This is a genomic window from Pantoea sp. OVA07A (genome assembly GCF_019969975.1).
GTDB classification, from domain to species: Bacteria; Pseudomonadota; Gammaproteobacteria; order Enterobacterales; family Enterobacteriaceae; genus Pantoea; species Pantoea agglomerans.
In genome coordinates this window covers 52036-167378 of record NZ_JAHXYM010000006.1, presented here as the reverse complement: position 1 = coordinate 167378, position 115343 = coordinate 52036, and the positions used below count along the sequence as shown (strand labels likewise).

General features: G+C 57.2%; 104 protein-coding genes (2 of these 104 only partly in view). 63 read left to right on the top strand and 41 right to left on the bottom strand.

Features of this window, described 5'->3' with window-relative positions; genetic code table 11:
- Positions 1–949, bottom strand: partial view of a mannonate dehydratase gene (gene uxuA, locus LC417_RS18650; RefSeq protein WP_182505434.1) — the 5' portion only. Its footprint begins 236 nt before the window's first position; only the first 949 of its 1185 coding nucleotides appear in the window; it begins with the start codon at positions 947–949; the stop codon falls past the left edge of the window.
- Between the two features lie 149 nt (positions 950–1098).
- On the opposite strand from uxuA, the gene LC417_RS18645 reads away from it, so the two are divergent.
- On the top strand, positions 1099–1782 hold the full coding sequence (locus LC417_RS18645) for a FadR/GntR family transcriptional regulator (RefSeq protein ID WP_010253357.1): 684 nt from the start codon (positions 1099–1101) through the stop codon (positions 1780–1782).
- On the opposite strand, the gene LC417_RS18640 is transcribed toward LC417_RS18645, so the two are convergent.
- The gene (locus LC417_RS18640; protein ID WP_010253354.1) at positions 1771–2826 is read right to left on the bottom strand and encodes an AI-2E family transporter; all 1056 of its coding nucleotides are present in this window, start codon (positions 2824–2826) and stop codon (positions 1771–1773) included. The two genes, LC417_RS18645 and LC417_RS18640, sit on opposite strands and share 12 nt — an antisense overlap.
- A gap of 300 nt (positions 2827–3126) precedes the next feature.
- Here LC417_RS18640 and LC417_RS18635 point away from each other — a divergent pair, with 300 nt between their 5' ends.
- Positions 3127–4350 carry an MFS transporter gene (locus LC417_RS18635; RefSeq protein WP_033773075.1) on the top strand — a complete coding sequence of 408 codons (1224 nt, stop codon included), beginning with the start codon at positions 3127–3129 and terminating at the stop codon, positions 4348–4350.
- A gap of 84 nt (positions 4351–4434) precedes the next feature.
- Here LC417_RS18635 and LC417_RS18630 read toward each other — a convergent pair whose 3' ends face one another.
- A complete protein-coding gene (locus LC417_RS18630; protein WP_033759068.1) occupies positions 4435–5250 on the bottom strand; it encodes a TIM barrel protein in 816 nt (271 codons plus the stop codon).
- Between the two features lie 421 nt (positions 5251–5671).
- Between LC417_RS18630 and LC417_RS18625 the strand changes: the two genes are divergently transcribed.
- Positions 5672–7177 (top strand): CoA-acylating methylmalonate-semialdehyde dehydrogenase, encoded by a 1506-nt coding sequence (locus LC417_RS18625; protein ID WP_010253344.1) that lies wholly within the window; start codon positions 5672–5674, stop codon positions 7175–7177.
- A gap of 119 nt (positions 7178–7296) precedes the next feature.
- Complete coding sequence (gene iolB / locus LC417_RS18620) at positions 7297–8115, top strand: 5-deoxy-glucuronate isomerase (protein WP_010671521.1); 819 nt, start codon at positions 7297–7299, stop codon at positions 8113–8115.
- Between the two features lie 98 nt (positions 8116–8213).
- On the opposite strand, the gene LC417_RS18615 is transcribed toward iolB, so the two are convergent.
- Together LC417_RS18615 and iolC are read right to left on the bottom strand one after the other, a co-directional pair.
- Positions 8214–9056, bottom strand: coding sequence for a MurR/RpiR family transcriptional regulator (locus tag LC417_RS18615; RefSeq protein WP_010253340.1), 843 nt, complete (start codon positions 9054–9056; stop codon positions 8214–8216).
- 440 nt (positions 9057–9496) lie between these two features.
- Positions 9497–11410 carry a 5-dehydro-2-deoxygluconokinase gene (gene iolC, locus LC417_RS18610; protein WP_163763334.1) on the bottom strand — a complete coding sequence of 638 codons (1914 nt, stop codon included), beginning with the start codon at positions 11408–11410 and terminating at the stop codon, positions 9497–9499.
- A 545-nt stretch (positions 11411–11955) separates the two neighbouring features.
- On the opposite strand from iolC, the gene iolD reads away from it, so the two are divergent.
- The 3 genes from iolD (at position 11956) to iolE (ending at position 15913) form a co-directional block, all read left to right on the top strand.
- Positions 11956–13896 (top strand): 3D-(3,5/4)-trihydroxycyclohexane-1,2-dione acylhydrolase (decyclizing), encoded by a 1941-nt coding sequence (iolD, locus tag LC417_RS18605; RefSeq protein ID WP_223566218.1) that lies wholly within the window; start codon positions 11956–11958, stop codon positions 13894–13896.
- 62 nt (positions 13897–13958) lie between these two features.
- Entirely contained in the window at positions 13959–14969 is a 1011-nt protein-coding gene (locus LC417_RS18600; protein ID WP_062759558.1) for a Gfo/Idh/MocA family protein, read from the top strand.
- Positions 14970–15016: 47 nt separating this feature from the next.
- Positions 15017–15913, top strand: coding sequence for a myo-inosose-2 dehydratase (gene iolE / locus LC417_RS18595; RefSeq protein ID WP_010253335.1), 897 nt, complete (start codon positions 15017–15019; stop codon positions 15911–15913).
- A gap of 58 nt (positions 15914–15971) precedes the next feature.
- On the opposite strand, the gene LC417_RS18590 is transcribed toward iolE, so the two are convergent.
- Both LC417_RS18590 and LC417_RS18585 read right to left on the bottom strand, forming a co-directional pair.
- On the bottom strand, positions 15972–16526 hold the full coding sequence (locus tag LC417_RS18590; protein ID WP_010253333.1) for a DcrB family lipoprotein: 555 nt from the start codon (positions 16524–16526) through the stop codon (positions 15972–15974).
- Between the two features lie 116 nt (positions 16527–16642).
- Positions 16643–17308, bottom strand: coding sequence for a 7-cyano-7-deazaguanine/7-aminomethyl-7-deazaguanine transporter (locus LC417_RS18585; RefSeq protein WP_010253331.1), 666 nt, complete (start codon positions 17306–17308; stop codon positions 16643–16645).
- A 204-nt stretch (positions 17309–17512) separates the two neighbouring features.
- Between LC417_RS18585 and tusA the strand changes: the two genes are divergently transcribed.
- Positions 17513–17764, top strand: a complete 252-nt coding sequence (gene tusA / locus LC417_RS18580; RefSeq protein WP_010253330.1) for a sulfurtransferase TusA — start codon at positions 17513–17515, stop codon at positions 17762–17764.
- Between the two features lie 53 nt (positions 17765–17817).
- On the opposite strand, the gene LC417_RS18575 is transcribed toward tusA, so the two are convergent.
- Together LC417_RS18575 and LC417_RS18570 are read right to left on the bottom strand one after the other, a co-directional pair.
- Positions 17818–20109 (bottom strand): zinc/cadmium/mercury/lead-transporting ATPase, encoded by a 2292-nt coding sequence (locus LC417_RS18575; protein ID WP_223566217.1) that lies wholly within the window; start codon positions 20107–20109, stop codon positions 17818–17820.
- A gap of 93 nt (positions 20110–20202) precedes the next feature.
- Positions 20203–20832 (bottom strand): lysoplasmalogenase, encoded by a 630-nt coding sequence (locus LC417_RS18570; protein WP_010253326.1) that lies wholly within the window; start codon positions 20830–20832, stop codon positions 20203–20205.
- A 144-nt stretch (positions 20833–20976) separates the two neighbouring features.
- On the opposite strand from LC417_RS18570, the gene LC417_RS18565 reads away from it, so the two are divergent.
- Entirely contained in the window at positions 20977–21333 is a 357-nt protein-coding gene (locus tag LC417_RS18565) for a DUF2500 domain-containing protein (RefSeq protein ID WP_022624010.1), read from the top strand.
- Between the two features lie 26 nt (positions 21334–21359).
- On the opposite strand, the gene LC417_RS18560 is transcribed toward LC417_RS18565, so the two are convergent.
- Both LC417_RS18560 and rsmD read right to left on the bottom strand, forming a co-directional pair.
- Positions 21360–21632, bottom strand: coding sequence for a DUF1145 family protein (locus LC417_RS18560; protein WP_003852192.1), 273 nt, complete (start codon positions 21630–21632; stop codon positions 21360–21362).
- A complete protein-coding gene (gene rsmD, locus LC417_RS18555; RefSeq protein WP_010253321.1) occupies positions 21622–22221 on the bottom strand; it encodes a 16S rRNA (guanine(966)-N(2))-methyltransferase in 600 nt (199 codons plus the stop codon). Before rsmD ends, LC417_RS18560 begins: the two co-directional genes overlap by 11 nt.
- 232 nt (positions 22222–22453) lie before the next feature.
- Between rsmD and ftsY the strand changes: the two genes are divergently transcribed.
- The 4 genes from ftsY (at position 22454) to rpoH (ending at position 26889) form a co-directional block, all read left to right on the top strand.
- Positions 22454–24145: a signal recognition particle-docking protein FtsY gene (gene ftsY, locus LC417_RS18550; RefSeq protein ID WP_191921914.1), complete on the top strand. Its 1692-nt coding sequence runs from the start codon at positions 22454–22456 to the stop codon at positions 24143–24145.
- 5 nt (positions 24146–24150) lie between these two features.
- Complete coding sequence (gene ftsE, locus LC417_RS18545; RefSeq protein WP_010253318.1) at positions 24151–24819, top strand: cell division ATP-binding protein FtsE; 669 nt, start codon at positions 24151–24153, stop codon at positions 24817–24819.
- Positions 24809–25792, top strand: a complete 984-nt coding sequence (gene ftsX / locus LC417_RS18540; protein ID WP_010253316.1) for a permease-like cell division protein FtsX — start codon at positions 24809–24811, stop codon at positions 25790–25792. Before ftsE ends, ftsX begins: the two co-directional genes overlap by 11 nt.
- Before the next feature lie 239 nt (positions 25793–26031).
- Entirely contained in the window at positions 26032–26889 is an 858-nt protein-coding gene (gene rpoH / locus LC417_RS18535) for an RNA polymerase sigma factor RpoH (protein WP_010253314.1), read from the top strand.
- 59 nt (positions 26890–26948) lie between these two features.
- Here rpoH and panM read toward each other — a convergent pair whose 3' ends face one another.
- Positions 26949–27344: an aspartate 1-decarboxylase autocleavage activator PanM gene (gene panM / locus LC417_RS18530; protein WP_033759053.1), complete on the bottom strand. Its 396-nt coding sequence runs from the start codon at positions 27342–27344 to the stop codon at positions 26949–26951.
- 395 nt (positions 27345–27739) lie between these two features.
- Here panM and LC417_RS18525 point away from each other — a divergent pair, with 395 nt between their 5' ends.
- The 10 genes from LC417_RS18525 to ugpQ all read left to right on the top strand — a co-directional run bounded on the left by LC417_RS18525 (position 27740) and on the right by ugpQ (position 38105).
- On the top strand, positions 27740–28852 hold the full coding sequence (locus tag LC417_RS18525) for a branched-chain amino acid ABC transporter substrate-binding protein (RefSeq protein ID WP_223566216.1): 1113 nt from the start codon (positions 27740–27742) through the stop codon (positions 28850–28852).
- Positions 28853–28986: 134 nt separating this feature from the next.
- Positions 28987–29913, top strand: a complete 927-nt coding sequence (gene livH / locus LC417_RS18520) for a high-affinity branched-chain amino acid ABC transporter permease LivH (RefSeq protein ID WP_009087789.1) — start codon at positions 28987–28989, stop codon at positions 29911–29913.
- Positions 29910–31181 carry a high-affinity branched-chain amino acid ABC transporter permease LivM gene (locus tag LC417_RS18515; protein WP_010253305.1) on the top strand — a complete coding sequence of 424 codons (1272 nt, stop codon included), beginning with the start codon at positions 29910–29912 and terminating at the stop codon, positions 31179–31181. Before livH ends, LC417_RS18515 begins: the two co-directional genes overlap by 4 nt.
- Positions 31178–31945 (top strand): high-affinity branched-chain amino acid ABC transporter ATP-binding protein LivG, encoded by a 768-nt coding sequence (gene livG, locus LC417_RS18510; RefSeq protein WP_010253302.1) that lies wholly within the window; start codon positions 31178–31180, stop codon positions 31943–31945. The genes LC417_RS18515 and livG overlap by 4 nt, the downstream gene beginning before the upstream one ends.
- A 1-nt stretch (position 31946) precedes the next feature.
- On the top strand, positions 31947–32660 hold the full coding sequence (livF, locus tag LC417_RS18505; protein ID WP_029519452.1) for a high-affinity branched-chain amino acid ABC transporter ATP-binding protein LivF: 714 nt from the start codon (positions 31947–31949) through the stop codon (positions 32658–32660).
- A gap of 529 nt (positions 32661–33189) precedes the next feature.
- Entirely contained in the window at positions 33190–34506 is a 1317-nt protein-coding gene (gene ugpB, locus LC417_RS18500; protein ID WP_010253297.1) for a sn-glycerol-3-phosphate ABC transporter substrate-binding protein UgpB, read from the top strand.
- A 54-nt stretch (positions 34507–34560) separates the two neighbouring features.
- Positions 34561–35448: a sn-glycerol-3-phosphate ABC transporter permease UgpA gene (ugpA, locus tag LC417_RS18495; RefSeq protein WP_187507254.1), complete on the top strand. Its 888-nt coding sequence runs from the start codon at positions 34561–34563 to the stop codon at positions 35446–35448.
- The gene (gene ugpE, locus LC417_RS18490) at positions 35445–36290 is read left to right on the top strand and encodes a sn-glycerol-3-phosphate ABC transporter permease UgpE (RefSeq protein ID WP_223566215.1); all 846 of its coding nucleotides are present in this window, start codon (positions 35445–35447) and stop codon (positions 36288–36290) included. Before ugpA ends, ugpE begins: the two co-directional genes overlap by 4 nt.
- A 1-nt stretch (position 36291) precedes the next feature.
- On the top strand, positions 36292–37365 hold the full coding sequence (locus tag LC417_RS18485; protein WP_010253289.1) for a sn-glycerol-3-phosphate import ATP-binding protein UgpC: 1074 nt from the start codon (positions 36292–36294) through the stop codon (positions 37363–37365).
- Positions 37362–38105, top strand: coding sequence for a glycerophosphodiester phosphodiesterase (gene ugpQ / locus LC417_RS18480; RefSeq protein ID WP_010671531.1), 744 nt, complete (start codon positions 37362–37364; stop codon positions 38103–38105). Before LC417_RS18485 ends, ugpQ begins: the two co-directional genes overlap by 4 nt.
- Here ugpQ and LC417_RS18475 read toward each other — a convergent pair.
- Positions 38102–38389, bottom strand: a complete 288-nt coding sequence (locus LC417_RS18475; RefSeq protein ID WP_022624015.1) for a DUF2756 domain-containing protein — start codon at positions 38387–38389, stop codon at positions 38102–38104. The two genes, ugpQ and LC417_RS18475, sit on opposite strands and share 4 nt — an antisense overlap.
- Before the next feature lie 212 nt (positions 38390–38601).
- On the opposite strand from LC417_RS18475, the gene ggt reads away from it, so the two are divergent.
- From ggt to gntU, 5 genes are all read left to right on the top strand, one after another.
- Complete coding sequence (gene ggt / locus LC417_RS18470; protein WP_374197802.1) at positions 38602–40347, top strand: gamma-glutamyltransferase; 1746 nt, start codon at positions 38602–38604, stop codon at positions 40345–40347.
- Between the two features lie 807 nt (positions 40348–41154).
- Positions 41155–41850 carry a pirin family protein gene (locus tag LC417_RS18465; RefSeq protein WP_010253276.1) on the top strand — a complete coding sequence of 232 codons (696 nt, stop codon included), beginning with the start codon at positions 41155–41157 and terminating at the stop codon, positions 41848–41850.
- A gap of 102 nt (positions 41851–41952) precedes the next feature.
- Positions 41953–42948, top strand: coding sequence for a gluconate operon transcriptional repressor GntR (gntR, locus tag LC417_RS18460; protein ID WP_010253274.1), 996 nt, complete (start codon positions 41953–41955; stop codon positions 42946–42948).
- A 140-nt stretch (positions 42949–43088) separates the two neighbouring features.
- On the top strand, positions 43089–43625 hold the full coding sequence (gntK, locus tag LC417_RS18455) for a gluconokinase (protein WP_010671537.1): 537 nt from the start codon (positions 43089–43091) through the stop codon (positions 43623–43625).
- Between the two features lie 2 nt (positions 43626–43627).
- On the top strand, positions 43628–44968 hold the full coding sequence (gene gntU / locus LC417_RS18450; protein WP_010253270.1) for a gluconate transporter: 1341 nt from the start codon (positions 43628–43630) through the stop codon (positions 44966–44968).
- A gap of 50 nt (positions 44969–45018) precedes the next feature.
- Here gntU and LC417_RS18445 read toward each other — a convergent pair whose 3' ends face one another.
- A complete protein-coding gene (locus LC417_RS18445) occupies positions 45019–45612 on the bottom strand; it encodes a YhgN family NAAT transporter (protein WP_003853054.1) in 594 nt (197 codons plus the stop codon).
- 217 nt (positions 45613–45829) lie between these two features.
- On the opposite strand from LC417_RS18445, the gene asd reads away from it, so the two are divergent.
- From asd to LC417_RS18410, 7 genes are all read left to right on the top strand, one after another.
- Positions 45830–46939 (top strand): aspartate-semialdehyde dehydrogenase, encoded by a 1110-nt coding sequence (gene asd, locus LC417_RS18440; RefSeq protein ID WP_187512159.1) that lies wholly within the window; start codon positions 45830–45832, stop codon positions 46937–46939.
- Between the two features lie 360 nt (positions 46940–47299).
- Entirely contained in the window at positions 47300–49483 is a 2184-nt protein-coding gene (gene glgB, locus LC417_RS18435; protein WP_033759036.1) for a 1,4-alpha-glucan branching enzyme, read from the top strand.
- Positions 49480–51462 carry a glycogen debranching protein GlgX gene (gene glgX, locus LC417_RS18430; protein WP_157353901.1) on the top strand — a complete coding sequence of 661 codons (1983 nt, stop codon included), beginning with the start codon at positions 49480–49482 and terminating at the stop codon, positions 51460–51462. Before glgB ends, glgX begins: the two co-directional genes overlap by 4 nt.
- A 10-nt stretch (positions 51463–51472) precedes the next feature.
- Complete coding sequence (gene glgC / locus LC417_RS18425) at positions 51473–52765, top strand: glucose-1-phosphate adenylyltransferase (RefSeq protein ID WP_010253246.1); 1293 nt, start codon at positions 51473–51475, stop codon at positions 52763–52765.
- Positions 52766–52828: 63 nt separating this feature from the next.
- A complete protein-coding gene (glgA, locus tag LC417_RS18420) occupies positions 52829–54262 on the top strand; it encodes a glycogen synthase GlgA (RefSeq protein ID WP_010253243.1) in 1434 nt (477 codons plus the stop codon).
- A 19-nt stretch (positions 54263–54281) separates the two neighbouring features.
- Positions 54282–56729, top strand: coding sequence for a glycogen phosphorylase (glgP, locus tag LC417_RS18415; protein ID WP_010253240.1), 2448 nt, complete (start codon positions 54282–54284; stop codon positions 56727–56729).
- Between the two features lie 222 nt (positions 56730–56951).
- A complete protein-coding gene (locus LC417_RS18410) occupies positions 56952–57887 on the top strand; it encodes a LysR family transcriptional regulator (RefSeq protein WP_223566233.1) in 936 nt (311 codons plus the stop codon).
- On the opposite strand, the gene mdcH is transcribed toward LC417_RS18410, so the two are convergent.
- The 9 genes from mdcH to glpD form a co-directional block, all read right to left on the bottom strand.
- Positions 57868–58770 (bottom strand): malonate decarboxylase subunit epsilon, encoded by a 903-nt coding sequence (mdcH, locus tag LC417_RS18405; protein ID WP_122457562.1) that lies wholly within the window; start codon positions 58768–58770, stop codon positions 57868–57870. The two genes, LC417_RS18410 and mdcH, sit on opposite strands and share 20 nt — an antisense overlap.
- The gene (locus tag LC417_RS18400; RefSeq protein ID WP_031592684.1) at positions 58767–59387 is read right to left on the bottom strand and encodes a malonate decarboxylase holo-ACP synthase; all 621 of its coding nucleotides are present in this window, start codon (positions 59385–59387) and stop codon (positions 58767–58769) included. Before LC417_RS18400 ends, mdcH begins: the two co-directional genes overlap by 4 nt.
- 1 nt (position 59388) lies before the next feature.
- On the bottom strand, positions 59389–60348 hold the full coding sequence (locus LC417_RS18395; RefSeq protein ID WP_010253228.1) for an AEC family transporter: 960 nt from the start codon (positions 60346–60348) through the stop codon (positions 59389–59391).
- 133 nt (positions 60349–60481) lie between these two features.
- The gene (gene mdcE, locus LC417_RS18390; protein WP_010253226.1) at positions 60482–61282 is read right to left on the bottom strand and encodes a biotin-independent malonate decarboxylase subunit gamma; all 801 of its coding nucleotides are present in this window, start codon (positions 61280–61282) and stop codon (positions 60482–60484) included.
- Entirely contained in the window at positions 61282–62115 is an 834-nt protein-coding gene (locus tag LC417_RS18385; RefSeq protein WP_010253223.1) for a biotin-independent malonate decarboxylase subunit beta, read from the bottom strand. Before LC417_RS18385 ends, mdcE begins: the two co-directional genes overlap by 1 nt.
- Positions 62108–62407, bottom strand: coding sequence for a malonate decarboxylase acyl carrier protein (gene mdcC, locus LC417_RS18380; protein WP_010253220.1), 300 nt, complete (start codon positions 62405–62407; stop codon positions 62108–62110). The genes LC417_RS18385 and mdcC overlap by 8 nt, the downstream gene beginning before the upstream one ends.
- A gap of 8 nt (positions 62408–62415) precedes the next feature.
- Positions 62416–63276 (bottom strand): triphosphoribosyl-dephospho-CoA synthase, encoded by an 861-nt coding sequence (locus tag LC417_RS18375; protein WP_050680525.1) that lies wholly within the window; start codon positions 63274–63276, stop codon positions 62416–62418.
- A complete protein-coding gene (mdcA, locus tag LC417_RS18370) occupies positions 63276–64931 on the bottom strand; it encodes a malonate decarboxylase subunit alpha (RefSeq protein ID WP_223566214.1) in 1656 nt (551 codons plus the stop codon). Before mdcA ends, LC417_RS18375 begins: the two co-directional genes overlap by 1 nt.
- Positions 64932–65312: 381 nt before the next feature.
- On the bottom strand, positions 65313–66818 hold the full coding sequence (glpD, locus tag LC417_RS18365; protein WP_010253210.1) for a glycerol-3-phosphate dehydrogenase: 1506 nt from the start codon (positions 66816–66818) through the stop codon (positions 65313–65315).
- Between the two features lie 227 nt (positions 66819–67045).
- Here glpD and glpE point away from each other — a divergent pair, with 227 nt between their 5' ends.
- The 5 genes from glpE to malQ all read left to right on the top strand — a co-directional run bounded on the left by glpE (position 67046) and on the right by malQ (position 73665).
- Complete coding sequence (glpE, locus tag LC417_RS18360; protein ID WP_052270778.1) at positions 67046–67372, top strand: thiosulfate sulfurtransferase GlpE; 327 nt, start codon at positions 67046–67048, stop codon at positions 67370–67372.
- Between the two features lie 29 nt (positions 67373–67401).
- Positions 67402–68223 carry a rhomboid family intramembrane serine protease GlpG gene (gene glpG / locus LC417_RS18355; RefSeq protein ID WP_010671549.1) on the top strand — a complete coding sequence of 274 codons (822 nt, stop codon included), beginning with the start codon at positions 67402–67404 and terminating at the stop codon, positions 68221–68223.
- A 31-nt stretch (positions 68224–68254) separates the two neighbouring features.
- On the top strand, positions 68255–69013 hold the full coding sequence (locus LC417_RS18350; protein ID WP_010253201.1) for a DeoR/GlpR family transcriptional regulator: 759 nt from the start codon (positions 68255–68257) through the stop codon (positions 69011–69013).
- Positions 69014–69168: 155 nt separating this feature from the next.
- On the top strand, positions 69169–71574 hold the full coding sequence (gene malP / locus LC417_RS18345) for a maltodextrin phosphorylase (protein WP_022624030.1): 2406 nt from the start codon (positions 69169–69171) through the stop codon (positions 71572–71574).
- Positions 71575–71583: 9 nt separating this feature from the next.
- Positions 71584–73665: a 4-alpha-glucanotransferase gene (gene malQ / locus LC417_RS18340; RefSeq protein ID WP_223566213.1), complete on the top strand. Its 2082-nt coding sequence runs from the start codon at positions 71584–71586 to the stop codon at positions 73663–73665.
- A gap of 35 nt (positions 73666–73700) precedes the next feature.
- On the opposite strand, the gene nfuA is transcribed toward malQ, so the two are convergent.
- Together nfuA and gntX are read right to left on the bottom strand one after the other, a co-directional pair.
- Positions 73701–74276 carry a Fe-S biogenesis protein NfuA gene (nfuA, locus tag LC417_RS18335; RefSeq protein WP_010253194.1) on the bottom strand — a complete coding sequence of 192 codons (576 nt, stop codon included), beginning with the start codon at positions 74274–74276 and terminating at the stop codon, positions 73701–73703.
- Between the two features lie 58 nt (positions 74277–74334).
- A complete protein-coding gene (gene gntX / locus LC417_RS18330; RefSeq protein WP_022624032.1) occupies positions 74335–75015 on the bottom strand; it encodes a DNA utilization protein GntX in 681 nt (226 codons plus the stop codon).
- Positions 75016–75049: 34 nt separating this feature from the next.
- On the opposite strand from gntX, the gene bioH reads away from it, so the two are divergent.
- Together bioH and LC417_RS18320 are read left to right on the top strand one after the other, a co-directional pair.
- Complete coding sequence (gene bioH, locus LC417_RS18325; RefSeq protein WP_191920626.1) at positions 75050–75823, top strand: pimeloyl-ACP methyl ester esterase BioH; 774 nt, start codon at positions 75050–75052, stop codon at positions 75821–75823.
- A 173-nt stretch (positions 75824–75996) separates the two neighbouring features.
- A complete protein-coding gene (locus LC417_RS18320; RefSeq protein WP_010671554.1) occupies positions 75997–76266 on the top strand; it encodes a YdgH/BhsA/McbA-like domain containing protein in 270 nt (89 codons plus the stop codon).
- Here LC417_RS18320 and LC417_RS18315 read toward each other — a convergent pair whose 3' ends face one another.
- From LC417_RS18315 to yjbE, 4 genes are all read right to left on the bottom strand, one after another.
- Positions 76267–77952 (bottom strand): alpha-amylase family glycosyl hydrolase, encoded by a 1686-nt coding sequence (locus LC417_RS18315; RefSeq protein ID WP_223564599.1) that lies wholly within the window; start codon positions 77950–77952, stop codon positions 76267–76269.
- A 128-nt stretch (positions 77953–78080) separates the two neighbouring features.
- A complete protein-coding gene (locus tag LC417_RS18310; RefSeq protein WP_033759014.1) occupies positions 78081–80408 on the bottom strand; it encodes a Tex family protein in 2328 nt (775 codons plus the stop codon).
- Between the two features lie 103 nt (positions 80409–80511).
- Positions 80512–80985: a transcription elongation factor GreB gene (gene greB, locus LC417_RS18305; RefSeq protein ID WP_010253180.1), complete on the bottom strand. Its 474-nt coding sequence runs from the start codon at positions 80983–80985 to the stop codon at positions 80512–80514.
- A gap of 182 nt (positions 80986–81167) precedes the next feature.
- A complete protein-coding gene (gene yjbE, locus LC417_RS18300; RefSeq protein ID WP_010253177.1) occupies positions 81168–81416 on the bottom strand; it encodes an exopolysaccharide production protein YjbE in 249 nt (82 codons plus the stop codon).
- 537 nt (positions 81417–81953) lie between these two features.
- Between yjbE and ompR the strand changes: the two genes are divergently transcribed.
- Complete coding sequence (gene ompR, locus LC417_RS18295; RefSeq protein ID WP_003853014.1) at positions 81954–82673, top strand: two-component system response regulator OmpR; 720 nt, start codon at positions 81954–81956, stop codon at positions 82671–82673.
- A complete protein-coding gene (gene envZ, locus LC417_RS18290; protein ID WP_010253168.1) occupies positions 82670–84037 on the top strand; it encodes a two-component system sensor histidine kinase EnvZ in 1368 nt (455 codons plus the stop codon). Before ompR ends, envZ begins: the two co-directional genes overlap by 4 nt.
- 39 nt (positions 84038–84076) lie before the next feature.
- Here envZ and pckA read toward each other — a convergent pair whose 3' ends face one another.
- The 5 genes from pckA to LC417_RS18265 all read right to left on the bottom strand — a co-directional run bounded on the left by pckA (position 84077) and on the right by LC417_RS18265 (position 90239).
- The gene (gene pckA / locus LC417_RS18285) at positions 84077–85696 is read right to left on the bottom strand and encodes a phosphoenolpyruvate carboxykinase (ATP) (protein ID WP_223566212.1); all 1620 of its coding nucleotides are present in this window, start codon (positions 85694–85696) and stop codon (positions 84077–84079) included.
- A 368-nt stretch (positions 85697–86064) separates the two neighbouring features.
- A complete protein-coding gene (gene hslO, locus LC417_RS18280; protein ID WP_010671560.1) occupies positions 86065–86931 on the bottom strand; it encodes an Hsp33 family molecular chaperone HslO in 867 nt (288 codons plus the stop codon).
- Between the two features lie 49 nt (positions 86932–86980).
- The gene (hslR, locus tag LC417_RS18275) at positions 86981–87385 is read right to left on the bottom strand and encodes a ribosome-associated heat shock protein Hsp15 (RefSeq protein WP_010253159.1); all 405 of its coding nucleotides are present in this window, start codon (positions 87383–87385) and stop codon (positions 86981–86983) included.
- A 13-nt stretch (positions 87386–87398) separates the two neighbouring features.
- Positions 87399–88046: a GMP/IMP nucleotidase gene (yrfG, locus tag LC417_RS18270; protein WP_010671561.1), complete on the bottom strand. Its 648-nt coding sequence runs from the start codon at positions 88044–88046 to the stop codon at positions 87399–87401.
- A gap of 57 nt (positions 88047–88103) precedes the next feature.
- Positions 88104–90239, bottom strand: a complete 2136-nt coding sequence (locus tag LC417_RS18265; RefSeq protein ID WP_010253154.1) for an intracellular growth attenuator family protein — start codon at positions 90237–90239, stop codon at positions 88104–88106.
- A 391-nt stretch (positions 90240–90630) separates the two neighbouring features.
- Here LC417_RS18265 and nudE point away from each other — a divergent pair, with 391 nt between their 5' ends.
- Entirely contained in the window at positions 90631–91194 is a 564-nt protein-coding gene (gene nudE, locus LC417_RS18260; RefSeq protein ID WP_010253151.1) for an ADP compounds hydrolase NudE, read from the top strand.
- Positions 91195–91267: 73 nt separating this feature from the next.
- Here the strand turns inward: nudE and mrcA are convergent, their stop codons facing one another.
- Complete coding sequence (gene mrcA, locus LC417_RS18255) at positions 91268–93817, bottom strand: peptidoglycan glycosyltransferase/peptidoglycan DD-transpeptidase MrcA (protein ID WP_022624040.1); 2550 nt, start codon at positions 93815–93817, stop codon at positions 91268–91270.
- 116 nt (positions 93818–93933) lie between these two features.
- Here mrcA and pilM point away from each other — a divergent pair, with 116 nt between their 5' ends.
- Genes pilM through hofQ form a run of 5 tightly spaced genes read left to right on the top strand, consistent with a single transcriptional unit; the run spans position 93934 to position 97340 of the window.
- Complete coding sequence (gene pilM, locus LC417_RS18250; protein ID WP_033773304.1) at positions 93934–94740, top strand: type IV pilus biogenesis protein PilM; 807 nt, start codon at positions 93934–93936, stop codon at positions 94738–94740.
- Positions 94740–95282 (top strand): PilN domain-containing protein, encoded by a 543-nt coding sequence (locus LC417_RS18245; RefSeq protein WP_223566211.1) that lies wholly within the window; start codon positions 94740–94742, stop codon positions 95280–95282. The genes pilM and LC417_RS18245 overlap by 1 nt, the downstream gene beginning before the upstream one ends.
- Positions 95275–95769 (top strand): hypothetical protein, encoded by a 495-nt coding sequence (locus tag LC417_RS18240; RefSeq protein ID WP_010253138.1) that lies wholly within the window; start codon positions 95275–95277, stop codon positions 95767–95769. The genes LC417_RS18245 and LC417_RS18240 overlap by 8 nt, the downstream gene beginning before the upstream one ends.
- Positions 95759–96142 carry a DNA utilization family protein gene (locus LC417_RS18235; protein WP_191920621.1) on the top strand — a complete coding sequence of 128 codons (384 nt, stop codon included), beginning with the start codon at positions 95759–95761 and terminating at the stop codon, positions 96140–96142. Before LC417_RS18240 ends, LC417_RS18235 begins: the two co-directional genes overlap by 11 nt.
- A complete protein-coding gene (gene hofQ, locus LC417_RS18230; protein WP_223566210.1) occupies positions 96081–97340 on the top strand; it encodes a DNA uptake porin HofQ in 1260 nt (419 codons plus the stop codon). Before LC417_RS18235 ends, hofQ begins: the two co-directional genes overlap by 62 nt.
- Positions 97341–97431: 91 nt before the next feature.
- Here hofQ and LC417_RS18225 read toward each other — a convergent pair whose 3' ends face one another.
- Positions 97432–97605, bottom strand: coding sequence for a hypothetical protein (locus LC417_RS18225; protein WP_223265993.1), 174 nt, complete (start codon positions 97603–97605; stop codon positions 97432–97434).
- Positions 97606–97702: 97 nt separating this feature from the next.
- On the opposite strand from LC417_RS18225, the gene aroK reads away from it, so the two are divergent.
- From aroK to trpS, 7 genes are all read left to right on the top strand, one after another.
- Positions 97703–98224 carry a shikimate kinase AroK gene (gene aroK / locus LC417_RS18220; RefSeq protein WP_003852989.1) on the top strand — a complete coding sequence of 174 codons (522 nt, stop codon included), beginning with the start codon at positions 97703–97705 and terminating at the stop codon, positions 98222–98224.
- 38 nt (positions 98225–98262) lie between these two features.
- Positions 98263–99351, top strand: a complete 1089-nt coding sequence (aroB, locus tag LC417_RS18215) for a 3-dehydroquinate synthase (RefSeq protein WP_187492640.1) — start codon at positions 98263–98265, stop codon at positions 99349–99351.
- Positions 99352–99423: 72 nt separating this feature from the next.
- Positions 99424–100476, top strand: coding sequence for an SPOR domain-containing protein (locus LC417_RS18210; protein WP_022624046.1), 1053 nt, complete (start codon positions 99424–99426; stop codon positions 100474–100476).
- A 93-nt stretch (positions 100477–100569) separates the two neighbouring features.
- Complete coding sequence (gene dam, locus LC417_RS18205; RefSeq protein ID WP_010671570.1) at positions 100570–101385, top strand: adenine-specific DNA-methyltransferase; 816 nt, start codon at positions 100570–100572, stop codon at positions 101383–101385.
- A 67-nt stretch (positions 101386–101452) separates the two neighbouring features.
- Positions 101453–102136: a ribulose-phosphate 3-epimerase gene (rpe, locus tag LC417_RS18200; RefSeq protein WP_010253116.1), complete on the top strand. Its 684-nt coding sequence runs from the start codon at positions 101453–101455 to the stop codon at positions 102134–102136.
- Positions 102120–102797 carry a phosphoglycolate phosphatase gene (locus LC417_RS18195; protein ID WP_010253114.1) on the top strand — a complete coding sequence of 226 codons (678 nt, stop codon included), beginning with the start codon at positions 102120–102122 and terminating at the stop codon, positions 102795–102797. Before rpe ends, LC417_RS18195 begins: the two co-directional genes overlap by 17 nt.
- A 16-nt stretch (positions 102798–102813) precedes the next feature.
- Positions 102814–103815 carry a tryptophan--tRNA ligase gene (gene trpS, locus LC417_RS18190; RefSeq protein ID WP_010253111.1) on the top strand — a complete coding sequence of 334 codons (1002 nt, stop codon included), beginning with the start codon at positions 102814–102816 and terminating at the stop codon, positions 103813–103815.
- 58 nt (positions 103816–103873) lie between these two features.
- On the opposite strand, the gene cysG is transcribed toward trpS, so the two are convergent.
- From cysG to nirB, 3 genes are read right to left on the bottom strand one after another with little or no spacing between them, the layout of a single operon-like run.
- The gene (gene cysG / locus LC417_RS18185) at positions 103874–105238 is read right to left on the bottom strand and encodes a siroheme synthase CysG (protein WP_223566209.1); all 1365 of its coding nucleotides are present in this window, start codon (positions 105236–105238) and stop codon (positions 103874–103876) included.
- 47 nt (positions 105239–105285) lie between these two features.
- Positions 105286–105612 carry a nitrite reductase small subunit NirD gene (gene nirD, locus LC417_RS18180; RefSeq protein WP_033785680.1) on the bottom strand — a complete coding sequence of 109 codons (327 nt, stop codon included), beginning with the start codon at positions 105610–105612 and terminating at the stop codon, positions 105286–105288.
- The gene (gene nirB / locus LC417_RS18175; protein WP_223566208.1) at positions 105609–108149 is read right to left on the bottom strand and encodes a nitrite reductase large subunit NirB; all 2541 of its coding nucleotides are present in this window, start codon (positions 108147–108149) and stop codon (positions 105609–105611) included. Before nirB ends, nirD begins: the two co-directional genes overlap by 4 nt.
- A gap of 217 nt (positions 108150–108366) precedes the next feature.
- Between nirB and LC417_RS18170 the strand changes: the two genes are divergently transcribed.
- Complete coding sequence (locus LC417_RS18170) at positions 108367–109644, top strand: cytosine deaminase (RefSeq protein ID WP_031593898.1); 1278 nt, start codon at positions 108367–108369, stop codon at positions 109642–109644.
- A gap of 33 nt (positions 109645–109677) precedes the next feature.
- Here the strand turns inward: LC417_RS18170 and tsgA are convergent, their stop codons facing one another.
- A complete protein-coding gene (tsgA, locus tag LC417_RS18165; protein ID WP_010253099.1) occupies positions 109678–110856 on the bottom strand; it encodes an MFS transporter TsgA in 1179 nt (392 codons plus the stop codon).
- Positions 110857–111116: 260 nt separating this feature from the next.
- Here tsgA and ppiA point away from each other — a divergent pair, with 260 nt between their 5' ends.
- From ppiA to LC417_RS18140, 5 genes are all read left to right on the top strand, one after another.
- Entirely contained in the window at positions 111117–111689 is a 573-nt protein-coding gene (gene ppiA, locus LC417_RS18160) for a peptidylprolyl isomerase A (protein ID WP_003852970.1), read from the top strand.
- Between the two features lie 99 nt (positions 111690–111788).
- The gene (locus LC417_RS18155) at positions 111789–111959 is read left to right on the top strand and encodes a YhfG family protein (protein WP_010253095.1); all 171 of its coding nucleotides are present in this window, start codon (positions 111789–111791) and stop codon (positions 111957–111959) included.
- Positions 111949–112542: a putative adenosine monophosphate-protein transferase Fic gene (locus LC417_RS18150; protein ID WP_022624052.1), complete on the top strand. Its 594-nt coding sequence runs from the start codon at positions 111949–111951 to the stop codon at positions 112540–112542. The genes LC417_RS18155 and LC417_RS18150 overlap by 11 nt, the downstream gene beginning before the upstream one ends.
- A 41-nt stretch (positions 112543–112583) precedes the next feature.
- Positions 112584–113159, top strand: coding sequence for an aminodeoxychorismate/anthranilate synthase component II (locus tag LC417_RS18145; RefSeq protein WP_223566207.1), 576 nt, complete (start codon positions 112584–112586; stop codon positions 113157–113159).
- An 81-nt stretch (positions 113160–113240) separates the two neighbouring features.
- Positions 113241–114461: an aspartate aminotransferase family protein gene (locus tag LC417_RS18140; RefSeq protein ID WP_022624054.1), complete on the top strand. Its 1221-nt coding sequence runs from the start codon at positions 113241–113243 to the stop codon at positions 114459–114461.
- Between the two features lies 1 nt (position 114462).
- Here LC417_RS18140 and LC417_RS18135 read toward each other — a convergent pair whose 3' ends face one another.
- Positions 114463–115343, bottom strand: the final stretch of a protein-coding gene (locus tag LC417_RS18135; protein WP_010253083.1) for a YccS/YhfK family putative transporter. 1195 nt of this gene lie beyond the right edge of the window; only the last 881 of its 2076 coding nucleotides appear in the window; its start codon lies beyond the right edge, outside the window; it ends in the stop codon at positions 114463–114465.

Here is a 115343-nt window from a genome sequence, read left to right as displayed (position 1 = left end):
GATGCGCCGCTTCATGGAAGCTGGCCGGGTTTGCCTCGCGTTTCGTGGCGCGCAGATGGATAAAGTTAATGCGGTCGGCATAGGTTTCCGCCATCTCAACCAACGCATTGTCGGCACGCACGCCATAGGAGCCGGTACAGAAACAGAAACCGTTGTGCAGGCTGTCCACGGTTTCTTTCAGCCACTGCATATCTTCCTGGGTAGAAATAATGCGCGGCAGGCCCAGAATAGGACGTGGTGGGTCATCCGGATGCACCGCCAGTTTAACGCCCGTTTCCTCCGCAACCGGCACGATGGCGCGCAGGAAGGTGGCCATATGCTCGCGCAGTTTCGCTTTGTCGATGCCGTCATACTGCGTCAGCTGCGCCTGAAACTGCTCCAGGGTGTAACCCTCTTCGGCGCCTGGCAGACCGGCGATAATATTGCGCACCAGGGTGCTTTTCTCTTCTGCGCTCATGGCGGCAAAGCGCTGAGCGGCGGCCTGCTGCTCGGCAGCGCTGTAATCCTGCTCCGCCCCCGGACGCTGCAACAGATAAAGCTCGAAGGCCGCGAAAGCGTCGGCGTCGAAGCGCAGCGCTTTTGCGCCATCCGGCAGCGTCCAGGCGAGGTCGGTTCGGGTCCAGTCCAGCACCGGCATGAAGTTGTAGCAGACGGTATCAATGCCGCAGGCGGCCAGATTGCGTATCGACTGCTGATAATTGGCGATATAGCGAAGGTAGTCACCACGCTGGGTTTTAATCGCCTCATGGACCGGGATGCTCTCCACCACCGACCAGACCAGACCTTTTTCCGCCAGCAGTGCCTGACGCGCTTTAATCTCCTCAACCGGCCATACCTCGCCGTTAGGGATATGGTGCAGCGCCGTCACAATGCCGGTCGCGCCCGCCTGACGCGCATCATCCAGTGAGACCGGGTCGTTGGGGCCGTACCATCGCCATGTATGTTCCATTTTTACTCCTCAACTGTGATGTGGCCCAGTGGTCAGGCCGCTGGGCCAAGAGTATGATAGTGGACAAAACAGGGCCGTGATCCGGATCGCAGCATGACAAACTGCATCGGTGAAGAGATCGCTTTTAAGTGCAATCAGAGGAGAGGGTGATGACGCTGCCAGTAATAAAAACCGAGCGCCTGTACCGTCAGATCGCCAACGTCATCATGGCCGGTATCACGCGCGGTGACTTTGTGGCAGGTGGGTTGCTGCCACCGGAGCGTGAGCTGGCAAAACAGCTGGGTGTCAGTCGTTCATCAGTGCGTGAAGCATTGATTGCGCTGGAGATGACCGGCTGGGTCGATATCCGCACTGGCAACGGCGTTTACGTCGCCCAGCCGTTGCCGCAGGCTGCGGTTCCGCAGGAGAGCGAAACCTGCAGTCTGCAGGATCTGTTGCAGGCGCGTGAAGCCTTTGAAGGGATGCTGGCAGGATTTGCCGCACGTAACGGCACCACCGTTCAGCGTGCAGCACTGCTGGCGCTGACCGCTGAACTGCAGCAGTACAATGAAAACGACGCGGCCTTTCTGGAGCAGGACAAGCGCTTCCATCTGCTGATCAGTGAGATGAGCGGCAATGATGTATTACGCGACCTGCTGGAGCAGTTATGGAACCGGCGCCACAGCCCGCATGTGCAGCGACTGGAGCGCCATTATGCCGATAACAGCTTCGCGCAGGAGATGAACGCTGACCATCAGCAGATCGCCAATGCGATTGTGGCGGGCGATGAAGCAGCAGCCCGTCAGGCGATGGAGAGCCATCTCCAGCACGTGCAGCAGCGGCTACTTGGTTAATGCCCGCGCCCGCTTGGGTCGTCCGGTGCCCAGCATAATAGCCAGACGGCTGCCGCCTGGCGTGGTTTCCATCAGAATTTTAGTAATGCTGGTGAGCGGCACCGAGAGCAGCATGCCGACCGGACCGAGCAGCCAGCCCCAGAACACCAGCGACAGAAACACCACCAGTGTCGATAAGCCAAGACCGCGCCCCATCAGGCGCGGTTCCAGCATATTGCCAAACACCATATGAATCGCGGTAAACAGCGCCGCCACCATCGCGGCATCAAACAGGCTGTTCAGTAACAACGCCTGCAGGAAGGGCGGGATACCGGCGATAATCGGGCCGATATTGGGAATAAAGTTGAGGATAAACGCTACGACACCCCATAACAGCGCAAACTTCACATCCAGCAGATAGAGACTCAGCCAGACCGCGATGCCGGTTATCAGACTCACCAGGGTTTTCAGCGCCAGATAGTGCGTGACGCCTTTCAGCGCTTTATGCAGTCCGGCGATGCGAATTTTCGGATTCACCAGCGCGTTGCGCATTTTATAGGGCAGGTGATGGACCTCAAACAGCATAAAGACCACGGTCAGCACCAGCAGCACGGTATTGGTCATCGCGCCGGAAAAGCCGCTCAGTGCCACGGTAGCCAGATTCATCATGGTATTAGGATCGAAACGCTGTACCAGCGCATCGGTTGAAATATTAAGATGAAAGCCCGCCGCCAGATGTTGCAGTACCGTCATTTTCTGCTCCATGGTGGCGCGCAGTTGCGGATAGAGATCGGAAAACTCGCTCATTGAGCTGGCAATAATGGCACCCAGCAGCACGAGAGCGCAGAAGATCACCGTGATCACCAGCCCAATCGCCAGTCCACGGCGGAAGCCACGCCGCATCAGCATCGTCACCAGCGGATTCAGCACAATGGCAAAGAACGCCGCCAGCAGCAGCGGAACCAGAATATCGGACGCTGCCCGAACCCCGGCGAGGATAATGACCAGCATCGCCAGTTTTATCAGAATATTTTGTCCGATCTTTTCCCGTTGCAGCTCGCTCATTCTCTCTCTCATAACGTAATTTGGCTGTTGAAAGTGTAGCTGAAACAAAATTAACAATCTGATTTATCAGAGAAACGGTAAAGCGTGGTGGCAGGTGGATGATGTAATCAGCGCCACAGCACTCAGCTATCGCGGCAGAGCAGCAAGTCCCCATTGTGCCGGTTTTTACCCGGCTTTCTGCTGCACGTCCGGGCAGGGGCAGCCGCCCGATAGCCGTGTCATTAAGAGGCGCCAGTGGCGAAAGCGGGTATAGTTAAAGGATAAACCTTATCATTCAGCCAAATACGAGCGCGAGGACTCATGCCTGAACAGCCTGCCGCGGAACCGAACACCCCATCCGGAAACCTGAACATCTCTCTGCTGATCCTCTCTATCGTGGCCTACAACTTTGCCAGCTATCTCACTATCGGTCTGCCGCTGGCGGTATTGCCAGGATGGGTGCATGACCAGTTGGGCTTCAGCGCATTCTGGGCGGGCCTGGTAATCAGCCTGCAATATGTGGCGACGCTGCTGAGCCGCCCACACGCCGGACGCTATGCCGATCTCTGGGGGCCAAAGAAAGTGGTGGTGACCGGCCTGGTGGGCTGTCTGATCAGCGGGTTGTGTATTTTGCTGGCGGCGCTCATCGAATCACCGCTGTTAAGCCTGACGCTGCTCTGCGTGGGCCGCTTGATTCTGGGCGTGGGTCAGAGTTTTACCGGCACCGGCACCTCGTTGTGGGGGGTGGCGCGGGTGGGTTCGCTGCACATTGGCCGGGTCATCTCCTGGAACGGCATTGTCACTTATGGCGCGATGGCGATTGGTGCGCCGCTCGGCGTGGTGATATTCCGGGCGGGTGGCCTGCTGTGGCTGTCGCTGGTCATTGTTGCTATCTGCGTGGTAGGCATCGTCTGCGCGGTGCCGCGTCCGGCCGTAAAAGCCAGCCGGGCCAGACCCCTGCCGTTTCGTGCGGTGCTGGGGAAAATCGCCGGTTTTGGTGCGATTCTGGCGATGGGTTCGGCGGGTTTCGGTGTCATCGCCACCTTTATTACCCTGTTCTATCAGGATAAAGGCTGGGAAGGGGCCGCCTTTGCGCTCTCCCTGTTCAGCGGCGCTTTCGTCGGCGCGCGCCTGCTGTTCCCGAATGCGATTAACCGCCACGGCGGTCTGCGGGTCGCAAGCATCTGTCTGGCGGTTGAAGCCGCCGGACTGTTTCTGGTGGCCGCAGCGGGTGATCCCTGGATGGCAAAAGCGGGCGCATTTCTGACCGGTGCCGGCTTCTCGCTGGTATTCCCGGCGCTGGGCGTGGTGGCGGTAAAAGTGGTGCCGCAGCAGAATCAGGGCAGCGCGCTGGCGACCTACACCGCCTTTATGGATCTGTCGCTGGGGATAACCGGGCCACTTGCCGGATTCATCATGACTTATGCGGGTGTCTCACGCGTCTACCTGCTCACGGCGCTGCTGGTCTGCGTCGCTTTTTTCTGCACGCTGCGCATGCAGCGGCGTCAGGCGGTGTTACCGGCAGCAGACGATTCTTCAGGATAAAAAAAATGGCCCAGCAGCGGGCCAGAACGTCTTTTCAGACACAGATAAACCGATTAATGGTGCGCGCAAAGCGCAGAACAGGATTCAGGCTTGCAGCAGTTCAATACTGTTGCGGATCTGGCGTTCAACCTCCGCAGGGGTCCAGTTGCTGAGCTGACTGGAGAAAGGCTCAAAGGCATAAACGCCCTTATAGCCAAGCATCTCCAGCCGCTTTACCTGCACCACGCTCTTCAGTACATCGTTATCACTCAACATGATGCGTTCTTCATCGGTCAGTTCGGCGGTCGGACGGCGATCTTCCACGCCCGAAAGGTGCACCAGACCGATCTGGTTAACATCAATGCCTGCTGGAAACTCCTGCTCAGCCTGCTCATAGAGATGATGGTGAAAGGTATCCAGCAATAGCTTAAAGGGCACGTCCGCCGCGGCGATCAATTGCTGCGCTTGTACCGCCGAACGCAGCGAGCTGACCGGAAAACCCAGCGGCTCCACCAGCCCCTGAATGCCATAGTGGGCAAAACGCGGGGCCAGCTGCTGCATCGCCGCCTGGGTTTGCTGAGGCGACACGGCTATCCCCTCATTCAGCGGACACATGACCAGCGCCTTTGCACCAATCTGTTGTGCTGTCTGTAACAGTGCTTCGGCCCGGGCCAGTAGCGCGTCATCAATGCGGTTAAACGGATAGAGCGCATTAATGGTGATGATATCAATATGATACCTGTCGGTCAGAGCGCGCAGCTGATCGGTGCTGAGATCGTCAGTGACGCTGCCGCCCGGCATGTCATTTCGCAGTTCAACCTTGCTCAGCCCCAGGCGCTGAACCAGCTGAAAAAATGCCTCCAGCGAGAGCCGGGGCGCAATTTTGCGGTTGATACAGAAACGGGTTGGATCGATGGCCATGCACTGACTCCGGGACAGGAGGATGATGCGACCAAAGAGAACATTTATTTCATTAATAGTGAATAATGAAACACAAATTATTAGATCAGCCTCGCATTAATTTCATATTCCGTTTCAGCCCGATGCATAAAGGCTGGATCGCCTTCGCAGTAAAACGCCCAAACCACTCCCCGGCTATTACCCTGCTACGCTAAGGCTGGCCGCTATTAGTGGCCTCCCGTCATCGTGATGCCGCGAGAGACTAAGTGGCGGGAAAAATGCGATCTGTGCCGCTAAAATCAAATTTTCCAAAAAGAACCATTTGAAAAATTTGTTCCACTGTAATAGCTTCATAGCACGCTTTCAGGTTTGCCTGGTCAGGCAGTGTGGCAGGTCGCATGGTCCGTCTGCAGGGAACTTAACCATCTAAAGAGGCAACATCATGACAATCATAGGTAACTTTATTGGCGGTAAAACCACTTTCAGCGCCAGCAACGAAACCATTCCTGTTTACGATCCGGCAACCGGCAAAGTGGTACGTGAACTGACGCAAAGTACCGCTGATGAAGTGGCCCAGGCGATTGGTGTCGCGCATGACGCTTTTGCCGCCTGGTCGAAAACCTCGCCGCTGCGTCGCGCCCGCGTTCTGTTCAACTTTAAAGCCCTAATGGAGCAGCACCGTGACGAGCTGGCGGCGCTGATTGTCTCTGAGCACGGCAAAGTCTGGTCTGATGCGCTGGGTGAACTGACGCGTGGCATCGAAGTGATTGAGTTTGCCTGCGGGATCCCCCATCTGCTCAAAGGCGAATATTCCCCCAACGTCGGCAGCGGCGTTGACAGCTACTCGCTGATGCAACCGGTCGGTGTCGTGGCGGGCATTACGCCGTTTAACTTCCCGGCGATGGTACCGCTGTGGATGTTCCCGATAGCCCTGGCCTGCGGTAACACCTTTGTGCTGAAGCCACCGGCGCTGGATCCTTCCGCGGCAGTGCGTATGGCTGAACTGCTGACCGAAGCGGGCCTGCCCGATGGCGTATTCAACGTGGTGCACAGTTCCAATGAAGATGCTGAGCAGCTCTATAAAGATCCACGTATTGCCGCGGTGAGCTTCGTCGGTTCTTCTGGCGTGGCTGAGCATATCTATAAAACCGCCAGCGCCCACGGCAAGCGGGTACAGGCGTTTGGCGCGGCGAAAAACCACGCTATCGTTATGCCGGATGCCGACCTGGATGCCACCGTCAACGCCATTATGGGTGGTGCGTTTGGCTCTGCTGGTGAACGCTGCATGGCGCTGCCGGTTGTGGTCGCCGTGGGCGATGATACCGCCGACAAGCTGATCGCCCGTCTGACTCCGCTGGTGAACGCGCTGCGTATCGGCCCTGGCATTAATCAGGGCGCTGATGAAAATGAGATGGGACCGGTCGTTTCAGCGGCGCACCAGAAGAAAGTGCTGGGCTACATCGACAAAGGCGAGCAGGAAGGCGCGAAGCTGGTGGTCGATGGCCGTAACGTGCAGGTTGCAGGTCACGCCGAAGGTTACTACGTCGGCGGCACGCTGTTTGATCATGTCACCTCTGAGATGGTGATCTGGCGTGAAGAGATTTTTGGGCCGGTGCTGAGCATCATGCGCGCACCGGACTACGACAGTGCACTGCAACTGGTTAACAGCCATGAGTTCGGCAACGGCAGCGCGATTTTCACCAGCAACGGTCACACCGCACGTGAGTTTGTGCAGAACGTTGAAGCAGGTATGGTCGGTGTCAACGTGCCGGTTCCGGTACCGATGGCATTCCACAGCTTCGGCGGCTGGAAACGTTCAGTGTTTGGCGCGCTCAATGTCCATGGGCCGGATGGCGTGCGTTTCTATACCCGCATGAAAACGGCCACCGTACGCTGGCCATCCGGTCAGCAGACTGTGTCTGAATTCAGTATGCCAACCTTAGGCTGATTCATTTCAACGCTGATCCCGGTGCGCGACCGGCAGGATAATCTGCCGGTCGCTTTGTTCGCTGGCACCGCGCCCGCGAGCCCACCGCAGCGTCAATCGTGACAGAGAGGAGTATCAGGATGTCTTTACTGTCGAAAGCACAAGCCCCTGACGCGCAGGGTCGTATTCAGCATGTGACGCCTGAGCGCGCCGGCTGGCGTTATGTGGGATTTGATGCCTATTTGCTGAAGAAAGGGGAAACCCTGCGTCTCAGCAGTGGTGACAAAGAGCTGTGTCTGGTGCTGGTGGCCGGGCTGGCCTCGGTAAAAACCCGCCATGCTGATTTTCCCGGTATCGGTCAGCGCATGTCGCCTTTTGAGCGCGTACCGCCTTATTCCGTTTATGTGCCGCATGATGATGAAGTAGAGGTTTACGCTGACAGCGATCTTGAGCTGGCGGTCTGTAATGCGCCCGGTCAGGGGAATCTGCCTGCGCGCCTGATTGCGCCAGCCGATGTCGGCGTTGAGCATCGCGGAAAAGGGCGCAACCAGCGCCTGGTTCACAATATCCTGCCTGACAATGAGCCGGCTGATAGCCTGCTGGTGGTGGAAGTCTATACCAACGAGGGCGATACCAGCTCTTATCCCAGCCACAAGCACGACCAGGAGGAGAGTGAAAACGAAACCTACCTGGAAGAGACCTACTATCACCGTTTCGATCCGGAACCTGGCTTTGCCATGCAGCGCGTCTACACCGACGACCGTTCCCTGGATGTCTGTATGGCACCCTATAATCGCGACGTGGTGATGGTACCGCGCGGCTATCATCCGGTAGCGACGCTGGCGGGATACAATAACTACTATCTGAACGTGATGGCGGGGCCGGTGCGGCTGTGGAAATTTACCTGGGAGAAAGATCACGCCTGGGTGAACAGCGACAGCTATCCGCGGAAAGCGTAAGTCATCGCAGAAAAATAAACAGCAATCACGGTTTATAACCCGCGTTCATATCAGTAAAAAGGGCAGCCTGTCGCGCTGCCCTTTTTTGTGTGTGGAACTCAGCTGGTCTTTGCGTTGTTCAGTGCCAGCGAAACCGCCAGCGTCTGTGCCAGGCAGAGTGAAGCGACCTGCGAACGGAAGCCATCGACCTGCGCTTCACGTACCACAAAGCAGACATCGCTGAAGGCGGCCAGCGGACTGACCTGACTGTCGGTAATGGCAATCTGATGCGCACCGCGTTTGGCACCCATTTCAACCACCTCGACCGCTTCACGTGCATAAGGCGAGTAGCTGATCGCAATCACCACATCTTTCGGGTTTACCAGGCTGAGCTGCTCGGTAAACATCCCGCCCAGGCCATCAATCAGGAAAGCGCGGCGCTCCAGATGACGCAGCGCGTAGACCAGGTAGGAGGCGACGCTGAAAGAGCGGCGCAGGCCGATAACATAGATATTCTCAGCCTCATTCAGCAGTTTCACCGCTTTGTTCAGCTGCTCAGGATTAACCTGCATCGCCAGCTGCTGCAGCGCCTGGCTGTTAACCATGGTAAAGACGTTGAGGATTTCCGCCGGACTTTCAGGCGCACTGGCGCTGTCGTCCGTGGAGGTCTGGCGAAACAGGCGAGCGCGCTCGGTATAGTTGACCGTCTCCTCCATCAGATGCTGACGAAAAACCTGTTTCATTTCGTTGAAGCCGCTGAAGCCAAAAGCATTCGCAAAGCGGATCAGCGTCGACGGTGGCACATCGGCCTGTTGAGCAATCGAGGCGACGGTATCGAAAGCAATACTGTTACTGTTATCAAGGATGTAGCGCGCAACCTGTTTAAGACGCTTGCTCAGCGTTTCGTAGCGGCGACGAATATCGTCCTGCAAGAGAGAAAGTTGGGTGGGATTATTGTTCATCACTTCTGCCCGTATAATTAGAATAATGGCTGCATAATGAGCGCTATAGTATCAGATGGATGGAAAATTTCATTTCTTTGCGTCAACGACGCGGTTTATTTCATGGCTTTATGAAATGGTTCACAGATTAGCTTTAGCGCCCGATGCGTGACTTTTCGCGGGCAATGTCAGGATGAAAGCCGGGATGAAATGCCAGCAGGGATGGAAGTATGCAGTCTTTCACCATTCAGATTGGAATGGCTGCAGATTGCTGAAAAATCGGGTCTGGCAGCAACACATTAGCTAAACGAGCAGGGAACACGGTCAGAAGAGGAAAGCGTCCCGCACCAAGGATGGTGCGGGCCGAGCATGCCATGGATGGCAGCTTTTGCGTCTTTCCGATCTGACCGTGTTCCCTGTGACTGCACGGTCTAAAAGCGGCTTTTTGACAGAGCAGCAAATCAGGCGCGGGCAGCGCGCCAGTACTCAATCAGTCGCAGATAGTTGCCTTTAACCGTCTCAATCAACGCCTGATCGTCCAGCTCCCCCTGTAACCACTGGCGGGAAGGCTGACCAAAGATAGTGCGGCCTACCGCAAAACCTTTCACCCAGGGCGCTTTGGCCGCCGCGGCGAAGCCCGCTTTAAGCTTCTCTTCGGGCGCATCCAGACCGAGTAACAGAATGCCGCGACAGTGGGGATCCTGCTGCTCAATCAGACCGCTGATCGCCTGCCAGCTTTCCGCCGACAGCGGTGGCAGTTTCCACCAGTCAGGCTGGATGCCCAGACTGTAGAAATGGCTCAACATATCAAAGTAATACGTTTCATTCTTATCCGGATTGTTGTCAGGCAGAATCACTTCCAGCAGCAGCTCATGACCGCTTTTGTTACAGCCGTTCCAGACGTCGAGCACCAGCTCATCCTGCTCTTTACGCAGTTCAGCACTGTCATGTGGATGATAGAAGACCAGACATTTCACCACGTGTTCGGCAGGCCAGTCGATCAGCTGCGAGCCGATGTTGCCATGTTCCAGGCGCAGCGGCCGCGAGCTCGGCAGCTCAATCGGGCGGCCAATCCACCAGTTCTTACCGGTGATGGCGTTCAGCGCCTTCTGACCGTAGGTCGTATCCGCCAGAATCCCGCTTTTATTCTCTAATCCTGCTTCTCTGGCAGCCTGCTGAGCGGCTTCCAGCAGCAGCAGTTTCAGTTCCGGAATGCGGCTTTCGTCCATGCCCGCTTCCTGCGCCATATCCGCCAGTTGTTTGCGGTGGTCAAAGGCGAAGACATTCAGCTCCGGCCACTGCTGCTTGCGGGTAGTCACGCGGTGCAGATGGTTCAGACGGCTGTCGAGATCGGGACGCTTCACCTCTTTGTCGCGACTCAGGAAATCATCCAGCTCCGCTTTGGTTGGCATGGCGGGTGCGCAACCGTGGCGTGATACCACCAGCGCTCCGCAGGCGTTGGCGTAACGGCACGCCTGAGTCCAGCCCTCATCATTCAGCCAGCCGCGCAGCAGGCCAGACATAAAGGCATCGCCCGCGCCCAGCACGTTGAGAACCTCGACGCGTACGCCCGTGTGCAGCTCAGTCTGTTCCCAGCTATCCGGGATCTCGCCTTCAAACACCACGCAACCCAGCGGTCCACGTTTGCAGACCAGCGTCGCCTGACTCGCCTGACGCACGTTTTTCAGCGCCGTCAGGGTGTCGGTACTGCCACCGGCAATATGAAACTCCTCTTCGGTGCCGACGATCAAATCGAAATAGTGCACCACTTCCTGTAACTGCTGCGTGACCTGTGACGACTCAATGAAACGCGTTTCACCGTCGCCCAGAGAGGTCAGTCCCCACAACACCGGACGATAATCGATATCCAGCGCCGTGCGCAGGCCGTTGCGGCGGGCGATATCCAGCGCTTTCAGCACCGCTTCGCGGGTCTGAGGATGGGATAAGTGGGTGCCAGTAACCGCCACGGCGCGCGCAGAGGTAATAAAGGCTTCGTCGATATCGTCCGGAACCAGGCCCATATCGGCGCAGTTATCGCGGTAGAAAATCAGCGGAAAAGTCTCTTCATCTTTGATGCCGAGGATCACCAGTCCGGTCAGACGCTGCGGATCGGTGATTAGCGCATCGGTGTTACAGCCTACGCGCTGCAACTCTTCACGCAGAAAGCGACCATTATGCTCATCTCCCACCCGCGCCAGCATCGCCGATTTCAGCCCCTGAATCGCGGTGCCATAGGCGACATTGCCCGACGAGCCGCCCAGATATTTAGCAAAGGAGGTGACATCTTCCAGTCGCGCCCCGATTTGCTGGCCATAAAAATCAACGGCGATGCGCCCGATACAAATCACATCAAGCGGTTTCTGTTGTGTACTCATACCTGTGGTTTCCTTCTGTGATTAGCAGCGCTGGCGGGCGTAAAGACCGACACCAGTTACGCTCTGCTTCCGGGTCTGTAGGTGTCTGACTGGCTATGAGGGGAGTATGAGGAATAAAAATTCCATATTCAATACGAAATGAAATATCCATCGCAATTTTGTGAACCAGGTAAAACTCCTGATTGCCGCCCGCCTGCGCGAACTCTGCCAGCGTGATGTGCGGTATGTCAGGGTTGTGAAGGGGATCGCAGGAATCCGCACGCCAGTCAGGCAAGCTGCTGCATTGAAATGAATTTTTTCATCAGGCACCACTCTCTGTTAAACGTTCCAGATTTCCCCACTGCAATCGCCCGCCAGACCTGTTGCCGTCATTAAATTTGATCTCACTCGCAAAATGAAATGTTTCTTCTGTAATCGTGTTTTATGAAAAATATATTTGTTTATAATCGCCTCACGTTTCAGTTATTCAGGTCGCCTTTTCCGCCGATGACAACGCCTGGCGTGCTGTCGCGGAAGTCGGGGTCCACCAGCATGTAAGGAAGAATATGGGCACTATCAGACTGACCACGGCACAGGCGCTGGTTAAATTTCTTGATAATCAATTCATTGATGTTGATGGCGTTGAGACGAAGTTCGTAAAAGGCATCTTCGCCATTTTCGGACATGGCAACGTGCTGGGGCTGGGCCAGGCGCTGGAACAGGATAGCGGCGATCTGGTGGTCTACCAGGGCCGTAATGAGCAGGGCATGGCTCATGCAGCCACCGGCTTTGCGCGCCAGTCGCTGCGCCGCCAGATTATCGCCTGCAGTTCGTCTGTGGGGCCTGGTGCGGCCAATATGATCACCGCCGCGGCGACCGCTACCGCCAACCGGATTCCTCTGCTGCTGCTGCCAGGCGACGTCTTTGCCACCCGCCAGCCCGATCCGGTACTGCAACAGATTGAGCAGAGCTACGATCTCAGCATCAGCACCAACGATGCCTTCCGCGCCGTCAGCAAATACTGGGATCGCGTCAGCCGCCCGGAACAGCTGATGTCCGCCTGTATCAACGCCATGCGCGTACTGACCGATCCGGCAGAAACCGGCGCGGTCACGCTGTCGCTGCCGCAGGATGTGCAGGGCGAAGCCTGGGATTACCCGGACTACTTCTTCCAGAAACGGGTGCACCGTCTGGATCGCCGCCTGCCGGTGGCGGCGCAGCTGGCAGATGCCCTGACGCTGATTAACCGTAAGCGCAAGCCGATGATTATCTGCGGCGGCGGAGTGAAATACTCCGAAGCGGGCGAGGCGCTGCGCCAGTTTGCCGAGCGCTATCAGATTCCCTTTGCGGAGACGCAGGCGGGCAAAGGCACGCTGGTCTCTGACCATCCGCTGAATGTCGGCGGCGTGGGCGAAACCGGCTGTCTGGCGGCTAACCTGCTGGCGAAAGAGGCCGATTTAGTGATCGGCATCGGCACCCGCTACACCGACTTCACCACCGCGTCGAAATGGATTTTCCAGCATCCCGATGTCAGCTTCCTGAACATCAACGTCAGCAACTTTGACAGCTACAAGCTCGATGGCGTGCAGCTGCTGGCCGATGCCCGCGAAGGGCTGACCGCGCTCACCGCCGGTCTGGCCTCGCAGCACTACAGCAACGACTGGGGCAACCAGATTGAGCAGGCACAGAGCCAGCTGCTGAAAGAGACGCAGCGTGTCTACCAGGTGGAATATCACGATGGCGACTTTGTGCCGGAGATTGCGGATCATCTCGACCGTAAGGCGGTGTTCGCTGAGATTAACCGTCTGACCCAGTCGCTGCTGACGCAAAGCAGCGTGCTCGGCACCTTAAATGAGCAACTGCCAAAAGACGCAGTGGTAGTGGCAGCGGCGGGCAGTCTGCCGGGCGACCTGCAGCGCGTCTGGCGCACCAAAGATTACAACGCCTATCACGTTGAATATGGCTACTCCTGCATGGGTTATGAAGTGAATGCCGCGCTGGGTGTGAAGCTGGCGCAGCCGCAGCGCGAGGTCTATGCGCTGGTCGGTGATGGCTCCTTTATGATGCTGCACTCAGAGCTGGTCACCTCGATTCAGGAAGGGGCGAAGATCAACGTAGTGCTGCTGGATAACATGACCAACGGCTGCATCAATAACCTGCAGATGGAACACGGTATGGACAGCTTTACCACCGAGTTCCGGTTCCGTAATGCGGAAGGTGGCAAGCTGGACGGCGGCTTTATCCCGGTCGATTTTGCCGCTATCGCCGCCGGTTATGGCTGCAAAACCTATCGTGTGACCACGCTGGAGCAGCTCAAGGCGGCGCTGGAAGATGCCCGCACGCAGACGGTTTCCACCCTTATCGACATCAAAGTGCTGCCAAAAACCATGATTCACAAATATTTCAGCTGGTGGCACGTCGGCGTGGCGCAGGCCTCGAAGACCGAACGTTCTCAGGCGGTGGCGGACAAGCTCAACAGCCATCTGGATCAGGCGCGAAAATATTAATTTCAGGGCCGTGCCACGGCCCGTTTTGCTCTTCTCCGTACGAACCCTACACAGGTGTAATTATGACTTTGAAACTTGGCGTCATCGGTACAGGTGCAATTGGTCAGGAACATATTCGTCGCTGCAGCCATGTGTTGCAGGGTGCACAGGTGGTTGCCGTCTCTGACATTAATGTCGAAGGCGCGCGTGCCGCACTGCAACGCCTGAATATTGAGGCGAAGGTATTCGAAAATGGACACGACGTGATTCAGTCTCCGGATGTTGATGCGGTGCTGGTCACCTCATGGGATCCGACCCATGAAGAGTTCACCTTAGCGGCGATTGCCGCCGGTAAACCGGTGTTCTGTGAGAAGCCGCTGGCGATGAGCGCTGAGGGCTGCCGCCGGGTCGTGGATGCAGAGATTCAGGCGGGTAAACGCCTGGTGCAGGTCGGCTTTATGCGTCCTTACGATGCGGGCTACCGTGCACTGAAAAAAGTGATCACCGATGGCGATATCGGTGAGCCGCTGATGCTGCACTGTGCGCACCGCAACCCGACCGTGCCGGAGAACTACACCACGCCGATGGCGATCACCAACACCCTGATCCACGAGCTGGATGTGCTGCGCTGGCTGACAAACGATGACTATAAAACGGTGCAGGTAGTCTTCCCGCGCGTCACCTCGAAGTCACACAGTCAGCTGAAAGATCCGCAGATCGTGCTGTTTGAAACCCAGAAAGGGGTTCGCATTGACGTCGAGATCTTCGTTAACTGCGCTTACGGCTATGACATCCAGTGTGAAGTGGTGGGTGAAGAGGGGATTGCGCGCTTGCCAGAGCCCTCTTCGGTGCAGCTGCGCAAAGAGGCCCGCCTCTCGAACACCATTCTGGTGGACTGGAAAGATCGCTTTATCGAAGCGTATGACGTTGAGCTGCAGGCGTTTATCAACGACATCAAAGCGGGCCAGTTGACCGGTCCTTCTGCCTGGGATGGCTTTGCCGCCTCAGTCGCCGCCGATGCCTGCATTAAAGCGCAGAACAGTGGTGCGATTGAGCCGGTAGAGATGCCGCCGCGTCCTGCTTTCTATAACTGATTTAGCTGTCTATGCGGCATGGCCGCTCTCCGCCTGGGAATAAGATAATGAACAAAGAGAATGTAAAACTGGCGATCGCCCCGATCGGCTGGACCAACGATGACATGCCGGATCTCGGCAGTGAGAATACCTTCCAGCAGACCGTCAGTGAGATGGCGCTGGCTGGCTTTACCGGCAGCGAAGTAGGCAGCAAATATCCCCGCGATCCGGCGATCCTGAAACCGATGCTCGACATTCGCGGCATCGAGATCTGTAACGCCTGGTTCAGCACCTTTTTCGCCAACGGCGACAAACAGAAAACCATCGAACAGTTCATCGAGCATATGAACTTCCTGCATGCGATGGGCGCGCGGGTGATTGGCTGTTCTGAACAGAGTAAAAGTATTCAGGGCACCGGGCTTGCGGTGTTTGAAGAGAAGGCCATTTTCAGCGATGAAGAGTGGCAGTTAACCGCGGAAGGCTACAACGAACTGGCCCGCATCGCGGCGGAGAAGGGGATGCGCGTGACGCTGCATCACCACATGGGCACCGGCATTCAGACCACTGAAGAGATTGACCGGTTTATGGAGATGACCGACGAGCAGGTCGGTTTGCTCTATGACACCGGCCACGTCTACTACTCCGAAGGCTCCCAGCAGAAGATGCTGGCGGTACTGGAGAAATATCTGCCGCGCATCTTCCACGTTCATCTTAAGGATGTGCGTGATGAGGTGGTCGCCGAGGTGCGTGAGAACCATCTCTCGTTCCTGGAAGGAGTGAAAAAGGGCACCTTTACCGTACCGGGCGATGGCGTGATCGACTTCAGACCGGTGTTCAAAATCCTGGATGATTACGGCTATAAAGGCTGGATGGTGGTTGAAGCGGAGCAGGATCCGGCACTGGCCAATCCGTTTGAATATGCGGTGAAAGCGCGGAAATATATTCGCGAGAATGCAGGCTTATAAAAAGCCCTTCAGACCGAAGGCTGGCTTCCCCGCCGTGCAGGGAAGCCAGCTTTTTTTTTTACTTCAGCGTAATGCTTTTCACGATGTTGTCAGCATCGCTCTGTGCCTGCTGCTGATTATCACCTGGCAGCGTAATCTGCAGCGTCACCAGTTTGCCATCCACTTTCGCCAGAACCACCGAAGACCATGAGGTCTGGTTGTTGGCAGAAATCACCGTATCCAGCTGCTGCGCGGGCTGATCTTTCAGCGTCACAGATTTGTTCGACACCACCTGCAACTGCGGATCGCGGTTACGCTGCTGCTGTTCCATGCGCTGCGACAGCACATCCAGCCCATCATTGGTCGGGTCGCCGGCAATCACAATAATGGCGCGGGCACCGGTTTCATCAGCATAAACGTGCATGTTAGTGGTCTGCGAACCCAGTTTACCGCTTTTATCGGACATGCCTGGTGGCAGCGAGAAGCTCAGTTTGCCATCCATCAGCGTGACGGTTTGCGCCGACTGACTGGCGCTGACGCCGTTGTCATTCGCCGCTTCATCTTTCTTCTGGTCACAGGCCGCTAAGCCGAGTACCAGTAAACCCATTCCTACATATTTCACCAGGTTGCGCATCAGAATCCCTTTTTAAGTTTCCAGTCAGGCATTAATACAACAGGAATCAGGTTGCAAACGCAACCTGATGATTGTCAGAAGATCTTAGCGGATAGTAGTGGAAACCGTATGGGCGCTTAGCCGAAATTGACCTGGCGGGCGGTCTGGCGTTCAGCCAGACGTTTCAGCGCCGCGTTGAGCAGCACGCCGTAGGCGGGCAGGAAGAAGACCATGCAGATCAGCACTTTGAAGCTGTAATCCACCAGGGCAATCTCAACCCAGTGCTGCGCCATAAACGCATCGGGGCTTTTATAGAAGGCGATAAAGAAGAAGGCCAGCGTATCGCTGATATTCCCCAGGAACATGGCGCAGCCCGGCGCAATCCACCACTGTGGCAGGCGACGCAGACGGTTGAACACGTGAACGTCGAGGATCTGACCCAGCGCGTAAGCCATAAAGCTGGCGCAGGCGATACGGGCAACAAACAGATTCATCACTTCCAGTGCCTGCCAGCCCTGCCATTCACCCTGATAGAACAGCGCCGAGACACTGTAAGAGATAAACAGTGCCGGGATCATCACGGCCAGAATAATGCGTCGGGCCAGTGGTGCGCCAAAAATACGCACGGTGAGGTCGGTCGCCAGGAAGATAAACGGGAAGCTAAATGCACCCCAGGTGGTGTGGAAGCCAAACACTGAAATGGGCAGCTGAACCAGATAGTTACTCGAAGTGATCACCAGCAGGTGAAACAGCGATAACCAGAAAAGCGCATGCATGCGCTGACGCGAAGAAAATGCGAGCATATTCAACCTTTTTAATGTTGGGGTGAGGGAACCCATTGCGGGACGCCGTTCGGGCAGCGCCTGGCAGTTTTATGAGCAAAAAGCGGCGGCATCTTACCGCGTTGTGCTTTTTATGCAATGGTTAATTTTAGCGCAATCGTTATCGCCTTGCTTCACCGCCAGCACGCGCTAGAATGAGCGCCCCTTACCTGAACCGAGTTGATTATGAGCGATGCTTTTTCCTCTGCCGACCATCAGCTGGATGCCCGTGGCCTGCGTTGCCCGGAGCCGGTGATGATGGTGCGCAAAACCGTACGCAGCCTGCAGGATGGCGAGACGTTGCTGATCATCGCCGATGATCCGGCCACCACGCGTGATATTCCCGGCTTCTGCCGCTTTATGGAACATGGCTTGCTGGCGCAGCAAACCGACACGCTGCCCTATCAGTTTCTGATCCGCAAAGGCATGGCGGGTTAACGACAGCCGTACAGGCCGCGTTAACCTCACTCTTCAGATCAGAAGCCGCCTGCTCAGGCGCGGCGACGCAGTAACCGCAGCGCGTTGGCGGTGACCAGCGCGGTCGCACCCGAATCTGCCAGCACCGCCAGCCAGAGTCCGGTCAGACCCAGCAGGGTTGTGACCAGGAAAATCGCCTTCAGCCCCAGCGCAATACCGATATTCTGGCGGATGATACGCCGTGTCCGGCGTGCCAGCGCAATCATCGGAGCCAGATTGCTGAGCTGATTACGCGTCAGGGCAGCATCGGCCGCTTCCAGCGCCACATCGGTGCCGCTGCCCATCGCAATGCCCAGCGTTGCCGCTTTCATTGCCGGCGCGTCGTTAATGCCATCCCCGACCATCGCCAGCGGCTGTTGCTGACTCAGTTCACGGATCGCCGCGACTTTATCGGCGGGCAGCAGACTGGCGCGATAATCAATATCGAGCTGGCGGGCAATGGTCGCCGCAGCGCGCGGATTGTCGCCGGTCAGCATCAGGCTCTCAATACCCAGCTTTTTCAGCGCCTTTAACGCCTCGACGGCGTCGTCGCGCAGCTGATCGCGCAGAGCCAGCGCACCCAGCGATTCGCCATCGCGCATCAGCACCACCAGCGTTTCACCTTCGGCTTCCTGTTGCGCTATCTGCGCATTTTGCTGCGGCGTCAGACCGGGTGCATGGCCGGGCGTCAGCAGCTGAATCTGCTGGCCAGCGACTTTCGCGCTGATGCCGCGTCCCGCCTGCACCTGCTGATCCTGCGCGTCAGGAATCACCAGATCACGCGCCTGCGCGGCCGCCACGATAGCGCTGGCCAGCGGATGGGTGGCACCCTGTTCCGCAGCGGCGCTCAGCGCCAGCATCTCTGACTCGCTGGCCGTGCCAAAGCGCAGGATCTGCGTCAGCTGTGGCTTGCCCAGCGTCAGGGTACCGGTTTTATCAAACGCCATTCTGCGCACCGAACTCAGCCGCTCCAGCGCCGCACCGCCTTTGATCAGTGCGCCCTGTCGCGCCGCTGCAGCCAGCCCGGAGGTAATGGCGGCAGGCGTGGAGATCACCAGTGCACAGGGGCAGCCAATCAACAGCAGTGTCAGCCCTTTGTAGATCCACGGCTGCCAGTCGCCTGCGCCGAGCAGTGGCGGCACCACCATCACCAGCAGCGACAGCAGCATGACCAGCGGCGTGTAAATACGGCTGAACTGGTCGATAAAGCGTTCGACCGGCGCACGATGCGTTTCCGCTTCTTCAATCAGCTGCAGGATACGGTCGATCGCGCTTTCACCCGGCTTCGACACCACTTCCAGCATCACCAGCCGATCAACGCTGGTGGCACCGGCAAGAATTTTTTCGCCGCTGGCCCGCGTTACCGGTAGCGATTCACCGGTCAGCGCGCTCTCATCGAAACTGGCAAGCGGGCTGATTAAGCTGCCATCGACCGGCAAGCGGCTGCCCGCCGCGACTTCAATCACATCGCCGGGTTGCAGCGCTGCGAGCGGTACCTCAGTACGTTTGCCCTGTTCAAGGCGGATCGCCGATTCAGGCCGCAACGCCATCAGGCTGGTAACACCGCTGCGCGCCCTGGAAGCGGCATAGCTTTCCAGCTGTTCGCCCAGCTGAAACAGCACCAGCACCATCGCGGCTTCAGCGTGTGCGCCAATAATCAGTGCGCCAGCTGACGCCAGCGTCATTAATGTCTCAATAGTAAAAGGCGATCCGCTGCGCAGACGCTGCCAGGCGCCGCGCGCCACCGGGACCAGGCCGACCAGCGTGGTCAGCACAAACAGCCGATCGCCCCAGGCGGGCGCGAACTGGCTGAGAATGCTGCTGGCAAGCACCAGCAGCGCCAGCAAAATCAGCATCCGGTTATGCTGCCAGCCCGGCGTAGCGGGGGGTGTGGCCGACGTGGCTGATGGGGTTGCGAGCTGGAAGCCAGCTTTTTTCACCGCCTGTTCAACGGCGTTTTGTACATCCTGGTCAGCGTTGACCACCAGTTTCTCGCTGCTGAACAACACACGGGCGTCGGTCACGCCACTTACCTGACGGACAGCGGTTTCAATGGTGCGGGCACACGACGGGCAATCCATCCCGCTGACCTGCCAGCTAAAGGGATAACTGTCGGCACCTCGCCGGTCGCTTTCCTCAGCGGTGTCGGCGTCGTTGCCAGGGCTGCAGTGACTGTCACAGCAACAGCCTGCCGTCTCGGCAGGGACAGGCGTCGCGGCATGAATAGAAAGGGAGAGGGGGCGGGCCTGGCGAACCTGGCACAGCGGTTTTGCTGCGGCGTGACTGGCACGGGGTTTGCCGCAGCCACAGGCGTGATGTTGATGCATATGACCTCCAGAGTGTAAGAATAGTGGGATGAGCAACGCAGCCCATCCTTTATCCTACACTCTGGAGTGAACTCCAGAGTCAAGGCTATTTTTTCAGACGACCCACAACGAGCGCACGATCATAAAGTGACCGGCGAAGTAGCAGGCGGCGACAATCGCGCTGTCGGCGGTAAAGCGGCGACGATAGTGTGAGATAAACCAGACGGCGTTTGCCAGCAGCAGCAGACCGGCACCCACCATGATCGAGAAGCTGTAATCGGTCGGGCGGAAGAAGTACTGCTCGGTCGCTATCCAGGTCATCACCAGCGTCATGCCGATAAAGGTGCAGACAGGCCAGCGCAGATCTTCCAGTCGGCTCCAGATGATGCCAATCAGGGCGGCACCGATGATGAGCAGCGTCAGCGGAATCGGCCAGAAGAAGGTCATGGTCATGCTGGCGGCGAAGCAGAGGGTATAAAGCAGGTGCGACAGGAAGAAAGCCCCGATGGCATAGAGCATCTGCTGACGCGGCAGCAGCGTTAACGCATCACCGACCAGCGTCGCGACCAGACCGGCCAGAATCAGGTAGTCCGTAGTCTGCAGCACCGGTGCCTGCCAGGCCAGCCCGACAAGCAGCAGCAGCGTGACCGGCTTAAATAACCAGCGTTGCCATTGCGGGCCGCGATAGGTGGCGTCGACATAGAGCCAGCCGGAGAAAAGTACAGCGAGGAAAGACCAGAGCATTGTTTCTCCCTTTTTTGTTCAAAATGGTGAAAGATCCCAAAATATCCCTTCCAGTTTAGGTTAAGCCTCTGAGATGTGACAATCAGGCAACTCTGGTTGTATGCTTTGCCGCCTGATTAATCATCCTGCAGGCACCAGATCGCTATGAGCAAACCGCCGCTAATCTTTATCATCGTTCTGGCGATTATCGCCGTGCTGGCGACCCGTCAGTTCATTAAGCAGCGCCGGGAAGTGGCGGTGAATGACGCTTCACCCGAGCGTTCTCTGCAGGCTGAGGTCAAAACCAAACGTGAATTTCCTGCACCCAATCGCCGTTCACGGCAGCGGGAAGTGATCGCCGGGGAAGAGATGCGCTACGAGGTGCTGTTTCACCCGCTGAACGGTGCCAGCGACATCAAAGTGCAGCTTAAAGAGGCGGAATATCATCAGCTGGACAAGGGCGCCAGAGGCGAGCTGAAGATGCAGGGCACGCGCTTTATCAGCTTCACACCCCGGCAGTAACCGGCGGGCATCGCGCCCGCCCGGGATTATTTCTTGCGTGGGAAGTTTTTCTTCTGCCAGGCGACCAGTTCGAACACCCCGAACAGAAACACTTTGGCCTGGGTGACGCGGTCAATCGGCGGCGCATCTTTGGTCTGCGTGGTGCGAAGTAACACCAGCTGCAGGCCATGCATCAGGATCATGAAAATCAGCGCAACGTTGATAAAATAAGTCAGCGGTTTCGGGTAGGGATGAACCAGGTTAGCCAGCAGAAATCCCCACACGCATAGCATCAACAGACGCCCCAAATTAAGTAACATCCTGCGTCTCCTGTTGACGTTGATACAAACGATAAGCCACTTGTCCGGCTATTTTCTCGCGATAAAGATCCCACTCTGGCGGCACCGGCGGTGCGCCATTTTCCACTTCACTTTCGACGTAAATCAGCGCCTGATCGGCCAGCCAGTGATTCTGCTCCAGCAGCTGTAACGTCTGTTCCAGCAATCCCTGACGAAACGGCGGATCGATAAACACCACATCAAACGGTTCACCTGGCTGTGCCAGCCAGCTTAACGCATTGGTCTGAATCACGGTGCCATTACTGGCGCGCAACGTCTGCAGATTTTTTGTCAGCTGCTGCGCCACCGGCCGTTCCAGCTCCAGCAGCGTCGCCGATCCCGCGTAACGCGACAGGGCTTCCAGTCCTAATGCGCCGCTACCGGCAAAGCAGTCGAGGCAGCGCGCCTCTGGCAGCACCGGGGCCAGCCAGTTAAACAGCGTCTCACGTACCCGATCGGTGGTCGGGCGCAGTCCGGCGCTGTCCGGCACCGGCAGTTTGCGTCCGCGCCACTGGCCGCCAATGATGCGAATCTGCCCGGCACCGCCTGTACTGCGGGGGTTTTTATTCATCTTGCTCACAACTCGTCATAATTTGTTGCGTAGTTTAACGGGCGAATCGGTGAGAAGAAACGTTAAAAAAGGGTGCTGTGGTGAGCTGGCTGGAAAGTGTTAGACTACTGAGTTGCTGAAGTCATGCATTATTCTGCGGTTTACGCCGGTCTGGCGCTGACCAACTTTCATTGATTTACCCCTGGAAACCACGCGCGACCGGGACAAAGCCATCGAGGAGTGTCGTCACACAATGGCAAAAGAGAAAAAACGTGGCTTTTTTTCCTGGCTGGGATTTGGCAAAGAGGAAGAGAAACAACCTGTCGCGGAGGAGCAGACACAAGAGGTCGCAGAACCCGCAGAGCAGCAGGCAGAACAGGACGCCCCGGCATTAAGCCAGGCTGAAGCGCAAGCGGAAGAGACTGTCGTTATCACCGAAACGGTGGCCGGGCAGCAGCGTGAGGCGGAAGTCACCGCGGCAGCGCCGCACGAGTCAGCACCCATGGTGCTGGATGAAGCTGCGCCGATTGAGGCCGATCCTGAAGCGCTACTGGAAATCACCGCACCTGAACATGACGCGACGCCGGTTATTGACGCCGACGACGTGGTAAAACCAGCCGTTGATGCGGAACCCGCCGATGCGCCGTTAAGCGAAGAAGAGCTGACCGCGCTGGCACTGGGCGACGCCCCGATCGTTGAAACCCCGGACAGCGAAGCGGACGCGCCATTAAGCGAAGAAGAGCTGACCGCGCTGGCGCTGGATGACGCCGGGATCGTTGAAACCCCGCACAGCGAAGCCGAAGCGCCGTTAAGCGATGAAGCGCTGACGCCGGACGAGGCTGCGATCGTTGAAACCCCGGACAGTGAAGCGGAAGCACCGCTCACCGAAGAAGAGCTGACCGCACTGGCACTGGGCGAAGCTGAAGTCACCGACACGGAACCGGCAGAGACATTATCCGATACCGTCAGCGATCTCCCGCTGGCCGCCGCGCCACTCATCGTGCAGGAGCAGGAGCGTCCCAGCAAAGAGGGCTTCTTTGCCCGCCTGAAGCGCAGCCTGGTGAAAACCCGTCAGAACCTCGGTTCCGGTTTTGTCAGCCTGTTCCGTGGCAAAAAGATTGATGATGAGCTGTTTGACGAGCTGGAAGAGCAACTGCTGATTGCGGATGTGGGTGTGGATACCACTCGCCGCATCATCACGCATCTGACCCAGCAGGCAAACCGCAAGCAGCTGCGTGACGCGGAAGCGCTCTACGGTCTGCTGAAAGCGGAGATGGCCTCGATTCTGGCAAAAGTGGATGCGCCACTTGAAGTCTCAGGCAAAACGCCGTTTGTTATCCTGATGGTTGGTGTCAATGGCGTAGGTAAAACCACCACCATCGGTAAACTGGCGCGCCAGTATCAGGCTGAAGGCAAATCTGTGATGTTAGCGGCTGGTGATACCTTCCGCGCCGCGGCTGTTGAGCAGCTGCAGGTGTGGGGCCAGCGCAATAACATTCCGGTGATTGCTCAGCACACCGGTGCAGATTCCGCTTCGGTGATCTTCGATGCTATTCAGGCCGCGAAATCGCGTGGCGTTGACGTGCTGATTGCCGATACCGCGGGTCGTCTGCAGAACAAATCGCATCTGATGGAAGAGCTGAAAAAAATCACCCGCGTGATGAAGAAACTGGATGATTCAGCGCCACACGAAGTGATGCTGACGCTGGATGCCAGCACCGGACAGAATGCGGTCAGCCAGGCCCGACTGTTTAATGAAGCCGTTGGCGTGACCGGGATTGCGCTCACCAAGCTGGATGGCACCGCCAAAGGCGGCGTGATCTTCTCGGTGGCCGATCAGTTCGGTATTCCGATTCGCTACATTGGTGTCGGTGAAGGCATTGAAGATTTACGGCCGTTTAAGGCGGAAGATTTTATTGAGGCACTGTTTGCCCGAGAGGACTAATTAGGATGATTCGCTTTGAAGAGGTCAGTAAGGCATATCTCGGCGGACGTCAGGCGCTGCAGGGGGTAGATTTCCGTCTGCGTCCCGGCGAAATGGCGTTTCTGACCGGCCACTCCGGTGCCGGTAAAAGTACCTTGCTGAAGCTGATTTGTGGCATTGAGCGCCCGAGTGCCGGAAAAATCTGGTTCAGCGGCCATGACATTTCCCGCCTGCGTAACAGCGAGGTGCCTTTCCTGCGTCGTCAGATCGGCATGATTTTCCAGGATCACCACCTGCTGATGGATCGTTCGGTTTATGAAAATGTGGCGATCCCGCTGATTATCTCCGGTGCCAGCGGCGAAGACATTCGTCGTCGCGTTTCGGCGGCACTGGATAAAGTGGGTCTGCTCGACAAAGCGAAAAGTTATCCGATTCAGCTTTCTGGCGGTGAACAGCAGCGTGTGGGCATCGCCCGTGCGGTGGTGAACAAGCCAGCCGTGCTGCTGGCCGATGAACCGACCGGTAACCTTGACGACGCGCTGTCAGAAGATATTCTGCGCCTGTTCGAAGAGTTTAACCGCGTCGGCGTCACCGTCCTGATGGCGACGCATGACAGCGGTCTTATCGCCCGACGCAACTACCGGATGATGACGCTGAATCAGGGACGTCTGCACGGAGGCCACGATGGTCAATAAACGCATTAAACGTCCGGCTGCGCCGAAAGCGAAGCAGCAGTCGAAGAGCAAAGCGCTGAAAGGCGGCTGGCAGGAGCAGTGGCGCTATGCGCTGCGCGGTACGCTTTCTGATATGTGGCGTCAGCCGCTGGCAACCCTGCTGACGGTGATGGTCATCGCCATTTCACTGACGCTGCCCAGCGTCTGCTACATGGTGTGGAAAAACGTCAGCCAGGCGGCAACGCAGTGGTATCCGGCGCCGCAGTTAACCGTTTATCTCTCCAAAACGCTGGATGACACGGCGGCAGAAAACGTGGTGGCGCAGCTCAAGCAGGTCGAAGGCGTGGATAACGTCAACTACCTGACGCGGGAAGAGGCGCTGAACGAGTTCCGCAACTGGTCAGGCTTTGGCGGCGCAATGGATATGCTGGAGCAGAATCCGCTGCCTGCGGTGGCCATCATCACACCTAAGCTCAATTTCCAGAACTCAGACACCATGCAAAGCCTGCGCGATCGGGTGACCAAAGTGCAGGGCGTGGATGAAGTGCGTATGGATGATAGCTGGTTTGCGCGGCTGGCGGCGCTGACCGGGCTGGTGGGGCAGATCGCTTCAATGATTGGCGTGCTGATGATCGTGGCAGTGTTCCTGGTGATCGGTAACAGCGTCCGGCTCAGCATCTTTGCCCGACGCGACACCATTAACGTGCAGAAGCTGATTGGTGCCACTGACGGCTTTATCCTGCGTCCGTTCCTCTATGGCGGGGCGCTGCTGGGCTTCAGCGGGGCGGTGCTGTCGCTGCTGCTGTCGGAAGTGCTGGTGCTGCGTCTGCAGTCCGTTGTTGCCAGTGTAGCGACGGTATTTGGTACCACCTTCTCGCTGGAAGGCTTCTCCTGGGATGAGGCGCTGCTGCTGTTACTGATTGCGGCGATCATCGGCTGGGTGGCTGCGTGGCTGGCAACGGTACAACATTTACGTCGATTTACGCCGCAGTAAACGCCTGCAACATTTTTTTGTTATAATGGTCCTCTGCTACCGATGGTGGGTGCAGAGGATATTCCCCTCTTCCCTTCCTGTCATCTGTGTGTAAAATATTCACCGCTATAATTGAACTTGTGGATAACTTTACCACTCTAAGTAGCACAGATTGCTTTCGGATTTCGCGCGACGTTGACGTAATGTATCGTCTGCGCAGGGAAATGTGCGGCAATTCCACTGAATTTGTGAGGGTTTGAATGACCAAAGAAATGCAAACTTTAGCTATTGCTCCTCTTGGCAACCTGGAGTCTTACGTCCGGGCTGCGAATACCTGGCCGATGCTCTCGGCAGAAGAGGAAAAAGCGTTGGCTGAACGGCTGCATTACCAGGGCGATCTGGATGCGGCAAAGACGCTGATCCTGTCTCACCTACGCTTTGTAGTTCATATCGCTCGTAATTACTCCGGCTACGGTCTGCCACAGGCTGACCTGGTCCAGGAAGGCAATATCGGCCTGATGAAAGCGGTACGTCGCTTCAACCCAGAAGTGGGCGTGCGTCTGGTTTCGTTTGCCGTGCACTGGATTAAAGCGGAGATTCACGAATACGTGCTGCGTAACTGGCGTATCGTGAAAGTCGCGACCACCAAAGCACAGCGTAAGCTGTTCTTTAACCTGCGTAAAACCAAGCAGCGGCTGGGCTGGTTCAATCAGGACGAAGTCGAGATGGTTGCGCGTGAGCTGGGCGTAAGCAGCAAAGATGTGCGTGAAATGGAATCGCGTATGGCCGCGCAGGATATGACCTTTGATATGTCTGCCGACGACGAGAGCAGCGAAGGCCGCTCTATGGCACCCGTGCTTTATCTTCAGGATAAAACCTCTGACTTTGCTGACGGCATTGAAGAGGATAACTGGGATGCGCATGCGGCTGACAAGCTGAGCTATGCGATGGAAGGTCTGGATGAGCGTAGTCAGCACATCATTCGCGCCCGCTGGCTGGACGAAGACAATAAAACCACGCTGCAGGAGCTGGCCGATCAGTACGGCGTGTCAGCCGAACGTGTCCGGCAGCTGGAAAAGAACGCCATGAAGAAACTGCGTATGGCGATCGAAGCGTAACGCACTTCGACATCTTAAGGGGCGACTTTATGTCGCCCTTTTTGTTTTTCTGCGCCTGACTATTCTACCGCCATTATCCAGCCGTCACTCTGCGCCCTGAAGCCACACGCCTGCATAAAGGCTGCCCGCACCTGCTGATCGTCACTGCCATCATCGGCAATCCACCAGTCCGCTATCGACCCATTCTGCCTGATCGTCTCCTCCAGTAAATATTGTCCCACCCCGCGTCGCCGGGTGACATCGCGCACCGACAGCCGGTGAATTTTGCCGTGGATCCCGGCGATTTCCAGCTGCAAACCCGCCAGTAGCCGGTCGTTAAAACGGGCAGCATAGAGACGATGGCGCTCATCCAGCTGCTGCTCCAGTTGTTCAATCTCCAGATCCGGCCAGACTTTGCCAAGATCGATGCGGTCCTGCGCGGTCAGCGTGGTTAAACGCTGGATAGTGAGCTTCATAACAAAAACCTCTGTAACAGGGGAAAGTGCAGCGAAAATGTACAACCAGAGTGCTACCACATTTTCATCAATAAAACAGGTCAAAAGATGGTCGGGATGCCAGGATGATAGTTGTAAACAGGGAGAGCGTGCGATCAATCCAGCATAACGCGCTGGCAAAGCGGTGAAAAACCGGCCGTTGCCTCCAGTGTATTATGCTGTTTCACTCAGTCAATTCTGAATATGTCAGTTGATTTACAGAAGAAACTTCCTGTTTAATAACCTGAAAAATAAAGCCTTATTAATAAAAAATGTCAGAAAAGTACGCTAACTCATTCATGCTTAATCAGTTTTCGACTTTATCTGACAGCACAAACACTCACAACATACACGACAAAACAAATGGGGTAGTCAGGATGAAAATGAAAGGTCGCGCATTACTGGCGGGATGTGTAGCACTGGCGATGAGCCATGCGGCGCTGGCTGAAGATATCAAAGTGGCGATTGTCGGCGCAATGTCTGGCCCGGTGGCGCAGTACGGCGACATGCAGTTCGCCGGTGCGACTCAGGCGATTGAAGATATCAACGCCAAAGGCGGTTTTAACGGCAACAAACTGGTTGCGGTGAAATATGACGACGCCTGTGACCCGAAACAGGCGGTTGCGGTAGCGAACAAGGTGATTAACGACGGCATCCGCTACGTGATCGGCCATCTCTGCTCTTCATCCACCCAGCCCGCTTCTGACATCTATGAAGATGAAGGCGTGCTGATGATTACCCCGGCGGCGACCGCCCCTGACCTGACTTCCCGCGGCTATAAACTGATTATGCGCACCACCGGTCTCGACTCCGATCAGGGGCCGACCGCCGCGAAATATGTGATGAGCGAGCTTAAACCGCAGCGCATCGCCGTAGTGCATGACAAACAGCAGTATGGCGAAGGCCTGGCGCGCTCCGTACAGGAGAGCCTGAAAAAGCAGGGCGCCAATATCGTGATGTTTGAAGGTATCACCGCTGGCGATAAAGATTTCTCTACGCTGGTCGCGCGCTTCAAGAAAGAGAACGTCGATTTCGTCTATTTCGGCGGTTACTACCCGGAAATGGGTCAGATCGTGCGTCAGGCACGTGCTGCGGGCCTGAAAACCCAGTTTATGGGACCGGAAGGCGTGGGTAACGCCTCGCTGTCGAACATCGCCGGTGCCGCTTCTGAAGGCATGCTGGTGACCCTGCCAAAACGCTACGACCAGGTTGAAACCAACAAACCGATCGTGGAAGCGCTGAAAGCGAAGAAACTGGATCCGACCGGACCGTTCGTCTGGACCACCTATGCCGCACTGCAGTCGCTGGCAACCGGCATGGAGCGCAGCAAGAGCGCTGAGCCGGACGCTATCGTGAAAAACCTCAAGGAAGGTGCGGCGGTGCCAACCGTGATGGGCAACCTGAACTGGGATGAGAAGGGTGACCTTAAGGGCTTTGAATTCGGCGTCTTTAAATGGCATGCCGATGGCACCTCGACTGCTGTGAAGTAAACCAGGCTGTTTTGTGGTGAGCGGGAGGCCGGTTAACCGGTTTCCCCTGACCAGCGACACGAACGCCTGGTGCTGGTCTGCCAGGCGTTTTTTGTACCCCGATCGCCCATGATCGGTTAAGTAAGGGTCAAGGTATGTCCGAGCAGTTTCTCTATTTTATTCAGCAGATGTTTAACGGTGTGACCCTGGGCAGCACCTACGCGCTGATCGCCATCGGTTACACCATGGTTTACGGCATTATCGGCATGATCAACTTCGCCCACGGCGAGGTCTACATGATCGGTAGCTATGTCTCCTTTATCGTGATTGCCGCCCTGATGATGATGGGCATCGACACCACCTGGCTGATGATTGCGGCCGGCTTTGTGATGGCGGTAATTATCTCCAGCGCCTACGGCTGGAGCATTGAGCGCGTCGCCTACCGGCCTGTGCGCTCGTCCAAGCGCCTGATTGCGCTGATCTCCGCCATCGGGATGTCGATATTCCTGCAAAACTACGTCAGCCTGACGCAGGGTTCACGCGACCTGGCGCTGCCGAGTCTGATTACCGGACAGTGGACGGTAGGCGAGAGCAACGGCTTTGCCGCTACCATCTCCACCATGCAGATAGTGATCTGGGTGGTGACGTTCCTGGCGATGCTGGCGCTGACCACCTTTATCCGCTATTCACGCATGGGCCGCGCCTGCCGCGCCTGCGCAGAAGACCTAAAAATGGCCAGCCTGCTGGGAATTAATACGGATCGCGTGATCTCGCTGACCTTTGTCATCGGTGCCGCGATGGCCGCGGTGGCGGGCGTATTGCTGGGACAGTTCTACGGTTCAATCAACCCCTTCATCGGCTTTATGGCAGGTATGAAGGCATTCACCGCCGCCGTGCTGGGCGGGATTGGCAGTATTCCGGGCGCGATGATTGGTGGTCTGGTACTGGGCATCGCCGAGGCGCTGACCTCGGCCTATCTCAGCACGGAATATAAAGATGTGGTCTCGTTTGCCCTGCTGATTGTGGTGCTGCTGGTGATGCCGACCGGGATTCTGGGTCGCCCGGAGGTCGAAAAAGTATGAAGACTTCCTTTATCAATGCCCTGATCTCCTCGGTGATGCTGCTGGTGCTCGCTACCTTCTTTATGGGGCTGCGCCTGAATCTGGACGGCACTAATCTGGTGGTGCAGAACGCCGGTAGCGTGCGCTGGAACTGGATCGCCACAGGCTGTGCGGTGGTGTTTCTGTTTCAGCTGCTGCGTCCGGTATGGCAAAGCGGCCTGAAGAAAATTTCCGGTCCGGCGCTGGTGTTACCGGGTCTGGATGGCTCGACGCCGAAGCAGAAGCTGGTGATGGCGGTGCTGATTATCGCCGCCGTTGCCTGGCCATTCCTGGTGTCACGCGGCACCGTGGATATCGCCACCATGACGCTGATCTACGTGATGCTCGGTCTGGGCTTAAACGTGGTGGTCGGCCTCTCTGGCCTGCTGGTGCTGGGTTATGGCGGCTTTTACGCTATCGGTGCCTACACCTTTGCGCTGCTGAACCACTATTACGGTCTCGGCTTCTGGCAGTGCCTGCCGCTCTCCGGCATAGTTGCCGCGCTGTTTGGTCTGCTGCTGGGCTTCCCGGTGCTGCGACTGCGCGGCGACTATCTGGCGATAGTGACGCTGGGCTTCGGTGAGATCGTGCGTATTCTGCTGCTGAACAATACCGCCCTGACCGGCGGGCCGAACGGCATCAGCCAGATCCCGAAACCGACGCTGTTTGGTCTGGAATTTGGCCGTACGCCGCGGGAAGGCGGCTGGGATACCTTCCATAACTTCTTTGGGCTGAAGTACGATCCCAGTGACCGCATTATCTTCCTCTACCTGGTAGCGCTGCTGCTGGTGGTGCTGACGCTGTTTGTGATCAACCGGCTGCTGCGGATGCCGCTGGGCCGAGCCTGGGAAGCCCTGCGCGAGGATGAGATTGCCTGTCGTTCACTGGGCCTCAGCCCGACTCGCATCAAGCTGACCGCCTTTACCATCAGTGCCGCGTTTGCCGGTTTTGCCGGCAGCCTGTTCGCGGCGCGTCAGGGCTTTGTCAGCCCGGAATCCTTTACCTTTGTCGAATCCGCCTTTGTGCTGGCGATTGTCGTCCTGGGCGGGATGGGGTCGCAGTTTGCGGTGATTCTGGCCGCCATCCTTCTGGTGGTGTCACGCGAGCTGATGCGCGATCTCAATGAGTACAGCATGCTGGTGCTGGGTGGCCTGATGGTGCTGATGATGATCTGGCGTCCGCAGGGCCTGTTGCCGATGAAGCGTCCGCATCTGAAGCTCAGAACCGGTAAACAAGGAGAGCAGGCATGATTCAGCCTTTATTAGCCGTTGAAGGCCTGATGATGCGCTTCGGCGGTCTGTTAGCCGTGAACAATGTGGCGCTGGAGCTGCGTCCGCAGGAGATCGTTTCGCTGATTGGCCCCAACGGTGCCGGTAAAACCACCGTGTTTAACTGCCTGACCGGCTTTTACAAGCCAACCGGCGGGACGATCACATTGCGTGAGCAGCATCTGGAAGGGTTGCCGGGCCAGAAGATTGCGCGGATGGGCATCGTGCGGACGTTCCAGCACGTGCGTCTGTTCCGTGAGATGACGGTCATTGAGAACCTGCTGGTGGCGCAGCATCAGCATCTGAAAAGCGGCGTATTTTCCGGTCTGCTGAAAACCCCGGCGTTTCGCCGCAGTGAGAGCGAGGCGCTGGATCGTGCGGCGACCTGGCTGGAGCGGGTGGGGCTGCTGGATCTGGCTAACCGTCAGGCGGGCAATCTGGCCTATGGTCAGCAGCGTCGGCTGGAGATTGCGCGCTGTATGGTGACGCGCCCGGAAATCCTGATGCTGGATGAACCGGCGGCGGGCCTTAACCCCAAAGAGACCCACGAGCTGGATGCGCTGATTGCGGAACTGCGTGGCGAACACAAGGTGTCGGTGCTGCTGATTGAACATGATATGAAGCTGGTGATGGGGATTTCTGACCGTATTTATGTGGTCAATCAGGGAACGCCGCTGGCTAACGGAACGCCGGAAGAGATTCGTAATAACCCGGATGTCATTCGTGCCTATTTAGGAGAGGCCTGAGATGGCAAATGCGATGTTAACCATTGAGAACGTCAGCGCCCACTACGGCAAAATTCAGGCGCTGCACAACGTCAGTCTCTATATCAATCAGGGCGAAATCGTCACCCTGATTGGCGCTAACGGTGCCGGAAAAACCACGCTGCTGGGTACGCTGTGCGGCGAGCCGCGCGCGACGCAGGGCACCATTACCTTTGATGGCAAAACCATCACCGACTGGCAAACCTCGCGCATTATGCGTGAAGCGATCGCCATCGTGCCGGAAGGCCGGCGCGTCTTTTCGCGCATGACGGTAGAAGAGAACCTGGCGATGGGGGGCTTTTTTGCCAGCCGTCCGGACTATCTGACACGTATCAAGCGCGTTTATGAACTCTTCCCGCGGCTGGAGGAGCGTAAAATCCAGCGCGCCGGGACGATGTCGGGCGGCGAACAGCAGATGCTGGCGATTGGCCGTGCGCTGATGAGCCAGCCGCGCCTGCTGTTGCTGGACGAACCGTCGCTGGGACTGGCACCGATCATTATTCAGCAGATCTTCGACACCATTGAGCAGCTGCGCAGCGAGGGGATGACGATTTTCCTGGTGGAGCAGAATGCGAATCAGGCGCTGAAGCTGGCGGATAGGGGCTATGTGCTGGAGAACGGGCATGTGGTGCTCGAAGACACAGGTTCAGCACTTCTTTCCAACGAAGCCGTCCGCAGCGCGTACCTCGGAGCTTAATATTCAGAGGCCTGGCTTGCTTGCCATTTCGACACCGGGCAGTGCTCGTAATCCTCACGTATATATATACGCTCCGGTTACTGCGCGCTTTGGTACACAGGCCTGGCTTACTGGTCAGGTTGCGGTTGGGCAGTGCTCGCCATCCTCACGTACTACGTGTACGCTCCGGTGGCTGCGCGCTGTCCGCCCGCAACCTGCCTGCGCCGCCGACGGCCTTCAAAATGGGTGTGTGATGCGGCGCAGACGGCCTTGAGTGTCGGTGTTAGAGGGGCCGCCATCGCCTTTTGCATTTGGTGAAGTAGAATCCGCTGCGGGCTTTTTTACTGCCCAGCCGCTCTGCAAATTATGTAACCAAAACCTGGCAGCAGTGACGCGTTACCGCTGCGCTGCCAGCCTCCTCTTTTGCGCATACCGGTCTGTCACCCGGCTGTCATCTTTCTGTTATTAATCCTTCATTTCCCCGTGTCATGTTACTTCGCGAAACAGAAATCCGTGATTTCACGCGTATTTACCTGCACAGGAAAATTCTATGTCCGTCGTTACCTTTCGTCGTAGCCTGATGAGCGTGCTGCTCGGTCTGACGCTCAGCAGCCATGCCATGGCCGCCACTGAGATCCCTTTCTGGCACTCTATGGAAGGCGAGCTAGGCAAAGAAGTGGATTCGCTGGCACAGCGTTTTAACCAGACGCATCCCGATTACAAAATTGTTCCGACCTACAAAGGTAACTACGAGCAGAGCCTGGCGGCAGGGATTGCGGCAGTGCGCAGCGGCAAAGCCCCTGCGGTGCTGCAGGTTTATGAAGTCGGTACGGCGACCATGATGGCCTCGCAGGCGATTGTGCCGGTGCATCAGGTCTTCAAAGACGCCGGTATCCCCTTTGATGAAAAGCAGTTCGTGCCAACGGTGGCGGGCTACTACAGCGACAGCAAAGGTCAGCTGATCTCTCAGCCGTTCAACAGCTCGACGCCAGTGCTCTACTACAACAAAGATGCCTTTAAAAAAGCGGGTCTGAACCCGGATCAACCACCGAAAACCTGGCAGGAGCTGGCGACGGATGCCGCTGCACTGCGCAAATCGGGCATGAGCTGTGGCTACGCCAGCGGCTGGCAGGGATGGATCCAGATTGAAAACTTCAGCGCCTGGCACGCTCTGCCGGTAGCGACCAAAAACAACGGGTTTGACGGACTCGACGCCGTGCTGGAGTTCAACAAGCCGGTACTGGTTCGTCATATCGAGCTGCTGGAAGCGATGAACAAGAAAGGGGACTTCACCTACTTTGGCCGCAAAGATGAGTCCACCGCCAAGTTCTACAACGGCGACTGTGGCATCACCACCGCCTCATCCGGTTCGCTGGCTGATATCCGTCATTACGCCAAATTCAACTTCGGCGTTGGCATGATGCCGTATGACGAGACCGTGCCGAATGCGCCGCAGAACGCCCTGATCGGCGGTGCCAGCCTGTGGGTGATGAAAGGCAAAGATGCGACAACCTACAAAGGCGTGGCTGAGTTTATGCAGTTCCTCGCTAAACCGGAAATCGCTGCGGAATGGCACCAGAAAACGGGTTATCTGCCGATTACCACCGCCGCCTACGAGCTGACTAAACAGCAGGGCTTCTACGATAAGAATCCGGGTGCGGATATCGCCACCCGTCAGATGATGAACAAGCCGCCACTGCCGTTCACCAAAGGCATGCGTCTGGGCAACATGCCGCAGATTCGTACCGTGATCGACGAAGAGCTGGAAAGCGTCTGGACCGGCAAGCAGTCGCCGCAGAACGCGATGGATAACGCAGTGAAACGCGGTAACGAGTTGCTGCGCCGCTTCCAGCAGCAGGTGAAGTAATCTCTCCTTGCGGGCCAGCTCAGGCTGGCCCCTCTCTCTGACGCCAGGTACACCATGTCTTCATCTCGTCCGGTCTTTCGCACCAGTCTGTTGCCCTATCTTCTGGTGCTGCCGCAACTGCTGATTACCGCCATCTTCTTTCTCTGGCCTGCCGGTGAAGCGTTGTGGTACTCGCTGCAAAGCCTCGATCCCTTTGGCATCGCCAGCAGCTTTGTCGGGCTGGAAAACTTCAGACGCCTGTTTGCCGATCCTTATTATCTGGATTCGTTCTGGACCACCATAAAATTCAGCGGCATGGTCACGGTGTTCGGCATGGTCTTTTCGCTGCTGCTGGCGGCGCTGGTGGATTATGTGGTGCGGCTGCGCCGTCTCTATCAGACGCTGTTGCTGCTGCCCTACGCCGTTGCGCCTGTCGTGGCCGCGGTACTGTGGATGTTCCTGTTTAATCCGGGCCTGGGCCTGTTCAGCTATCTGCTGAACCACATCGGCTACAACTGGAACTACGCGCAAAACAGCGGTCAGGCGATGTTCCTGATTGTGCTGGCATCAATCTGGCAGCAGATGAGCTACAACTTCCTGTTCTTCTTCGCCGCACTGCAATCGATCCCCAAATCGCTGGTGGAAGCCGCCGCCATTGACGGTGCCGGACCGGTGCGTCGCTTCTTCAACCTCTCGCTGCCGCTGATTACGCCGGTCAGCTTCTTCCTGCTGGTGGTGAATCTGATCTACGCCTTCTTCGATACCTTCCCGGTGATCGATGCCGCCACCGGCGGCGGGCCGGTGCAGGCGACCACCACGCTGATCTACAAAATCTATCGCGAAGGCTTTACCGGTCTGGATCTCTCCTCGTCCGCTGCGCAGTCGGTGGTGCTGATGCTGCTGGTCATCGGGCTGACGGTGCTCCAGTTCCGCTTTGTTGAACGTAAGGTGCAATACCAATGATTGAGAATCGACGCGGGCTGGATCTCTTCAGCCACATCGTGCTGGTGCTGGGCGTGCTCACCATCCTGTTTCCACTCTATGTTGCCTTTGTGGCGGCGACGCTGGATAACGAAGCGGTCTATCATGTGCCGATGACGCTGGTGCCCGGCACGCACCTGTGGGAGAACATCTCGCGCATCTGGACGCATGGCGTCAACGGCAACGGGCCGGCGTTTGGCCTGATGCTGCTCAACAGCATGATCATGGCGCTGGGCATCACCTTCGGCAAAATCACGGTGTCGATGCTGTCAGCGTTTGCGCTGGTCTGGTTTCGCTTTCCGCTGCGCACGCTCTTTTTCTGGCTGATCTTCATCACCCTGATGCTGCCGGTAGAGGTGCGTATCTTCCCGACAGTACAGGTGATTGCCGATCTCAACCTGCTCGACAGCTACAGCGGATTAACCCTGCCGCTGATGGCCTCGGCAACCGCCACCTTCCTGTTCCGCCAGTTCTTTATGTCGCTGCCGGATGAGCTGGTGGAGGCGGCACGCATCGACGGTGCCAGCGCGATGCGCTTCTTTATCGACATTGTTCTGCCGCTGTCGAAAACCAATCTGGCGGCGCTGTTTGTGATCACCTTTATCTACGGCTGGAACCAGTATCTCTGGCCGCTACTGATCATCAACGACGCCAGCCTCGGCACGGCGGTGGCGGGGATTAAAAGCATGATCTCCTCCAGCGGATCGCCGACCCAGTGGAATGAAGTGATGGCGGCAATGTTATTAACCCTGATCCCACCGCTGGTGGTGGTGTTAGTCATGCAGCGTGCCTTTGTGCGCGGTCTGGTTGAGAGTGAGAAATAAGATGGCAGGCGTAACCCTTCAGGCAGTAACCAAATCCTACGATGGCAAAAATCAGATCATCCAGCCGCTGAATGTCACCATCAATGACGGCGAATTTATGGTGATGGTCGGGCCATCCGGCTGCGGTAAATCGACCCTGCTGCGCATGGTGGCCGGACTGGAGCGCGTCAGCTCCGGCGATATCTATATCGACGACCGGCGCGTTACTCAGGAAGAGCCAAAAGATCGCGGGATTGCAATGGTGTTCCAGAACTACGCGCTCTATCCCCATATGTCAGTGGAAGAGAACATGGCCTATGGCCTGAAAATCCGTGGCATGGGCAAAGAGCAGGTTCGCCAGCGGGTGCTCGACGCGGCGCGCAGTCTGGAGCTGGATCACCTGCTGATGCGTCGGCCTCGCGAACTCTCCGGCGGACAGCGGCAGCGCGTGGCGATGGGCCGCGCGATCGTGCGTGAACCGGCGGTCTTTCTGTTTGATGAGCCACTCTCCAACCTTGATGCCCGTCTGCGGGTGCAGATGCGGCTGGAACTGCAGCAGCTGCATCGCCGCTTACAGACCACCAGCCTCTATGTCACCCACGATCAGGTGGAGGCGATGACGCTGGCGCAGCGGGTGATGGTGATGAACAAAGGGGTGGTCGAGCAGCTCGGCACGCCGGTCGAGGTGTATGAGCGTCCCGCCAGCCAGTTCGTTGCCTCGTTTATTGGCGCGCCCGCCATGAATTTACTGAAAGGACAGTTCAGCAGCGATGGATCACGCTTTGACCTCGACGCCTCGCACGCTCTGCCGCTCAGCGACAGTAAAGCGAAATGGGCTAACCGGCCGGTGGTGCTGGGTATCCGGCCAGAGCACATCCGGCTCAGTAGCCGCGAGCAGGGCGGCGTGCCGCTGCGGGTCGATACGCTGGAGATGCTGGGGGCTGATAATCTGGCACATGGCCGCATCGGTGACACGCCACTGGTGGTACGCTTAGCCCACAGTGAACGCCCGCAGCCAGGCAGTACGCTGTGGCTGCATCTGCCGTCAGATGCGTTACACTTCTTCGATTCAACCCATGGAAAGCGTCTGGAATGAGCACACAACACTGGCCCTATCCCCACATCGTCGCCCATCGCGGCGGCGGTAAACTGGCACCGGAAAATACGCTGGCGGCGATCGACACTGGCGCGAAATATGGTCATCAGATGATTGAATTTGATGCCAAATTATCGGCCGATGCGCAGATCTTCCTGCTGCATGACGACACGCTCGATCGCACCAGCAACGGCTGGGGCGTGGCGGGTCAGCTGCCTTGGGAGAAGCTGTCGCAGCTTGATGCGGGCAGCTGGTTTGGCAACGCATTTACCGGTGAAAAGCTGGCGCGGCTCGATCAGGTGGCGGCACGCTGCCGTCAGCATCAGATGATGGCGAACATCGAAATCAAACCGACCACCGGCAGCGACGCTGAAACCGGACGCGCCGTGGCGCAGGCTGCCGCGATACTGTGGCAGGATCAGGTCGCACCGTTGCTCTCTTCGTTCTCTTTTGAGGCGCTGGAAGCCGCGATGAAGGCAGAGCCGCAGTTGCCGCGTGGCCTGCTGTCGCACAGCTGGGACCCGCAGTGGCAGGAGAAAACAGCTGCGCTGGCGTGCGTCTCAATTCACCTTAATCATAAGGTGCTGACCGCTGAGCGGGTCACCGAACTGAAAGCCGCAGGCCTGAAGATTCTGGTTTATACCGTGAACAGCCCGGATCGGGCGCGGGAATTGCTGAAATGGGGCGTCGATGCCATCTGTACTGATGCCATCGACATCATCGGCCCCGATTTTCATTAGTTCTGGTTTAGATTCTGATTCTGCTGGCCCGGCTGCGTGGTAATCACCCGCTGCTGGGCGCTGTTCCGCTGCTCCTGCATTTTACGCTGCGTGTCCTGCGTCTGACGCTGCTGATCCTGGCGCAGCTTCAGCTGTTGCTGCTGCTGCTGGGTCTGCATCTGCGACTGCATCCGCTGCTGGCTGGGGTTATAGCCAGGTTTATTCGGATCGTTAGTGCTGTTAAGCGTGTTCGCCTGACTGGCGAAAGGCAGCAGAGCGGCCAGAATAATCATCCACTTTTTCATCACTCCTCCTTCCTTAAAGCGACAGGGTTTTGGGTGCACAACGGCGTACACCGATATCAGGGTCGTAGCCATAAGTTTACCCGATATCACAGACCTTACTTTCCGATCTATTCCTGATTTGACTTAACCCCGGTTATTTTGCTGTATTTGTAGGCACTTGCAGAAATGATAAAAAAATGTAAATAACAATATGGGATGGTGGCAGGATGAAAATGCAGCAAACAATGCGTCAGCTTAGCTGGTCGCTGGTGATGAGTTTCACCGTAGTGGCAGGCGCTAACGCCGCGCCAACGCAGGCTCCTCCGGTCTCCTACGGTGTGGACAGTGACACTTTTCACCCGGTAAAAGCGCAGCACGGCATGGTAGCGTCAGTGGATGCGATGGCGACGCAGGTTGGCGTCGAGATCCTGCGTCAGGGCGGTAATGCGGTGGATGCCGCGGTGGCGGTAGGCTTTGCGCTGGCCGTGACCCATCCGCAGGCGGGCAATCTCGGCGGCGGTGGTTTTATGCTGCTGCGCACTGCCTCTGGCCGCGCCACGGCTATCGATTTCCGTGAAATGGCACCGGGACACGCGTCGCGTGACATGTTCCTGGATAAGCAGGGCAACGCTGACAGCAAGCTGTCGCTGACATCACATCTCGCCTCAGGCACGCCGGGCACCGTAGCCGGACTGGCGCTGGCTGCGCAGAAATATGGCACTCTGCCGCTGAGCACGCTGCTGGCACCGGCGATCAAACTGGCGCGTGACGGTATTCCGGTCAACGATGCGCTGGCGGATGACCTGAAGACCTACGGCAAAGAAGTGCTGATCACCCATCCCAACAGCAAAGCGATTTTCTACAAACCGGACGGTACGCCGTGGCAGAAGGGCGATAGGCTGGTGCAGAAGAACCTCGCTCACAGCCTGCAACTGATTGCCCGTCAGGGGCCGGATGCTTTTTATAAAGGTGAAATCGCGGATGAGATTGCCGGAGAGATGGCGCAGCATGGCGGGCTGATCAACAAAGCTGACCTGGCGGCCTATCGTGCGGTCGAGCGTAAGCCAATTAGCGGGACATACCGTGGCTATGAAGTCTTCTCAATGCCGCCGCCGTCATCCGGTGGCATCCACATCGTGCAGATTCTGAATATCCTGGAGAACTTCGATCTGGCAAAGATGGGCTTTGGCAGTGCTGATGCCATGCAGGTGATGGCGGAAGCGGAGAAATATGCCTACGCGGACCGTTCGGAATATCTCGGCGATCCCGATTTCGTGAAGGTGCCGTGGCAGGCGCTGACCAGTAAAGCCTATGCCAAAACCCTGGCGCAGCAGATCGATGTGGCGAAGGCGCGGCCCTCCAGCGAGATCAAACCGGGCAAGCTCGAACCTTATGAAAGTAATCAGACTACCCATTTCTCGGTGGTGGATAAGCAGGGGAATGCGGTCGCGGTGACTTATACGCTTAACACCTATTTCGGCAGCGGAATTGTGGCGGGCAACAGCGGCATCCTGATGAATAACGAGATGGATGACTTCTCAGCCAAGCCAGGCACGCCCAATGTCTACGGACTGGTCGGCGGGGAAGCGAATGCGGTGCAACCGGCGAAACGTCCGTTGTCATCGATGTCGCCGACCATCGTCGCCAAAGGGGGCAAAACCTGGCTGGTGACCGGCAGTCCTGGCGGCAGCCGCATTATCACCACGGTGTTGCAGATGGTGGTTAACAGCATCGATTTCGGGATGAACGTGGCGGAAGCCACCAATGCGCCGCGCTTCCATCATCAGTGGCTGCCGGATCAGCTGCGAGTGGAGAAGGGCTTCAGCCCCGATACGCTGCGTCTGCTGGAAACCAAAGGTCAGCATGTGAAGGTACTTCCGTCGATGGGCAGTACGCAGAGCATCATGATTGGGCCGGATGGCATGCTCTATGGCGCTTCCGATCCGCGCAGCATCGATGATTTGAGTGCGGGTTATTGAGATTTTACTGTGTTGTTTGCGCAGGCACGGTTTAACAGTGAACCGTGTCAGACAGAGTCAGCAATCAGAAAGGGCCCCGGAAGGGTAATGCCAGTCAGTTAAGCGACAGGTGATAACGCAGTCTGGTGCCGGGCAGGGGCTGGCGGTCCTCGCGCCGCTGCGCGGTTCCTTCACGTCATTCCTCTGCCTGACGGACCGCCGGGGATGGCACATCCTGTGCCGCCCCGCCTTTCGCCCGCGTCCTGCGGGCTCTCCTGGCAGACTCATTCTGTTCAGCGCTGCGGATTGCCTGCCCCTGCCCGGCACCGGCCCGCCCTGCGGCTGGCCCGCCCGCAAAAAAAGCCGCCACGTTTGACCGTGACAGCCTTTACAAATCTAATCTTAACTGATCAGCATTACCCCGGAAGGGGCCTTTTTTGCATTCAGGGGATCAGAGTTAAAATACGCTGTGACGCGATTTAAAACCCGCCACAGCATTAAAACCCTTTAAACATCAAGGTATTCACCGCGTTAATCAGGGTAAAAAATGTGAAAATGACTTTACAGACGCGAATGATAATGATTATTATTGTCATGCATTCTCGGGAGGTCGCCCGACAGCCTGAGAAAGCACGACATTGCTCACATTGCTTCCAGTATTATTTAGCCAGCTTATCCGCTGGCTTTTTTTTTGCCTGCCCTTCTTCAGTGCTTTTCAGCCACTGCTCAATGCTCATTCAACTATTTTGAACAGAGGCGTGAAGTTTTTCAGCTATCAATCAGACCCCCTCAGGGACAGACTATAAAAAACATTGAGGAGATTTGAACATGATCTATGTACGCAAAGCTGAAGAACGCGGTCACGCAAACCATGGCTGGCTGGATAGCTGGCACACTTTCTCTTTCGCCAGCTATCACGATGCGAACTTTATGGGTTTCTCCGCGCTGCGGGTCATCAATGAAGATGTGATTGATGGCGGTCAGGGATTTGGTACCCATCCCCACAAAGATATGGAAATCCTGACCTACGTGCTCTCTGGTACGGTTGAGCATCAGGACAGCATGGGCAACAAAGAGCAGATCCCGGCAGGGGAGTTCCAGATTATGAGCGCCGGCACCGGCGTACGTCACTCTGAGTACAACGCCAGCGAAAGCGAGCCGCTGCACCTTTATCAGATCTGGATCATTCCTGAGCGTACCGGTATCGAGCCGCGCTACGATCAGCGCCGCTTCCCGGATGTGCAGGGGCGTCAGCTGGTGTTAAGCCCGGATGCCCGTGAAGGATCGCTGAAAGTCTTTCAGGACATGACCTTATCGCGCTGGGTAATGACTGCCGGCGAACAGGACAACGTCGCGATTGATGCGGGACGTCGTATCTGGATTCAGGTGGTGAAAGGTGATGTTACCGTTAACGGCAACGCGATCACCACCAGCGATGCTCTGGCGATCTGGGACGAAAGCGCGCTGACCATTGAAGCCAGCTCGGCTGCAGAAGTCCTGCTGTTTGATCTGCCACCGGTCTAAGCAGATAACGGGCGCGCATCGTCGCGCCCGGTTGGCAATTTTGTGACAGAAAAGTGATAGACTCATCGTACTTTAGCTTTAAGGGCGATCCCAGGCGCTACGATGAAGAAGAAAAGACCGGTATTACAGGACGTTGCCGATCGCGTCGGCATTACTAAAATGACCGTCAGCCGTTACCTGCGTAATCCAGAGCAGGTCTCCGTTGCCCTGCGGGATAAGATCGCGGTGGCACTGGATGAGCTGGGTTATATCCCCAATCGCGCCCCCGATATGCTTTCTAACGCCACCAGCCGCGCCATTGGCGTACTGCTGCCGTCACTCACAAACCAGGTTTTTGCTGACGTATTGCGCGGCATCGAAGCCGTCACTGACGAAGCCAACTATCAGACGCTGGTCGCCCACTTTGGTTACAACCCGCAAAAAGAGGAGCTGCAACTGCGCTCGCTGCTGGGCTGGAACATTGATGGGGTTATCCTCACCGAACGCACCCATACACCAGGCACGCTGCGCATGCTGGAAGTGGCCGGTATCCCGGTGATTGAGGTGATGGACAGCGTCACGCCCTGCCTGGATATGGCGGTAGGCTTCGATAACGTTGAAGCGGCCCGGCAGATGACGCAGGCGATCCTCAGCAAAGGTCATCGCCATACCGTCTACCTTGGCGCACGCCTGGATGAACGTACGCTGCAGAAGCAGCGCGGTTACGAAATCGCGATGCGCGAAGCGGGGCTGACGCCACGCAGTGTGATGATGGAAGATGCCTCTTCATTCAGCGCCGGTTGTGATCTGCTGCGTGAGGCGCAGCGCCTTTACCCTGAAACAGATAGCCTGTTCTGTACCAATGACGACCTGGCGGTCGGCGCGATGTTTGAGTGCCAGCGCCAGGGATTGCAGGTGCCCTCTCAGATGGCGATAGCCGGTTTCCACGGCCATGACATCAGTCAGGTTGTCACGCCACAACTGGCAACAGTGCTGACGCCACGCGACCGCATGGGGCGTGAAGCTGCGGCGCTGCTGCTGGCGCGCATTGCCGGAGAAACCAGCACCTGCCAGCCGCTGGATGTCGGTTTTGAGATCAGTGAAGGTGGCAGCATCTGATTGTGGCGTTTTTATGAGTCAGCTCACACTTTCATGCATTTCCTGGTAAAAAGGTTGCCAGGCTGTAAAGCGGCCAGGAGAATGAGAAACGACATTGTTATCGGTAACATTGGCAAATTCTCACCTGCCGGAGCAGAAAAATGACAACGCAATCCCCGTCGCATCACGTTTTTATCCTGATGGGCGTTTCAGGCAGCGGAAAGTCTGCCGTCGCCAATCAGGTCTCTCACCAGCTGAATACAGCCTTTCTTGACGGTGATTTTCTCCACCCCCGCGCCAACATCCTGAAGATGGCCGATGGTCATCCGCTGGATGACAACGATCGCCAGCCGTGGTTACAGGCACTGAACGACGCCGCGTTTGCCATGCAGCGCACCCAGGCGATTTCCATCATTGTCTGTTCAGCACTGAAGAAAAGTTATCGCGACATCCTGCGTCAGGGAAATGACAACCTGCGTTTCGTCTACCTGAAGGGCGACTTCGACACCATCGAAGCCCGCCTGAAAGCGCGTAAAGGCCACTTCTTCAAGCCGCAGATGCTGGTGACGCAGTTTGCGACGCTGGAAGAGCCAGGGCGGGACGAGTCGGATGTACTGGTGGTGGATATCGCGCATTCACTGGACGATGTGGTGGCGGCTACGGTTGCGACTATCCAGGACGCTATCAGCCAGGGTTAGAGATGAATACCGCAACACTCGTTTTGACCGCAGCGGGCTCCGTCCTGCTGCTGCTTTTCCTGGTGATGAAGGCCCGTATGCACGCCTTCGTCGCATTGATGTTAGTGTCCATCGGTGCCGGGCTGTTCTCCGGCATGCCACTGAATCAAATCGCTGAAACCATGCAGAAGGGGATGGGCGGCACGCTCGGCTTCCTCGCGATTGTGGTCGCGCTGGGCGCGATGTTCGGCAAAATCCTGCATGAAACCGGCGCAGTTGATCAGATCGCCATCCGGATGCTGAAAACCTTTGGTCAGAGCCGTGCCCATTACGCGATGGGCATTGCCGGTCTGATCTGCGCGCTGCCGCTCTTCTTTGAGGTGGCAGTCGTGCTGTTGATCAGTATCGCTTTTGCGGTGGCACGGCGTACCGGCGGCAATCTGGTGAAGCTGGTGATCCCGCTGTTTGCTGGTGTGGCCGCAGCGGCGGCGTTTCTGCTGCCCGGACCGGCCCCGATGCTGCTGGCTTCGCAGATGCACGCAGATTTTGGCTGGATGATCCTGCTGGGTCTCTGTGCGGCGATCCCGGGCATGCTGATTGCCGGGCCACTGTTTGGCAACTTCATTGGCAACCACGTCTCGTTCAGCGCGCCGCCGGAAGATCATCAACCGGATGTCGATGAGAGCAAGCTGCCGTCGTTTGGCTTCAGCCTCTCACTGATTCTGTTTCCGCTGGTGCTGGTTGGCCTGAAAACCATCGGCGCACGCTTCACGACCGAAGGCACCACCCTGTATGAGTGGCTGGAATTTATCGGCCATCCTTTCACCGCAATCCTGCTGGCGCTGCTGGTGGCGATTTATGGCCTGGCTTACCGTCAGGGTATGGATAAAGAGCGGGTAATGCAGGTGTGCGGCAGCGCGCTGCAACCGGCCGGTATTATCCTGCTGGTGATTGGCGCGGGCGGCGTGTTTAAGCAGGTGCTGGTGGACTCCGGCGTGGGTCCGGTGCTGGGCAATGCGCTGACCGGCGCAGGACTGCCAATTGCGCTGGCCTGCTTTATCCTGTCAGGTGCGGTGCGGGTGATTCAGGGATCGGCAACGGTCGCCTGTCTGACCACGGTAGGCTTAATCATGCCGGTGATTGAACCGTTGCACTACAGCGGTGCTCAGCTGGCGGCGCTGTCGATCTGCATCGGCGGTGGCTCAATCATTATCAGCCATGTGAACGATGCCGGTTTCTGGCTGTTTGGTCGCTTCACCGGGGCCAGCGAAGCGGAAACGCTGAAAACCTGGACGCTGATGGAAACCATTCTCGGCACCGTTGGTGCGGTGGTGGGGATGATCGCCTTCACACTACTCTCTTAATTACGTCGGTTCTGCGCTTCCCTGTCTTCATGGGAAGCGCAGACACTCTCCTACAGCTTCAGATAAGCCCGAATGCCGTCCAGGAACATCTGAGTTGCCAGCATAATCAGAATCAATCCCATCAGCCGCTCCAGCGCATTGACCCCTTTATCACCCAGCAGACGCAGGAACAGACCTGACATCAGAAGAATACCCACCGTCACGCCCCAGGCGATCAGCAGCGCGCCGACCAGGTGCGACATCTGATGCGGATATTGATGCGACAGCAGCATCAGCGTCGCCAGCAGCGATGGCCCGGCCACCAGTGGGATCGCCAGCGGCACCAGGAAGGGCTCTTCACCCGCCGGTAAACCAGAACTGCTGCTTTCCGCCGACGGGAAAATCATCTTAATGGCGATAAGAAACAGGATGATCCCGCCGGAAATCGACACCGTTTCAGTACGCAGATTCAAAAATGCCAGGATGCGTTCACCGGTAAACAGGAACAGCAGCATGATGATCAGGGCAATCAACATTTCACGGATCAGCACCACTCGCCGCCGTTTCGGCTCCAGATGCTTTAAAACCGACATAAAAATCGGCAGATTGCCCAGCGGATCCATAATTAACAACAATAATATTGTCGCTGAAATCATTTCAGTCATCGGTTTTACGCCATGTTGTTCACGAAAAAGCGGAGTTATTAGTTACGCTGCTGAAAAAGTTAGCGTAATCGAATTAATTCACTTGCTACCCGGCCTGCATTTTGTAGAGTGAAGGGACACAGGTAAATCTTATTATTACGCAGAGCGGCGTGAAAATAGCACGCCGCTCTCTCCTCTGAAATGAAAAGCAGGTGTAACTGCCTTAGACGGACACGACATGAAGAATGTAGGTTTTGTTGGTTGGCGCGGTATGGTCGGCTCTGTGCTGATGTCCCGCATGAGTGAAGAGCGTGATTTTGATGCAATCAATCCGGTCTTCTTCTCGACGTCGCAGCATGGTCAGGCGGCACCCGCATTTGCGGGCAAACAGCAGGGCACACTGCAGGATGCGTTTGATATTGAGGCGCTGCGGGCGCTGGATATCATTATTACCTGCCAGGGCGGCGACTACACCAGTGACGTCTATCCAAAGCTGCGCGCCAGCGGCTGGCAGGGATACTGGATTGATGCGGCCTCCACGCTGCGCATGAAAGATGATGCCATCATCATCCTCGATCCGGTCAACCATGCGGTGATTCGCCAGGGCATCGACAGTGGGATCAAAACCTTTGTCGGCGGTAACTGTACCGTCAGCCTGATGCTGATGTCGCTGGGCGGCCTGTTTGCTCAGGACCTGGTGGAGTGGGCTTCGGTTGCCACCTATCAGGCGGCCTCTGGCGGCGGTGCGCGCCACATGCGTGAACTGCTGACCCAGATGGGCATGCTGCACGATCACGTTGCGCCTGCGCTGCAGAACCCAGCCTCCGCCATCCTCGACATCGAGCGTAGCGTGACCGACTTCACCCGTTCCGGCACCCTGCCGACCGATAACTTCGGTGTGCCGCTGGCGGGCAGTCTGATCCCGTGGATCGACAAACAGCTGGAAAACGGTCAGAGCCGCGAAGAGTGGAAAGGCCAGGCGGAGACCAACAAGATCCTCGCCACCCGTAACGTCATTCCGGTGGATGGATTGTGCGTGCGCGTCGGGGCACTGCGCTGCCACAGCCAGGCCTTTACGCTGAAGCTGAAACGCGACCTGCCGCTGGCTGAAATTGAGCAGATGCTAGCCTCTCACAATGAGTGGGTCAAAGTGGTGCCGAATGACCGCGAACTGACGATGCGTGAACTGACGCCTGCCGCTGTCACCGGTACGCTGACCACGCCGGTTGGCCGGTTGCGTAAACTGAATATGGGGCCGGAATATCTCTCTGCCTTCACAGTGGGCGACCAGCTGTTATGGGGCGCAGCCGAACCGCTACGTCGCATGCTGCGGTTGTTAACCAGCTAAACAGAAAACATCGCCAAAGGCCGGATTTATCCGGCCTTTTTTGTTTTTGTCGTACACGAAACAATCTGCCGTTTCGCTTACTCAGTGATCAACTTCCCTTTTTTGCCGGTCGGTAAAGATTATTTTGCTTTAGTCCATGGCAAGTGCCGTGACCAAGCTATGATTTAACCATGATGTGCCACAGGTAACTCTTGTGCTTTCCGGATTAAATGGTTGTGGTACACGGCAAAAACACTTTTCCCACGGAATGGCCTGACTTCTTTGTCGTTGTACGTATGGCTCAATGAAGAGCAGCGCAGGTGAACCGCGACAGGCTGTGTCGCGTTCATTTCGGCTGCCAATTATCACAGGAAGAAAGTCATGTCAGAGCTTCCCGATCGCGATGCGATCAATGCCCTGTTTGCGGGTAATTATGCCGACCCTTTTTCGTTACTAGGGATGCACCGAACTCAGCAAGGCCTTGAAGTCAGGGCATTGCTCCCCGAAGCGCTTGAAGTGTGGGTCATTGAAACCTCCACCGGGCGCAAACTGGCTCAGCTGGTGTGTGAAGATGCACGTGGCTTCTTCAGTGGCGTTATTCCACGCCGCAAAAACCCGTTCCGCTATCAGCTGGCGGTGAACTGGCACGGCCAGCAAAACCTGATAGACGATGCCTATCGCTTTGGCCCGCTGCTGCAGGAGATGGATCTGTGGCTGCTGGCGGAAGGGACACACCTGCGCCCTTATGAGACGCTGGGCGCGCACGGCGACGTCATCGATGGCGTCTTCGGCACCCGCTTCTGCGTCTGGGCACCCAACGCCCGTCGCGTGTCAGTGGTTGGCGATTTCAACTTCTGGGATGGCCGCCGTCATCCGATGCGTCTGCGTCAGGAGCTGGGCATCTGGGAGCTGTTTGTACCGGGCGCGGTCAACGGCCAGCTCTACAAGTATGAAATCATCGACGCCAATGGCGAACTGCGCATCAAAGCGGACCCGTACGCCTTTGAGGCGCAGATGCGTCCGCAAACTGCGTCGATGATCTGTGGTCTGCCAGAGCCGGTTGAGATGAAAGCGGAGCGCAAGGCGGCCAACGCCTTCGACGCGCCGATCTCCATCTATGAAGTGCATCTGGGCTCCTGGCGTCGTCACACCGACAACAACTTCTGGCTGAGCTACAAAGAGCTGGCTGAACAGCTGGTGCCCTACGTCAAAGAGATGGGCTTTACCCATATCGAACTGCTGCCGATCAACGAACATCCGTTTGATGGCAGCTGGGGCTATCAGCCGCTGGGCATGTATGCGCCGACCCGACGTTTTGGTACCCGTGACGAGTTCCGCGCCTTCATTGACGCCGCCCATGAAGCGGGCCTCAACGTGCTGCTCGACTGGGTGCCGGGCCACTTCCCCAGCGACGATTTCGGTCTGGCAAGGTACGACGGCACCGAGCTCTATGAGCACAGCGACCCGCGTGAAGGCTTTCACCAGGACTGGAATACCCTGATCTACAACTTTGGTCGCCGTGAAGTGAGCAACTACCTGTCGGGCAACGCGCTCTACTGGACGGAGCGCTTTGGCATTGATGGCCTGCGTGTGGATGCGGTGGCGTCGATGATCTACCGCGACTACAGCCGCAGCGAAGGGGAATGGGTGCCGAATCAGTATGGCGGCCGTGAGAACCTGGAAGCGATTGAGTTTCTGCGTCACACCAACCGTACGCTCGGCACCGTGGCATCCGGTTCGGTGACCATGGCCGAAGAGTCGACAGACTATCCTGGCGTGACGCGTCCCACCGAAGACGGCGGGCTGGGTTTCTGGTTCAAATGGAATCTGGGCTGGATGCACGACACACTCGACTACATGAAGGTCGATCCCATCTACCGTAAGCACCATCACGATCTGATGAGCTTCGGCATGATGTACAACTACACCGAAAACTTTGTGCTGCCGCTGTCGCATGACGAAGTGGTGCACGGTAAGCGCTCGATTCTCGATCGTATGCCGGGCGATGCATGGCAGAAGTTCGCCAACCTGCGTGCTTACTACGGCTGGATGTGGGGCTTCCCCGGCAAGAAACTGCTGTTTATGGGCAATGAATTTGCCCAGGGTCGCGAGTGGAACCACGACGTCAGCCTTGACTGGCATCTGCTGGAAGGGGACGACAACTGGCACCACGGCGTTCACCGTCTGGTGCGCGATCTCAACCACACCTATCAGTACTACACGCCGCTGCATCAGCTCGACTTCGATCCGACAGGCTTTGAGTGGCTGGTGGTAAACGATGCGGAACACTCCGTCTTCGCCTTTGTCCGTCGTGACCGTGAAGGCAACGAAGTGATCGTGGTCAGTAACTTTACGCCGGTGCCGCGTCCGGGCTATCGCTTTGGCGTTAACCAGCCTGGCTACTGGCGTGAAGTGCTGAATACCGATCAGCATGAGTATCACGGCAGCGACGTGCGCAACCATCGGGTGCATACCGATGAGCAGGAGAGCCACGGGCGACCGCAGTCGCTGAGTCTCAATCTGCCGCCGCTGGCAACGGTATGGCTGGTGCGGGAGGCTGAATGACCATCACTGCCGGAGATCCCGAACCGCTGGGTGCCAGTTACGACGGCAAAGGCGTTAACTTCACCCTGTTCTCACAGCATGCCGGGCGCGTAGAGCTCTGCCTGTTTGATGAGCAGGGTGCAGAACAGCGTCTTGACCTGCCTGGCCGCAGCGGGGATATCTGGCATGGTTATGTTCCGGCGTTGAAGCCAGGACAGCGCTACGGCTACCGGGTGCATGGTCCCTGGGCCCCGCAGCAGGGACACCGTTTTAATCCGGCGAAGCTGCTGGTTGACCCCTGCGCCCGCGCGGTTGAGGGCGATGTACCGGATGACCCGCTGTTTCATGGCGGCGAGGCGCAGCCCGATCCGCATGACAACGCGGCGATTGCGCCGAAGTCACGGGTCGTCGCGGAGGATTTTGACTGGCAGGACGACGTCGCACCGGGTATTCCCTGGGGTAACACGGTGATTTACGAAGCCCACGTGCGCGGCCTGACGCAGCAGCATCCGGAAATTCCGGAAACGCTGCGCGGGACTTACGCGGCGCTCGGTCATCCTGTTATGGTGAATTACCTGCGCAGTCTGGGGATTACCACCCTTGAGCTGCTGCCGGTGGCGCACTTCGCCAGCGAGCCGCGACTGCTGCAGCTCGGCCTCAGCAACTACTGGGGCTATAACCCCTTTGCGCTCTGGGCGGTGGATCCCCGTTACGCCTCCGGTCAGCCGGACGTGACGCCGTTGCAGGAGTTTCAGCAGGCGGTCAAAAACCTGCACGCCGCGGGTATCGAAGTGCTGCTGGATGTGGTGTTCAACCACACCGCTGAACTGGATGAGATTGGCCCGACAATCTCCATGCGCGGCATCGACAACGCCAGCTACTACTGGCTCGATGAGCAGGGCGATTATCAGAACTGGACCGGCTGCGGCAACACGCTGAATATCCATCATCCGCAGGTGATGACGTGGGCTTTAGAGGCGCTGCGCTACTGGGTGCGTGTCTGCCACGTCGACGGCTTCCGCTTTGACCTCGCGCCGGTGCTGGGCCGCACACCGGATTACCAGCGTGATGCGCCATTTTTTGCGGCAATACGCGCCTGTCCGCTGCTCTCTCAGGTCAAGCTGATTGCTGAACCCTGGGATATCGGCCCTGACGGCTATCAGGTTGGCCGTTTTCCGCCGCCGTTTGCCGAATGGAACGATCAGTTTCGCGACACCGCGCGTCGTTACTGGCTGCACGGCGACATAAGCAACGGCGAGTTCGTCCGTCGCTTTGCCGCCTCCAGCGATCTCTACCAGCATGATGACCGGTCGCCACACGCCACGGTTAACCTGATCACCGCCCATGACGGCTTTACGCTATGGGATGTGGTGAGCTTCGAACGTAAACACAACGAAGCGAACGGGGAAGATAACCGTGATGGTCACGGCGATAACTACAGCCACAACCACGGCAAAGAGGGGCTGAACGTCAGCTTCGACGTGATTGAACGTCGCCGTCGCAGCGTGCGGGCACTGCTGACGACGCTGCTGTTGTCACAGGGCACGCCGATGCTGCTGGCAGGCGATGAGCGCGGCCACACCCAGCGCGGCAATAACAACGCTTACTGTCAGGACAACGCCCTGAGCTGGCTTGACTGGCAGGCGGATGAGAAGGGATTAGTCGGATTCACCGCTGCACTGATCGAGCTGCGCCAGCGCATTCCGGCGCTGACCGCAGATCGCTGGTGGCAGGACGGTGACGGCAATGTGCAGTGGCTCAATGCCGGTGGCCAGCCACTGCAACACGATGAATGGGCACAGGGGATGCACAGATTGCAGATCCTGCTGTCCGGCCGCTGGTTAATAACAATAAACGCCACGGATACGGTGAATGACATCGTGTTACCAGACGGAGAATGGCGCGCCCTTCCTCCTTTCGCCGGGGACGACAACCCCATCCTGCTAACTGTCTGGCATGGTCCCGCACACGGTGTGTGCGTGTTCCAAAAGCAATCATAAGGAGTCAGACATGGTTAAGTTAGATAGAACAGATCACCTGATGCTGGCCCGCCAGCTCCCTACACAGACGGTTGCTCTGATCCTCGCTGGCGGACGCGGCACGCGCCTGGTCGACTTAACGGCCAAACGTGCCAAACCGGCGGTGCATTTCGGCGGCAAGTTCCGCATTATCGACTTTGCCCTCTCCAACTGCGTCAACTCCGGTATCCGACGGATTGGCGTGATTACTCAGTATCAGTCTCATACCCTGACTCAGCACATCCAGCGTGGCTGGTCGATCTTCAATGAAGAGATGAATGAGTTTGTCGATTTGCTGCCAGCGCAGCAGCGATTTTCGACCGAACAGTGGTATCGCGGGACGGCCGATGCCGTGACGCAAAACCTTGATGTGATTCGCCGCTATCAGGCGCAGTACATCGTGATCCTTGCCGGGGACCACATTTATAAGATGGATTATTCACGCATGCTGCTGGATCACGTGGTCAACGAGGCGAAATGTACCATCGCCTGTTTACCGGTGCCGGTGCATGAAGCCACGGCGTTTGGCGTGATGGCGGTGGACGAAGAGAACATGGTGATCGACTTCGTGGAGAAACCCGCGAAACCGCCCACCATGCCGGGTGATGACACTCAGGCGCTCGCCAGCATGGGGATCTACGTTTTCAACGCAGACTATCTCTATGAACTGCTGGAAGAGGATCTGCAGACGCCAGGCTCTAACCACGACTTCGGCAAAGATATCCTGCCGAAAATCGTGGCAAGCGGCGAAGGCTATGCGCACTCCTTTGCGCTCTCCTGCGTACAGAACGATGACAATGCGCCGCCTTACTGGCGCGACGTCGGGACGCTGGAAGCCTACTGGCGCGCCAATCTCGACCTGGCATCGGTGATGCCTGAACTCGATATGTATGACGTCACCTGGCCGATTCGTACCCACATGGAGCCGCTGCCGCCTGCCAAATTTGTTCAGGATCGTTCCGGCAGTCACGGGATGACCATGAACTCGCTGGTCTCGGGGGGCTGCATCATCTCCGGTTCAGTGGTGGTCAATTCGGTGCTGTTCCCGCGGGTACGCGTTAACTCTTTTTGCAATATAGATTCAACTGTACTGCTGCCTGATGTGGTAGTGGGCCGATCGTGTCGTCTGCGTCGCTGCGTCATTGATCGTGCCTGCGAGTTACCGGAAGGCATGGTCATTGGCGAAAACCCGGATGAAGACAGTCGCCGGTTTCACCGTTCGGATGAAGGCATCGTACTGGTAACCCGCGCCATGCTGGCCAGGCTGGCCAAAGCGGGGCTGTAAGCGATAAGCGAAACTTACGCAATCGGCACGCGGAGCGTGTCGGATAACTTAATGAGGTCGAGGATGCAGGTTTTACATGTCTGTTCGGAACTTTTCCCGCTGCTAAAAACGGGCGGACTGGCTGATGTAGTCGGGGCATTACCTCAGGCACAAATTGCGGGCGGCACGGATACGCGGGTACTACTGCCCGCTTTTCCCGCATTGCGCAAAGGCATACCTGATCTCCAGGTCGTGACAGAGCGAGAAACATTTGCCGGTCATGTACGTCTGCTATTTGGTGAATTTAACGGTGTGGGCATCTACTTGATTGATGCTCCCGGCCTCTACGATCGTCCGGGTAGTCCCTACCATGACGAATCGCAGTTTGCGTATGTCGACAACTATCTGCGCTTTGCGCTGCTGGGCTGGGTTGGCTGTGAACTGGCGTGCGGCATGGACGCGATGTGGCGTCCCGATATTGTGCATGCCCATGACTGGCACGCAGGCCTGACCTGCGCCTATCTGGAAGCGCGTGGTCGTCCGGCTAAATCGGTCTTCACCGTGCACAACCTGGCGTATCAGGGGCTGTTCATGGCGCACCACATGGAAGAGATTGGCCTGCCATGGTCGTTCTTTAACATGCACGGGCTGGAGTTTTTCGGTCAGATCTCCTTCCTGAAAGCGGGACTTTTTTACGCCGACCATATCACGGCGGTCAGCCCGACTTACGCCCATGAAATTACCTCTGCCGAATATGCTTACGGCATGGAAACCCTGCTGGCACAGCGGATGCGTGAAGGCCGTCTCAGCGGCATTCTCAACGGCGTTGATCCCTCTATCTGGGATCCGGCGCACGATCTGCTGCTCAGCGCGCGTTATAACCGCGACACGCTGGAAGCGAAAGCGGAGAACAAACGCCAGCTGCAAGTGGCGATGGGTCTGAAGGTGGATGATAAAGCGCCGGTGTTCTGCGTGATCAGCCGTCTGACCAAACAGAAAGGGCTGGACCTGGTGCTGGAGGCGCTGCCCGGCTTGCTGGCGCAGGGCGGTCAACTGGTGCTGCTGGGCCAGGGCGATGCTGAACTGCAGCAGGGCTTCCTGGCGGCGGCGGCAGAGCATCCGGGCAGCGTCGGCGTGCAGATCGGCTATCACGAAGCGTTCTCACACCGCATTGTCGGCGGCGCGGACGTGATTGTGGTGCCGAGTCGCTTTGAGCCCTGCGGTCTGACACAACTTTATGGCCTCAAGTATGGTACGTTGCCGTTAGTACGCCGCACCGGCGGGCTGGCCGATACCGTGAATGACAGCTCACTGGAGAATCTGGCCGACGGCATCGCCAGTGGATTCAGTTTTGAAGATGCCAACGCCTGGTCACTGCTTCGGGCTATCCGGCGCGCGTTTGTGTTGTGGTCCCGTCCTTCGCTCTGGCGCTATGTTCAGCGCCAGGCAATGGCGATGGACTTTAGCTGGCAGGTGGCAGCACAAGCCTACCGTGATCTCTACCAACGTTTGATGTAACGGATTGGGAAAACTGGATATGAATGCACCTTTCACTTACGCCTCACCAACGTTGACGGTTGATGCCTTAAAGCATTCGATTGCCTATAAATTGATGTTTACCATCGGCAAAGATCCCTCTATCGCCAATAAGCATGAGTGGCTTAACGCCTCGCTGCTGGCGGTGCGCGACCGGATGGTGGAGCGCTGGCTGCGTTCCAGCCGTGCTCAGCTTTCTCAGGATGTCCGGCAGGTCTATTACCTGTCGATGGAGTTCCTGATGGGCCGCACGCTGGGCAATGCGCTGCTGGCGATGGGGATTTATGACGATCTCAACCAGGCGCTGGATGAGATGGGACTGGATCTGGCCGAGCTGATGGAAGAAGAAAACGATCCGGGGCTGGGCAACGGTGGTCTGGGTCGCCTGGCGGCCTGTTTCCTCGACTCGCTGGCGACGCTGGGCATGCCGGGCCGTGGCTATGGCATCCGGTATGATTACGGCATGTTCAAACAGAACATTGTGGAAGGTGAGCAGAAAGAGTCGCCGGATTACTGGCTTGAATATGGTAATCCGTGGGAATTCCAGCGTTTCAATACCCGTTACAAAGTGCGCTTTGGTGGCCGCGTCCAGCACGAAGGCGCGAAAGTGCGCTGGCTGGAGACCGAAGAGATCCTGGCGATGGCCTATGACCAGATCATTCCGGGCTTTGACACCGACGCTACCAACACCTTACGGCTGTGGGGCGCGCAGGCCAGCAACGAAATCAACCTCGGCAAGTTCAACCAGGGCGACTACTTTGCGGCGGTGGAAGATAAAAACCACTCCGAGAACGTGTCGCGCGTGCTCTATCCGGATGATTCGACCTACTCAGGCCGCGAGCTGCGCCTGCGTCAGGAATATTTCCTGGTCTCCGCGACGGTGCAGGACATTCTGAATCGTCACTGGCGGATGCATCAGACTTGGGACAACCTGGCGGATAAAATCGCTATTCACCTGAATGATACCCATCCGGTGCTGGCGATCCCCGAACTGATGCGCCTGCTGATCGACGATCATAAATTCAGCTGGGACAACGCTTTTGACGTCTGCTGTCAGGTCTTCTCCTACACCAACCATACGCTGATGACCGAAGCGCTGGAAACCTGGCCGGTCGATATGATCGGCAAGATCCTGCCGCGTCATCTCAGCATTATTTTTGAAATTAACGACTTCTTCCTTAAGACCATTCAGGATCACTATCCCGATGACCTGGATCTGCTGTCGCGCATTTCGATCATCGATGAAAACGATGGCCGCCGGATACGCATGGGCTGGCTGGCGGTGGTGGTCAGCCACAAAGTAAACGGCGTTTCGGAGCTGCACTCCAACCTGATGGTACAGTCGCTGTTTGCCGATTTCTCCCGCCTGTTCCCTGGTCGCTTCTGTAACAAAACCAATGGCGTCACTCCGCGTCGCTGGCTGGCGCTGGCGAACCCGGCGCTGTCAGAGGTGCTGGATGAGGAGATTGGCCGCAACTGGCGCACCGATCTCAGCCAGCTGGGCGAGCTGAAGGCGCAGATCGACTATCCGGCGTTTATTGAAAAAGTGGCGGTCGCCAAGTATCAGAACAAGCGTCGGCTGGCCGACTGGGTGGCGAAGAATCTGGACGTGGTGCTCGACCCGAACGCGCTGTTTGATGTGCAGATCAAGCGTATTCACGAGTACAAACGCCAGTTGCTCAACGTGCTGCATGTGATCACCCGATACAACCGTATCAAGGCCGATCCGCAGGCGGATTGGGTGCCACGCGTCAATATCTTTGCCGGTAAAGCGGCGTCGGCCTATTACGTTGCCAAGCACATCATTCATCTGATCAACGATGTCGCCAATGTGATCAACAACGATCCGCAGGTGAAGAACAAACTGAAGGTGGTCTTCATCCCGAACTACAGCGTGAGCCTGGCACAGATCATTATTCCGGCGGCCGATCTCTCTGAGCAGATCTCTACCGCAGGGACAGAGGCGTCCGGCACCAGTAATATGAAGTTTGCGCTGAATGGCGCGCTGACCATCGGTACGCTGGATGGGGCCAACGTTGAAATGCTGGATCACGTCGGTGAAGAGAACATCTTCATTTTCGGTAATACCACGCCGCAGGTCGAAGCCCTGCGTAAAGGGGGCTATAACCCGCGTGACTATTATGAAAAGGATGAAGAGCTGCATCAGGTGCTGACTCAGATTGCTTCCGGTCTGTTCAGTCCGCAGGATCCGGGCCGCTACCGCAATCTGTTCGATTCACTGGTCAACTTCGGCGATCACTACCAGTTGCTGGCGGATTATCGCAGCTATGTGGATACCCAGGATAAAGTGGATGCGCTCTACCGTAAACCGGATGAGTGGCAACGCCGCGCGGCTAAAAACATCGCCGGAATGGGCTACTTCTCGTCGGACCGTACGATTCAGGAGTACGCTGATGAGATCTGGAATATCTCGCCAGTAAGGTTGTAAGGCGCGTGCAGTAAGGTTTCTGACTTTCTTTGCGGCCGAGGGATCGGCCGCACTCTCCTGTGCTCTCTTTGCTCACCGTCTATCCCGCTCCTCTTTCAGAAGGTTCAGCCTCTTATCGCCTCTGCCTCCGTAAGTGCCTCTTGTGCGAGCCAGATCATTACACCCTGGCTGAGAATCGCTACTATGCGGGAAAGCAAAATGACCCTACAGGCAACAGCAGCAATGAGTGACAACATCAACCAGGAAATTACCTTCCGTAAACTCAGCGTCTTCATGATGTTTATGAGCAAGGGCAATATCGCCCGTACAGCGGAAGCGCTGGCGCTGAGCAGCGTCAGCGTGCATCGCGCACTGCATACGCTGGAAGAGGGCATCGACTGCCCGCTGTTTATCCACAAGGGCCGCAACCTGGTGCCGCTGCCTGCCGCCTGGACGCTGCTGGACTATTGTCGCTACGTGACCACCCTGATGGGAAAAGGCATTGAAGAGGCGCGCAAAGTCGCAGGCATCGGCGGAGGGCGTCTGCGACTTGGCACGCTCTACTCCCTGACGCTGGAGACCATTCCCCGACTGATCATGGGCATGAAGCTGCGTCGGCCCACGCTGGAGCTCGATCTGACCATGGGTTCCAATCAAATGCTGCTGAATATGCTGGAAGATGATGCGCTGGATGCGATTCTGATCGCCACCGATGACGGCGAACTCAGCGACGCGCATTTTGATGTGATTCCGCTGTTTGAAGACAGGATCTTTCTGGCCACACCGGCCGGGGAGACGCGGGACGGAGCTGGTCCGGTGGATCTGCGTGATTATGCCGACCGTGATTTTGTCTCGCTGGCTGAGGGGTTTGCCACCTATGCCGGTTCGCAGGAGGCGTTCCAGATAGCCGGATTTGAACCGCGCATGGTCACCCAGGTGAATGACATCTTCTCGATGATAAGCCTGGTGCAGGCGGGCGTCGGCCTGGCGCTGATTCCGGGACGGATGAAGAAGGTGTATGAAAACAACATTCAGCTGCTGACGCTCGCTGAGCCTTACCAGATGCGTCAGCAGATCTCGATTGTCTACTCACATCGCCGCGAACGGGATAATGACCTGCTGGCACTGGCGGCAGAAGGGCGGATGTACGCCCGCAGCCTTACTGACTCAGCCGTTTAACCAGATGGAGTGCAACCTCAACGCTGTTGCGCTCCAGACAAATCGCGTCGCCCTGCCAGCCCGCCTGAAGCGTCAGGCCGGTCAGCACATTGCCAGGCGGCATCTCAATCGCCAGTCGGGCATCGCGCTGATTGGCTGAAACCATCGCATCATTCCACTGCACCGTACGCGCCATATTAAAGGCAAGATCGTCGGCAATCTTCTCCGGCTCCCAAATCACGCGTCCGGTTGAACCGCTGAGGTAAGCGCAATGGGGACGGGAAAGGCTGACGGACCCGAACGCGCGCGCCAGTTCTGCGGCGGGCTTATCCAGCAGCGCGCAGTGCGACGGCACGCTCACCGCGAGTTTAATCGCTTTGCTGGCACCGGCATCCAGCGCTTTCTGCGCGACTACCGCCATATCCTCGTCGCGGCCAGCAATCACAATCTGCGTTTCCGCATTCAGGTTGGCAATATAGGTGTTGCTGCCGGGCAGCAGTTTTTCCAGACGACTCAGCGTCAGGCCGGTGATGGCGGTCAGGCCATATCCCTCCGGATAAGCCTGCTCCATCAGATCGCCGCGCAGCGCCACCAGCCGCAAAGCATCACTGAAATCCAGCGCGCCGGAAATCACCGCAGCAGGAAACGCGCCAATCGACAGACCGCTGACGATATCGGGTTTCACCCCACGGCGGATCAGCTCGCGCGCCCAGGCGACACCGCAAATCAGCAGACTGAGCTGCACGGCGCGCGTGTGGCGCAGTGCATCGGCACTGTCGAGCTGGTCAGTCTCGGCGCCCAGCACTGCACGCACGCTGTTTAACAGGGCGTCGCCGTCGGGAAGGTGCTGTAACATCCCGGCACGCTGAGTGCCCTGGCCGGGAAAGGTAAAGAGTATTTTCATTGTAGCTCCCTGCTCCAGGGTGAAGCGGTCAGTATCGGCCCGGTAACGGTTTTAACCAGCGCGCGGCCTTCACGCAGCCACTCGCTGAGGGCAAACGCGCCGGACGGCGTTTCTACCTGCGTATCGACCCGGCAGGCCAGCGTGTCGGTTTGCGCCTGCCAGCGTTGCAGCGCATCGCGCGCCAGCGGCTCTGGCGCGCGAATAACTAAATCAAGATCGCTGGCGGCATGCAGCGTGGGTTGCTGTGTTGCCAGTGCGTAACCGGTACTGCCGGTAATACCCCAGCGCCACGGCCAGTCGTGCTCACTGAGGGCAATCGCCGCGCCGACCGGCGCATAAGCGGTAAACGGCGAGGCAAGCAACTGCGCACGCGCCGCCAGCATCTCCGGCGTGACAACGCGAACGATATCCGCTGCATTGACCCATCCGGCGGCGCGCTGTTCGCGGCGCTCGCCGCGCACACCCACCGGTATCAGCCCGGTTTCGCTCCTGTCGCGCCGCACCACGACCGGAAGGCCGGGATGCCAGAACTGACTGACCCAGCTCTCACTGATGGCGGCTAAGGCGTTGCCGTCTCGCAGCCAGAGAAGATCGTGGGGGCGCGGTACAGAGCTCATATTACATTCCTGATGTCAGCGTAATGAACAGCGGTAATGACAAAATACAGAGAATAGAACTGAGCAGCAGCACAGCCTCTGCATCCGGCGACTGCACGCCAAAGCGGTTGCCAAACACCACCCCGAAGAAACCGGCGGAGAGCGCAATCATCAGAATGGCGGTAATGGCCACCGGACCGCTGAGACCCAATGCCAGCACCAGACCCCAGGCGATAAAGGGCTGAATCAGCAGTTTAGTTACCGTGCCGACGCCCACCACCGCGTTGAGTTTCAGTTTGCGTGCCGACAGGATGACACCGGTCAGGAAGAGTGCAGCGGCGGTGGCAGCCAGACCCAGCGGTTTGATGGCAGCCAGCACCAGATCAGGCATTTTAACGCCCAGCGCTGATAACACCACGCCAATCAACGGTCCCAGTACGATCGGTTTTTTCACTGAACGCCACATCAGAATCGGCAGCATGGTCAGGGTTGAACCGTGTTCGGTGCCGTCGGCAAACGCTTTTTCACGTTCCAGAATCAGCAGGCAAAGCGGTGTAAGCAGCACTGAACCACAGGCGATGGAGACCGCTACCGAGAGCGAGGTGGCGCCATTTTCACCCAGTACGCTGGCCAGAATGGGCAGGCCCAGCGCGGCGTAATTTGGCAGCGCCACAGTCAGTGTCAGCACAGCCGCATCCTGCGGTGACTTTTTGAAAACTTTTGTAGCCGCGAAATAGACAGCTCCATAGGTAATCCACATTGCGCCGGTAATAACCACAATCAGCGGCCATTGCGCCACGATGCCCGGCCAGGGCGTTTGTACCGTGGCACTGAACAGCGCGGCGGGCAGCGCAAAATCCATGACGAAAATATTCAGCAGAGAGACGTCTTTGTTGTTGACCATTCCGGCCTTACCGGCCCAGAAACCCAGAAGCATGATGACAAAAATCGGAGCAAGGGCATGAACAATTATATAAATCATAAATCACCTGTATTTAAGAAAGAATTTTCTGTTAACAGCGATGTTTATAATTCTGAACACGGCCACTGCCCCGGGGCGCACTTAGCAATGCGCCCCGTCAGACCGATTTCGGCAGGTTTATTTTTTTATTTAATTACCAGGTTGCGCGCATCCGCTCGCGAACCAGGGAGGAGCTGTGGCGATTGGATGCGCCCAGCCGGTTTTTCAGGCTCGGATCCTGACGCGCATCGCTAATGGCTTTCTGCAACGCGATCTCGACCATCGCCACATCGGCGTCAGAAGGCGCATCGGGATTGGCCACGTTCAGCAGATCGGAGAGCAGACCCAGCGTGGCGAAGTTATTCACGTCATAGGCCATCGGCGGAATGGTCGCCGCCAGTTTCTCCAGCGCCTCCACCGAACGCAGCGTGATACGCGCGGCGGACTCTTTACCCATCGCGTGCACCAGTACACCCTGATCGTTGAGCGCAATCAGGCGGTTGGCCTGATAACCGTGCGCCAGGAAGGCACCAGACATCGCTTTGCCAACAATCAGCCCAATCACCGGATGACCCGCAAGGCGTGCTTTGGCATAAGCGCCTGCAGCCCCGGCCAGCGCCTGATGAATACCGAACGCCTCTTCGCGACGACCATAGGCCTGACTCGGCACGTCGATCACCGCCACAATCGGGCGTTTCACGTCGCTGTTCTTGTCCTCTTCCAGCGTTTCATTCACCACTTTCGCCAGCGTCCAGCCTTCCAGCAGACCGACTTCGCCCTGCGCGGCACGCGGATAGTGGTTTTGTGCATCGGGCACCACGGCGATAAAGCGCACGCTTTCACCATTAAGTTCACCGTCCGCCACCTGGACAGAGGCGCACAGGCCGCTGAGGCGCTGCGCATCAGGTGCAAGTTTTTCCAGCCAGATTGCACCGCGGCTGTTTGTCTGGGTCATTATTTATCCTCCCGGGCGAAAAGCTGTTTAATCTGCGCCGTGTCCGCCTGCTGACGGGTGTCGAACTGCGTCAGACGTGGCAGGAAATCGGCATATTTATCGCTGCGGTGCTGCGCCGGAACACCTTTAGCGATGAAGTCATTCATCGCACTTTTAACCGCATTGACGCCATCACCGACCAGCGCATCGACCAGGCCGCTGGCGTAGCGGATTTCACCGCCTGTCATGCTCCAGATAAACGGGCGATCGCGCGAGTCATACTCTTCAATGCCCGCTTCCTGCTCAATCACCTGCGGACCGTTCAGCCCCAGGCGCGCTTCACGCGTCACAATCAGGTAGCTGCACAGCGCAGCGGCGATGGACATCCCGCCAAAGCAGCCGACGGTACCGGCAATAATGCCGATAACCGGGGTATAGCGGCGCAGATCGACAATCGCGGCATGAATATCGGCAATCGCCGCCAGCCCCAGATTTGCTTCCTGTAAACGCACGCCGCCGGTTTCCAGGCAGAGCACCGCCTGAGTGGGTATTCCATTGCGGTTGTCTTCGGCTGCCAGTTCCAGCGCCGCCGCCATTTTGGCACCGGAGACTTCGCCCATGCTGCCACCCTGGAAGGTGCCTTCAATGGCGATAACCACCGCAGGCTGCCCGTTCAGCGTGCCGCGTGCCACCACCATGCCGTCATCTGACTGCGGCACCACACCCTGCGGGGCCAGCCACGGCGACATGATGCCTTCGAAAGGATCCAGCAGTTCGCGATAGCTGCCGTCGTCCAGCAGTGCACGGGCGCGCTCACGGGCGCGTAATTCAATAAAACTGGCATCGTTACGCATGGCTCACCTCCTCAAAAACCTGTTCAATACGGATACGCGCTACGCCGGGTGTCGCGCCGAAATCGTGAATAATCAGCTTTCCGGCAGGCAGACCGTTGGTTAAATTCAGGCGGTCAAACAGCGCCTTCCAGCGGGCGTCGCTGTTATCCAGTGAGGTGGTGATATCAATGCTAAGCGTTTGTCCTTCAGTTGCGGTGTACAGCACTTCCATATCACCGGAACCAACGACCCCTGCCAGAGCTTTACCGCTGAGTGAGCGGTTAGCAGGTAAAGATAATGTGATGTGTTCCATAATGGCCTCTAGAAATAAGAATGTTCAGGTGAACAGACCCGATCAATGAACAGCGTCGCGGCCAGCAAATCGGCGGCCCCGCCAGGCGAAGCGTTGAGCGACAGCATGCGCTGATCGAGCTGCGCCAGCGCCTTCTGGCCGCCTGCTGTGCGACAGCCGCCAGACAGCAGCACGGCGCGTGCTCCCTGCTGCATCGCTTTCAGTCCGGTCATACCGGCCCGTGACAGCACGCAGGTATCGCTGAGCGAGGTCATGATCGCCATCAGCGCATCAAGGCGGGCTTCATTTTCACTGGCACCCGTTGCACGACTGGTCAGCAGCTGCGGCAGCGCCAGCTTCATCACGTGAGGAAACGCCTGTTGCGCCTCTTCGCGTGCGCCGGGCACCTGATAGCGATGCGTCGCTTTTAACCCTTTGCTGAACAGTTTTGGTGCGGCGCGGTCGGGCAGGCTGGCCAGCGCGGCTGCTGTGCGGGTCAGCTGGTCGGCACTGGCCGCGCCACCGTGCATGGCTGCAGCACTGACCAGCAGTCCCAGCGCCCAGATCGCACCCCGATGGGTGTTGACGCCGCCGGTTGCCGCCATCATCTGCTGTTCACCGTCACGGCCCAGCCGACCCACCGTTTCGCGCAGGGCAATATCAGCAGGGCGCAGCCAGCTGTGACGGGCCAGCGCCAGAAAGGTCGGCACAAGGCTGTGAGCGGAACGCTCCATCAGCGCCAGCGTCAGGTCCTGATGCGCGCCGTTTCCCCGACTGTCTACCAGACCCGGCTTGGGGCTTAGCCGCGCTTCATCGGTCAGACAATCGCGCGCAATCATCGCCAGCTGGCTGGCCTGCGCCTCGGTTTGAGTCTGCGACAGAAGTTTCATTACCAGCTCCGGAATTTTGCCGGTGGGTTATAAAGACCACCCGACCATTCCACCAGGTCAGAGACGCTGCTGGCGGCGAGCAGTGAGCGGGTCGCATCTGAACGACGAATGCCCATATCTTCCGGATAGACCACTTTGCCGCTTTTACGCAGGGCCGCCACGCGTGCCGCATCGACGCCAAGGCCGATATCGGTGATGCCGGCTACCGCAGCGACCATCGCACGGCGCTCTTCAAGGCTTTCCGCGCGATAGAGATAGGCAATACCCTCTTCGGTCAGCACGTGGGTGACGTCATCGCCATAGATCATCACGGGTGCCAGCGGCATACCGGTCGATTTCGCCACTTCAACGGCATCTAGCGTTTCAACAAAGGTCGGTTTGGCACCGGCCTGGAAGGTTTCCACCATCTGAACCACCAGTTTTTTACCGCGCTGCATCGGGTCCGGTTCGGTGATCATATTGAGCCATGCAGGCGTGGCATGACGTCGGCCGTGCGGATCGTGGCCCATGTTAGGCGCACCGCCGAAACCGGAAAGGCGACCGCGGGTCACGGTTGAGGAGTTTGCCAGGCCATCGACCTGCAGGGTGGCACCGATAAACATATCCACCGCATACTGACCTGCCAGCTGACAGAAGGCGCGGTTAGAGCGCATAGAGCCGTCGCTGCCGGTGAAGAAGATATCGGGACGGGCGCGAATGTACTCTTCCATGCCCAGTTCGCCACCGAAGCAATGCACGCTTTCAACCCAGCCGCTCTCAATCGCCGGGATCAGCGTCGGATGCGGGTTAAGGGTCCAGTGCTTACAGATTTTGCCTTTCAGGCCGAGTTGTTCGCCGTAGGTAGGCAGCAGCAGTTCGATCGCGGCGGTGTTAAAACCGATACCGTGGTTAAGTGACTGCACCTGATGTTCGGCGTAAATGCCTTTAATCGCCATCATCGCCATCAGGATATGTTCCTGTTTAATCAGGCGCGGATCGCGGGTAAACAGCGGTTCGATAAAGAAAGGTTTATCGGCTACGACGATGTAATCGATCCAGGAGCCGGGAATATCGACGCGGGGCAGGTCGGTCTCGTCATCGACCAGCTCATTTACCTGGGCAATCACGATACCGTCACGGAACGCGGCGGCTTCCACCAGGGCAGGCGTATCTTCAGTACTCGGGCCGGTGTAAAGGTTGCCTTTGCGGTCAGCTTTATAACCGGCAATCAGCGCGACGTTTGGACTCAGATCGACATAAAGGCGGGAATAGAGTTCGATATAGGTGTGGATTGCGCCTATTTCCAGCTGACCATCTTCTAACAACTGAGAAATACGCAGACTTTGCGGACCGGAAAAAGAGAAGTCGAGTTTACGCGCAATGCCTTTTTCGAAAATATCCAGATGCTCACTGCGACCCACGCTCGGCATAATCATATGCAGGTCGTGTACTATCGCCGGATTAACCTCAGCCAGGGTACGTGATAAAAAATCGGCCTGCTTCTGGTTATTCCCTTCCAGTACCACCCGGTCGCCCGGTGCAATCAGTTTTTCAAATGCTTCTACAGCTCTTTCAGTAGGAATGACTTTGCCATCAACAGAGAAGGATGCCAGACGACGCGCTTTTTCACTGCGGCGTGTGTTCCATTCCCGGGCAGGCGTTTGGCCTGTGTTCATTTCAACCTCCTGATTAAAATAACGGTTGTTTCGTTTTTACTGAGGAAAGTTTGTGCTTTCTGATGACGTCGTTCAATTAAGCAAAAAGCCTGAACGTTATATTTACAGTAACAATAGGATGTGAACGTTTTGATATGCGAAGCAGAAAGAGTTGAGTTTAGGCGCTGACCAAAAATGTGATCGCATAAACGGATTTCTGTATAAAAAATGGTTTGAGCCTGGCATTTTTAATAAAAAGTTCGTCGTACAAAAATAAACTCTGCTGCACGCTGAAAAGCGCAACCTGTCGGATCAGCACCCGGATTCACCGACCCGCTATCGCAGACATAAAAAAAGCAGGCCGAAGCCTGCTTTCTGATTCTTTAGTTAGTTACTGTCCGTTTATGATGCCAGCGACAGGGCGGGTTTAGCTTTCGCTGCCAGCCACTCGGTGACTCGCGCCTGCTGCTCTTTGGTCAGCCACATGCCCTGTTTGGTACGACGCCAGATAGCATCATCCAGCTCACGAACCCACTCATGCTGCACCAGGTAGCGTAATTCTGCTTCGTAAAACTCGTGACCGAAGTTCTCGCCCAGATCGTCCAGGCTTTTCGCGCCAGCCAGCAGGGTTTCAGTGCTGCTGCCGTAGGTGCGCGAGAAGTGGCGCGCCATATTTTCACTGATAAACGGATAGCGACGACGCAGGCTGGCCGCATAATCTTCACGGGTGCCGGAGATATTTCCGCCTGGCAACACGCAGTTCTTCGTCCATGCCGGGCCCGCGTTCGGGTAGTACTTCGCCAGTTTCTCCAGCGCATGTTCTGCCAGCTTACGGTAGGTGGTCAGCTTGCCGCCAAACACCGACAGCAGCGGAGCCTGACCATTATCGTCGCGCACATCCAGGGTGTAATCACGGGTTATCGCCTGTGGCGAATCGGATTCGTCATCACACAGCGGACGGACACCGGAATAGGACCAGACGATATCGTCAGCGGTCAGCTGCTTTTTAAAGTGTCCGTTGAACACTTTCAGCAGATAGTCGGTCTCGCTGTCATCAATATTGACGTTTTTCGGATCGCCTTTGTACTCGACGTCGGTGGTACCGATGATAGAGAACTCATCCATCCACGGGATGACAAACACGATGCGGTTATCTTCGTTCTGCAGAATGTAAGCCTGCTTTTCGGTATGGACGCGTGGCACCACGATGTGGCTGCCCTTGATCAGGCGAATACCGTAAGGTGATTTCAGCTTCAGGCTGTCGTCGAACAGCTGTTTGACCCACGGGCCGGCAGCATTGACCAGGCCTTTCGCCTGCCAGGTAAAGGTTTTACCGCTGTCGACATCTTCCGCTTCGACCTTCCACAGGCCGCCTTCACGCCAGGCACGGGTCACGCGGGTGCGGGTACGGACTTCGCCGCCACGCTTCACGACTTCCTGTGCGTTCAGTACCACCATGCGGGCATCATCGACCCAGCAGTCAGAATATTCGAATCCGCGCGTAATTTCCGGCTTCAGGGCCGAATCCGTGCCAAATCGCAAACTTTTACTGCCTGGCAGACTGGTACGCTTGCCAAGATGGTCATACATAAACAGGCCGGTGCGAATCATCCACGCCGGACGCAGATGCGGACGGTGCGGCAGACGGAAGCGCATCGGGAACGCCAGATGCGGAGCCATTTTCAGCAGCACTTCACGCTCGGCCAGTGCTTCACTGACCAGACGGAATTCGTAATGTTCAAGGTAGCGCAAGCCGCCGTGAATCAGTTTTGAACTGGCAGAGGAGGTCGCGCAAGCCAGATCCCGCGCCTCCAGCATTAACACCGACAGTCCGCGTCCTGCAGCATCTGCTGCAATGCCGGCACCGTTGATGCCGCCGCCGATCACGATCAGGTCTTTGGTTTCCACGTCATCTCCTCCGATGTTCGGAATAGTTCACTAATGTTCGTTTTCGAGCATAATCATAATCGCAAACCAACATTGACGCCAGCTTTTAACCAGGTAAAAACATTTTTGCGTGATATAGCTAACATTCTGCCCACCAAAAAAACCGATAGCCGTAACGATTGTCAGGTTATCGGCGTCGATTCTCGGGTTACACTACGCGCTATTGTGACGCTGTTATGAGAGATCCCATGGAAACGTTCGAATGTATTGATGTGCAGCAGGCGCAGGCGCGTCTGGCGCAGGGTGCGCTGCTGGTAGATATCCGCGATCCGCAAAGTTATGCCCTGGGTCATGCGGCCGGTGCGTTGCATCTGACCAACAGCAACCTCAGCGATTTTGTCACTGGCGCCGATCACAGCCTGCCGGTGCTGGTGATGTGCTATCACGGCAACAGCAGCAAAAGCGCGGCACAATATCTGCTGGGACAGGGCTTCAGCGCGGCGTACAGCATTGATGGCGGCTTTGATGCCTGGCGTGCGGCCTTTCCTCAGCAGGTTGCCCTCGGCAGCGAATAGATTGCCGCTCGTCACATGGAGAGTTACTGATGCGCATTACTCAATTTAATCAGCCCCGCATGGCGCAGGCCTTTGTTGACTACATGGCGACGCGGGGCATCACGCTGCGTATTGAGCATGAAAATCACTACGTCATCATGCTGGATGATGAGAGCAAGATTTCACTGGTCGAAAACGAACTTCAGCAGTTTTTGCACGACCCTAACCATCCGCGTTATCAGGCCGCCAGCTGGCATAGCGGAAAAACTGACAGTGGCCTGCGCTATGAGCGCAGCAATATCTGGGCGAATATCCGTGAGCGTGCCGGTCCGCTGACCATGACGCTGATGGTGCTCTGTATCGCGATATTTATTCTGATGCAGGTCATGGGCGATCGCACCGTGATGGCCTGGCTCTCCTGGCCGGATGCCGATCAGCATCTTCAGGTCTGGCGCTGGTTCAGCCATGCGCTGCTGCACTTTTCACTGCTGCACATTCTGTTTAATCTGATGTGGTGGTGGTATCTGGGCGGCGCGGTTGAGAAGCGACTTGGCAGCGGCAAACTCTTTGTCATCCTGCTGATTTCGGCTCTGCTCAGCGGCTGGCTGCAGGCGAAGTTCAGCGGCATCTGGTTTGGTGGCCTGTCGGGCGTGGTCTATGCCCTGATGGGTTACTGCTGGCTGCGCGGGGAGCGCGATCCCGACAGCGGCGTCTATCTTGAACGGGGATTGATCGGTTTTGCGCTGGTCTGGCTGGTGATTGGCTGGTTTGGCGTCTTTGGTCTGGCTATTGCCAACGCGGCGCACGTCGCCGGTCTGGTGGTCGGACTGGCGATGGCGCTGGTGGATACGCGTAAAGTCACGCGTCGTTAGACAGGATTATGCGGGTTAACAGGAGAGGAACGTGAAGCAGACGCAACGTCATGACGCGATTATCGATTTAGTCCGTCGTCAGGGATATGTCAGTACTGAGGAGCTGGTGGATCATTTTGAGGTCAGCCCGCAAACCATTCGTCGCGATCTCAACGATCTGGCCGATCAGAACAAAATTCAGCGTCACCACGGCGGCGCGGCGCTTCCCTCCAGCTCTGAGAATACCGCCTGGCACGACCGTAAAATGATGTGGTCAGCGGAAAAAGCGCGGATTGCCCAGCGCGTGGCCAGCCAGATCCCGGATGGTGCTACGCTGTTTATCGATATCGGCACCACGCCGGAAGCGGTGGCGCATGCGCTGCTCAACCACAGCGATTTGCGCGTGGTCACCAATAACCTTAACGTCGCCATGCTGCTGATGGATAAACCCGATTTCCGGGTCATTATCGCGGGCGGTGAAGTGCGGACCCGTGATGGCGCGGTAATGGGTGAAGCGACGCTCGACTTCATTTCTCAGTTCCGGCTCGACTACGGCATTCTGGGGATCAGCGGCATCGATATGGATGGTTCGCTGCTGGAGTTTGACTATCACGAAGTCCGCACCAAGCGCGCCATCATTGAAAATTCACGCTGCGTGATGCTGGTGGTGGATCACTCGAAGTTTGGCCGTAACGCGATGGTCAACCTCGGCAACATGAGTCTGCTTGACTACCTCTACACGGACAAAACGCCGCCTGCCAGCGTAATGAAAGTGATTGAGCAGCATGAGGTTCACCTCGAACTCTGCTGATTCCTGCCACGCCAGCCTCCCGGCTGGCGTTTTTCTTTGATTGCTGTCGCTTTTTTCCTCACTCCCGTCTTTACTTAACGGTTGCTGGCACCCGGTTGCCAGCCCGTGCGCTTTCTATTTTTGCTTCACCTCATTGCGTAACAGAAGGGAGTGATATGCCGCAGCAAAAATTTAATAAAGCCCGTTTTAATGCCGCCTTTACCCGCCAGTGGCAACAGTTAAGTCTCCGTTCCGCCCAGCAGATGACCCCGCACCAGGCGTGGCAGGCGGTCAGCGCGGCGCTGGCGGAGCTACTGGACGCACAACCGGCACCGCGTCCGGCTGTGCAGCAGCGTCACGTTAATTACCTTTCGATGGAGTTTCTGATTGGCCGTCTGACCGGCAACAACCTGCTCAATCTCGGCTGGTATAACGACGTCAAAGCGGCGCTGGCTGAGCACGAGTTCGATTTAACGGAACTGCTGGAGCAGGAGGTCGATCCGGCGCTGGGTAACGGCGGGCTGGGACGACTGGCCGCCTGCTACATGGATTCGATGGCAACGGTGGGGCAGTCCGCCACCGGCCACGGACTGAACTACCAGTATGGCCTGTTCCGCCAGTCTTTCGATGATGGTCAGCAGATTGAAGCGCCCGATGACTGGCAGCGTGAGCGCTATCCCTGGTTCCGCCACAACGCGGCGCTGGATGTTGAGGTGGCGATGGGGGGCCGGGTAGAAAAGCAGGAAAACGGCGGCGTACGCTGGCTGCCCGATTTTACGCTGCGCGGCGAGGCCTGGGATTTGCCGGTGACCGGCTACCGCAACGGCGTGACGCTGCCGCTGCGTCTGTGGCAGGCAGTGAGTGCGCATCCGTTTAATCTTACGGCGTTTAACGACGGCAATTTTCTGCAGGCGGAGCAGCCGGGCATCGAGGCGGCAAAACTGACCAAAGTGCTCTATCCCAATGACAACCATCAGGCCGGCAAGCGGCTGCGCCTGATGCAGCAATATTTCCAGTGCGCCTGTGCGGTGGCGGATATCCTGCGTCGTCACCATCTGGCGGGACGCAGCATTCACAGCCTGCCTGACTTTGAAGTGATTCAGCTCAACGATACGCATCCCACCATCGCCATCCCGGAGATGCTGCGCGTGCTGCTGGATGAGCATCAGCTGAGCTGGGATGAGGCGTGGCAGATCACCAGCCGGTTGTTTGCCTACACCAACCACACGCTGATGCCGGAGGCGCTGGAGCGCTGGGATGAGAAGCTGATGCGCAGCCTGCTGCCGCGCCATATGCTGATCATCAAAGAGATCAACCAGCGGCTGAAAAAGCAGGTGAAGCAGCGCTGGCCGGATGACAAAGCGATGTGGCACAAGCTGGCGGTGGTCGCTGACGGTCAGGTGCGGATGGCGAATCTCTGCGTCGTCAGCGGGTTTGCGGTCAACGGCGTGGCGGCGCTGCACTCAAGCCTGGTGGTCAGCGATCTTTTCCCGGAATATCACCAGCTCTGGCCGCAGAAATTCCACAACGTCACCAACGGCATCACGCCACGCCGCTGGCTGAAGCAGTGTAATCCGGCGCTGGCCGGGCTGATTGATGAGACGCTGAAAACCGAGTGGGCCAATAACCTTGAGGCGTTAAGCGGTCTGGAGGCCTATGCCGACGATCAGGCGTTTCGTCAGCGCTATCGCAGCATCAAACAGCAGAATAAAGCGCAGCTCACCGAGTATATCGCCCGCCACACGGGGATTATCGTGAACCCGGCCGCGCTGTTCGATGTGCAGATCAAACGGCTGCATGAGTACAAGCGCCAGCACCTCAGCCTGCTGCATATCCTCTACTGCTATCAGAAGCTCTGTCATAACCCGGAGGATGTCACCTTTACGCCACGGGTGTTCCTGTTCGGGGCCAAAGCCGCGCCGGGTTATTACCTCGCCAAAAATATCATTTACGCCATTAACAAGGTGGCGGAGGTGGTGAACAACGATCCACGGGTCGGCGACCGACTTAAAGTGGTGTTTATCCCGGACTACCGCATCACCGTGGCCGAACTGATGATCCCGGCGGCCGATCTCTCAGAGCAGATCTCCACCGCCGGGTATGAAGCCTCCGGCACCGGCAACATGAAGCTGGCATTGAACGGTGCGCTGACGATTGGCACGCTGGATGGCGCCAATGTCGAGATTGCCGAACAGGTGGGTGAGGAGAATATCTTTATCTTCGGTCACACCGTGGATGAGGTCAAAGCGCTTAAGGCGAAAGGCTATAACCCGAAAAAGGTGCGTAAGCAGAACAAGCCGCTGGACGATCTACTGAAATCGCTGGAGAAGGGCAAATTCAGCAACGGGGATAAACATGCGTTTGACCTGATGCTGGAGAGCCTGACGAAACATGGCGATCCCTGGCTGGTGCTGGCCGATTTCCAGGCCTACATCGAGGCGCAGCAACGGGTGGAAGCCCTGTGGCGCGACCCGGAAGGCTGGACCCGCGCCGCCATCCTCAATACGGCACGAACCGGCATGTTCAGTTCGGACCGGTCAATTCGTGACTATCAGCAACGTATCTGGCAGGCACCGCGCTAAGGAGCAGCAATGAAGCAACATTCACTCGGTCAGGCCGCCCGTGCCGCGGGAATTTCACTTGACTACATCAACGTCAATGGCGAGAAAGAGGCGATCAGCGATGAGACCCTGCAGGCGCTGCTGGCGGTGATGGACGATCCGCAGGACGCAAAAAAATCGCCGCTGCCGCCGGTCGCGGTGTTCAGCGACAGTGGCAAGCGACAGCTGACGCCACAGGGCAGCGGCGTTTACCGCTGGCAGTTGCAGACTGAAAAGGGCAAACAGCACAGCGGCGAGTTAACCGCCGGTGAGCCTTTTACGCTGCCTGGCCCGCTGGCGCAGGGGTACCACCAGCTCACACTCAGTAAGGGCAAAAAAAGCTGGCAGACGCGGCTTATCGTAGCGCCGCGCCGCTGCTATCTGCCTCCGGCGCTGGAAGCGGGGGAAAAACGCTGGGGTGCGCTGGTGCAGCTCTACACCGTGCGCTCTGAACAGAACTGGGGCATCGGCGACTTCGGCGATCTCGACCAGCTGCTGGTGCAGCTGGCTGAACGCGGTGGCGATTTCGTCGGGCTGAATCCGCTGCATGCGCTCTATCCCGCCAGCGCCGGTTTCGCCAGTCCGTACAGCCCGTCGTCGCGCCGCTGGCTGAACGTAATCTATATCGACGTCAGTCAGGTGGCCGATTTTCAGCAAAGCGCGGCGGCACAGAAGTGGTGGAACAGCGCCAGAACCCGGAAGGCGCTGACCAAAGCGCGTGAGGCGGAGCTGGTTGACTACGAGGCGGTAATGGCGCTTAAGCTCGCTGCGCTGCGGCACGCCTGGGCACACTTTCAGGCGCGAGACAGCCAGAGCGAAGAGCATCAATCCTGGGCGGCCTTTTTGCATGAAGGCGGCGACAGCCTGCGTTATCAGGCCGCCTACGACGGCATACAGCTGGAGCGACGGGCAGATAAGGCGCAGCAGGGCGGCTGGCCTGCGTGGCCGGAAGCATGGCGCAACAGCCAGTTGCCGGAGGTGCAGCAGTGGTGTGAACAGCATGAAGAGGAGATCGCCTTCTGGCAGTGGCTGCAATGGCTGGCGCAGCAGCAGTTCTCTGGCTGCTGGACGCACAGTCAGGCGCTGGGCATGAGCGTCGGACTCTACCGTGACCTGGCAGTGGGCGTGGCGGAAGGCAGCGCGGAAACCTGGCACGACCCGGAGCTTTACCGCCTCAAGGCCTCGGTGGGTGCGCCGCCTGACCGTCTCGGTCCGCTGGGACAAAACTGGGGCTTACCGCCGATGGATCCGCATGTAATGAAGGCGCGCGGCTACCAGCCATTTATCGACATGCTGCGTGCCAATATGCGCGACTGCGGCGCGTTGCGCATCGATCACGTGATGTCACTGCTGCGTCTGTGGTGGGTGCCTGCCGGGGAGACGGCGGATAAAGGCGCCTATGTGGCCTATCCGGTCAACGATCTGCTGGGTATCCTGGCGCTGGAGAGCCACCGGCTGCGCTGCATGGTGATTGGCGAAGACCTGGGCACCGTACCCCAGGAGATTGTCAGCCTGCTGCGTAAAAGTGGCGTCTTTTCATGGAAGGTGCTCTGGTTTGAGCAGGAGAAGGATGAGCGCTATCGCGCGCCGCAGGACTATCCGCGCCAGTCTATCGCCAGCGCCAGCACGCACGATCTGCCTACGCTGACCGGCTTCTGGGAGCAGGGCGACCTGGCGCTGGGTGAGAAGATTGGCCTCTATCCAGGCGATGCGGTGAAAGCGTTACATCAGCAGCGCGCCGCGCAGAAGCAGGCGCTGCTGGATGCGCTGCATCAGGCGGGTGCCTTACCGGCACGCAGCCAGAAGAAGGCAGAGAAGCTCACCATGACGCCTGCGCTGAATCGGGCAATACATCGCTTCCTGGCGGATACCGACAGTGCGCTGCTTGGCCTGCAGCCTGAGGACTGGCTTGGCATGACCACGCCGGTCAACGTCCCGGGCACGGTGGAGCAGTACCCTAACTGGCGACGCAAGCTGAGCAAAACGCTGGAGGAGATCTTTGCGGACAAGGAAGTGAATGCACTGCTGAAGGTGGTCAGCCAGCAGCGTCAGTCAGGACAGAAAGGGCAATAACAGAAGCGCGGCAGCCAGGCTGCCGCGCTTAATCATCAATAGAACGAGTGTTCACCGCGCTGATGCTCAGTAATATCCCGCACGCCTTTGAGTTCCGGGAAGGCGGCCAGCAGCTCTTTCTCGATACCATCTTTCAGGGTCACGTCGATCATCGAACAGCCGTTACAGCCGCCGCCAAACTGCAGAATGGCGTAGCCCTCATCGGTGATCTCCATCAGCGACACGCGACCGCCATGGCCGGCCAGCTGTGGGTTGATCTGCGCCTGAAGCAGATACTCAACGCGCTCAACCATTGGCGCATCATCAGAGACTTTACGCATTTTGGCATTCGGCGCTTTCAGCGTCAGCTGTGAACCAAGATTGTCGGTAACGAAGTCAATTTCAGCATCTTCCAGATACGGCTTGCTCAGTTCATCAACGTAAGCAGAGAGCTTTTCGAACTTCAGTTCGGTGTCAGTAGCTTCAACGGCATCGGGCGGACAGTAAGAGACGCCACACTCGGCTGTTGGCGTACCCGGGTTAATCACGAATACGCGAATCTGGGTGCCATCTTCTTGTTTGGATAGCAGTTTAGAAAAATGTTCCTGGGCAGAGTCAGTAATTCGGATCATGTCGATTGCTCAATAGTTGACTAATTTAGTTGGTTATAATACGCCCATCAAAGACGCTCTACAAGGTACGGCACAGGCACCAGACCTGCACGCTGGCGGCACCCTGGGCCATTAACAGGCGGCTGATTTCATCTACCGTACTGCCGGTGGTAATGACGTCATCCAGCAGAGCGATATGGCGTCCCTGCACCACCATTTCAAGGCAGAAAGCACCCCGTAAGTTGGTGCGGCGCTGGCGGGCGCTGAGCTGATGCTGTAATGCGCCCCCGCGCTTGCGGGAAAGACCTTCGCGCCATTCACATCCCAGCCAGTGCGCCAGCGGTGCGGCCAGCAGTACCGTCTGATTAAAGCCACGCTGCCAGCGTCGTCGCCGATGCAGCGGAACCGGCAGCAGCAGATCGGGACGCGGCACACTGCCACGCCGGTAAACATTAAGCCAGCTTAGCAAAAGCAGCCGCGCCAGCATCACCCTGAGTGCGGTTATGTGAGAAAATTTAAGCTGGTTAACCCACTGGCTGAACGGCGGACAATAGTCATTGACGCAGACCAGCGCCTGCCAGGCGGGCGGTTTAAGCTGGCAGCGGCCGCAGGCGACCTTTGCTGAACCTGCCGGCAATCCGCAGCGTGGACAGAGCAGCGGTAACGGCGGTAATCCGCGCAGACATAAGCTGCAGATGCCGTGCCGGGCTATCCGCAACGGCATCCGGCATAGCCAACACAGGGCAGGCATTGCTAGCATAGCGACCTCCTTATCATTTTCGGGATAGTAACTGATGACGTCGCTCTACTGGCACACCTGCGGAGAAGGAAAATGCGATCTTGTGCTGCTGCACGGATGGGGACTGAATGCCGAAGTCTGGCAAAGCATCATTCCGCGACTCAGTGCGCACTATCGCCTGCATCTGGTCGATCTGCCCGGCTATGGCCGCAGCCAGCATTTCGGTGCGCTGACGCTGGAGCAGATGGCAGCGCAATTGCTGCCTGCGCTGCCACCGCAGTCGATTGTGGTGGGCTGGTCGCTGGGCGGACTGGTGGCGACGCAGCTGGCGCTGAGTGCGCCAGAAAAACTGGCTGCATTGATCACCGTTGCCTCGTCGCCCTGTTTCACCGCCACAGAGAGCTGGCCCGGCATTAAACCGGAGACGCTGCAGAACTTTCAGCAGATGCTCAGCAACGATTTCCAGCGCACGGTGGAGCGCTTTCTGGCGCTGCAGACGCTGGGTACCGAAACGGCTCGCGCCGATGCGCGGCAGCTGAAAGAGGTGGTGCTGTCGCAGCCGATGCCGGAGGTGGCGGTGCTGGATGGCGGACTGGATATTCTGCGCCAGGTCGATCTGCGCGACGCGTTACCGCAGATTACGCTGCCGTTCCTGCGACTCTATGGCGCGTTAGATGGACTGGTGCCGCGCCGGATTGCGGCGGAGATAGATGAGATGTTGCCAGCATCGCCTTCAGTGGTTATCGAAAAAGCCGCACATGCGCCTTTTATTTCCCATCCTGAGCGCTTTTGCCAACATATTGTTAATTTTATCAGTAATCTGCCGTGATAATGACGCTTTGAACTGGCAAAATCGCAGACAGCAGCAATACTTCTCTCTGTGAGCGAGGCCGTTGCAATTTTATGTGATTAGTCATGGAAATGACTATGCCGTTCCATACTGCCTTACGCGTTTAGCGGCTGCTTACATCTCACAATGGATCATGAATGAGGGTAAACATAATGAAGGTTTTTAAATGGGTTGTGGCTTCAATGATGATGGGCGCGATTTCATTTTCTGCGATGGCAGCGAAAGAAGTCACCCAGGAAGAAGTTAAAACAATGAACCTGCAAAAGATCGGCAACGTTAACACCACGGCGGAAACCACCTCGCCAATGGATGCTAAGAAAGTGTTGTCGAAGCTCGCTGACGAAAAGGGCGGTAAATATTACCGCGTGATCGCAGGCCGCGAACACGGTAAATTCAGCGCAACGGCTGAAGTCTACAAGTAATTAACGTAGCCACATGAACTGCCAGGCATCCAGCTTGACCGGCTGGGTGCCATCAATTTTCTCTCCGCTCACCACATCCTGCAACGTATGCGCCACCGGTAATTGCGTCTCCACTGACCGTCCACTGAGATTAAACACGCACAGCAGCCCGTCGCCGCTTTCTGGCTGATGACGTCTGAGCACCAGCACGGCGTTTTCGCTCTCATAAAGCGTCATCGGATTATCCGGGTGAAACGCAGGCTGACGACGACGCAGCTGAATCAGTTGCCCGAGCCGGGTATAGACCTGCTGGCGCAGCCAGTTACCGCCCGCCAGATCCGCTTCTATCTGCTGTAAATCATACTTCTGCCGATTAATCGCCCGGTTGTGTCCGGCGGCGCGCACGCCATCGTAATGGTTACGACCACCCAGAATGCTCTGGATATAGATGGCAGGCACGCCGGGAAAGACCAGCAGAATCGCATGGGCCAGCAAAAAACGTTTCAGCCGCGTGGCGTCATCGTCATCTTCACGGTTGAGCGCATCCAGATAGGTGACGTTGATTTCATAGGGGCTGGTGGTGCCGTCAGGGTTGTTTTTATAGGAGACCAGCGCGCCTTCCAGCGCCAGATCGCGCACCAGCGCCAAAATCTCTACTTCAGACAAAATGCCGCGCGCCGGATTAAGGCCGATGCCGTCGTGTGACGCCAGAAAGTTGAAAAAGGTGGTGTCGTTGCTGCTGAGATCCAGAGCGCTCGCCCACTGCCGCAGTGCGCGCGCCGAGCCGGTGTGAATCGCATGCAGTACCAGCGGCGGCAGTGAAAACTGATAGACCATCTGCGCCTCATCGTGCCCGTTGCCCAGATAGCTGATGTTGTCCTGATGCGGCACGTTGGTCTCGGTGATAATCACCGTGCCTGGCGCAACCTGGTCGGCAATAGCGCGAAACAGCTTCACCAGCTGATGGGTCTTTTCCAGATGAATACAGCGCGTGCCGGGCGTTTTCCACATATAGCCGACCGCATCAAGACGCACATAGTCAGCGCCGCGTTTCAGGTAGTCGAGCAGCACATTGACCATGCGCAGCAGCACCTCAGGATTGGCAAAGTTGAGGTCGATCTGGTCAGCGCTGAAAGTGGTCCAGATAAAGCGGGTTTCGCCATCCGCCATTTTAAACGGCGTCAGCAGCGGCGAGGTGCGCGGACGCGTCACGGCGCTGAGATCGGTGGCGGGCGGCATACTGATAAAGAAATCGTCCCAGCCGGGATCCTGCGCCAGGAAGTGGCTGAACCAGGCGCTGTGTGCCGACATATGGTTGCAGACAAAATCGAACATCAGCCGGGTTTCCTGATGCAGCCGCGCAATGTCCTGCCAGTCGCCGCACAGCGGATCGACCTGATGGTAATCAATCACCGAAAAGCCGTCATCGGACGACCAGGGGAAAAAGGGCAGCAGGTGAACCAGCGGAAACGTGGATTGCAGGTGCTGCTGATAGAACCGGGAAAAGGTGCTGAGCGTGGGTTTATCGGCTTCGCGAAACTGATCGGCATAGGTGATCAGCACCACATCCTGCTCATCCCAGTGTGCCTTGCGCGGCAGCTTAATGGCCTCGCGGGCGGTGGCGATGTCAGCCAGCAGGCGCGCAAAGGTCGCCTCCGGAAATGTGCCAGCATAAATCTTATCAATCAGATCGGTGATCGTTTCCATCGTGAATTGGGTGCCACAGCAGGTGTTGTTTTTATGACAGGCGTCTTTTTAGCGTAGCGCGATGGCGGGGATTTTCAACCGGGGAGAAGGGTGTGAAGAGGGGGCCAGGCAGTGGCCCCCTGAAAAGCTTAGCGTTTTTTACCGAAAGCCGCAGCCAGCGCATCACCCATCGCACTGTTACCTGCTGACGAGCTGACCGGACGCGGACGACCTTTCGCGGTGTTCTGACGTTTCTCCTCGCGCGGAGCAGCGTTTTTCGCGCCACCACGGGCATTGCCTTCGCCTGGCTGCTCATCAAGACGCATGGTCAGGGCAATACGCTTGCGCTGGAGATCGACCTCCATCACTTTCACTTTGACGATATCGCCCGCTTTCACCACCTGATGCGGATCTTCCACGAAGCGATCGGAGAGCGAAGAGATATGCACCAGGCCATCCTGATGCACGCCGATATCCACAAATGCACCGAAGTTGGTCACGTTAGTGACGGCACCTTCGAGGATCATGCCCGGCGTCAGATCGTTCAGCGTCTCTACGCCTTCAGCGAACTGTGCAGTTTTAAACTCAGGACGCGGATCGCGGCCCGGCTTCTCAAGCTCTTTCATGATGTCGGTGACGGTCGGCAGACCAAAACGTTCATCAATGAAATCGCGGGCGCTGAGATTACGCAGGCTGCCTGCGTTGCCCATCAGATCGCTCAGTGCCTGCTCGGTGGCGGCCAGGATGCGCTCCACCACCGGGTAGGCTTCCGGATGCACAGTCGAGGCATCCAGCGGGTTATCGCCATGGTTGATGCGCAGGAAGCCCGCACACTGCTCAAAGGCTTTTGGCCCAAGACGGCTCACTTTCAGCAACTGCTGACGGTTCTGGAAGCGGCCATGCTCATCACGCCAGCCGACAATATTCTGCGCCATCATGCGCGTCAGGCCCGCCACGCGGGTCAGCAGCGGCACCGAGGCGGTGTTGAGGTCAACGCCGACGGCGTTCACGCAATCTTCCACTACCGCGTCGAGTTTCTTCGCCAGCTGGCTCTGACTGACGTCATGCTGATACTGACCCACACCGATCGATTTCGGGTCGATTTTCACCAGCTCAGCCAGCGGATCCTGCAAACGTCGGGCAATCGACACCGCGCCGCGCAGCGAAACATCGAGATCCGGGAACTCCAGCGCCGCCAGTTCAGAGGCCGAATAGACAGATGCGCCAGCTTCACTGACAATCACTTTTTGCGCCGTGACCTGCGGGAACTGCTGCTGCAGATCCAGGAAGAAGCGCTCAGTTTCACGTGAAGCGGTGCCGTTGCCAATCGCCACCAGCTCAACCTGATGCTTAATGCAGAGTGCCGCTACGGCGGCCGCGGCTTTCGCGGTCTGGCCGGTATGCGGATAGACGGTATCGGTCGCGACGACCTTGCCGGTGGCATCGACCACCGCCACTTTGACACCGGTGCGCAGGCCTGGGTCCAGCCCCATGGTGGCGCGCATACCGGCGGGAGCGGCCATCAGCAGATCGTGCAGGTTGCGGGCAAAGACGTTAATCGCTTCATCTTCTGCGCGTTCGCGCACCGTGCCCATCAGCTCCGTTTCCAGATGCAGCATCACCTTGATGCGCCACGTCCAGCTCACCACCGCTTTACGCCAGCTGTCGGCAGGAGCGTTATTCAGGCGCAGGTTCAGGTGCTCAGCAATCAGCGTTTCGCCGTGGCTCTCACGCGGTGCTTCATCAAACTGCGGATCGGCATTCAGCGACAGTTGCAGCACGCCTTCGTTGCGGCCACGCAGCATCGCCAGCGCACGGTGCGACGGCACGCCGCTCAGCGCTTCATGGTGATCAAAGTAGTCGCGGAACTTCGCGCCCGCTTCCTCTTTGCCTTCCACCACGCGTGACACCAGATGGGCATTTTTCCACAGGTAATTACGCACCTTCGCCAGCAGCGCGGCATCTTCAGCGAAACGCTCCATCAGAATGTAGCGGGCACCATCCAGCGCGGCACGGACGTCGGCGACGCCTTTGTCGGCATCGACATACTGTTCGGCAAGCTGCTCAGGAATGTGAGACGGCTCCTGCCACAGCGTCTCCGCCAGCGGCTCCAGACCCGCTTCGATAGCGATCTGTCCACGCGTCCGGCGTTTCTGTTTGTAGGGCAGGTAGAGATCTTCAAGCTCGGTTTTGCTGAGGGTGGTGTTGATCGCGCGGGCGAGGTCGTCAGTGAGTTTCCCCTGATCGTCAATCGACTTCAGAATCGACTGGCGTCGCTCTTCAAGTTCACGCAGATAGCTGAGGCGGGTTTCCAGCTGGCGCAACTGGGTATCATCCAGCCCGCCGGTGACCTCTTTACGATAGCGTGCGATAAACGGCACGGTATTCCCTTCATCCAGCAGGCGAACGGCGGCGTCAACTTGCTCTGGACGCGCCTGGAGCTCACTGGCAATTATCTGGCTCAGAACTTTCATCATCAGGATTGTCTTGCTTTCCGGGTTGAGAAATAGCCGACAGTTATACGGATTGATGGTTAAAATTGCCAGAGACGCGGGCGGCTTTCAGCGATAATCTGAAGGGTTATTGCGGGTAGTCAATCGCGTTGATATACCACAGCGCCGGCCCCACTGGCGTCTCGACGGTGGCGGCATCGCCGACCTCTTTTTTCAGCAGCGCCCGCGCCATGGGCGAGTCGATGGAGATGTAATCTTTGCGGCCAAAAATCTCATCGTAGCCCACAATGCGGAAGCGTTTGAGGTCGCCCTCATCGTTTTCAATTTCCACCCAGGCGCCAAAGAAGACTTTGCCATCCTGCTGGGGTGAATAGTCAACGATACGCAGCTGTTCAAGACTTTTGGTCAGATAGCGAACGCGACGGTCGATTTCACGCAGCCGTTTTTTGTTGTACTGATAATCGGCATTTTCACTGCGATCGCCAAGACTGGCGGCCCAGGTGACTTTTTTTGTCACTTCCGGTCGCTCTTCACGCCAGAGATAGTCGAGTTCTGCTTTCAGCTTATCGAAGCCTTCGCGGGTAATGAGTCGGGTTTTCATGCTATACCGGCCAGAGAGATCCAAAGAGGAACAGTGTAAGACAAAGGGGGCGCGGCAAAAAAGGGCGGGGAAAGGGTTTTTAAAGGCTAAAAACCCACGTTGACTTCCCCGGCGGCGAAAGGGTTGGTGCTGAACAACAATCTGAAGCCAGTAATCTGAAGCTGTAAAAGAAGTCGTGATACTTATTTACCGGCGTGAGTCGCCGTGGTGGTCGATGTACCGGTGCTGTGACCGTCACCGCCGCCGCCGCCCATGGTGGCCAGCGCAACGCCCAGCAGGGCTGCGACTGCGCCAACACCGATGGCGTTAGAGTTACCTTGTGCTGTGGTGGTTGCCGCTGCGCCAGCTGCTTCACCGGTGGCTGTGGCAGCATAAGCTGGAGTGACGCTGCTTAATGCCAGCGCGCTCAGCAGTAAAATTGTTTTTTTCATTGTGTGTAATCCCCGTTGAGACATCGAATGTTGCCTGAGCAGTCTGGTTGAAAACGGAGAAGGCGAAAAGTTGGCTTTACTGATTGATTTAACGGACTTTAATTTCAACTGGCCTTGCTGGTGGCACCGCTGAAACTAATCCGAGAGGAGAGTGGGGCGTTACGCAGGTTTGCTGGAATATTATGCTGCCTGACTGCTGTTGAGGTAGATTATCTGGAGCTTATCCACAATGATGGCTGATCATTAAGTCAAATTGTCTGCTAACTTGCTGAATTCGTTCATCGAATAAAAACTGGCCCGCTTCTGACGCCAGCGATTCAGAGAAACAGAGCCGTTTTTTCAGATTTGCCGTAACAGGGGCCGGGCAGCGCCAGACGCGTTAAAACTGACCCGAAATCGCCTTAAATCAAATATAAGCTCCTGTTTAATATGCTTTGTAACAATTTTGGCTAGAATATAAACCATTAATGACTGTCACTATAAGGCATCTTTTTTTAACAATGTTGGCTCAGGCAATAGCGCCTTTGGGAGTTGAAAATGCAAGAGAACTACAAAATTCTGGTCGTCGATGATGATATGCGTCTGCGTGCACTGCTTGAACGCTATCTCACCGAGCAGGGCTTTCAGGTGCGCAGTGTCGCTAATGCCGAGCAGATGGATCGTCTGTTAACCCGTGAATCCTTTCATCTGATGGTGCTCGACCTGATGTTGCCAGGCGAGGATGGTCTCTCTATCTGCCGTCGTCTGCGCAGTCAGAGCAACCCGATGCCGATTATTATGGTGACCGCCAAGGGCGAAGAGGTGGATCGTATCGTGGGGCTGGAAATCGGCGCTGACGACTATATTCCTAAACCCTTTAACCCGCGTGAGCTGCTGGCGCGCATCCGTGCGGTGCTGCGCCGTCAGGCTAATGAACTGCCAGGCGCGCCTTCGCAGGAAGAGGCGATCATCGCCTTTGGTAAGTTCAAACTTAACCTCGGCACCCGCGAGATGTTCCGTGAAGATGAGCCGATGCCGCTGACCAGCGGTGAGTTTGCGGTGCTGAAAGCACTGGTCAGCCATCCACGTGAGCCGCTGTCTCGCGATAAGCTGATGAACCTGGCGCGTGGCCGTGAATACAGCGCCATGGAACGTTCGATTGACGTCCAAATCTCCCGCCTGCGTCGCATGGTGGAAGAGGATCCTGCGCATCCGCGTTATATCCAGACCGTCTGGGGTCTGGGCTACGTCTTTGTGCCGGACGGCAGTAAAGCATGAAGCGACTGCGCTTCTCGCCTCGCAGTTCGTTTGCCCGCACCCTGCTGCTGATCGTTACCCTGCTGTTTGTCAGCCTGGTAACGACCTATCTGGTGGTGCTGAACTTCGCCATTCTTCCCAGCCTGCAACAGTTCAATAAGGTGCTCGCTTACGAAGTTCGTATGCTGATGACCGACCGGTTGCAGCTGGAAGATGGCACGCAGCTGGAAGTGCCACCGGCGTTTCGCCGGGAAATCTACCGCGAACTGGGGATCTCGCTCTACACCAATGCAGCAGCAGAGGAGAGCGGATTACGATGGGCGCAGCACTATGAATTCCTGAGCGAGCAGATGGGCCAGCAGCTTGGCGGTCCCACCGATGTGCGGGTTGAGGTTAACAAAAACTCGCCCGTCGTCTGGCTGAAAACCTGGCTGTCGCCCGATATCTGGGTACGGGTGCCGCTGACTGAGATTCATCAGGGCGACTTCTCGCCGCTGTTCCGCTACACCCTGGCGATTATGCTGCTGGCGATTGGCGGTGCCTGGCTGTTTATCCGCATCCAGAACCGACCGCTGGTGGATCTGGAGCACGCCGCCCTGCAGGTCGGGCGCGGGATTATTCCGCCGCCGCTGCGCGAGTATGGCGCGTCAGAAGTGCGATCGGTGACCCGCGCCTTTAACCAGATGGCGGCCGGGGTGAAGCAGCTGGCGGATGACCGCACGCTGTTAATGGCGGGCGTCAGCCACGATTTGCGAACGCCGCTGACCCGTATTCGTCTCGCCACCGAGATGATGAGCGAGCAGGATGGCTACCTGGCCGAATCGATTAATAAAGATATCGAAGAGTGCAACGCCATTATCGAACAGTTCATCGACTACCTGCGTACCGGTCAGGAGATGCAGACTGAGCGCGCCGACCTTAACAGTGTGCTGGGCGAAGTGGTGGCCGCTGAAAGCGGCTATGAACGTGAGATCGAAAATGCGGTGATGCCGGAAGAGTTAATGCTGGATATCAACCCGCTGTCGATTAAACGGGCACTGGCTAACCTGGTGGTCAATGCCGCGCGATACGGTAATGGCTGGATCAGGGTCAGCAGCGGACGGGAACTGCATCGTGCCTGGTTCCAGGTGGAAGATGATGGACCAGGCATTAAGCCGGATCAGCTGGCGCATCTGTTCCAGCCCTTTGTGCGCGGCGACAGCGCCCGCAGCACCAGCGGAACCGGTCTGGGCCTGGCGATCGTGCAGCGTATCATCGATGCCCATCAGGGCTCGCTGGAGATTGGCGAGAGCGAACGCGGCGGTTTACGCATTCGTGCCTGGTTGCCGTTAGTGGAAAGCATGGCGCTGAGCCACAACAACGGCAGCAACAGCGTGTCGGGATGATAAAAACGGCGCGGCAGTTTCATTGCCGCGCCGCTTCTTTTAGCGTTGCGGGCCAGCTTTCACCAGCGCAGCACCTGCGGCGTTATCCGTGTACTTGTCGAAGTTATCAATAAAACGCTGCGCCAGACCTTCGGCGGCGGCGGTCCACTTCTCCTCACTCTCCCAGCTACGACGCGGATCGAGCGTATCACTATCCAGTTCGCCCAGCGTAACCGGCATCTGCAGATTAAAGATCGGCAGCGTTTCCATCGGCGCATCATCCAGCTCACCCGCCAGAATGGCATTGATAATGGCGCGGGTATTCTTCAGTGAGATGCGTTTGCCGCTGCCGTTCCAGCCGGTATTGACCAGATAAGCCTGCGCACCGGACGCCTCCATCCGTTTCACCAGCACTTCCGCATACTGCGTCGGATGCAGCATCAGGAACGCCGCGCCGAAACAGGCGGAGAAGGTGGGGGTCGGCTCAGTGACGCCACGCTCGGTCCCCGCCAGTTTGGCGGTGAAACCTGACAGGAAATGATACTGCGTCTGCTCCGGCGTCAGACGTGAAACCGGCGGCAGCACGCCAAACGCATCGGCGGTCAGGAAAATCACTTTCTTCGCGTGGCCCGCTTTTGAGACCGGCTGCACGATATTGTCGATGTGATTGATCGGATAGGAGACGCGGGTGTTTTCGGTTTTGCTGCCGTCGTCATAATCGACGCTGCCATCTTCGCGAACCACCACATTTTCCAGCAGCGCATTGCGGCGAATGGCGCGGTAGATCTCCGGCTCAGCCTGCTCAGAGAGGTTGATGGTTTTGGCGTAACAACCGCCCTCGAAGTTAAACACGCCATCATCGTCCCAGCCGTGCTCATCGTCACCGATCAGCTGGCGGTCAGGATCGGTAGAGAGTGTGGTTTTACCGGTGCCCGAGAGGCCAAAGAAGACCGCCACATCGCCCGCTTTACCCACGTTTGCTGAGCAGTGCATTGAGGCGATGCCTTTCAGCGGCAGCAGGTAGTTCATGATGGCGAACAGACCTTTCTTCATCTCGCCGCCGTACCAGGTTCCGCCAATCAGCTGCATGCGTTCAGTCAGATTGAAGGCGACAAAGTTTTCAGAGTGAAGACCCTGCGCCTGCCAGTCTGGATTGGTGCATTTGGCGCCGTTCATCACCATAAAGTCGGGAGTGAATTCGACCAGTTCAGCGTCGTCAGGCTGGATGAACATGTTCTTCACGAAGTGTGCCTGCCAGGCCACTTCGGTGACAAAACGTACGCTCAGACGGGAATCGGCATTGGCACCACAGAACGCATCCACCACAAACAGGCGCTTGCCGGAAAGCTGGCGGGTGACGCAGCTTTTCAGCGCGTTCCAGGTCTCCTGCGACAGGGGCTGATTGTCGTTTTTGCCGGTGCCCTGGTCGTTCCACCACAGGGTATCGCGCGTGGTGTCGTCACGCACAATGTACTTATCCTTTGGCGATCGCCCGGTGAAAATCCCGGTGTCTACTGCAATCGCGCCGCTCTGCGTCAGGGTGCCACGAGCAAAACCTTCGAGGTCCGGGCGCGTCTCTTCCTGAAAAAGCGTGTCGTAATCAGGGTTGTAAACCACTTCCGTGGTATCCACGATGCCCAAAGCGGCAAGGTCTTGCGAGGTCAGGCCGTTAACGCGCATTTTACTGCTCCTTAAATCGGTGTCTGTTCTGCAAAGCAGAGATAGGTTGGGATCGTGCCACCGGCTGTTGTATCGGGTGCGGCAAATCACTGACAGTCGACTGCGCTTCGTCACGACAGCCTGCAAAGATCACCGGGCAATTCAGGGCATCTGCCTCTGACTTCCGGGCGTTTGCACGATCGCGCGCAGTTTACTCTTCTGCGTTAAGGGAAAAAGGGCAGTGATCTAAAAATGCGACTCAGGGCGCGTTAAGGCTATGTTTCGAACGTTTAAAAGATGTTATGAAAGTAAAAAAAGATAATTTGTCTGAAAAATTATGGGGATAGGCATGGGCGGCGGGGAAGGGGCGGCAGAAGCCGCCCGATAAATCAGTGAAGCTGGTTATTATTCTCAAGGGAGTGGCTGCGAATACCGGCGATATCGACGGCGTCAAACACGTAGTTTGAGCCGCAATAGTCGCAGTGCATGTCGATTTTGCCATCTTCCGCGATGATCTCATCCACCTCTTCCTGCGGCAGCGTGGTCAGTACTTCGCCACAGCGCTCACGCGAGCAGGTGCATTTGTAGATCACCGGCTGCGGATCGTAGAGGGTGACCTCTTCCTGATGGTAGAGACGCCACAGCGCTTCATTCGCAGGCAGATCGATCAGCTCTTCCGTTTTAATGGTTTCGGTCAGCGTTGCCAGATGGTCGAAAACCTCTTTCTCCGTATCCTGCGCAGGCATCACCTGCAGCAGAATACCCGCGGCGCCTTTGTCGCTGGTGCGGATAAACAGCCGCGTTGGCAGCTGCTCTGAGCGCATGAAGTAATCTTCCAGGCACTCCGCCAGGGTTTCACCTTCCAGTCCCACTACACCCTGATAACGTTCGCCCTTTTCAGGGGAAATGGTGATTACCAGATAGCCATTGCCCACCATGCTTTTCAGAGTACTGTCGTCCGGGATGTCGCCTTTGATACGCGCTACGCCGCGCAGTTCCTGGTTGTTGTTGCCGTTGATCACCGCCAGCGACAGCGGACCGTCACCCTGCAATTGCACGGTGATTTCGCCATCAAACTTCAGCGTGGCAGTCAGCAGGCTGGTGGCGACCAGCATCTCACCCAGCAGCGTTTTAACCGGTGCCGGATAGTCATGGTTCTTTACGGTTTCACGCCAGGTGTCAGAGACGTTCACCAGCTCGCCGCGCACGGCGGCATTTTCAAACAGATAACGGTGCAGTTGATCCTGGGCTGACATATTTTTTCTCTCACTGGTACGGGGCGATGGCGCGTCAGCTAAGACGGCGTTATTCATCGCCCGATAATTTAAACTTCATCAAATCGCGACGTTCTTTTTTGTCAGGTCGCCGATCGGGATGGGGCATAGTCAGCGCATTCATTTTGCGCGCCTGCGCCATTTTTTCGCGTTTTTCAATGCTGGCATCGGTTTCGCGATAGAGCTGCTGGGCCTCGCTGGCCGGACGGCGCTGAGCGCTGATGTCCGCCACCACCACGGTGCGTTCATCATTGCCCTGACGCAGTGTCAGTTCCGCATTCAGCTCTACCACCTTGCCGGGTTTGCTGCGCTGGCCGTTGTAATGCACTTTGCCGCCTTCAATCATCTCCCGCGCAATCGCCCGGGTTTTGTAAAAGCGCGCGGCCCACAGCCATTTGTCGAGGCGTACCTCTTCGCTGCTTTTCTCTTTCTTCATTGCTGCTCCTGACTCAGATCAGCGTCCGGTAGTCGCCGGTGGCGCGATGACGCTGAAAGATTTGCTCAGGACGACCCGAATCGGGGTTCTTTACGCCTAAGCACTCGCCGATGCCCCATGACGTCGCAGCATCCAGAATCACTTCGCTATCATCGATAAACAGCGTGCGCGGCGCAGAAAAGCCGGTGTGCTGTTGTACCGCCTGCCATAAACGCTGGTCTTCTTTCGGATACCCAAAGGTATGGGTGGAAAGTAATAAATCAAGGTGCGGCGCTAAACCTGTCTGCGCCAGTTTGACGTCCAGATTGTAAGGATGCGCGTTGGTCAGCAGGATAGTGGACTTGCCCGCGCGGCGCAGAGCCTGCAAAAAAGGCAGCGTATCGTCACGCAGCGCAATGCGGCTGCGCATCGCCCAGGTCATGGCACGGATGTCCAGCGCCAGCGCTTCTGCCCAGTAATCCAGACAATACCAGTTTAGCGTATGGGCGACGGCCTGATACTTTTCCGCGATGATCGCTTCGGCTTCCGCCCGGGTGATGCCGCGTTGCTGACTGAGTTGTTCAGGCACATGCTCCAGCCAGAAGTGGCGATCAAACGCCAAATCCAGCAGCGTGCCATCCATGTCGAGCAGCACGGTATCAATCTCAGACCAGTTGAGCATGCGGATGTTTCACCCTGTAAAAAAACCGGGCGACAGGGTAGCACAGAAGGGCAGGGCTCAGAATATCGGGCGCACGCTCTGCAAAGTGCCGAGGTTATGATTGAAGCACTTGTCGTAATAGTGCTGGATATCGATCATGCGCTGGCGATTAAGGTGCATACGGCGCAGCGCCAGTAACCCATTGATCACACCGCAGGTTAACAGCACCAGCAGCAGCAATACGGTGCCGAGATAGCGCCACTGCGCCATGGCATCCGGTTCATTGTGCAGCACGATATGACGCGTGCCGTTGGCATCCGTTGAAATGCTGGTGATGATGCCGCTGGCGCTGAAAGGCGTATGCAGCAGCATGGCGGAGATACGTTGCAGTTCGCGCCACTGAGAGGGCGGATCGAGATCAAACAGCGACACGGTTGGCTGAGGCTGATTTACCAGCTGGCGGCCCTCGTCGCTGACGATCAGAAAACCCCCTGGCGGCGGGCTGTTAAGATTTTCTGCTGCACGACGGGTTTCGCGGAAAAAGAAGGTCGAGGTGGCGGTATTGACCAGGTTTTCCAGGGCTTCAGCACTGACCGGCCGCAGCAGCACATTCATGCCGTTTAGCTGGCCGGAATCTGCGCGACGCATCAGCGCTTCCCAGTCTTTGGCATTGCCCAGGTTCACCAGCGCATTTTTCAGGCGCATACAATCCTGTGGCTGATTACAGAGATCCTGCGTTTTCATCACCAGATCGGAGAAGTCATCCAGCAGGATCATGCCGGACTTCTGAATCGCGGAGGCCAGCTGCGGATTCAGTTTAGGATCGGTATTGGTTTCCGGATGCAGCTGCTTTGTGGTGGTCTCCAGCAGAGCAGCGGCTTTATCAATAATGTCCGATTGTGGCTGCGGCAACGGCGTGGCGTTATTCCAGTAGACCGCCGAGCAGTCGAACGGCATGAAGGCGTAACTTCGGTTGCTCTGATAGTTGTCCGGCACTGAACACATGCCGGTACCGCTCACTTTGAGGTTGTCGCCAATATTCAGGGGCACGCTGCTGAGTTTATCGACGCTGCTGACCTCCAGGCTGTCGGTGCCCCTGGCCCAGGCCAGACTGAGCTTGATCGGCATGCCGAGCGGGATCCAGGTGACCAGCATGGTCAGCACCATCAGTGAACCGCAGGCCAGCACCACGTTTTTCCGCCAGCGCTGAATAGGGAAGTTTTTGACTTCATCCTGCAGCGACAGGAAGCGACCCTGACGCACCACCTGGCGGTTAAGGTAGATCTCCACATCCGTCACCTGTCCGAGATCGTGCGCGACATAAGGCTGCCAGTGTGGTGGATAGGCGAGGTCAATAATCCCCAGTGTGATATTGCTCTGCTCCTGGTTCGATTCGCTGAACAGGCCCCAGCGCTTTGGCGCGCCGCGCAGGCAGTGTATGTCACGCAGGCCGCGCTCACCCGGAATGCGGTAGAGCAGCCACAGGCTGGCGGCAATCATGACTGCACCCGTCAGCACCAGCCAGATCATCAGCGTTGCGGGGACTAACAGGCTGAAGAAGAAGAGTAAGAAGGCAAGAGAGATGAGCACCGCTTCACGCGTGCCATCTGGTCGCGACAGACGATACTCTTCCGGCGTCTCTTTGCGCACCTGCAGCAGTTCGACGTTTTCCGTTTCCGCTTTGCGGATAGAGGCGTTGGTCGACACCGGACGCATCAGCGTCGGCAGCGATTGCTGATCCACGGCGTAATCCACCAGCGAGTGGCCGTTCAGCGAGATCACCAGCGGAATAGATTGGGTGCGGATTAACTCAACGTAGTTTTCGTCGGCGATGTACTGTTCCCACAGCGGCGGCAGATGAACTTCAACTTCATCAAGGTAGTAGCGCCATTTATGGGGATCGTCCGTAGAGAGTCCGTAGCGGGTAATCGCACGGGTAACGGGGTAGACATTGTTGCTCTGGGCCGTCAGCGTCAGTCGTTCGGACGCGCTGCGCTTATCGGTCGTCACCGTGGTACGGGGCTGCTTTTCCAGCGCGGCGACATACTTATCAACCGCCTCACGCTCCTGAGCAGAGAGTTTACGACAGGGCGGACTGATAAATGGCAGAGGTTTCGCCAACGGCGGACGATGCCGCATAGCGTACCAGAACCCAATGCCTGCCAGGATTGAACAGGTCAGCACTATGGCCAGGATCATCAAGATTGTGCTCATGCTCTGCTCAATTCAGCCAAAATGCTGCCTTCACTTTAAACTTTCGCTTTCGATTATGCTCACTATAAAAGAGGCATTCCGGAAGATTATATAACCCTGAGGAGTCAGACACCCGATGAAATAGTGCCAGCGTATATCTGATTAGCATTTGTTAAACCCTGCCTTGTCCGAATGGTAACCGGCTCAGACTGGATTAAATATCGGTATTATCTGAAACTTATCGCAGCATATTGACTAATGCAAATTTAGTCTTAAGTGATAACCAAAGGCTGTTATTCAATCGATGTAATCTGTGTAACGATAACGTGATTGTCTGACTGTCGCACAATTGCCTGTGGTTAGGTATGCTAATTCGCTCCAGATAGCCGGCGCAAAATAATTTGAGGCTGATATGAAAATTCCAAAAAAACCTGACATCCTCAATATCACCGCCGTGGCACGTTCACGGTTATTCACCATTGAATCGGTCGATCTGACTTTCAGCAATGGTGCGCATCGCGTTTATGAGCGGATGAAGCCCTCAGAGCGTGAAGCGGTGATGATTGTGCCGATTATTGATGACCATCTGATCCTGATTCAGGAGTATGCCGTCGGACTGGAAACCTACGAGCTCGGCTTCCCCAAGGGGCTGATCGATTCAGGTGAAACCGTGAATGAAGCGGCGGTTCGCGAACTGAAAGAAGAGGTCGGTTTTGGTGCTGACCAGCTGACAACGCTGGGCAAACTCACCATGGCCCCCTCCTACTTTTCCAGCAAAATGAACATTGTGGTGGCGGAAGGTCTTTACGCTGAAAAGCTGGAAGGCGATGAGCCGGAGCCGCTGATTGTCCACCGCTGGCCGCTGAGCGATATGATGTCGCTGCTGGATGAACCCGATTTCCGCGAGGCACGTAATGTCAGTGCGCTGTTTATGGCGCGCGAATGGCTGGTGAAGCAGGGACGGCTGAGTTACTGAATATCATCTGTGACTGAATAAAAAAAGGCCGACTGACGTCGGCCTTTTTTACAGTGCGGTTTCGTGGGTCACATCAGAACAGCTCGTGACTCTCACCGTTATCCATAATGGTGGTACCCACATCATGAACCGAATATTCGGTTGGCTGGGTGCCATTGATGAAGTACTCCTGACGGGTGTTACCCCCCCCATTTGCCAGCTTGCCGGTACTGCGATCAATAGTGACGGTGACCACACCATCCGGCGGCGTTAACGGCTGCACCGGTACACCATCCAGCGCACTCTTCATGTACTCATCCCATGCCGGTTGTGCGCTCTTAGCACCGCCTTCATAGCCCGAAATCTGATCGGGAATGGCGCCGGAGAGCGTGCTGCGGCCCAGATTGCGGCGAGCATCATCAAAGCCGATCCAGACTGAGGTGACCACGCCAGGGCCGTAACCCGAGAACCAGGCATCTTTCGAGCTGTTAGTGGTACCGGTTTTACCGCCGATATCATTACGCTTGAGGTCACGCCCGGCACGCCAGCCTGTTCCCATCCAGCCCGGTTCGCCAAAGATGTTACTGTTCAGCGCGCTCTTGATCAGGAAGGTGAGCGGGGTGTTGATCACGTGCGGTGCATATTGCTGCTCACCCTGTTGTGCCTGAGCGGGAACCTGCTCCAGTTCAGGCTGAGGAACGGCCTGATTCTGGTTGTTATTAGAGGCTGCAACGTTCTCGACGCTCTCTTCATTCAGGGCCAGCGCTTTTTTGGTCTCGCCATAGATCACTGGCAGATTGCACTGCGGGCAGGCGATCTTCGGTTTCTCTTCAAATACGAGGCCGCCCTGTTCGTTCTCAATCCGGGTGATGAAGTAAGGATCGACCAGGAAGCCGCCATTCGCCATCACGGAGTAGCCGCGCACCACCTGTAACGGGGTAAACGAGGCCGCACCTAATGCCAGCGATTCGGTATGAACAATGTTCTGAGCCGGGAAACCAAAGCGCTGCAGATACTCAGCAGCGTAATCCACGCCCATCGCACGCATCGCACGCACCATCACCACGTTTTTCGACTGGCCTAAACCCTGACGCAGACGAATCGGACCATCGTAAGTTGGCGGTGAGTTCTTGGGACGCCAGTCAGCACCCGCACCCGCATCCCAGCGTGAAATCGGCACATCGTTAAGGATTGAGGCGAGCGTCAGCCCGCGATCCATTGCGGCGGTATAGAGGAAAGGCTTGATGTTAGAGCCGACCTGACGCAGCGCCTGGGTCGCACGGTTAAACATGCTCTGGTTAAAGGCAAAGCCGCCTACCAGCGCGCGCACCGCACCATCATTCGGATCCAGCGAGACCAGCGCCGAGTTCACATCCGGCACCTGGCCCAGCCACCACTCATCACCCACTTTGCGCACCCAGATCTGCTGGCCGGCCTGCAATACCTGCGTCACGCTTTTCGGCGTCGGGCCCTGCACGGTGTCAGACTTATAAGGACGCGCCCAGCGCACACCCGCTAATGCCAGCGACACATTGCTGCCATCTTTCAGCATCACGGTCGCTTCATCGCTGCGCGCTTCCGTTACGACTGCCGGATTGAGCGGACCATAGACCGGCAGCGTCTTCAGCGCTTTCTCAATCTTCGTCTGATCCCAGGCCGGTTCACCCACTTTCCACAGCACGCTGGTCGGGCCGCGATAGCCATGACGCATATCGTAGGCCATGACGTTATTGCGAACGGAGGTCTGCGCGGCTTCCTGCAGGCGACGGGTTACGGTGGTGTAGACCTTGTAACCGTCGGTGTAGGCATTCTCACCGTAGCGTTTCACCATCTCCTGACGCACCATCTCGCTGAGATAGGGGGCAGAGAAAGCGATTTCCGGACCGTGATACTTCGCGACCAGCGGCGTGTTACGCGCCTCATCATACTGCTGCTGCGTGATGTAATGCTGATCCAGCATACGCGCCAGCACCACGTTGCGGCGTGACAGGGCACGACTCGGCGAGTAGAGCGGGTTAAAGGTGGAAGGGGCTTTCGGCAGACCGGCAATCATCGCCATCTCACTCAGCGACAGCTGGTCAACCGGCTTACCAAAATAGACCTGTGAGGCTGCGCCGACGCCATAAGCACGGTAGCCGAGGTAGATCTTATTCAGGTAGAGCTCAAGGATTTCATCTTTGTTCAGCAACTGCTCAATGCGGATCGCCAGGAACGCTTCCTTTATTTTACGCATCAGGGTGCGTTCCGGGCTCAGGAAGAAGTTACGGGCCAGCTGCTGAGTGATAGTACTGGCACCCTGTGAGGCGTGACCGGAGACCAGCGCAACGCTGGCCGCACGGAAAATACCCACCGGATCAACACCATGGTGCTCATAAAAACGGCTATCTTCGGTCGCAATAAACGCTTTCACCATCACAGGTGGCACTTGCTGCAGGGTCAAAGGAATACGGCGCATTTCGCCATACTGGGCGATCAGATCGCCATCGGCGCTGTAAACCTGCATAGGGGTTTGCAGACGCACATCTTTCAGCGTGTTTACGTCGGGCAGCTGTGGCTCTATGTATTTGTATAAACCATAAATCGAGCCAGCTCCCAACAGGATGCAACACACTGCAAGGATCAATAAATACTTTACGAACTTCACCTGGAATTTCCCATCTGTTGTCGTTTGAGCAGTTTATAAACAACCGCGCGGTAGTATAAAGGCAAGCCAGACGCTTTGATATGTCCATTTTCCCGGACGATAAGGAGATCGCGCGTATGGCTTTTCATACCTGGCAAATTGGGCTGGATATTCAGAATAGGCAGATTTGCGCCCTGGCCCTCCAGCCTCGTCGTGATGGCTGGCAGCTACGCCACTGGTGGCAGCAGCGGCTGCCGCAAGATACGTTAAGAAACGGCGTGCTGCAATCTTCGCCTGAATTACTGGCGGCCTTAACGACCTGGCGTCAGCGGTTACCACGCCGTTATTCGCTGCGGGTCGGATTGCCTGCCCAGCTGGTGCTGCAGCGCCAGCTCCCCCTTCCTGCGCAGTCGCTGAATGAGCCCGCGCTGGGGCACTACGTGCAGGCGGCCGCGCGCCGTCTCTTTCCGCTGGAGCCCGCTGCGCTGGCGCTGGATTACCGACCGGATGCGCAGAGCGGTCAGCTCTGCGTCACGGCAGCGCGGCTGGAGATTATCGACCAGTGGGCGGCACCCCTGTTGCAGGCGGGTTTAAAACCGCAGGTGTTCGAACTGACCACCGAGGCGCTGAAGCGGTTAGCCCGGCAGGCAGCGCTGCAGGACGATGCGGTACTGGTTCTGCAGCAGGATAACCGCTGGCTCTGGAGCGATGCGCACACCGCTGCTGACACAGGCGAAGCCGCCACGCTGGAGGCACTGCAACGGCAGGCCTTTCCCGGGGCGCGTTCTGTCGCCTGGTGTACCGCAGAGCAGACGCCGTTGCCCGCAGACGTTAGCGCGTTTTCCCCTTTTGATCTGTTTCGTTATAAGCAGCCACCTTTGCCGGAGAATCCGGGCGCTTTTGCGCTGGCGGCCGGGCTGGCGCTGCGCGACGGAGATGAGTGATGGTCGCGGTTAATCTGCTGCCCTGGCGGCAGCGCCGTCGGCAACAGCAGCGGCGACAAAGCCTGGTCGTGCTGTCACTGGCGACTGGCGCCCTGTTACTGGTGGTGATGCAGCAAACCTGGCGGATCCAGCAGATGCGTCAGCAGGTGGCGCAGGCGAGCAGGACGCAGCAGCAGGCGCTGGAAAGCCTGGGGCAGCAGTTAGCGCAACAGAAGCAGTTACTGGAGCAGCTCGCGGTCGTGCAAAAACAGCAGGCGAAGCATCGCCAGCAGGCTGCACAACTGGCCGCCTGGCAGCAGTTCTGGCTCGATTTACCCGCGTTGCTGCCCGACACCGCCTGGCTGACCCGGCTGGAGAAGCGCGACAACCGTCTGACACTGGAGGGGCAGGCACAGGATATGGCGGCAGTCCGACAGTTCCGCCAGCAATTAACCACTGTGGCCCTGTTTGGTCTGGTGAAGCAGGGCGGGGTTAAGCGTCAGGCTGATGGCCATTATCGGTTTTCACTGCGGGCAGAGATGCAGGAGGTGAACAGTGAGTGAATGGTGGGAGCGCTGGTGGCAGATGGCCGCTATTGCGCGCTATGGCTTGCTCGCCGCGCTCTTATCCGGTCTGCTGCTGCTCTCCTGGATCCTGTGGTTACGGCCACAGCAGCAGGCGCTCATTGCTGAACAGCAGACGCTGTTGCAGTTGACCCGCACTCTGCAGCTGCGCCAGCACCAGTGGCGTCAGAACCCTGATAATGCACAGTTGCAGGCGCAGCTGCAGTCGATGCAGATCGCGAGATCAGCATCTGCATCGGGCCGTGCAGTGGAAGAGATCCTGGCGGCACGCCGTAGCCAGCTGGAAGAGTGGCAGCCGGACGCCCCCTCACGCATGCTGACGCTGCATCTGCAGTGGCCGGCGTTCCAGTCGCTTTTTGCCGAGCTGGCCCAGGCCTCCGCACCGTTTCCGGTGCATTTCCAGCTGCTGGCGCAGCCGCAGTACCTGGTGGCTCAACTCTGGCTGGAACCTGACGATGCGCCATAGTCTGCTGATTTTACTGTTGTGCTGTGGCGGCGTGCTGGCGCGCGATCCGTTCCGGCCTGTAGCCGGTTCCGTCTGTGAGGCGTCAGTGGAACCGCTCACCGGCTGGCGTCTGCAGGGGATCATCGGCCGGGAGGCGCATTTCCATGCCTGGCTGCTGACCCCGCAGGGAGAGAGCGTCACGGCCCGCACCGGCAAGCCATTTCCATTCGCACCCTGGCAACTGGCGGATATGACCCGCCGCAGCCTTACCTTAGCGGTGCCGAATAGCTGCAACGCACAACAGACCGTATTTTATTTAAAAGGACGTTCGCATGATAAGGATAGCTACCCTGCTGCTGCTACTAAGCTGCCTGCTGCCGGTTCACGCCGCTGATGAGGAGCCTCTCAGTCTGACTTTTGATAACGCCCCGGTAGAGCGTATTTTGCAGGCGCTGGCTGACTATCAGCAGATCAATCTGATGATTGCGCCAGAGGTTGAAGGTTCGTTATCGCTGCGGCTGGATAACCTGCCCTGGCATCAGGCGCTCAACCTGGTGGCGCGCATGGCAAAGCTGACGCTGGTTGAACAGGATAATGTCCTGCTGGTCTATCCGGAAAGCTGGCAGCAGGCACGTGAGGCTGAGCAGCAGTCGCAGTTGCAGCAGATTCCTTTGCAACAGCGCGCTGTGATATTGCGTTATGCCAGCGCCAGCGAGGTGTATGCCAGCCTGCTGAGTGAGCGTCAGTCGCTGATGACGCCGCGCGGTAGCGTGACGGTCGACAAACGTACCAACGCATTGTTACTGCGCGATAGTGCGGCGGCTTTGAAAGAGACGGAGCGCTGGATACGGGCGCTGGATCTGCCACTGGAACAGATTGAACTGTCAGCCCACATCATCACTATCAGCGAGGAGCATCTGCAGGAGCTGGGGGTGAAGTGGGGATTGCAGGCGGGGGACGCCGCCGTAACTGATATTCTGCATCATCCCCGGCTGGATGTTCCGCTGGCGGTGAGTTCACCCGGCATCAGCGTGGGTATGGCGCTGGCGCGCATCGGGGGGCAGCTTCTGGATCTGGAGTTAAGTGCGCTGGAGCAGGAGAACCAAATTGAAATCATCGCCAGTCCACGCCTCTTTACCTCACATCAGCAGACCGCTTCGATTAAGCAGGGCACAGAAATTCCTTATGAGGTGTCTGCAGGAAACAGCGGTGCCACCAGTATTGAGTTTAAAGAAGCGGTACTGGGTATGGAGGTGACACCGACGATTTCCGGCAATGGCCGCATCCAGCTGAAGATCCATATCAGTCAGAATATGCCGGGTCGCAGCATCAGAACCGGCGATAGCGACATATTATCCATCGATAAACAGGAAATTGAGACTCAGGTCACGGTCAGTGACGGGCAAACACTGGCGTTAGGCGGTATCTTTCAGCAGCAGCGCACCCGCGGACAGAATCAGGTGCCGCTACTGGGAAATGTGCCGCTGATTGGCGGGTTGTTTCGCCAGCAATCTGATCAGCGCAAAAAAAGAGAGCTGGTGATCTTCATTACGCCGCGATTGGTCAGGGAAGCAGCGCTTACGGCTGGATAAAACGGAAAATGCGTCCCTTAAGGCCATCTGCGTTGACGCAGGAGAGGAATTAGCTTACAAGGTTTAGCGATTTTCAATACGGTGTAACCGTCTATGCTGGGTAAATCCCGGCAAACAGATCAGAAAACTCCTCTGTACGCAGCGTTGTAAAGACGCAGCGCTGGCGCGTTACAGTTTCGCGAACACAGGCCAATTCAGAAATGGATGTGCTGAAGGCAATATAATCGGTTGCCAAACAGCCTTGAGTGTTGAGATAATTTTTCATCTGACTCTTGCTAACGCTCATGAGGTCTCAGTTCCTGTCCCGCCAGCAAATGCTGAACGCGGGGTATCATTAACGAATTCTTAGTAATACCGACAAAATGGCAGAGAAACGCAATATCTTTCTGGTTGGGCCGATGGGTGCCGGCAAAAGCACTATTGGCCGTCAGTTGGCTCAGCAACTCAACATGGAGTTCTTCGATTCCGATCAGGAAATTGAGCGACGCACCGGAGCGGATGTGGGCTGGGTTTTTGATGTCGAAGGCGAAGCTGGCTTTCGCGATCGCGAAGAAAAAATCATTAACGAACTGACCGAGAAGCAAGGCATCGTCCTGGCGACAGGCGGTGGTTCCGTCAAATCCCGGGAAACGCGTAATCGTCTCTCCGCCCGCGGTGTTGTGGTTTATCTTGAAACCACCATCGAGAAGCAACTGGCGCGCACCCAACGTGACAAAAAACGTCCGTTGCTGCAGGTGGATTCACCGCCGCGTGAAGTGCTCGAAGCGCTGGCTGGCGAACGTAACCCGCTCTACGAAGAGATCGCCGATGTAACCATTCGCACAGATGATCAGAGTGCGAAAGTGGTGGCGAATCAGATTATCCACATGTTGGAAAAAAGTTGATCCAACGTTCGAAGGCTCCTTAACAGGTATCGGGCATCATGGAGAAGATCACCGTCTCACTGGGGGAACGCAGTTACCCCATCACTATCGCTGCCGGACTGTTTAACGATCCGGCTTCTTTTTGGCCGCTAACCGCGGGCGAAAACGCCATGGTGGTGACAAACCAGACGCTGGCTCCGCTTTATCTTGACCAGCTGACGGCGCTGCTGACGGGGGCAGGTGTAAAAGTGGATCAGGTGATCTTACCCGACGGCGAGCAATATAAGACGCTGGCCGTGATGGATCAGGTTTTTACCGCGCTCCTGCAAAAGCCGCACGGTCGTGATACGACGCTTATCGCCTTAGGCGGCGGCGTCATTGGCGATCTTACCGGTTTTGCTGCGGCCAGTTATCAGCGTGGCGTACGCTTTATTCAGGTACCGACCACCTTACTGTCGCAGGTCGACTCTTCGGTTGGCGGCAAAACGGCCGTTAACCATCCGCTGGGCAAAAACATGATCGGCGCGTTTTATCAACCCGCGTCAGTGGTGATTGATACTGCCTGTCTGCAGACGCTGCCCGCGCGTGAACTGGCGTCGGGTCTGGCGGAAGTGATTAAGTACGGCATCATCCTCGACGGTGCGTTTTTCCAGTGGCTGGAGCAGAATCTTGATGCCCTGCTGGCGCTGGATGAACAGGCGCTGGCGTACTGCATTCGTCGCTGCTGTGAACTGAAAGCCGAAGTCGTGGCCGCCGATGAACGTGAAAACGGTCAGCGGGCGTTGCTGAATCTGGGCCATACTTTTGGTCATGCGATTGAAGCACACATGGGCTATGGCAACTGGCTGCACGGTGAAGCGATTGCAGCGGGCATGGTGATGGCGGCACGCACGGCTGAACGCCTGGGGCAGTTCCAGGCACAGGAGACGGACCGCATTATTGCTCTGTTCCTGCGTGCCGGTTTGCCGGTACATGGGCCGGAGGCGATGAGTGCGGAGATGTATCTGCCGCACATGATGCGCGATAAGAAAGTTCTGGCGGGCGAATTGCGGCTGGTACTCCCGCTGTCGATTGGCCGCTCTGAAGTGCGTGGCGGCGTGGCACATGATATGGTGCTGGCTGCAATTAATGATTGTCAGCAATCCTGAGATTAAGCAGTTGAGTGGTGACGCGGCGCGCAGGGTGCGCAGTGCGGAATGCCGCTTTACGGAGGAGGCAAAATGGATGAGTTTAAACCGGAAGATGAGTTAAAACCTGACGCCAGCGATCGCCGTCCCTCGCGCCCTCGTAAGTCGTCTCCCGCAGCCAAAATACCGGTTTCGCGCCAGCGCATCATGATGGGTGTCGGGATCCTGGTTCTGCTGTTACTGGTACTGGGTATTGGTTCGGCGCTGAATGGCCCGGATGAGAAAAAACCTGCTACTGCGGGCAATACGCCTGCCGCTGGCGGCGGTTCCGGCAGTGAGAAGAACATCGACCTGGCTGGCTCCTCTTCCATGTCGGGTGGACAGACGACGCCAACCGGCGGGCAGACCACGCCAGCTACCAGCGAAAATAACGCGGCGACCAGCGGTAATGCTGCGTCTGACCCGCAGCGCGACGTCTCAATGCCGCCTGTGGCTTCAACGCCTACGCAGGCCGCCCCTGTTGAGACGCCAGCAAATCAGCAGCGTGTCACGCTGCCGGGCGATCTGAACAGCGCGCTGAGTAATCAGCAGCAGCAGGTCGACAGTGCCGCGATGGGCACGCAGGGTGGCAGTTCACTGCCAACAGCCCCTGCCACAGTCAGCGGTAATGCCGGAACGGCTGCGAATCCGGTTACGGCCCCTGCAGGCCGTCAGACGCCAAACAAATCAAACGCTTCTGCCCGTCCGGCGCACGATTCATCGCATAAAACTGCCTCGAAGCCTGCAACCCGTGACAGCAAAACACATACCACGCCAGCACGTACGCCAGCCCCTTCTGCTCCGGCCACTGCGGCGGCAGGCAGCAGTTCAGCCAGCAAATCATTGCCAGGCGGCAGCTATACCCTGCAGCTGAGCGGTGCATCGAAGGCGGAAAGCCTGAATGCCTGGGCTAAGCAGCAGAATCTGAGTGGGTATCACGTCTACAAAACCACCCGTAACGGTCAGTCGTGGTACGTGCTGGTGAGTGGTTCCTATGCCACACCGGCTGATGCCAAACGCGCGGTAGCCTCACTGCCTGCCGAAGTGCGTGCGAAGAACCCGTGGGTTAAACCAGTAAGCCAGGTGAAGAAAGAAGCCAGCCAATAGCGGATGTGGGGCCAGTTTCTGGCCCCGTTTTAAGCGCAGATCTGCTGTCGGTCCAGCCACAGCCTCACAATAAGATGTAATAACCACGACAGCATGAAAAAAAATCGCGCTTTCCTGAAATGGGCAGGGGGAAAATTTCCCTTAGTAGAAGAGATCCATCGCCATCTGCCGCAAGGCGACTGTCTGGTAGAACCCTTTGTTGGCGCGGGTTCGGTGTTTCTGAACACTGAATTTGATCGCTACCATCTGGCTGATATCAACAGTGACCTGATTAATCTCTATAACATTGTTAAAACGCGCACGGCGGATTTCATCCGTGACGCGCAGCTGCTGTTTACGCCGGAAAGTAACAACGAGATCTGTTATTACCAGCGTCGCACCGAATTTAACACCAGCACCGACGCCTACCTGCGCGCGCTGTTGTTCCTCTATCTGAACCGTCACTGTTACAACGGCCTCTGTCGCTATAACCTGCGTGGCGAGTTCAACGTGCCGTTTGGCCGCTATCGCAAACCCTACTTTCCGGAAGCAGAACTGTTATGGTTTGCCGAGCGTGCGCAAAAAGCGACGTTTGTCTGTGAATCGTACGATGTTACCCTGACCAATGCCGGTAAAGGCTCGGTAGTCTATTGCGATCCGCCTTATGCGCCGCTGTCGGCAACGGCCAATTTCACGGCTTATCACACCAACAGCTTCAGCCTGCGTGAGCAGGAGAACCTGGCGGCGTTAGCGGCAAAGCTGGCTTCGTCGGAGGACCGGATTCCGGTACTGATTTCTAACCACGACACTGCACTGACGCGTTTATGGTATCAGGATGCAGAGTTACATGTGGTCAAAGCCCGGCGTTCTATCAGCCGAAGCATAACGGGTCGCACCAAGGTCGACGAACTGCTGGCACTTTATAGCTAGTCTGTTTCGTCCGCGACCAACGCATTACGCCAGCCTGCGTGCTGGCGCACAACAGTGGGAGAATCGGATGAAACAATATTTGCTGGCCCCTTCAATCCTTTCGGCGGACTTTGCTCGCCTGGGCGAAGACACAGCCAAAGCGCTGGCGGCCGGAGGTGACGTGGTTCACTTCGACGTGATGGACAACCACTACGTGCCTAATCTGACCATGGGTCCGATGGTGCTGAAAGCACTGCGCGACTATGGCATCACCGCCCCCATCGATGTGCATCTGATGGTGAAGCCGGTAGATGCGCTAATCCCTGATTTCGCCAAAGCGGGTGCCACCTACATCACCTTTCATCCCGAAGCCAGCGAACACGTTGACCGCACCCTGCAAATCATCAAAGAGCATGGCTGCAAAGCGGGTCTGGTGTTTAACCCGGCGACCCCGCTGAGCTACCTCGATTACGTCATGGATAAGCTGGATATCATTCTGCTGATGTCAGTGAACCCTGGCTTTGGCGGTCAGTCATTTATTCCTGGTACACTGGATAAACTGCGTGAAGCGCGCAGGCGTATCGATCAGAGCGGTTACAGCATTCGCCTTGAAGTGGATGGCGGCGTGAAGATCGACAATATTGGCCAGATCGCTGCCGCCGGTGCCGACATGTTTGTCGCCGGTTCCGCGATCTTCGGTCACCCTGACTATAAAAAAGTGATCGATGATATGCGCAACGAACTGGAGAAGGCCAATGGCTCATTTCACTGATATTCGTGCGCTGGCGTTTGATCTCGATGGGACACTGGTGGATAGCGCACCCGGCCTGGCCGATGCGATAGACCGCACGCTGAACGACCTCCGTCTGCCGCAGGCGGGCCTTGAGCGTGTCTCAACCTGGATTGGCAACGGCGCGGATATCATGATGGCCCGCGCGCTGACCTTCGCGCTGGGCCGTGAGCCGCAGCCGGAAGAGCAGCGTGATGCGCGGGCGCTGTTTGACCGACATTATGCCGATACCGTGGATGCGGGCAGTACGCTGTTTCCACAGGTAAAGCAGACGCTGGCCGCCTTAAAGGCCGCCGGGCTGCCGATGGCGATAGTCACCAACAAGCCGACGCCGTTTGTGGCACCGCTGCTGGAGTCGCTTGGCATTGCTGATGCGTTTTCGCTGATTATCGGTGGCGACGATGTGCCGGTTAAAAAACCGCATCCTGCGGCAATTTTTATGGTGCTGGGCACCTTTGGTGTGTTGCCGAATGAGTTGCTGTTTGTCGGCGACTCACGCAATGATATCCAGGCGGCGCAGGCGGCGGGCGTACCCAATATCGGCATGACCTTTGGCTATAACTATGGCGAGCCGATTGCCACCAGCCAGCCCGATTTAACCCTCGACTCTTTCGACGAACTTTTGCCCGCTCTGGGGCTGTAAATATCAGGACATAAGTATGAAACCCATCGTTTTCAGCGGCGCACAGCCGTCCGGCGAACTGACCATTGGCAACTATATGGGAGCGCTGCGTCAGTGGGTGCAGATGCAGGATGATTTCCACTGCATTTATTGCATCGTTGATCTGCACGCGATCACCGTGCGTCAGGATCCTGTTGCACTGCGTAAAGCGACGCTGGACACGCTGGCGCTCTATCTGGCCTGTGGTATCGACCCGCAAAAAAGCACCATCTTCGTTCAGTCGCATGTGCCAGAGCACACGCAGCTGAGCTGGATCCTGAACTGCTACGCCTACTTCGGTGAACTGAGCCGCATGACGCAGTTCAAGGATAAATCAGCGCGTTACGAAGAGAACATTAACGCCGGTCTGTTCGACTATCCGGTGCTGATGGCGGCTGACATTCTGCTCTATCAGACCCATCAGGTGCCGGTGGGTGAAGATCAGAAGCAGCATCTGGAGCTGAGCCGCGATATCGCGCATCGCTTCAATGCGATCTACGGCGATATCTTCAAAGTACCAGAGCCGTTGATTCCGAAGTCTGGCGCGCGCGTGATGTCGCTGCTGGAACCGACGAAGAAGATGTCCAAGTCTGACGATAACCGCAATAACGTGATCGGCCTGCTGGAAGATCCGAAAGCGGTCGTGAAGAAGATTAAACGCGCCGTCACCGATTCTGAAGAGCCGCCAGTGGTGCGCTACGACATCAAAGAGAAAGCGGGCGTCTCTAACCTGCTGGATATACTGTCGGGCGTGACCGGTAAAACCATCGCCGAGCTGGAGCAGGAGTTCGAAGGCAAGATGTATGGCCACCTGAAAGGCGCAGTAGCCGATGCCGTGTCCGGTATGCTCTCTGAGCTGCAGGAGCGTTATCACAGCTTCCGCAACGATGAAGCACTGCTGGAGCAGGTGATGCGTGATGGCGCGGCCAAAGCACGCGCACAGGCGCAGGAAACGCTGAAGAAGGTGTATCAGGCGGTAGGCTTTGTCGCGATGCCGTAATGGCTGAGCAGACAACCAGGACGGCGGGCATTGTGCCCGCCGTTTTTATTTGCCGGACTCAGAACCAGCGCAGGCTGTCACGCAGACTTACCACGCTGCCGATGATCATCAGGCTGGGACTGGTCACCTGACCGGCTAACGCCTCCAGCTCGCTCAGTGTCCCGGTGACCACGCGTTGACGCGTAGTGGTGCCGTTTTCCACCAGCGCCACCGGCATATCGCTGCGCATACCGTGCTTTATCAACTGCTGCTGAATCTCTCCGGCCTGCGTGAGCCCCATATAAAAGACCAACGTCTGCTGTTCCGCCGCCAGCGTCTCCCAGGCGAGCGAGGCCTCTTTCTGCAGATGTCCGGTAACCAGTCTGACGCTCTGCGCATGATCGCGGTGGGTCAGGGGAATACCGCTGTAGGCCGCACAGCCCGATGCGGCGGTGATCCCCGGCACCACGCTGAACGGAATCTGCCGCTGCGCCAGCGCTTCCAGCTCTTCACCGCCGCGACCAAAGATAAAGGGATCGCCGCCTTTCAGCCGCACTACGCGTTTTCCCCGCTGCGCCTGTTCGCAGAGCAGCTGGTTAATCTCATTCTGCGGTACGCAGTGATGTCCGGCGCGTTTCCCGACAAAAATGCGCTCGGCATCGCGGCGCACCAGATTCAGGATCTCATTGGAGACCAGCCGGTCATAGACGATGACGTCTGCCTGCTGGATCAGCTGTAAGCCTTTCAGGGTCAGTAATCCGGCATCACCCGGACCGGCACCGACCAGCGCCACTTCACCCTGTTGGCGAAGGTCAGCGTTAAAGAGCTGGTCGGTAATCTGCTCCGCGCGTTCACTGTCGCCGTTGGCCAGCGTCTGGGCCAGCCGCTCGCTGTTAAAGAAGCGTTCCCAGAAGTGGCGGCGGGCACTGACAGCGCTGAATTGCTGTTTCACCCGCGCGCGCAAAGTGCCTGCCAGCTGTGCCAGCTGGCCAAGGTGTTGCGGCAGCATCGCCTCCAGCTTCTCCCGCAACAGGCGCGCCAGTACCGGCGCGCGTCCACCGGAAGAGACGGCGACCATCAGCGGGGAACGATCGATAATCGACGGCATAATGGCGCTGGCCTGCTGCGGCGCATCCACCAGATTGCAGAAGATCTGCTGTTTTTCGGCGGCTTCAGCCACCTGCTGATTAACCGCATCATCGCTGGTCGCGGCGACCACCAGCCAGCAGCCGGTGAGCCAGTGCTGATCAAACGCCCCTGGCAGCAGCGTGATGGTTTCCTGCTGCGCCCATTGCCGGAAGGCGGGGGAGAAATCAAGGGCACCGACCAGCAGTTCGGCGCCGGCCTCCAGCAGCAGGCGGGCTTTCCGCTCAGCCACGTCACCTGCGCCGACCAGCAGGCAGCGTCGGCCCTGCAGGCGGCAGAATAAGGGGAAGTAGTCCATCAGACGTCCTTAAAAAAGCCCGCGGAGGCGGGCTGTTGACGGGAGAGTTACAGGCAGACTTCAACCTGTCCGGCATTGACCCGCACCGGCCAGGCCGCCACGGAGCGCGTTTTATCCTCCATGCAGTAGCCATCGCTAAGACGAAAACGCTGCTTTTTCAGCGGGCTGGCAACCCAGAGCGCATCCTGATGTTCAGCAATAATGCCGCGTGACAGCACGCTGGCATCGGCAAAGGGGTCGATATTGCTGATGGCATAGAGCTGCTCATCGTTGCGGGGACGGAAGATAGCAACCTGCTGGCCTTTGACCAGCGCGCAGACGCCCGTAGCGGGCAGGATCTGCGTCAGCGGGCACACCGGATTCCACTGGCTCATGATTCGGTCTCCTCAATCAGGGTCACGGCAATGCGTTCATCGGCGCGTGCCGGGCGGTGCTGGTCGCGCTCCGCGACCCGCTGCACGCCAGGATCGCGTTGCGGCGAGTTGATAAAGTGGGCAAAGCGCGTCAGGTGATCCTTATCTTCCAGCGTCGCTTTCCATTCACAGCTGACGCTGGCGCGCAGTGCGGCCAGCTGCTGCTCCATCTGGCCGTTGAGGCCAAGTTTGTCATCCACAATCACCTTACGCAGATAGTCGATGCCGCCTTCCAGACTCTCCAGCCACAGCGAGGTGCGCTGCAGTTTGTCGGCGGTGCGGATATAGAACATCATGAAACGGTCGAGATAGGTGATCAGCGTCTGCTGATCGAGATCGGCCGCCAGCAGATCGCCATGGCGCGGCTTCATGCCGCCGTTGCCGCAGACGTAAAGGTTCCACCCTTTTTCCGTCGCGATAATGCCGACATCTTTGCCCTGTGCTTCTGCACATTCACGGGTGCAGCCAGAGACGCCAAACTTCATCTTGTGCGGCGTACGGATGCCTTTGTAGCGGTTCTCCAGCATCACGCCGAAGCCGAGGCTGTCACCCACACCATAACGGCACCAGGCGCTGCCAACGCAGGTTTTCGCCATGCGCAGCGCCTTGGCGTAGGCCTGGCCGGTTTCAAATCCGGCGTCGATCAGCTGTGACCAGATAGCGGGCAGATCGTCTTTCTGCGCGCCAAACAGACCGATGCGCTGAGAGCCGGTAATTTTGGTGTAGAGCTGATAGCGCTCGGCGATCTCGCCAATCACTTTCAGTCCCTGGGGCGTGATTTCACCGCCGGGCGAGCGCGGGATCACCGAGTAGGTGCCATCTTTCTGGATGTTGCCAAGGTAGAGGTCGTTGCTGTCCTGTAACGGCGCGTGCTGGGGCTTGAGCACATACTCATTCCAGCAGGAGGCGAGCAGTGAGCCAACCACCGGCTTGCACACTTCACAGCCGTAACCCTGACCATAGCGGGCCAGCAGTTCGTCAAAGGTTTTAATCTCCTCTACCTGAATCAGGTGATAAAGCTCCTGACGTGACCATGCGAAGTGGGCGCAAAGATGGTTATTGACCTCAATGCCCTGACGGCTGAGTTCACTATTGAGAACCTGGGTGATCAGTGGGATACAGCCGCCGCAACCGGTGCCGGCACGGGTGCTGCTTTTCAGTGCTGCCACGGTATGACAGCCACCCTGTACCGCCTTAATGATGTCGCCTTTACTGACGTCAAAGCAGGAGCAGATTTGTGCGGTATCAGGCAGAGAATCGACGCCGATGGCCGGTTTATCCCCGCTGCCGGCTGGCAGAATCAGCGCTTCCGGATTAGCAGGCAGCGGAATACCATTCAGCACCAGCTGCAGCAGGTTGCCATAATCGCTGGTGTCGCCCACCAGTACGGCACCCAGCAGGGTTTTCTGATCTTCGCTGATAATCAGGCGCTTGTAGATCGATTTGCTCTCATCCAGCCAGACCACGCTGCGAGCGCCTGGCGTGGTGCCGCGCGCATCGCCAATGCCGCCAACATCAACACCCAGCAGCTTCAGTTTGGCGCTCATGTCCGCGCCGGTAAACGCATTGGCGCGGCCCAGCAGATGGTCGCTGGCGACCTGGGCCATTTTGTAACCCGGCGCCACCAGGCCATAGACACGATTCTGCCAGGCAGCGCACTCACCGATAGCGTAGATGGTGGGATCGCTGGTCCGGCACTGGTCATCAATGGCGATGCCGCCGCGCGGCCCCAGGGCTAATCCACACTGTTTCGCCAGTTTGTCCTGCGGGCGAATGCCGGTGGAGAAGACGATGAAATCGACCTCCAGCGCGCTGCCATCAGCAAACTGCAGCGTTTTGCCGCCGTGTTCGTGATGCACAATCTGTTGGGTGTTTTTACCGGTGTGGACCCGTACACCCATCTGCTCAATCTTGCGACGTAGCTGCTCACCGCCTTGCTGATCTAACTGCTCCGCCATCAGCACCGGCGCAAATTCAATGACGTGGGTTTCAATGCCCAGATTTTTCAGTGCGCCCGCCGCTTCCAGCCCCAGCAGGCCGCCGCCGATCACCGCGCCGCGTTTGCTGCGGCGCGAACAGGCTTCGATGGCGTTGAGATCTTCGATGGTGCGATAGACAAAGCAGTCGCTGCCTTCGGCACCGTTGATTGGCGGGATCCACGGATAAGAGCCGGTGGCAAAAATCAGCGTATCGTAATGCACTGCGCGACCGGTACTGGAGTGGATGAGTTTCTCATCACGATTAATGGTGATGGCGCGTTCACCCAGCAGCAGATTGACCTGATGTTTGTCGTAATAGCCTTCACGAACCAGCGACAATTCTTCAGCGGTGTGATGGGAAAAGTAGGCGGACAGGTGGACACGATCATAGGCGACGCGGGGTTCTTCACAAAAGACGGTCAGCGAAAACTGGTCAGGTTCCGCTTTCTCTAGTAATTCTTCTATGAAGCGGTGGCCGACCATGCCGTTACCGATAACGACGACATTGTGCTTGCTCATTTTTGCCTCAAATTTGCGATATCTGCGGCTACAATAGCGCGCCGTTTCTGGCACTTATTGATATACATCAACCACGACGCCATATACCTATTAAGAGGTATATGGTTGATTTGAAATAATTTTTTCTGGTGCGGATAACCCGCTGATTATTCGGGCTTGCGGCGGGTCACCTGAATCGTGTTAGTTTTAAAACACAAAACCGGAAAAGGAGTCGGCAATGATGTCACCTAAGTGGATCAATAACGTGCGTTTACCCTGGCGGGATGGGTTATGGCAGATCGCCATCGCCGATGGCAAAATTGCCCGGCTCTCAGCCCAGCCGCAGCACGCTTCACCGGCGGATGAATCGCTGGACGGCGAGGGTGGCTTAGCCTGCGCGCCTTTTATTGAGCCGCATATTCATCTGGATACCACCCAGACCGCTGGCGAACCCGCGTGGAACCAGTCCGGGACGCTGTTTGAAGGCATTGAGCGCTGGGCTGAACGCAAAGCCATGCTCAGTCATGAAGATGTTAAGCGGCGGGCGATGCAGACGCTGAAGTGGCAGATTGCCAACGGCATTCAGTTTGTCCGTACCCATGTTGACGTTTCTGACCCGTCACTGACGGCGCTTAAAGCGATGCTGGAGCTAAAGGCGGAGATGGCGCCGTGGATCACTATCCAGATTGTTGCTTTTCCCCAGGAGGGTATTCTCTCTTATCCCAACGGTGAAGCGCTGCTGGAGGAGGCATTGCGGCTGGGCGCGGATGTGGTCGGCGCGATCCCGCATTACGAATTCACCCGTGAATATGGCGTTGAGTCGCTGCATAAAACCTTTGCGCTGGCTAACCGCTACGATCGGCTGATCGATGTTCACTGCGATGAGATCGATGATGAACAGTCGCGCTTTGTGGAAACCGTGGCGGCGCTGGCGCATCGCGATGGCAACGGCGCGCGCGTGACGGCCAGTCATACCACCGCGATGCACTCTTACAATGGCGCGTATACCTCACGACTGTTTCGACTGCTTAAGCTGTCGGGCATTAATTTTGTCGCGAATCCGCTGGTCAATATTCACCTGCAGGGCCGCTTTGATACCTACCCTAAACGGCGCGGCATTACGCGGGTGAAAGAGATGCTGGAGGCGGAGATTAACGTCTGTTTCGGCCACGACGATGTGTTCGATCCCTGGTATCCGCTGGGTACCGCCAGCATGCTGCAGGTGCTGCATATGGGCTTACACGTCTGTCAGTTGATGGGCTATGAGCAGATTGATGCGGGTCTGGATCTGATTACGCATAACAGCGCGAAGACGCTGCAGCTGTCAGGCTATGGCATTCAGACCGGCAACGATGCCAGCCTGATTATTCTGCCGGCAGAGAGTGGTTTTGATGCAGTAAGAAGACAGGTTCCGGTGCGCTACTCACTGCGTCGCGGCATTGTGGTGGCAGAGACAAAGCCCGCAGAAAGCGAGATTTACTGGCGGGAGCGGGAGCGGATAGACTTCCGGCGTTAAAGCAGGGCGGCGATCTATCGCCGCCCTGCATGATTAATGCGTAACGTGACCGTGCGAGCGATGTTTAGTGACCAGCCCCAGCAGGACACACATCACAAACACCACCGCGTAGAGGCCGTTAGCGGTGGCCAGCGCCGTGTGCACGCCGCTCTTCTCAACAATCGGCGCGGTCACCACGAAGGTCAGCATGGTGCCGACGGTGCCGCAGGTCAGAATAAAGTTCACCAGCTTCGGTGACGCCACTTTGGTCTGCAGCGAACCGAGCGTGATGATGGTGGTGTAAATCGCGCTCGAGCTGAAGCCCAACACCATAATGATCCACTTCAGCATGCTGGCATCGCTGCTGCTGACGAACCAGTACATCAGTACGGTAGCCAGTCCCGCCAGTACCATCAGAATGCGTTGCAGATCGAAGAAGCGCAGCAGGAAGCTGAAGGCCCACATCCCCACCATATAAGCGGTCCAGAAGCTGCCCACCAGTTGTCCGGCATCATTAATATTCATGCCCATGACTTTGGTGGCATATTCCGGCACCCAGGAGATAAAGCCAAGCTGGCCCAGAATGTAGCAGAGCGCCGCCACTGCCAGCAGCAGCACGCCCACACCCCATTTTTCTTTCTCAACTGTCGGGCTGTTTTCGGGCTTACGCAGCACCGGGAACTCGACAAACAGCGTCATGATGAAGATCGCGACGTAGATAAAGCCGATGCAGACGTAGACCCAGTACCACGGCAGCTGACGCGCCAGCAGAATCCCCGCCAGCACCGGAAACAGCGTGCCCGCCATGCTGAAGAAGGAGTCGGTAAACAGCAGGCGCGAACCGCGCTGGCGGCCTTCATACATATGGGTGATCAGGAAGGTGCCGATCGACATAGTAATGCCGCTGACCACGCCCAGCACAAACATACAGAGCGAGAAGACGGTCAGATCGCGGCTGGTCATCAACCCGATTATCGCCAGTACCATCAGGACGAAGCCGAAAATCAGCTGACGCTTCAGTGGCACAATCACCATCAGCCAGGCGTTCAGGAAAACCGCCGCCAGGATGCCGCTGTTGAGGAAGGTGAAGGTATTACTCATGCTGGAGATGGGGATCTGGAAATCTTTTGCGATATCGCCCATTACCATGCCGGTAACAATCACCAGCGCGCCGGTAAGCGCGTAGGAGAAGAAGCTTATCCAGGTGAGGCCAATACGATTGCGGTTTGTCATGTTCTGAACCTGTTGAGAACCGGGTGCCAAAAAGTGTCAGAAAGTGTAAACGGAACCGTGATCTTAATAAACAACCAGTGAAACCAGAGATCCATATTTCATGTGTTGTGTGATTTTAATCACGTAATTGCCGGGGTTTAACGTTTGCCCCCCCATTTGCTGCCACAGCGTAAATATAGGTAAAACGCTGGCTCCTGGAATAGAGTCTCTTTACAATCAATCACGTTTTTGTGCCCGCTCTCCCAGGTAAGGAATCTTTCATGTTTAAACGTACTTTAACAGCGGCCATCACCCTGTTAGCGCTCTCTTCCGTTTCCGCCCAGGCGCTGGCTGCAAAAGGTGACACCCACGTTCTGCTCACCACCTCCGCCGGCAATATCGAACTCGAACTGAATAACCAGAAAGCGCCGGTTTCTGTGAAAAACTTCGTTGATTACGTCAACAACGGTTTTTACAACAACACCATTTTTCACCGCGTGATCCCGGGCTTTATGGTGCAGGGTGGGGGCTTCACTACGGACATGCAGCAGAAGCAGACCAACGCGCCGATCAAGAATGAAGCGGATAATGGCCTGCGTAACCTGCGCGGCACGATTTCCATGGCGCGTACCGCCGATAAAGACAGTGCGACCAGCCAGTTCTTCCTCAACGTCGCGGATAATGCATTTCTCGATCACGGACAGCGCGATTTTGGCTATGCCGTATTTGGTAAGATTGTGAAAGGTCAGGATGTGGTTGAAAAAATTTCTCAGGTACCGACCAAAGATGTGGGTCCTTACCAGAATGTTCCATCCAAACCGGTAGTTATCCTCTCCGCCAAAGTCCTGCCTTAGGTCCGTTCGTCGCCATCTGCGGATGGCGACCGCCTGCCGCATCCGGCAAAGCCAGAATTTGCTCTTATACTTAGGGCAAAAACCTGAGCAGGAGGCGGCATGGCGAACAAACTCACCGAAAAACAGAAGGTCACCCTGTGGCGACAGCGGCGTAGCGCCAGCTATCAGGCCAGCTGTCGGCTGGAAGGCTTCTCGCCAAATGAAACCAGCGTAAACAGCGATGATGCGGCCGCACGTCTGGCGTCACTGAGGAGGCAATATGGACTCTAATACCGCCGTCAGCCAGGATCCCTACCTGTGGCAGCATGACAATGTGCTGAAAAACCTGCCCGATATTCACGATGCCGCGCAGCTGCGTAAGGCGGAGCTGAGTTTTAGTGCGGCGCGTGCCGCCACGCTGGAGCTGGGCCCACGTAATCCTGGACTGCCTTACCTGCGCCAGATCCACCGTACGCTGTTTCAGGACGTCTACAGCTGGGCTGGTGAACTGCGCACTATCGATATCTGGCGCGATGAGACGCCGTTCTGTCATTTCGAATATATCGAAAAGGAAGGTAACGCCCTGATGGCCGCGCTGGAGGAGGAGAAGGGCCTTGCTGACCTGCCACGTGACGCGTTTATTGAGCGTGTTGCCCACTACTACTGCGAAATCAATATGTTGCATCCTTTCCGCCACGGCAACGGTCGGGCGCAGCGGATTTTCTTTGAACAGCTGGCGCTGCATGCCGGTTATCTGCTCTCCTGGGAAGAGACTGACGCTGAAAGCTGGAAAGCGGCGAATCAGGCCGGTGTGGCCGGAGACCTGACTCTGCTGGAGCAGGTATTTGCGAAAGTGGTGAGCGAGGCGGCTTAACCGCGTAGAATAGCGGCGCGGGTAATTATTCTGGACTGGCCATGCTGCTGCTTATCGACAATTACGACTCCTTTACCTGGAATCTTTATCAATATTTCTGCGAGCTGGGCGCGCAGGTTCAGGTGGTGCGCAATGATGCCATCACGCTGGAGCAGATGGCGGCGTTACCGCTGACTCATCTGGTGATCTCCCCTGGTCCCTGCACGCCGTCGGAGTCAGGCATTTCGCTGGCGGCGATCCGGCATTTCGCCGGTCAGCTGCCGGTGCTGGGCGTCTGCCTGGGCCATCAGGCAATTGCGCAGGCGTATGGCGCGCAGGTCGTGCGCGCGCGTCAGGTGATGCACGGCAAAACCTCTGCGATTCAGCACACCGGACAGGGCGTGTTCCGCACTCTGAATAATCCACTGACCGTGACCCGCTACCATTCGCTGATTGTACAGCGCGACTCCCTGCCAGATGCCTTCGAGGTGACTGCCTGGACGGTGCGTGACGGCGAGCCTGAGGAAATTATGGCATTCCGCCATAAAACCCTGGCGCTGGAAGGCGTGCAGTTCCATCCCGAAAGCATTCTCAGCGAGCAGGGACATCAGCTGCTGCGCAATTTCCTTGAGCAATAAGTTGCCTTTGAGTGATTTTTTATGCATATTTTGTGATTATTATTTCAAAGTTGCACATCAATCATCTAAATGGGGTCATCAATGGCAGCGGAAAAAATTGCGGTCACGCGGGAGACGTTCGATAACGTTATTTTGCCTGTTTATGCACCTGCGCAGTTCGTGCCGGTAAAAGGCAAGGGCAGTCGTGTATGGGATCAGCAGGGCAAAGAGTATATCGATTTCTCAGGTGGTATCGCCGTCACCGCACTTGGACACTGCCATCCTGCGCTGGTGGAGACGCTAAAAAGTCAGGGCGAGACGCTGTGGCACACCAGCAACGTCTTCACCAACGAACCGGCGCTGCGTCTTGCCAGTAAGTTAATTCAGGCGACCTTTGCCGAGCGGGTCTTCTTCGCTAACTCCGGGGCCGAAGCCAACGAGGCCGCCTTTAAGCTGGCGCGCTACTACGCCTGCAAACGTCACAGCCCGTTCAAAAGTAAGATTATCGCCTTTCATAACGCCTTTCATGGCCGGACGCTGTTTACCGTCACGGTCGGCGGACAGCCAAAATATTCTGATGGGTTCGGGCCTAAACCGGCGGATATCGTCCATGTGCCGTTCAATGATCTGAACGCAGTAAAAGCGGTCATTGACGATCACACCTGCGCCATTGTGGTTGAACCGATTCAGGGTGAGGGCGGCGTCGTGCCCGCAACGCAGGAATTTATGCAGGGACTGCGTGAGCTTTGCGATCAGCATCAGGCGCTGCTGGTGCTGGATGAAGTGCAGAGCGGCATGGGGCGCAGCGGCAAGCTGTTCGCCTATGAGCATTATGGCATCCAGCCCGATATTCTGACCTCAGCCAAAGCGCTGGGCGGCGGTTTCCCGGTCAGCGCCATGCTGACCACTAACGAAATCGCCTCGACCATGGCGCCGGGCGTGCATGGCACCACCTATGGCGGCAATCCACTCGCCTGCGCCATCGCCGAAACTGCGCTCGATATTATCAATACGCCGGAGGTGCTGGCAGGCGTTGAGACACGTCGTCAGCACTTTGTCACGGCGCTGCAGGCCATCGATGCGAAGTATGATCTCTTCAGCGATATTCGCGGCAAGGGTCTGCTGATTGGCGCGGCGCTGAAACCGCAGCATGCCGGTAAAGCACGCGACATCCTGAATGCCGCGGCCGCAGAAGGCGTGATGGTGCTGGTTGCCGGCACCGACGTGATGCGTTTTGCCCCGTCACTGATCATTGAGCCTGCCGACATCGAAGAGGGCATGAGTCGCTTCGCCACGGCCGTCGGCAATGTGCTCAACGGCTAGCTTAGTTTTTACGTAAGCGTCTGATCAGCCAGCGGCCATGTTGCGGCCGCTGGTTCCACGCCAGCGATGAAATGGTGTACATCACGCTCAGATGGTCGAGAATGCGCCGCACATGCTGCTCCACCACCGTGATCGGTCCCTCACTGATGTTCTCCAGCTCATCCAGCAGGTTAACCTGTGAGCTTTCACCATCATATTCCAGCCGCTGCTGACACCGCTGCAGCGCGATTTCACAGGATTGCAGGTAACGCTCAGCCAGCGAGGCAGTGAGCATGGTGTGCTCCCGCGCCAGAATCGTCATGGCGTTGATATGCTCGACGATAAACTGACTGTGCGTGACCCAGAGCCGCATATCACTCAGATAGCGGGAGTTGAACGCGGGTTCCTGCATCGCCTGATTCAGTGAGTTAAACAGCGCATTGTGTGCCTGATTGACCTTCACGCGCTGATAAGCCAGTTTCTCTGGTGACTGTTCGTCACCCAGCAACAGCCGTAGCGCATCCTGATAGGTTTCCAGTGCGTCATGGGCGTTCTGCCGCAGCAAGCCGCTCTGCCACTGCGGCCACAGCCAGAGCATCCCGCCAAAGGCGATCAGACAACCCATCAGCGTATCCATGAGTCGCGGCAGCAGAAACTGCGCGCCATTCAGCGACAGCAACTGCAGCGAGTAAACCGCCGTGACCGTAAAGCCAATCATCGACCAGCCATAAAACTGGCGGGTAAAGCGATAGCTGATAAAAGTAATTGCCAGCATGATCAGCAGCACCAGCGACTCCGGCACCGCCATGCGCAGCGTGGCGGCCGCGATCACCAGACCGGCAAAAGTGCCCAGCGCCCGGTGCTGAATGCGGACACGGGTAGCGCTGTAGCCGTTCTGGCTGA

Excerpts from the sequence above, each read along its gene's own strand:
- LC417_RS18645 (WP_010253357.1), top strand. The coding sequence starts at position 1,099 with ATGACGCTGCCAGTAATAAAAACCGAGCGCCTGTACCGTCAGATCGCC.
- LC417_RS18640 (WP_010253354.1), bottom strand. The coding sequence starts at position 2,826 with ATGAGCGAGCTGCAACGGGAAAAGATCGGACAAAATATTCTGATAAAA.
- LC417_RS18635 (WP_033773075.1), top strand. The coding sequence starts at position 3,127 with ATGCCTGAACAGCCTGCCGCGGAACCGAACACCCCATCCGGAAACCTG.
- LC417_RS18630 (WP_033759068.1), bottom strand. The coding sequence starts at position 5,250 with ATGGCCATCGATCCAACCCGTTTCTGTATCAACCGCAAAATTGCGCCC.
- LC417_RS18625 (WP_010253344.1), top strand. The coding sequence starts at position 5,672 with ATGACAATCATAGGTAACTTTATTGGCGGTAAAACCACTTTCAGCGCC.
- iolB (WP_010671521.1), top strand. The coding sequence starts at position 7,297 with ATGTCTTTACTGTCGAAAGCACAAGCCCCTGACGCGCAGGGTCGTATT.
- LC417_RS18615 (WP_010253340.1), bottom strand. The coding sequence starts at position 9,056 with ATGAACAATAATCCCACCCAACTTTCTCTCTTGCAGGACGATATTCGT.
- iolC (WP_163763334.1), bottom strand. The coding sequence starts at position 11,410 with ATGAGTACACAACAGAAACCGCTTGATGTGATTTGTATCGGGCGCATC.
- iolD (WP_223566218.1), top strand. The coding sequence starts at position 11,956 with ATGGGCACTATCAGACTGACCACGGCACAGGCGCTGGTTAAATTTCTT.
- LC417_RS18600 (WP_062759558.1), top strand. The coding sequence starts at position 13,959 with ATGACTTTGAAACTTGGCGTCATCGGTACAGGTGCAATTGGTCAGGAA.
- iolE (WP_010253335.1), top strand. The coding sequence starts at position 15,017 with ATGAACAAAGAGAATGTAAAACTGGCGATCGCCCCGATCGGCTGGACC.
- LC417_RS18590 (WP_010253333.1), bottom strand. The coding sequence starts at position 16,526 with ATGCGCAACCTGGTGAAATATGTAGGAATGGGTTTACTGGTACTCGGC.
- LC417_RS18585 (WP_010253331.1), bottom strand. The coding sequence starts at position 17,308 with ATGCTCGCATTTTCTTCGCGTCAGCGCATGCATGCGCTTTTCTGGTTA.
- tusA (WP_010253330.1), top strand. The coding sequence starts at position 17,513 with ATGAGCGATGCTTTTTCCTCTGCCGACCATCAGCTGGATGCCCGTGGC.
- LC417_RS18575 (WP_223566217.1), bottom strand. The coding sequence starts at position 20,109 with ATGCATCAACATCACGCCTGTGGCTGCGGCAAACCCCGTGCCAGTCAC.
- LC417_RS18570 (WP_010253326.1), bottom strand. The coding sequence starts at position 20,832 with ATGCTCTGGTCTTTCCTCGCTGTACTTTTCTCCGGCTGGCTCTATGTC.
- LC417_RS18565 (WP_022624010.1), top strand. The coding sequence starts at position 20,977 with ATGAGCAAACCGCCGCTAATCTTTATCATCGTTCTGGCGATTATCGCC.
- LC417_RS18560 (WP_003852192.1), bottom strand. The coding sequence starts at position 21,632 with ATGTTACTTAATTTGGGGCGTCTGTTGATGCTATGCGTGTGGGGATTT.
- rsmD (WP_010253321.1), bottom strand. The coding sequence starts at position 22,221 with ATGAATAAAAACCCCCGCAGTACAGGCGGTGCCGGGCAGATTCGCATC.
- ftsY (WP_191921914.1), top strand. The coding sequence starts at position 22,454 with ATGGCAAAAGAGAAAAAACGTGGCTTTTTTTCCTGGCTGGGATTTGGC.
- ftsE (WP_010253318.1), top strand. The coding sequence starts at position 24,151 with ATGATTCGCTTTGAAGAGGTCAGTAAGGCATATCTCGGCGGACGTCAG.
- ftsX (WP_010253316.1), top strand. The coding sequence starts at position 24,809 with ATGGTCAATAAACGCATTAAACGTCCGGCTGCGCCGAAAGCGAAGCAG.
- rpoH (WP_010253314.1), top strand. The coding sequence starts at position 26,032 with ATGACCAAAGAAATGCAAACTTTAGCTATTGCTCCTCTTGGCAACCTG.
- panM (WP_033759053.1), bottom strand. The coding sequence starts at position 27,344 with ATGAAGCTCACTATCCAGCGTTTAACCACGCTGACCGCGCAGGACCGC.
- LC417_RS18525 (WP_223566216.1), top strand. The coding sequence starts at position 27,740 with ATGAAAATGAAAGGTCGCGCATTACTGGCGGGATGTGTAGCACTGGCG.
- livH (WP_009087789.1), top strand. The coding sequence starts at position 28,987 with ATGTCCGAGCAGTTTCTCTATTTTATTCAGCAGATGTTTAACGGTGTG.
- LC417_RS18515 (WP_010253305.1), top strand. The coding sequence starts at position 29,910 with ATGAAGACTTCCTTTATCAATGCCCTGATCTCCTCGGTGATGCTGCTG.
- livG (WP_010253302.1), top strand. The coding sequence starts at position 31,178 with ATGATTCAGCCTTTATTAGCCGTTGAAGGCCTGATGATGCGCTTCGGC.
- livF (WP_029519452.1), top strand. The coding sequence starts at position 31,947 with ATGGCAAATGCGATGTTAACCATTGAGAACGTCAGCGCCCACTACGGC.
- ugpB (WP_010253297.1), top strand. The coding sequence starts at position 33,190 with ATGTCCGTCGTTACCTTTCGTCGTAGCCTGATGAGCGTGCTGCTCGGT.
- ugpA (WP_187507254.1), top strand. The coding sequence starts at position 34,561 with ATGTCTTCATCTCGTCCGGTCTTTCGCACCAGTCTGTTGCCCTATCTT.
- ugpE (WP_223566215.1), top strand. The coding sequence starts at position 35,445 with ATGATTGAGAATCGACGCGGGCTGGATCTCTTCAGCCACATCGTGCTG.
- LC417_RS18485 (WP_010253289.1), top strand. The coding sequence starts at position 36,292 with ATGGCAGGCGTAACCCTTCAGGCAGTAACCAAATCCTACGATGGCAAA.
- ugpQ (WP_010671531.1), top strand. The coding sequence starts at position 37,362 with ATGAGCACACAACACTGGCCCTATCCCCACATCGTCGCCCATCGCGGC.
- LC417_RS18475 (WP_022624015.1), bottom strand. The coding sequence starts at position 38,389 with ATGAAAAAGTGGATGATTATTCTGGCCGCTCTGCTGCCTTTCGCCAGT.
- ggt (WP_374197802.1), top strand. The coding sequence starts at position 38,602 with ATGCAGCAAACAATGCGTCAGCTTAGCTGGTCGCTGGTGATGAGTTTC.
- LC417_RS18465 (WP_010253276.1), top strand. The coding sequence starts at position 41,155 with ATGATCTATGTACGCAAAGCTGAAGAACGCGGTCACGCAAACCATGGC.
- gntR (WP_010253274.1), top strand. The coding sequence starts at position 41,953 with ATGAAGAAGAAAAGACCGGTATTACAGGACGTTGCCGATCGCGTCGGC.
- gntK (WP_010671537.1), top strand. The coding sequence starts at position 43,089 with ATGACAACGCAATCCCCGTCGCATCACGTTTTTATCCTGATGGGCGTT.
- gntU (WP_010253270.1), top strand. The coding sequence starts at position 43,628 with ATGAATACCGCAACACTCGTTTTGACCGCAGCGGGCTCCGTCCTGCTG.
- LC417_RS18445 (WP_003853054.1), bottom strand. The coding sequence starts at position 45,612 with ATGACTGAAATGATTTCAGCGACAATATTATTGTTGTTAATTATGGAT.
- asd (WP_187512159.1), top strand. The coding sequence starts at position 45,830 with ATGAAGAATGTAGGTTTTGTTGGTTGGCGCGGTATGGTCGGCTCTGTG.
- glgB (WP_033759036.1), top strand. The coding sequence starts at position 47,300 with ATGTCAGAGCTTCCCGATCGCGATGCGATCAATGCCCTGTTTGCGGGT.
- glgX (WP_157353901.1), top strand. The coding sequence starts at position 49,480 with ATGACCATCACTGCCGGAGATCCCGAACCGCTGGGTGCCAGTTACGAC.
- glgC (WP_010253246.1), top strand. The coding sequence starts at position 51,473 with ATGGTTAAGTTAGATAGAACAGATCACCTGATGCTGGCCCGCCAGCTC.
- glgA (WP_010253243.1), top strand. The coding sequence starts at position 52,829 with ATGCAGGTTTTACATGTCTGTTCGGAACTTTTCCCGCTGCTAAAAACG.
- glgP (WP_010253240.1), top strand. The coding sequence starts at position 54,282 with ATGAATGCACCTTTCACTTACGCCTCACCAACGTTGACGGTTGATGCC.
- LC417_RS18410 (WP_223566233.1), top strand. The coding sequence starts at position 56,952 with ATGAGTGACAACATCAACCAGGAAATTACCTTCCGTAAACTCAGCGTC.
- mdcH (WP_122457562.1), bottom strand. The coding sequence starts at position 58,770 with ATGAAAATACTCTTTACCTTTCCCGGCCAGGGCACTCAGCGTGCCGGG.
- LC417_RS18400 (WP_031592684.1), bottom strand. The coding sequence starts at position 59,387 with ATGAGCTCTGTACCGCGCCCCCACGATCTTCTCTGGCTGCGAGACGGC.
- LC417_RS18395 (WP_010253228.1), bottom strand. The coding sequence starts at position 60,348 with ATGATTTATATAATTGTTCATGCCCTTGCTCCGATTTTTGTCATCATG.
- mdcE (WP_010253226.1), bottom strand. The coding sequence starts at position 61,282 with ATGACCCAGACAAACAGCCGCGGTGCAATCTGGCTGGAAAAACTTGCA.
- LC417_RS18385 (WP_010253223.1), bottom strand. The coding sequence starts at position 62,115 with ATGCGTAACGATGCCAGTTTTATTGAATTACGCGCCCGTGAGCGCGCC.
- mdcC (WP_010253220.1), bottom strand. The coding sequence starts at position 62,407 with ATGGAACACATCACATTATCTTTACCTGCTAACCGCTCACTCAGCGGT.
- LC417_RS18375 (WP_050680525.1), bottom strand. The coding sequence starts at position 63,276 with ATGAAACTTCTGTCGCAGACTCAAACCGAGGCGCAGGCCAGCCAGCTG.
- mdcA (WP_223566214.1), bottom strand. The coding sequence starts at position 64,931 with ATGAACACAGGCCAAACGCCTGCCCGGGAATGGAACACACGCCGCAGT.
- glpE (WP_052270778.1), top strand. The coding sequence starts at position 67,046 with ATGGAAACGTTCGAATGTATTGATGTGCAGCAGGCGCAGGCGCGTCTG.
- glpG (WP_010671549.1), top strand. The coding sequence starts at position 67,402 with ATGCGCATTACTCAATTTAATCAGCCCCGCATGGCGCAGGCCTTTGTT.
- malP (WP_022624030.1), top strand. The coding sequence starts at position 69,169 with ATGCCGCAGCAAAAATTTAATAAAGCCCGTTTTAATGCCGCCTTTACC.
- malQ (WP_223566213.1), top strand. The coding sequence starts at position 71,584 with ATGAAGCAACATTCACTCGGTCAGGCCGCCCGTGCCGCGGGAATTTCA.
- nfuA (WP_010253194.1), bottom strand. The coding sequence starts at position 74,276 with ATGATCCGAATTACTGACTCTGCCCAGGAACATTTTTCTAAACTGCTA.
- gntX (WP_022624032.1), bottom strand. The coding sequence starts at position 75,015 with ATGCTAGCAATGCCTGCCCTGTGTTGGCTATGCCGGATGCCGTTGCGG.
- bioH (WP_191920626.1), top strand. The coding sequence starts at position 75,050 with ATGACGTCGCTCTACTGGCACACCTGCGGAGAAGGAAAATGCGATCTT.
- LC417_RS18320 (WP_010671554.1), top strand. The coding sequence starts at position 75,997 with ATGAAGGTTTTTAAATGGGTTGTGGCTTCAATGATGATGGGCGCGATT.
- LC417_RS18315 (WP_223564599.1), bottom strand. The coding sequence starts at position 77,952 with ATGGAAACGATCACCGATCTGATTGATAAGATTTATGCTGGCACATTT.
- LC417_RS18310 (WP_033759014.1), bottom strand. The coding sequence starts at position 80,408 with ATGATGAAAGTTCTGAGCCAGATAATTGCCAGTGAGCTCCAGGCGCGT.
- greB (WP_010253180.1), bottom strand. The coding sequence starts at position 80,985 with ATGAAAACCCGACTCATTACCCGCGAAGGCTTCGATAAGCTGAAAGCA.
- yjbE (WP_010253177.1), bottom strand. The coding sequence starts at position 81,416 with ATGAAAAAAACAATTTTACTGCTGAGCGCGCTGGCATTAAGCAGCGTC.
- ompR (WP_003853014.1), top strand. The coding sequence starts at position 81,954 with ATGCAAGAGAACTACAAAATTCTGGTCGTCGATGATGATATGCGTCTG.
- envZ (WP_010253168.1), top strand. The coding sequence starts at position 82,670 with ATGAAGCGACTGCGCTTCTCGCCTCGCAGTTCGTTTGCCCGCACCCTG.
- pckA (WP_223566212.1), bottom strand. The coding sequence starts at position 85,696 with ATGCGCGTTAACGGCCTGACCTCGCAAGACCTTGCCGCTTTGGGCATC.
- hslO (WP_010671560.1), bottom strand. The coding sequence starts at position 86,931 with ATGTCAGCCCAGGATCAACTGCACCGTTATCTGTTTGAAAATGCCGCC.
- hslR (WP_010253159.1), bottom strand. The coding sequence starts at position 87,385 with ATGAAGAAAGAGAAAAGCAGCGAAGAGGTACGCCTCGACAAATGGCTG.
- yrfG (WP_010671561.1), bottom strand. The coding sequence starts at position 88,046 with ATGCTCAACTGGTCTGAGATTGATACCGTGCTGCTCGACATGGATGGC.
- LC417_RS18265 (WP_010253154.1), bottom strand. The coding sequence starts at position 90,239 with ATGAGCACAATCTTGATGATCCTGGCCATAGTGCTGACCTGTTCAATC.
- nudE (WP_010253151.1), top strand. The coding sequence starts at position 90,631 with ATGAAAATTCCAAAAAAACCTGACATCCTCAATATCACCGCCGTGGCA.
- pilM (WP_033773304.1), top strand. The coding sequence starts at position 93,934 with ATGGCTTTTCATACCTGGCAAATTGGGCTGGATATTCAGAATAGGCAG.
- LC417_RS18245 (WP_223566211.1), top strand. The coding sequence starts at position 94,740 with ATGGTCGCGGTTAATCTGCTGCCCTGGCGGCAGCGCCGTCGGCAACAG.
- LC417_RS18235 (WP_191920621.1), top strand. The coding sequence starts at position 95,759 with ATGCGCCATAGTCTGCTGATTTTACTGTTGTGCTGTGGCGGCGTGCTG.
- hofQ (WP_223566210.1), top strand. The coding sequence starts at position 96,081 with ATGATAAGGATAGCTACCCTGCTGCTGCTACTAAGCTGCCTGCTGCCG.
- LC417_RS18225 (WP_223265993.1), bottom strand. The coding sequence starts at position 97,605 with ATGAAAAATTATCTCAACACTCAAGGCTGTTTGGCAACCGATTATATT.
- aroK (WP_003852989.1), top strand. The coding sequence starts at position 97,703 with ATGGCAGAGAAACGCAATATCTTTCTGGTTGGGCCGATGGGTGCCGGC.
- aroB (WP_187492640.1), top strand. The coding sequence starts at position 98,263 with ATGGAGAAGATCACCGTCTCACTGGGGGAACGCAGTTACCCCATCACT.
- LC417_RS18210 (WP_022624046.1), top strand. The coding sequence starts at position 99,424 with ATGGATGAGTTTAAACCGGAAGATGAGTTAAAACCTGACGCCAGCGAT.
- dam (WP_010671570.1), top strand. The coding sequence starts at position 100,570 with ATGAAAAAAAATCGCGCTTTCCTGAAATGGGCAGGGGGAAAATTTCCC.
- rpe (WP_010253116.1), top strand. The coding sequence starts at position 101,453 with ATGAAACAATATTTGCTGGCCCCTTCAATCCTTTCGGCGGACTTTGCT.
- LC417_RS18195 (WP_010253114.1), top strand. The coding sequence starts at position 102,120 with ATGGCTCATTTCACTGATATTCGTGCGCTGGCGTTTGATCTCGATGGG.
- trpS (WP_010253111.1), top strand. The coding sequence starts at position 102,814 with ATGAAACCCATCGTTTTCAGCGGCGCACAGCCGTCCGGCGAACTGACC.
- cysG (WP_223566209.1), bottom strand. The coding sequence starts at position 105,238 with ATGGACTACTTCCCCTTATTCTGCCGCCTGCAGGGCCGACGCTGCCTG.
- nirD (WP_033785680.1), bottom strand. The coding sequence starts at position 105,612 with ATGAGCCAGTGGAATCCGGTGTGCCCGCTGACGCAGATCCTGCCCGCT.
- nirB (WP_223566208.1), bottom strand. The coding sequence starts at position 108,149 with ATGAGCAAGCACAATGTCGTCGTTATCGGTAACGGCATGGTCGGCCAC.
- LC417_RS18170 (WP_031593898.1), top strand. The coding sequence starts at position 108,367 with ATGATGTCACCTAAGTGGATCAATAACGTGCGTTTACCCTGGCGGGAT.
- tsgA (WP_010253099.1), bottom strand. The coding sequence starts at position 110,856 with ATGACAAACCGCAATCGTATTGGCCTCACCTGGATAAGCTTCTTCTCC.
- ppiA (WP_003852970.1), top strand. The coding sequence starts at position 111,117 with ATGTTTAAACGTACTTTAACAGCGGCCATCACCCTGTTAGCGCTCTCT.
- LC417_RS18155 (WP_010253095.1), top strand. The coding sequence starts at position 111,789 with ATGGCGAACAAACTCACCGAAAAACAGAAGGTCACCCTGTGGCGACAG.
- LC417_RS18150 (WP_022624052.1), top strand. The coding sequence starts at position 111,949 with ATGGACTCTAATACCGCCGTCAGCCAGGATCCCTACCTGTGGCAGCAT.
- LC417_RS18145 (WP_223566207.1), top strand. The coding sequence starts at position 112,584 with ATGCTGCTGCTTATCGACAATTACGACTCCTTTACCTGGAATCTTTAT.
- LC417_RS18140 (WP_022624054.1), top strand. The coding sequence starts at position 113,241 with ATGGCAGCGGAAAAAATTGCGGTCACGCGGGAGACGTTCGATAACGTT.